Annotated in this window: 89 protein-coding genes and 2 tRNA genes; 37 read left to right on the forward strand and 54 right to left on the reverse strand. The window is 38.9% G+C overall.

Translation table 11 applies throughout. The features are described 5' to 3' along the window. Positions 1-446: 446 nt before the first annotated feature. The 4 genes from AC1DNH_RS11875 to AC1DNH_RS11890 form a co-directional block, all read right to left on the reverse strand. Positions 447-520, reverse strand: a tRNA-Asp gene (locus AC1DNH_RS11875). Between the two features lie 195 nt (positions 521-715). Further along, a tRNA-Asp gene (locus AC1DNH_RS11880) sits at positions 716-789 on the reverse strand. A gap of 103 nt (positions 790-892) precedes the next feature. Then, complete coding sequence (prfA, locus tag AC1DNH_RS11885; protein ID WP_029274630.1) at positions 893-1,966, reverse strand: peptide chain release factor 1; 1,074 nt, start codon at positions 1,964-1,966, stop codon at positions 893-895. 788 nt (positions 1,967-2,754) lie between these two features. Continuing rightward, positions 2,755-3,504 carry a UDP-2,3-diacylglucosamine diphosphatase gene (locus AC1DNH_RS11890; RefSeq protein ID WP_477580664.1) on the reverse strand — a complete coding sequence of 250 codons (750 nt, stop codon included), beginning with the start codon at positions 3,502-3,504 and terminating at the stop codon, positions 2,755-2,757. 879 nt (positions 3,505-4,383) lie between these two features. Here AC1DNH_RS11890 and AC1DNH_RS11895 point away from each other — a divergent pair. The 3 genes from AC1DNH_RS11895 to AC1DNH_RS11905 all read left to right on the forward strand — a co-directional run bounded on the left by AC1DNH_RS11895 (position 4,384) and on the right by AC1DNH_RS11905 (position 8,246). Then, positions 4,384-6,510 carry a prolyl oligopeptidase family serine peptidase gene (locus AC1DNH_RS11895; protein WP_477580662.1) on the forward strand — a complete coding sequence of 709 codons (2,127 nt, stop codon included), beginning with the start codon at positions 4,384-4,386 and terminating at the stop codon, positions 6,508-6,510. Positions 6,511-6,866: 356 nt separating this feature from the next. Next, complete coding sequence (locus AC1DNH_RS11900) at positions 6,867-7,877, forward strand: NAD(P)/FAD-dependent oxidoreductase (protein WP_029274634.1); 1,011 nt, start codon at positions 6,867-6,869, stop codon at positions 7,875-7,877. A 42-nt stretch (positions 7,878-7,919) separates the two neighbouring features. Then, on the forward strand, positions 7,920-8,246 hold the full coding sequence (locus tag AC1DNH_RS11905) for a 2Fe-2S iron-sulfur cluster-binding protein (RefSeq protein ID WP_025141835.1): 327 nt from the start codon (positions 7,920-7,922) through the stop codon (positions 8,244-8,246). A 390-nt stretch (positions 8,247-8,636) separates the two neighbouring features. Here AC1DNH_RS11905 and AC1DNH_RS11910 read toward each other — a convergent pair whose 3' ends face one another. The 5 genes from AC1DNH_RS11910 to AC1DNH_RS11930 all read right to left on the reverse strand — a co-directional run bounded on the left by AC1DNH_RS11910 (position 8,637) and on the right by AC1DNH_RS11930 (position 17,298). Continuing rightward, positions 8,637-11,243 (reverse strand): glycoside hydrolase family 2 protein, encoded by a 2,607-nt coding sequence (locus tag AC1DNH_RS11910; protein ID WP_477625399.1) that lies wholly within the window; start codon positions 11,241-11,243, stop codon positions 8,637-8,639. A gap of 111 nt (positions 11,244-11,354) precedes the next feature. Then, on the reverse strand, positions 11,355-13,613 hold the full coding sequence (locus AC1DNH_RS11915) for a GH92 family glycosyl hydrolase (protein WP_477580655.1): 2,259 nt from the start codon (positions 13,611-13,613) through the stop codon (positions 11,355-11,357). Positions 13,614-13,853: 240 nt separating this feature from the next. Beyond that, the gene (locus AC1DNH_RS11920; RefSeq protein ID WP_215124675.1) at positions 13,854-15,179 is read right to left on the reverse strand and encodes an alpha-L-fucosidase; all 1,326 of its coding nucleotides are present in this window, start codon (positions 15,177-15,179) and stop codon (positions 13,854-13,856) included. Positions 15,180-15,207: 28 nt separating this feature from the next. Then, complete coding sequence (locus AC1DNH_RS11925) at positions 15,208-16,899, reverse strand: S41 family peptidase (protein ID WP_477580561.1); 1,692 nt, start codon at positions 16,897-16,899, stop codon at positions 15,208-15,210. Positions 16,900-17,082: 183 nt separating this feature from the next. Then, positions 17,083-17,298 (reverse strand): hypothetical protein, encoded by a 216-nt coding sequence (locus tag AC1DNH_RS11930; RefSeq protein ID WP_025141830.1) that lies wholly within the window; start codon positions 17,296-17,298, stop codon positions 17,083-17,085. Between the two features lie 238 nt (positions 17,299-17,536). Between AC1DNH_RS11930 and AC1DNH_RS11935 the strand changes: the two genes are divergently transcribed. Both AC1DNH_RS11935 and AC1DNH_RS11940 read left to right on the forward strand, forming a co-directional pair. Then, positions 17,537-18,139 carry a porin family protein gene (locus AC1DNH_RS11935; RefSeq protein ID WP_477580559.1) on the forward strand — a complete coding sequence of 201 codons (603 nt, stop codon included), beginning with the start codon at positions 17,537-17,539 and terminating at the stop codon, positions 18,137-18,139. Positions 18,140-18,329: 190 nt separating this feature from the next. Next, entirely contained in the window at positions 18,330-20,165 is a 1,836-nt protein-coding gene (locus AC1DNH_RS11940; RefSeq protein WP_477580557.1) for an outer membrane protein assembly factor BamB family protein, read from the forward strand. Positions 20,166-20,471: 306 nt separating this feature from the next. Here AC1DNH_RS11940 and AC1DNH_RS11945 read toward each other — a convergent pair whose 3' ends face one another. The 5 genes from AC1DNH_RS11945 to AC1DNH_RS11965 form a co-directional block, all read right to left on the reverse strand. Beyond that, entirely contained in the window at positions 20,472-22,175 is a 1,704-nt protein-coding gene (locus tag AC1DNH_RS11945; protein ID WP_477580555.1) for a RagB/SusD family nutrient uptake outer membrane protein, read from the reverse strand. 11 nt (positions 22,176-22,186) lie between these two features. Next, positions 22,187-25,420 carry a SusC/RagA family TonB-linked outer membrane protein gene (locus AC1DNH_RS11950; protein WP_477607742.1) on the reverse strand — a complete coding sequence of 1,078 codons (3,234 nt, stop codon included), beginning with the start codon at positions 25,418-25,420 and terminating at the stop codon, positions 22,187-22,189. Positions 25,421-25,684: 264 nt separating this feature from the next. Further along, positions 25,685-26,482 carry a DUF4397 domain-containing protein gene (locus AC1DNH_RS11955; RefSeq protein ID WP_057933243.1) on the reverse strand — a complete coding sequence of 266 codons (798 nt, stop codon included), beginning with the start codon at positions 26,480-26,482 and terminating at the stop codon, positions 25,685-25,687. A gap of 24 nt (positions 26,483-26,506) precedes the next feature. Further along, positions 26,507-28,117 carry a SusD/RagB family nutrient-binding outer membrane lipoprotein gene (locus tag AC1DNH_RS11960; RefSeq protein ID WP_477580551.1) on the reverse strand — a complete coding sequence of 537 codons (1,611 nt, stop codon included), beginning with the start codon at positions 28,115-28,117 and terminating at the stop codon, positions 26,507-26,509. An 8-nt stretch (positions 28,118-28,125) separates the two neighbouring features. Beyond that, positions 28,126-31,209 (reverse strand): SusC/RagA family TonB-linked outer membrane protein, encoded by a 3,084-nt coding sequence (locus AC1DNH_RS11965; protein WP_477607740.1) that lies wholly within the window; start codon positions 31,207-31,209, stop codon positions 28,126-28,128. Between the two features lie 240 nt (positions 31,210-31,449). On the opposite strand from AC1DNH_RS11965, the gene AC1DNH_RS11970 reads away from it, so the two are divergent. Next, positions 31,450-32,196: a DeoR/GlpR family DNA-binding transcription regulator gene (locus tag AC1DNH_RS11970; protein WP_215124683.1), complete on the forward strand. Its 747-nt coding sequence runs from the start codon at positions 31,450-31,452 to the stop codon at positions 32,194-32,196. 139 nt (positions 32,197-32,335) lie between these two features. On the opposite strand, the gene AC1DNH_RS11975 is transcribed toward AC1DNH_RS11970, so the two are convergent. The 3 genes from AC1DNH_RS11975 to AC1DNH_RS11985 form a co-directional block, all read right to left on the reverse strand. Then, positions 32,336-33,631 carry a RagB/SusD family nutrient uptake outer membrane protein gene (locus AC1DNH_RS11975; protein ID WP_477584673.1) on the reverse strand — a complete coding sequence of 432 codons (1,296 nt, stop codon included), beginning with the start codon at positions 33,629-33,631 and terminating at the stop codon, positions 32,336-32,338. Between the two features lie 15 nt (positions 33,632-33,646). Beyond that, on the reverse strand, positions 33,647-36,727 hold the full coding sequence (locus AC1DNH_RS11980) for a SusC/RagA family TonB-linked outer membrane protein (RefSeq protein ID WP_477610696.1): 3,081 nt from the start codon (positions 36,725-36,727) through the stop codon (positions 33,647-33,649). Between the two features lie 103 nt (positions 36,728-36,830). Continuing rightward, positions 36,831-38,027, reverse strand: a complete 1,197-nt coding sequence (locus AC1DNH_RS11985; RefSeq protein ID WP_477625400.1) for an anhydro-N-acetylmuramic acid kinase — start codon at positions 38,025-38,027, stop codon at positions 36,831-36,833. 153 nt (positions 38,028-38,180) lie between these two features. On the opposite strand from AC1DNH_RS11985, the gene nagB reads away from it, so the two are divergent. The 3 genes from nagB to AC1DNH_RS12000 all read left to right on the forward strand — a co-directional run bounded on the left by nagB (position 38,181) and on the right by AC1DNH_RS12000 (position 42,503). After that, on the forward strand, positions 38,181-40,106 hold the full coding sequence (gene nagB, locus AC1DNH_RS11990) for a glucosamine-6-phosphate deaminase (protein ID WP_215124687.1): 1,926 nt from the start codon (positions 38,181-38,183) through the stop codon (positions 40,104-40,106). A 177-nt stretch (positions 40,107-40,283) separates the two neighbouring features. Continuing rightward, positions 40,284-41,444 carry an acyltransferase family protein gene (locus AC1DNH_RS11995; protein ID WP_477582285.1) on the forward strand — a complete coding sequence of 387 codons (1,161 nt, stop codon included), beginning with the start codon at positions 40,284-40,286 and terminating at the stop codon, positions 41,442-41,444. A 36-nt stretch (positions 41,445-41,480) separates the two neighbouring features. Continuing rightward, the gene (locus AC1DNH_RS12000) at positions 41,481-42,503 is read left to right on the forward strand and encodes a LacI family DNA-binding transcriptional regulator (protein ID WP_029274203.1); all 1,023 of its coding nucleotides are present in this window, start codon (positions 41,481-41,483) and stop codon (positions 42,501-42,503) included. 6 nt (positions 42,504-42,509) lie between these two features. Here AC1DNH_RS12000 and AC1DNH_RS12005 read toward each other — a convergent pair whose 3' ends face one another. After that, on the reverse strand, positions 42,510-44,054 hold the full coding sequence (locus AC1DNH_RS12005; RefSeq protein ID WP_477582288.1) for a glycoside hydrolase family 10-like protein: 1,545 nt from the start codon (positions 44,052-44,054) through the stop codon (positions 42,510-42,512). A 206-nt stretch (positions 44,055-44,260) separates the two neighbouring features. Between AC1DNH_RS12005 and AC1DNH_RS12010 the strand changes: the two genes are divergently transcribed. Continuing rightward, a complete protein-coding gene (locus AC1DNH_RS12010) occupies positions 44,261-45,163 on the forward strand; it encodes a hypothetical protein (protein ID WP_477625401.1) in 903 nt (300 codons plus the stop codon). Positions 45,164-45,201: 38 nt separating this feature from the next. Here the strand turns inward: AC1DNH_RS12010 and AC1DNH_RS12015 are convergent, their stop codons facing one another. From AC1DNH_RS12015 to AC1DNH_RS12030, 4 genes are all read right to left on the reverse strand, one after another. Beyond that, on the reverse strand, positions 45,202-48,933 hold the full coding sequence (locus tag AC1DNH_RS12015; RefSeq protein ID WP_477625402.1) for a sensor histidine kinase: 3,732 nt from the start codon (positions 48,931-48,933) through the stop codon (positions 45,202-45,204). A gap of 89 nt (positions 48,934-49,022) precedes the next feature. Then, complete coding sequence (fabD, locus tag AC1DNH_RS12020; RefSeq protein WP_477580462.1) at positions 49,023-49,904, reverse strand: ACP S-malonyltransferase; 882 nt, start codon at positions 49,902-49,904, stop codon at positions 49,023-49,025. A 122-nt stretch (positions 49,905-50,026) separates the two neighbouring features. Continuing rightward, positions 50,027-50,662, reverse strand: a complete 636-nt coding sequence (gene folE, locus AC1DNH_RS12025; RefSeq protein WP_029274208.1) for a GTP cyclohydrolase I FolE — start codon at positions 50,660-50,662, stop codon at positions 50,027-50,029. Between the two features lie 12 nt (positions 50,663-50,674). Next, a complete protein-coding gene (locus AC1DNH_RS12030) occupies positions 50,675-51,085 on the reverse strand; it encodes a 6-pyruvoyl trahydropterin synthase family protein (RefSeq protein ID WP_029274209.1) in 411 nt (136 codons plus the stop codon). Between the two features lie 105 nt (positions 51,086-51,190). On the opposite strand from AC1DNH_RS12030, the gene mqnB reads away from it, so the two are divergent. Both mqnB and AC1DNH_RS12040 read left to right on the forward strand, forming a co-directional pair. Next, complete coding sequence (mqnB, locus tag AC1DNH_RS12035; RefSeq protein ID WP_477611538.1) at positions 51,191-51,814, forward strand: futalosine hydrolase; 624 nt, start codon at positions 51,191-51,193, stop codon at positions 51,812-51,814. A 118-nt stretch (positions 51,815-51,932) separates the two neighbouring features. Beyond that, a complete protein-coding gene (locus tag AC1DNH_RS12040) occupies positions 51,933-52,781 on the forward strand; it encodes a menaquinone biosynthesis family protein (RefSeq protein WP_477625403.1) in 849 nt (282 codons plus the stop codon). Between the two features lie 150 nt (positions 52,782-52,931). On the opposite strand, the gene AC1DNH_RS12045 is transcribed toward AC1DNH_RS12040, so the two are convergent. The 3 genes from AC1DNH_RS12045 to AC1DNH_RS12055 all read right to left on the reverse strand — a co-directional run bounded on the left by AC1DNH_RS12045 (position 52,932) and on the right by AC1DNH_RS12055 (position 56,264). Continuing rightward, a complete protein-coding gene (locus AC1DNH_RS12045) occupies positions 52,932-53,627 on the reverse strand; it encodes a response regulator transcription factor (RefSeq protein ID WP_029274212.1) in 696 nt (231 codons plus the stop codon). 176 nt (positions 53,628-53,803) lie between these two features. Continuing rightward, the gene (locus AC1DNH_RS12050) at positions 53,804-55,624 is read right to left on the reverse strand and encodes a sensor histidine kinase (RefSeq protein WP_477580455.1); all 1,821 of its coding nucleotides are present in this window, start codon (positions 55,622-55,624) and stop codon (positions 53,804-53,806) included. Positions 55,625-55,898: 274 nt separating this feature from the next. Next, entirely contained in the window at positions 55,899-56,264 is a 366-nt protein-coding gene (locus tag AC1DNH_RS12055) for a DUF3127 domain-containing protein (protein ID WP_029274214.1), read from the reverse strand. A 71-nt stretch (positions 56,265-56,335) separates the two neighbouring features. On the opposite strand from AC1DNH_RS12055, the gene AC1DNH_RS12060 reads away from it, so the two are divergent. The 12 genes from AC1DNH_RS12060 to AC1DNH_RS12115 all read left to right on the forward strand — a co-directional run bounded on the left by AC1DNH_RS12060 (position 56,336) and on the right by AC1DNH_RS12115 (position 72,443). Next, positions 56,336-57,514 (forward strand): THUMP domain-containing class I SAM-dependent RNA methyltransferase, encoded by a 1,179-nt coding sequence (locus AC1DNH_RS12060; protein WP_477609398.1) that lies wholly within the window; start codon positions 56,336-56,338, stop codon positions 57,512-57,514. A gap of 67 nt (positions 57,515-57,581) precedes the next feature. Next, on the forward strand, positions 57,582-58,076 hold the full coding sequence (locus tag AC1DNH_RS12065) for a hypothetical protein (RefSeq protein ID WP_057933225.1): 495 nt from the start codon (positions 57,582-57,584) through the stop codon (positions 58,074-58,076). A 313-nt stretch (positions 58,077-58,389) separates the two neighbouring features. Beyond that, a complete protein-coding gene (locus AC1DNH_RS12070) occupies positions 58,390-58,671 on the forward strand; it encodes a helix-turn-helix domain-containing protein (protein WP_029274217.1) in 282 nt (93 codons plus the stop codon). A gap of 73 nt (positions 58,672-58,744) precedes the next feature. Continuing rightward, positions 58,745-59,389 carry an HD domain-containing protein gene (locus AC1DNH_RS12075; protein WP_477584887.1) on the forward strand — a complete coding sequence of 215 codons (645 nt, stop codon included), beginning with the start codon at positions 58,745-58,747 and terminating at the stop codon, positions 59,387-59,389. Positions 59,390-59,471: 82 nt separating this feature from the next. Next, positions 59,472-59,999, forward strand: a complete 528-nt coding sequence (locus AC1DNH_RS12080) for a hypothetical protein (protein ID WP_477584888.1) — start codon at positions 59,472-59,474, stop codon at positions 59,997-59,999. 93 nt (positions 60,000-60,092) lie between these two features. Then, the gene (locus AC1DNH_RS12085) at positions 60,093-61,349 is read left to right on the forward strand and encodes a putative DNA modification/repair radical SAM protein (protein WP_477584889.1); all 1,257 of its coding nucleotides are present in this window, start codon (positions 60,093-60,095) and stop codon (positions 61,347-61,349) included. 96 nt (positions 61,350-61,445) lie between these two features. Next, positions 61,446-62,210, forward strand: a complete 765-nt coding sequence (locus AC1DNH_RS12090; RefSeq protein ID WP_477609286.1) for a TIGR03915 family putative DNA repair protein — start codon at positions 61,446-61,448, stop codon at positions 62,208-62,210. Between the two features lie 240 nt (positions 62,211-62,450). Further along, positions 62,451-62,741, forward strand: coding sequence for a co-chaperone GroES (locus AC1DNH_RS12095; RefSeq protein WP_010599229.1), 291 nt, complete (start codon positions 62,451-62,453; stop codon positions 62,739-62,741). Between the two features lie 134 nt (positions 62,742-62,875). Next, the gene (gene groL / locus AC1DNH_RS12100; protein WP_477580735.1) at positions 62,876-64,510 is read left to right on the forward strand and encodes a chaperonin GroEL; all 1,635 of its coding nucleotides are present in this window, start codon (positions 62,876-62,878) and stop codon (positions 64,508-64,510) included. Positions 64,511-64,804: 294 nt separating this feature from the next. Further along, entirely contained in the window at positions 64,805-70,744 is a 5,940-nt protein-coding gene (locus AC1DNH_RS12105) for a PKD domain-containing protein (RefSeq protein ID WP_477625404.1), read from the forward strand. Then, a complete protein-coding gene (locus AC1DNH_RS12110) occupies positions 70,744-71,760 on the forward strand; it encodes a PorP/SprF family type IX secretion system membrane protein (protein WP_477625405.1) in 1,017 nt (338 codons plus the stop codon). The genes AC1DNH_RS12105 and AC1DNH_RS12110 overlap by 1 nt, the downstream gene beginning before the upstream one ends. Positions 71,761-71,783: 23 nt before the next feature. Beyond that, complete coding sequence (locus AC1DNH_RS12115) at positions 71,784-72,443, forward strand: MgtC/SapB family protein (RefSeq protein WP_051691565.1); 660 nt, start codon at positions 71,784-71,786, stop codon at positions 72,441-72,443. A 119-nt stretch (positions 72,444-72,562) separates the two neighbouring features. Here AC1DNH_RS12115 and AC1DNH_RS12120 read toward each other — a convergent pair whose 3' ends face one another. Further along, entirely contained in the window at positions 72,563-72,916 is a 354-nt protein-coding gene (locus AC1DNH_RS12120; protein ID WP_477580813.1) for an RDD family protein, read from the reverse strand. Positions 72,917-73,025: 109 nt separating this feature from the next. On the opposite strand from AC1DNH_RS12120, the gene AC1DNH_RS12125 reads away from it, so the two are divergent. Beyond that, positions 73,026-74,453 (forward strand): L-serine ammonia-lyase, encoded by a 1,428-nt coding sequence (locus AC1DNH_RS12125; RefSeq protein ID WP_477580811.1) that lies wholly within the window; start codon positions 73,026-73,028, stop codon positions 74,451-74,453. A gap of 103 nt (positions 74,454-74,556) precedes the next feature. Further along, positions 74,557-75,750 (forward strand): C1 family peptidase, encoded by a 1,194-nt coding sequence (locus AC1DNH_RS12130; protein ID WP_477580809.1) that lies wholly within the window; start codon positions 74,557-74,559, stop codon positions 75,748-75,750. A gap of 265 nt (positions 75,751-76,015) precedes the next feature. Here AC1DNH_RS12130 and AC1DNH_RS12135 read toward each other — a convergent pair whose 3' ends face one another. The 11 genes from AC1DNH_RS12135 to AC1DNH_RS12185 form a co-directional block, all read right to left on the reverse strand. Further along, a complete protein-coding gene (locus AC1DNH_RS12135) occupies positions 76,016-76,927 on the reverse strand; it encodes an AEC family transporter (RefSeq protein ID WP_477580807.1) in 912 nt (303 codons plus the stop codon). Between the two features lie 70 nt (positions 76,928-76,997). After that, positions 76,998-78,218, reverse strand: a complete 1,221-nt coding sequence (locus AC1DNH_RS12140) for a DEAD/DEAH box helicase (RefSeq protein WP_029274232.1) — start codon at positions 78,216-78,218, stop codon at positions 76,998-77,000. A gap of 185 nt (positions 78,219-78,403) precedes the next feature. Beyond that, positions 78,404-78,856, reverse strand: coding sequence for an Hsp20/alpha crystallin family protein (locus tag AC1DNH_RS12145; RefSeq protein ID WP_029274233.1), 453 nt, complete (start codon positions 78,854-78,856; stop codon positions 78,404-78,406). A 54-nt stretch (positions 78,857-78,910) separates the two neighbouring features. Next, entirely contained in the window at positions 78,911-79,303 is a 393-nt protein-coding gene (locus AC1DNH_RS12150) for a hypothetical protein (protein ID WP_477580804.1), read from the reverse strand. Between the two features lie 4 nt (positions 79,304-79,307). Continuing rightward, positions 79,308-79,541, reverse strand: a complete 234-nt coding sequence (locus AC1DNH_RS12155; protein WP_477580802.1) for a hypothetical protein — start codon at positions 79,539-79,541, stop codon at positions 79,308-79,310. Positions 79,542-79,546: 5 nt separating this feature from the next. Then, entirely contained in the window at positions 79,547-79,813 is a 267-nt protein-coding gene (locus AC1DNH_RS12160) for a hypothetical protein (RefSeq protein WP_477580800.1), read from the reverse strand. Between the two features lie 516 nt (positions 79,814-80,329). Continuing rightward, positions 80,330-80,683, reverse strand: a complete 354-nt coding sequence (locus AC1DNH_RS12165; RefSeq protein ID WP_029274238.1) for a hypothetical protein — start codon at positions 80,681-80,683, stop codon at positions 80,330-80,332. A gap of 10 nt (positions 80,684-80,693) precedes the next feature. Then, the gene (locus AC1DNH_RS12170) at positions 80,694-81,245 is read right to left on the reverse strand and encodes an RNA polymerase sigma factor (protein WP_477580798.1); all 552 of its coding nucleotides are present in this window, start codon (positions 81,243-81,245) and stop codon (positions 80,694-80,696) included. 114 nt (positions 81,246-81,359) lie between these two features. Beyond that, a complete protein-coding gene (locus AC1DNH_RS12175; protein WP_477580796.1) occupies positions 81,360-82,295 on the reverse strand; it encodes a ketopantoate reductase family protein in 936 nt (311 codons plus the stop codon). 10 nt (positions 82,296-82,305) lie between these two features. Continuing rightward, on the reverse strand, positions 82,306-83,241 hold the full coding sequence (locus tag AC1DNH_RS12180) for a hypothetical protein (RefSeq protein WP_477610544.1): 936 nt from the start codon (positions 83,239-83,241) through the stop codon (positions 82,306-82,308). A 233-nt stretch (positions 83,242-83,474) separates the two neighbouring features. Further along, positions 83,475-84,236: a DUF4197 domain-containing protein gene (locus AC1DNH_RS12185; protein ID WP_477583040.1), complete on the reverse strand. Its 762-nt coding sequence runs from the start codon at positions 84,234-84,236 to the stop codon at positions 83,475-83,477. A gap of 217 nt (positions 84,237-84,453) precedes the next feature. Between AC1DNH_RS12185 and AC1DNH_RS12190 the strand changes: the two genes are divergently transcribed. Beyond that, the gene (locus AC1DNH_RS12190) at positions 84,454-85,032 is read left to right on the forward strand and encodes an RNA polymerase sigma factor (protein WP_477583038.1); all 579 of its coding nucleotides are present in this window, start codon (positions 84,454-84,456) and stop codon (positions 85,030-85,032) included. Continuing rightward, positions 85,025-86,329, forward strand: coding sequence for a carboxypeptidase-like regulatory domain-containing protein (locus AC1DNH_RS12195; RefSeq protein WP_477583036.1), 1,305 nt, complete (start codon positions 85,025-85,027; stop codon positions 86,327-86,329). Before AC1DNH_RS12190 ends, AC1DNH_RS12195 begins: the two co-directional genes overlap by 8 nt. 490 nt (positions 86,330-86,819) lie before the next feature. Here AC1DNH_RS12195 and AC1DNH_RS12200 read toward each other — a convergent pair whose 3' ends face one another. The 8 genes from AC1DNH_RS12200 to miaB form a co-directional block, all read right to left on the reverse strand. After that, positions 86,820-87,830, reverse strand: coding sequence for an inorganic phosphate transporter (locus AC1DNH_RS12200; RefSeq protein WP_029274247.1), 1,011 nt, complete (start codon positions 87,828-87,830; stop codon positions 86,820-86,822). Between the two features lie 12 nt (positions 87,831-87,842). After that, positions 87,843-88,484, reverse strand: coding sequence for a DUF47 domain-containing protein (locus AC1DNH_RS12205; RefSeq protein ID WP_029274248.1), 642 nt, complete (start codon positions 88,482-88,484; stop codon positions 87,843-87,845). A 244-nt stretch (positions 88,485-88,728) separates the two neighbouring features. Beyond that, positions 88,729-89,754, reverse strand: coding sequence for a sensor histidine kinase (locus AC1DNH_RS12210; protein ID WP_029274249.1), 1,026 nt, complete (start codon positions 89,752-89,754; stop codon positions 88,729-88,731). Positions 89,755-89,886: 132 nt separating this feature from the next. Further along, the gene (gene secG, locus AC1DNH_RS12215; RefSeq protein ID WP_108197142.1) at positions 89,887-90,249 is read right to left on the reverse strand and encodes a preprotein translocase subunit SecG; all 363 of its coding nucleotides are present in this window, start codon (positions 90,247-90,249) and stop codon (positions 89,887-89,889) included. Positions 90,250-90,263: 14 nt separating this feature from the next. Further along, positions 90,264-91,310, reverse strand: coding sequence for a hypothetical protein (locus AC1DNH_RS12220; protein WP_477610369.1), 1,047 nt, complete (start codon positions 91,308-91,310; stop codon positions 90,264-90,266). A 74-nt stretch (positions 91,311-91,384) separates the two neighbouring features. Then, the gene (locus AC1DNH_RS12225) at positions 91,385-91,927 is read right to left on the reverse strand and encodes an LptE family protein (protein ID WP_477625406.1); all 543 of its coding nucleotides are present in this window, start codon (positions 91,925-91,927) and stop codon (positions 91,385-91,387) included. Between the two features lie 198 nt (positions 91,928-92,125). Beyond that, entirely contained in the window at positions 92,126-93,370 is a 1,245-nt protein-coding gene (locus AC1DNH_RS12230) for a sigma-54 interaction domain-containing protein (protein ID WP_477584945.1), read from the reverse strand. A gap of 86 nt (positions 93,371-93,456) precedes the next feature. Further along, positions 93,457-94,875 (reverse strand): tRNA (N6-isopentenyl adenosine(37)-C2)-methylthiotransferase MiaB, encoded by a 1,419-nt coding sequence (gene miaB, locus AC1DNH_RS12235; protein WP_477625407.1) that lies wholly within the window; start codon positions 94,873-94,875, stop codon positions 93,457-93,459. 896 nt (positions 94,876-95,771) lie between these two features. Between miaB and AC1DNH_RS12240 the strand changes: the two genes are divergently transcribed. From AC1DNH_RS12240 to AC1DNH_RS12255, 4 genes are all read left to right on the forward strand, one after another. After that, a complete protein-coding gene (locus AC1DNH_RS12240; protein WP_477625408.1) occupies positions 95,772-97,559 on the forward strand; it encodes an AsmA family protein in 1,788 nt (595 codons plus the stop codon). 68 nt (positions 97,560-97,627) lie between these two features. Next, positions 97,628-99,442: a hypothetical protein gene (locus AC1DNH_RS12245; RefSeq protein WP_477583947.1), complete on the forward strand. Its 1,815-nt coding sequence runs from the start codon at positions 97,628-97,630 to the stop codon at positions 99,440-99,442. 50 nt (positions 99,443-99,492) lie between these two features. Then, positions 99,493-100,050, forward strand: coding sequence for a LemA family protein (locus AC1DNH_RS12250; RefSeq protein WP_230142836.1), 558 nt, complete (start codon positions 99,493-99,495; stop codon positions 100,048-100,050). Further along, a complete protein-coding gene (locus tag AC1DNH_RS12255; protein ID WP_477583951.1) occupies positions 100,050-101,006 on the forward strand; it encodes a DUF3137 domain-containing protein in 957 nt (318 codons plus the stop codon). The genes AC1DNH_RS12250 and AC1DNH_RS12255 overlap by 1 nt, the downstream gene beginning before the upstream one ends. A 251-nt stretch (positions 101,007-101,257) precedes the next feature. On the opposite strand, the gene AC1DNH_RS12260 is transcribed toward AC1DNH_RS12255, so the two are convergent. The 8 genes from AC1DNH_RS12260 to gltX form a co-directional block, all read right to left on the reverse strand. Then, positions 101,258-101,623, reverse strand: a complete 366-nt coding sequence (locus AC1DNH_RS12260) for a response regulator (protein ID WP_029274261.1) — start codon at positions 101,621-101,623, stop codon at positions 101,258-101,260. A gap of 19 nt (positions 101,624-101,642) precedes the next feature. Continuing rightward, the gene (locus AC1DNH_RS12265) at positions 101,643-102,227 is read right to left on the reverse strand and encodes a chemotaxis protein CheB (RefSeq protein WP_477584227.1); all 585 of its coding nucleotides are present in this window, start codon (positions 102,225-102,227) and stop codon (positions 101,643-101,645) included. Then, positions 102,212-103,030, reverse strand: a complete 819-nt coding sequence (locus AC1DNH_RS12270) for a CheR family methyltransferase (protein ID WP_477584229.1) — start codon at positions 103,028-103,030, stop codon at positions 102,212-102,214. The genes AC1DNH_RS12265 and AC1DNH_RS12270 overlap by 16 nt, the downstream gene beginning before the upstream one ends. A 3-nt stretch (positions 103,031-103,033) precedes the next feature. Beyond that, positions 103,034-103,405, reverse strand: a complete 372-nt coding sequence (locus AC1DNH_RS12275) for a response regulator (RefSeq protein ID WP_477584231.1) — start codon at positions 103,403-103,405, stop codon at positions 103,034-103,036. A 16-nt stretch (positions 103,406-103,421) separates the two neighbouring features. Further along, entirely contained in the window at positions 103,422-107,006 is a 3,585-nt protein-coding gene (locus tag AC1DNH_RS12280; protein ID WP_477625409.1) for a response regulator, read from the reverse strand. 18 nt (positions 107,007-107,024) lie between these two features. Further along, positions 107,025-108,158: a hybrid sensor histidine kinase/response regulator gene (locus tag AC1DNH_RS12285; RefSeq protein ID WP_230142846.1), complete on the reverse strand. Its 1,134-nt coding sequence runs from the start codon at positions 108,156-108,158 to the stop codon at positions 107,025-107,027. A gap of 104 nt (positions 108,159-108,262) precedes the next feature. Then, a complete protein-coding gene (gene ypfJ, locus AC1DNH_RS12290) occupies positions 108,263-109,105 on the reverse strand; it encodes a KPN_02809 family neutral zinc metallopeptidase (protein WP_477579538.1) in 843 nt (280 codons plus the stop codon). Between the two features lie 165 nt (positions 109,106-109,270). Further along, on the reverse strand, positions 109,271-110,779 hold the full coding sequence (gene gltX / locus AC1DNH_RS12295; protein ID WP_477579536.1) for a glutamate--tRNA ligase: 1,509 nt from the start codon (positions 110,777-110,779) through the stop codon (positions 109,271-109,273). Between the two features lie 222 nt (positions 110,780-111,001). On the opposite strand from gltX, the gene AC1DNH_RS12300 reads away from it, so the two are divergent. The 3 genes from AC1DNH_RS12300 to AC1DNH_RS12310 are packed head-to-tail and all read left to right on the forward strand — an operon-like array spanning position 111,002 to position 113,112. Further along, a complete protein-coding gene (locus AC1DNH_RS12300) occupies positions 111,002-112,210 on the forward strand; it encodes a sensor histidine kinase (protein ID WP_215124736.1) in 1,209 nt (402 codons plus the stop codon). Beyond that, positions 112,191-112,700 (forward strand): DinB family protein, encoded by a 510-nt coding sequence (locus AC1DNH_RS12305; RefSeq protein WP_477579533.1) that lies wholly within the window; start codon positions 112,191-112,193, stop codon positions 112,698-112,700. Before AC1DNH_RS12300 ends, AC1DNH_RS12305 begins: the two co-directional genes overlap by 20 nt. After that, complete coding sequence (locus AC1DNH_RS12310; RefSeq protein ID WP_477579531.1) at positions 112,690-113,112, forward strand: hotdog fold thioesterase; 423 nt, start codon at positions 112,690-112,692, stop codon at positions 113,110-113,112. Before AC1DNH_RS12305 ends, AC1DNH_RS12310 begins: the two co-directional genes overlap by 11 nt. A 131-nt stretch (positions 113,113-113,243) precedes the next feature. On the opposite strand, the gene AC1DNH_RS12315 is transcribed toward AC1DNH_RS12310, so the two are convergent. Continuing rightward, positions 113,244-113,609 carry a DUF6249 domain-containing protein gene (locus tag AC1DNH_RS12315; protein WP_230142856.1) on the reverse strand — a complete coding sequence of 122 codons (366 nt, stop codon included), beginning with the start codon at positions 113,607-113,609 and terminating at the stop codon, positions 113,244-113,246. A 140-nt stretch (positions 113,610-113,749) separates the two neighbouring features. Here AC1DNH_RS12315 and AC1DNH_RS12320 point away from each other — a divergent pair, with 140 nt between their 5' ends. Together AC1DNH_RS12320 and AC1DNH_RS12325 are read left to right on the forward strand one after the other, a co-directional pair. Next, a complete protein-coding gene (locus AC1DNH_RS12320; RefSeq protein ID WP_477579528.1) occupies positions 113,750-114,316 on the forward strand; it encodes a Crp/Fnr family transcriptional regulator in 567 nt (188 codons plus the stop codon). A 69-nt stretch (positions 114,317-114,385) separates the two neighbouring features. Then, entirely contained in the window at positions 114,386-114,706 is a 321-nt protein-coding gene (locus tag AC1DNH_RS12325; RefSeq protein ID WP_057931064.1) for a DMT family transporter, read from the forward strand. The last annotated feature ends 637 nt before the right edge of the window (positions 114,707-115,343 follow it).

Genomic DNA, 115,343 nt, shown 5'->3' on the forward strand with positions numbered 1-115,343 from the left:
GACCAATGCTTCTGCCGAATCATTCAATGCAAAGATTAAAGCGTTTAGATCCCAATTTCGTGGCGTGAAATGCGTAAAGTTTTTCCTATACAGGCTAACTCAATTGTATGCTTAAAAATGACTACTCCACAACTTTTGGTATTGATCCACTAACAGTACACAAAGTTCGTTACTAAAGCTTGCAATGCACTTATACAGAATACTGTTTTATTTACCAGTTTTACGGTTTTTGAGCTGAATAGACATGGCTGTGGCCCTGTTTACTTGATTTACGTAGTAATTATTCACCTAATTATTTTGGTTACCTCATTAAAAGAAGAAACGGATATTACAGCATAGGAATAATATTGGGACTGAAAAAATGAATGCTTTGGTGTTTTCAGCAAACGAAAAAGCCTGTAAATATTTAATTTACAGGCTTTTAGTTGAATTTAAAACTATTTTCGCGGAATGGACGGGACTCGAACCCGCGACCTCCTGCGTGACAGGCAGGCATTCTAACCAGCTGAACTACCACTCCTTTTGTCCGCTTTAAAGTTCGAACCTCTTTCCCCTTACGGGAGTGCAAATATAGACACTATATTCAGTTTATCACTATAGTAATCGACTTTTTAATCAATAATTATGTAACACACTGAACCTCATTCTAAATATTTTAATCAAAACCATTATTAAGCAAAAAAGCCTCAACTTTTTCAAGTTAAGGCTTTTGTTGCGGAATGGACGGGACTCGAACCCGCGACCTCCTGCGTGACAGGCAGGCATTCTAACCAGCTGAACTACCACTCCTTTTGTTCTTCTTTAAAGTTCGAACCTCTTGTCTCTTTCGAGGTTGCAAATATAGAGACTATATCTTAATTCGCAAACTTTTTTTTCAAAAATATACAACTCCTTATCCTACAGCGCCTTCCTGCATCTTTTCTGCATTTTCTGCAAACTGAAGTGCACTAATAATCTCCTGAATATCACCATCCATAATGCTTGGCAAGTTGTACATCGTTAATCCGATACGGTGCTCGGTAACACGGCCCTGAGGGTAATTGTAAGTTCTGATTTTTGCTGAACGATCGCCGGTTGATACCATTGTTTTACGTTTAGCGGCAATATCGCCATTCTTTTTTTGTAGTTCGATATCGTAAAGTTTGCTACGCAACATCTCCATCGCAATAACACGGTTACCCAATTGAGAACGCTCTTGTTGGCACACCACCACCAAACCTGAAGGCTTGTGCGTTAATTGCACCTTAGTTTCTACCTTATTTACGTTCTGTCCGCCGGCACCACCTGAACGCGAAGTTTGCAGTTCGATATCAGCTGGGTTAATGTACAGATCAATTTCTTCAGCTTCTGGCAAAACAGCTACAGATGCCGCCGAAGTATGTACACGCCCTTGAGTTTCGGTATCTGGCACACGTTGCACACGGTGCACGCCACTTTCGTATTTTAACTGGCCATAAACATCATCGCCACTCACTTTTAAGATCACCTCTTTATAACCACCTGCTGTACCTTCAGTTACATCAACGGTTTCTACTTTCCATCCCTTAGTTTCGAAATAACGGGTATACATGCGGTATAAATCGCCAGCAAATAAAGCCGCCTCATCTCCACCGGTACCACCACGGATCTCGAATACCGCGTTCTTAGCATCTTCAGGGTCTTTAGGAATCAACATCAAACGGATATTACTTTCCATTTCTTCCTGTTGTTTTAACAAAAGATCAAGCTCTTCTTTTGCCATCTCACGCATTTCAGCATCTTTCTCAGTAGCTAAAATTTCTTTGTTGGCATCAATATTACTCATCACATTTTTGTAGATTTTATATTCGTCTACAATCTTGCCCAAGTCTTTATATTCTTTATTTAAAGCCGCAAAACGTTTCATATCCTGAATTACATCCGGATTGCTCAACGATTCTTCCACATCTTCCCAACGCAGCTTTATAGCTTCTAATTTATCTAACATATTTATTCTTGTTGAAATTTCCTGACGGTTGGTATAGGCCCAAAAATTCAGGAAATGCAAAAATAAGGAAAAAAGCTGAATTAGTTTGTTTAGGATTAGAGGTTAATTGGTTAACGGTTTGAACTGGTTAACTGTTTGGGCTTAATGTCTAAATCAAAATGTTGCCAGTAATCCGAAAATGCAAAAAAGTTGATGTTAAGGTTTTGAAAACGAACGGTCCTGTACACGTGGCAGTCGATAGTCCCGCTATCACTTCAAGTCCTCGCTACGCTGTGGGCTTTCCGTTTTACCGGGTTTAGGAACAAAGAACGGTGCATTTCAGGCATAATGCAGCCTCAAATAGAAGCAGAAACTGATGTATCTAAACGGGATTGTAGTGACAGCTCCCGATTTTTCATCGGGACTATAACGAAAAGCCAGACCAACATTAAAAAAAGCTACAGACACTGCTTTCCAAACGAGAAAGTTCTTCATCGACCGTGCAAGTATGAAAGGAATTTACCGTATTATCAAAAAGGGTTTTGGAAATAAACAGTTCTGTGCCCATGGCAGCCGATAGTCCCGCTATCACTTCAAGTCCTCGCTACGCTGCGGGCTTTCCGTTTTATCGGGTTTAGGGACAAAGACCAGTGCATTTTAGGCATCATGCAGCCTCAAATAGAAGCAGAAACTGATGTATCTAAACGGGATTGAAGTGACAGCTCCCGATTTTTCGGGACTATAACGAAAAGCCCGACGAACATTAAAAAAAGCTACAGACACTGCTTTCCAAAAAATGAACTTAAAAATTAAGCATCTGGCTTGTAATACTCCAATTTTAAATCCACACCATCAAAAACCCCATAAGAATTATAGTTGAGCCATTCGCCAATATTAACATAGCGGCTCCCATTACCCAAAGCGATATCGAGCGGCAGGTGCCTATGTCCGAAAATAAAATAATCGAAATGCTCCTTATGCAATTGCTCTTTGGCATAAATGGCCAGCCATTCTTTATCCTCGCCTAAAAAAACTTCTTTTTCGGTTTGCGCAGCCCTACTACCCTGGCTCCATCCGTTTGCAATCCAGATCCCCAGATTTGGATGTAAACGGGCAAACAACCATTGGCAAAACTTGCTTCTAAAAATCTTTCTTAAAAATTTATATTTGTTATCCCCTGGCCCTAAACCATCGCCATGGTGCAGGTAAAATTTCTTACCGTTACGCTCCATGATCATTTCATCGCTGATGATTTCCATGCCAATTTCCTGCGTAAAATAATCGCGCACCCACATGTCATGGTTACCTTTAAAAAAATAGATTTTTATCCCGGCATCGGCCATGGCCGCCAACTTACCCTGTAAACGGATAAATCCCTTCGGAATTACTTTAGCATACTCGAACCAGAAATCGAAAATATCGCCCATTAAAAACAGCTCGCTGCAATTCGGTTCAATAAAATTCAACCAGCTTACAATACGCGCTTCACGGGCACGGCTTTCGGCATAATTTGGCGTGCCTAAATGAAAATCGGAAGCGAAGTAAATATTCTTAACCATGTACAAATTCAAAGGTAAGGCAAAAAGCTGAAAGACTATAATCTGTGTAATCATCCCTTAAGGAAAAAGCTTAAAGACTAAGGCAGAAAGACCAAACATAAAGACTAAAGCTTAAAGACCAGAGACTAAAACAAAAAGCTTAAAGACTAAGGCAGAAAGACCAAACATAAAGACTAAAGCTTAAAGACCAGAGACTAAAACAAAAAGCTTAAAGACTAAAGCAGAAAGACCAAAGACTAACATAACGAGCCAAACTCCGTGTAAATCCGTGTTTCCGTGGCAAAAAACCTTAATGTCCTTAATTTCTCAATGGTGAAAACCCCGAAAACAAAAAGCTTAAAGAATAAAGCAGAAACACCAAAGACTAACATAACGAGCCAAACTCCGTGTAAATCTGTGTTTCCGTGGCAAAAAACCTTAATGTCCTTAATTTCTCAATGGTGAAAACCCCGAAAACAAAAAGCTTAAAGACTAAAGCAGAAACACCAAAGACTAACATAACGAGCCAAACTCCGTGTAAATCCGTGTTTCCGTGGCAAAAAACCTTAATGTCCTTAATTTCTCAATGGTGAAAACCCCGAAAACAAAAAGCTTAAAGACTATAATCTGTGCAATCTCAAAATCTGTGTAATCACCCCGAAAGGAAAAAAGCAGAAAGACCAAAGACTAAAGCAAGAACACTAAAACTAAAATCACCTTAACAAATCGGTGTAATCTCTAAATCTGTGTAATCATCCCGAAGGTAAAAGACTAAAGCTTAAAGACTAAAGCAAGAGCACTAAAACTAAAATCGCCTTAACAAATCGGTGTAATCCCTAAATCTGTGTAATCAACCCAAAGGAAAAAAAGACATATATTAGTAAACAAATCTTATTAAAGATGAAAAAACAAATTCTATTAAGCTTATTTGCATTAAGTCTGTTTGCCTGTAACCAGGGCAAAAAACCTGCAGAAAAAATAACATTGATGAAATACCCTGAAACAAAAAAAGACAGCACAAAAGATAATTATTTCGGAACAACCATTGCAGATCCTTACAGATGGCTAGAGAATGATACCTCGGCTGAAACAAAAGCCTGGGTTGTAGCCGAAAATAAGGTTACTCAAAACTATCTCGAGCAGATCCCCTACCGTACTGACATTAAAAAGCGCTTAACAGCATTATGGAACTACCCTAAAGAAAGTGAGCCATTTAAGGTTGGCGAATATTATTTCTTCGCCAAAAATGACGGGCTTCAAAACCAAAGCATCTGGTTTATTAAAAAAGGGTTAGATGGCAAGGAAGAAGTTTTTCTCGATCCAAATAAACTTACAAAAGACGGAACGGCAGCCATTTCGATTTTGGGCTTCTCTCACGACAAAAAACACCTGGCCTATTCGGTTGCACAAGCAGGATCAGACTGGAGTAATATTTATGTAATGGAAATAGCCAGCAAAACTAAATTAGCTGATGAACTGAAATGGACGAAGTTCTCTGGCGCAGCATGGAAAGGCGATGGTTTTTATTACAGTAAATTTGATGAACCTATTAAAGGAACTGATCTTTCTGCCGCCAATAAACACCAAAAAGTATATTTCCATAAATTGGGCGATCAGCAGCAAAAAGATCAATTAATTTTTGAAGATAAAACCAATCCAAATCTATATTTCGGTGCCAATGTTACCGAAGACGAACGCTTTCTGGTGGTTTACGCCAGCGCAGGCACTTCGGGCAATGCATTATACTGTCAAGACCTGAAAGCACCAAACAGTAAAATTGCCTTATTGGTTAAGGGTTTTGAAAACAATCACAGCGTTATTGATAATATTGGCGATAAGCTATTGGTAAATACCGATCTGGGTGCTGAAAACAAACAGGTGGTTTTGGTCGATCCAAAAAATGCAGATCCTAAAAATTGGCAGAAAATTATCCCCGAATCTAAACTGGCACTAGAAGGTATTGGAACTGGAGGAGGATTTCTATGGGCATCCTATCTAAAAGATGCAAGCACCAATATTATACAGTTTGATTTAAGCGGAAAGAAAATTGGCGACGTAAAACTGCCAGCCATTGGAACCGTTGGAAGCTTTGGCGGCTACAAAGAAGATAAAGAATTCTTTTACACCTTTTCTAATTTCACTACTCCCGGTACTATTTACCGTTACGACATCAACAAGAGCGAATCTATATTATATAAAAAATCCGGACTCCAATTTAATACCGATAACTACGAAACCAAACAGGTGTTTTATCCATCGAAAGATGGCACCAAGGTACCTATGTTTATCGTGTCAAAGAAAGGGACCAAGCTCGACGGTAACAATCCGGTTTATTTATATGCCTATGGTGGTTTTCAGGTTAGTTTAACACCTGGATTCAGTCTATCTCGGATGCTATTTTTAGAGCGTGGCGGCATTTACGTACAGCCTAGTTTACGTGGCGGAAGCGAGTATGGCGAAGCCTGGCACAAAGCCGGTATGCTATCGAAAAAACAGAACGTTTTTGACGATTTTATCGCTGCAGCCGAATACCTGATTAAAGAGAAGTACACCAATCCATCTAAAATTGCTATATCTGGTGGCTCGAACGGGGGCCTCTTGGTAGGTGCCTGTATGACCCAAAGACCTGATCTGTTTAAAGTAGCTTTACCTGCTGTTGGTGTTTTAGACATGCTTCGCTACCATAAATTTACTGTGGGCTGGGGCTGGGCAGTTGAATACGGAAGCAGCGATAAAAAGGAAGATTTCGATTACCTGATTAAATATTCGCCGCTCCATAATCTAAAAAGCGGTGTTAATTATCCGGCAACATTAATAACAACAGCAGATCACGATGACCGCGTAGTACCTGCACATTCATTTAAATTTGCAGCAACCCTACAGGATAAATATAAAGGTGAAAACCCGGTTTTAATCAGAATTGAAACCAAAGCAGGCCATGGTGCAGGTAAACCAACAACGAAAGTGATTGAAGAAGCGGCTGATGTATGGAGCTTTGTGTTTCAGAATTTAGGAGTGAGTTGGTAGCGCATTTTTTGTCATTCTGAGCTCCATAGAAGGTCGTCATCTCGACTGGAGCGTAGCGAAATGGAGAGATCTATAATAGATTTCTCGACGACGTTGCACTCCGCTCGAAATGACGATATCTTGTAGTAATCATCACGAAAAATTATGCTTCTAATATAACACCATCCCATTTCCCACTAAATCCATAGACCAATTATAATTTGCTTTAAACTGCTAAAAACCCTTAACTTTTGTTTTAACCTAACGCAAAGCATATAAAATATTGAATACAACAGGATTACAAAATTATCTAGAATATTTCTAAATAGCAGAATTGATAATACTTTATTTTGTAACTTTGCGTCAAATTTTTTTTAATGATCACTACTGATATAGCCGTAATAGGCGCTGGTCCGGTTGGCTTATTCGCCATTTTTGAAGCCGGTTTATTAAAAATGCGTTGCCATTTAATTGACTACCTGCCTCAGGTTGGTGGTCAGCTGTCTGAAATTTACCCTAAAAAACCGATATACGATATCCCAGGTTATCCTTCTGTGTTGGCCCAGGAACTTATCGATAACTTAATGGAGCAGGCAAAACCTTTCCATCCAACGTTTACTTTAGGCGAGCGTATTGAAGGTTTAGAGAAGCGTGGCGAAGCAGATTTCGTTTTAACGACCAATATGGGTACTGTTATCGAAGCTAAAGTTGTGGTAATTGCAGGTGGTTTAGGTTGCTTTGAGCCGCGTAAACCTGCTGTAGAAAATTTAGAGAACTTTGAGAATGGTAAAGGTGTAAACTATATGATCCTCGACCCGGAGAAGTATCGCGATCAGAAAATGGTGATTGCCGGTGGCGGTGACTCTGCTTTAGACTGGACCATTTACTTAGCAGAAGTTTGTTCTGAATTAACTTTGGTGCACAGAAGTGAGAGTTTCCGTGGTGCTCCAGATTCGGTTGCTAAAGTAATGGCATTGGCAGAAAGCGGTAAAATCAATTTGATTTTAAATAGCAATCTTCAGGCGGTACAGGGAACCGACAAATTAGAACAAGTTGAAATTGTGCAGAACCGTACCATGGAAAAAACGGTGGTAGAAGCCGATCACTTAATTCCTTTGTTTGGTTTGAGCCCTAAATTAGGTCCGATCGAAGACTGGAACTTAAATATCAACAAAAGTGCAATCGAGGTTAATGTTGATGATTATTCGACAAACATCCCTGGAATTTATGCTATTGGCGATATCAACACTTACACCAATAAACTAAAATTGATTCTTTGTGGTTTCCACGAGGCTGCATTAATGAGCCATAGTGCTTATTCATACATGAACCCAGGTGTGAAATATACCATGAAATATACAACTGTAAACGGAGTTTCAGAATTTTAAGCTTTCTACTATATTTGTGAATCAATATAAGTAAGCTAAAAAATGGAAAACAATATTAATATATACATGCAAGAGCCGGATGGCTCGGTTACTGAACACGTTGCACCAACAGACATGGGTTTAAGCCTGATGGAGTTTTTAAAAGCATCAGAGTACGATATTCTAGCTACTTGTGGCGGAATGGCTTTATGTGCTACCTGCTGCGTTGATGTGTTAGAAGGCGAAGAAAAACTTAACGAAATGACAGACGATGAGTATGCCATGTTAGATACTTTGCCTGATCTGTTACCAAATTCGCGTTTAGCCTGCCAATTGCAGTTAAACAACAATATGGATGGATTAAAAGTAAAATTACACGGCGTAAGCTAGGTTAAAAACATATTAAAGAGAAAAGGCGATACCTAAGTGTCGCCTTTTTTTGTTTTCTATAGACCTGAATTTTAAACGGCCAACCGAAAATTACAAACTGATCTAGGCGTTACCCAATCCCTAACGCGGATCCATCGCCATTTGGAGCCCCCTTTGTTATTAAACCTGATAAAGCGAAAAGCCCGAAGCGCAGCGAGGACTTGCAGCGATAGCAGGGCTACGATCCGCCACGACAACAGAACCCAACATTTCCAAAAACGATGAAAAATAAGCCTGCGCTTCAGGATTAAAAATCCTTAATTTCTAAAGATGGGATTACAAATCCCGACTAACGGACTCTTGTATCAGAGACCTGGCAGGTTTTGAAAACCTGCCAGGTCTAAAAAGAGGTTATTGAATATTTATCTTCTGCTTTTCTACATTCCAGCCATATACCTCTACAGCTAAATTATTTTGTTTTCCTGTATATTCTACAATTACCGTTTTACTTTCGCCAGGCAAAATACTTACGTAGTTATCATCATAAAAAGCAGGAAGCACGCGTTCACCAGTATTGCCATTTATTAAAGCAACTCGGTTAAAAAATGCTACTGGATTGCCATTTGCATTGCTTAAAGTAACTGCTACCTTGCCGTTTTTCTGATCAACTGCTGCAACTTTTAATGGCGCTTGTTTGATGCTTTTTAAACCCGAATATTCCCCATCCTTCCCAGGAAGCCAATAAATATTCTCACTCAGTATATTTTGCTTCTGGTCTAAAATCCTTAAAGAAACAAATACACCTTCTTTTTTATCCAGCTTAGTTAAGAACTCGTTCATAGGAAAAAGTCTTCTCACCGAAGATGGGCCAACCGAATTGAAAGCCTGAGAGTAGAAATAATCCTTTCCGTCCATATCATAAGCTTTCGCCTGTATCATCAGGTTGTTTTTCGTGCTAAACCCATTGTTTACAATGGTAACCATGCTATCCAAAGGATTCATCATCACATGCAAAGGCTCACTTCCTTTCCTTAAGCCATATAAGCAGGCATTAGGATCAAGGTAATAATCGTACATCTGTCCACGCATGGCTGTCCAGGGGTTTTGGGTTTTCCAGATGATAGAACCGGTATACCAGTCCCACATTTTGTTCGAGAAACCCTCCATTAATGCCCTGTATTGATCGTAGTTGGCCAATTGTGCTTTCATGGCAAAATCTTCTGCACTTTTTGGCTTACCGTATGGATTAAGGTATTGCTCGTAAGAGATGTATTTATGATAATCCCATACCGAATCGGGCTTGGCTTTGTATTGAGGCGCAATCAGGTTTTCTTTTGGGATAAAACGGAGCAGGGAAACGTAGTCGCCTACCCCTACCGATCCTACTTCCGAGTTATAAGGAAATGTTCTGGTACCCCAGAAACTTTTAATATCCTGTATGCCGTATGGACCATCACCGTTCCCTCCAATGGAATTAAAAGACATTTCGTCGCTATTGGAGAAATCAAAAAGTTTTCTCGTTCCATCTAAGCGCGGCAGAATATCGTTCTTTAAAGGCTCCAAAATATCTTCCGGTGGTGTAATCTCATTTCCACCACACCAAAAAGCAAGTGAAGCATGGTTTCTGATCATTTTGATCTGATCTTCAATGGCTCTTAAGGTTAAATTATGATCATCTGGATAATTTCTGCGCGTCCATTGATCTTCCTTCTTCATTGGATCTACCCATCGGCCGTTACAATCGCCACTGAACCAGAAATCCTGAAAAACCAACAAACCATATTTATCACAGGCGTTGTAAAACTCAGGTCTTTCTAAAATTGCTCCTCCCCAAATCCTGATCAGGTTGAGGTTCATATCTTTATGGTAACGCACTTCAGCATCATAGCGGGCATCACTAAAACGGAGCATTGCATCAGAGATAATCCAGTTACCACCCTTAATAAAAATCTTTTGTCCGTTTACAAAAGCGCCCATACTCTTGGTGTGCTCGTTCCAGATATTATCTATTTGGCGAACCCCCACTTTAAGCTGTTCTTGATCCAAAACCTGATTGGCTGCTATAAATTCGATCTTCACATCATACAGGTTCTGCGGCCCGTATCCGCTTGGCCACCATAACTTAGGGTTGTCGAGCTGTAAATCAGGAAGTTTAACCGTAGTAGTCTTATTGGCTGCAATAGTAGTTGGCTGTTTAACCAATTTTCCGGCAATTTGATATTGCAAAGTACCCGAAATAGTCTGACCTGTAGGGTTTTCTACTTCAACTGAAACTTTAACGGTAGCCGGATTTTGTTTCCCTTCTGGTACGCGCTTGCCTGGGACCAAGGTAATTACCTGTGGATTCAGGATATTGATGCTTTTTGTTTTCTCGATGGTCACTTTATCCCAAATACCCGTATTACGATCACGAGTAGGCTGAATCCAATCCCAGCCGGCGGTGTATTGTGTGGTTAAACCTTTGGCAATAGTGCCATCACCACCCTGGCCACCGTTCGGGTTACCTGGAAAATCCGGAGGATAAACAATTACGGCCAGCCTGTTTTTCCCGTTTGAAGATAACAGTTTGGTAATGTTATATTGCGCCCTAAGGTGCATCCCAACCTGGGTTTTTGGATTAACTTTTTTTCCGTTTAAATAAATTTCGGCTTTGTAATTTATACCCCTAAACTGTAACCAAACCTGTTCGTTACCCGCCGCGCGCTCTTCAAAATCTTTTACAAACCAATAGGTGTAATAATCGTTACCGGTTTTATACACATCAGGAATTTTCTCATTGTTCATTCCATAAAATGGATCGGGTACTTTTTTGTTGTTCAGCAAAGTAGTTAATACTGTTCCTGGTACAGTTGCGGGCATCCAACTGTTAATCGAAAAGCCTGTTTTCGAAATTTCTGAACCAGTAGATTTAGCATCTTTGATATTGGTACATACCCAACCCGAATTTAGTTCATAGCGCTGTTGTGCATTTACGGTCAAAACCGAACAGAGTAAGAGAAGTAGGAATATTTTCTTCATTATTATTAAATTATTGAATGAGTGATTTATTGAATGAGAGAATGTTTTATTTACTGAATGAGAATTTTCACTATTGGTATAGTAAGCATTCAATCATTTTCAATTTAATCATTACTTAGTTGAAACTGGTCTGTCTTCTTGTTTTACCCCCCAGGTTGCTGATGGTTTATTGCCCATATAAATTTGCATATTTCCGCCAGTTATCATGGTTTTATGCAGGATATATGATTTGGTATAAGCTTTGCCATTCAGCACAATTTTCTGAATGTACTTATTCTCCGCACTATTACCCACAACCTTTATATTGAATTTCTTATTCCCAGGCAGCGAAATTATCGCATCATTAACTAATGGCGTTCCGAAAACGTAAGCCCCGTTTGCCGGATTTACAGGATAGAAACCCATTGCCGAGAAAACATACCAGGCACTCATTTGACCTACATCTTCGTTACCACACAAACCATCCGGTTTTGAAGAATAAAAATCTTTGTCGATTTTACGGATCAGATCGGCAGTTTTCCATGGCTGGCCTGCGTAAGTATATAAATAAGGAATGTGGTGATTGGGTTCATTTCCCTGCGCATAATTACCGATCAACCCACTAATATCCGGCGAACCGTTGGTTCCCAAATCTAAGGGTAAGGTAAATAGCGAGTCGAGTTTATTGATAAAAGCTTTATCCCCTCCAAAAAGATCAATCAATCCTTCTACATCTTGCGGCACTAGCCAGGTGTATTGCCAGGCATTACCTTCTACATAGTCATCTTCACGGTGTTTGGATGAAAAGGGATCGAACGGGCTTCTCCAGTTTCCGCTGGCAAGTTTACCCCGCATAAACTGAACACTCGGATCGAAATATAAACTATACAGTTTCGACCTTTTGCTAAAATAAGTGTAATCTGCTGTTTTATTCAGTGCCTTAGCCATTTGTGCAATGCAATAATCGTCAATAGCATACTCCAAAGCCTTACCCACTGATTCGTTTACTTTATCAGCAGGAATGTATTTAAGCTCCTGAATGTATTCGATGCCATCTGTTTTCTGCATAGCCGATTGTTTTATCGCTTCGTATGCCAGATTTACATCAAAACCCCGGTATCCTTTTAAATAAGCATCAACAATAACCGGAACGGCATGGTAGCCCACCATGGTATTGGTTTCGCTACCCATTAAATGCCAAACGGGTAGTTTACCCTGTTGTTTATAGATGGCCAACATGGTATTTACCACATCGCTTACCTTATCCTGGTGCAGGATGGTGTACAATGGATTAGCCGCACGGTAAGTATCCCACAATGAAAAGGTAGTGAGGTTATTAAAATTTGCCTTTTTGTATACCTTTTTATCTGTACCGAGGTAATCTTTGTTTACATCGTTAAAAAGTGACGGGGCCACCATGGTATGGTACAAAGCAGTATAAAATACCTTTTTGGTCGTATTTGAAGCCTCAATTTTCACCTTGGCCAGTTCTTTCTCCCATTTCGCATCACTGTTTTTAACTGTGGTGGTAAAATCCCAGCCTGGCAACTCTGTTTTTAGGTTTAAAATGGCATTTTCAATGCTTACCGGAGATAAGGCAACTTTAATCTGTAGCTTATCATGATTAATGGCATTAAAGTTTACCGCTGCTTTTAATTTTTTGCCGGATAATGCCATGCCGCTTTTAACCGCTGTGCTATCATATAACGCAATACTTTTAATCGGTTGTGAAAGTTTAATTACAAAATACAAACGCTGATCGTTGGCCCAACCTTTCGAATTACGATGCCCTATAATAGTGGTAGCATCGAGCTGTTTAAATGATGCAGATACAGGTGCGTCCCAGCCTATACCTTCTATCAAATCAATAATGATATGTGGGTTTTCGGCACCTTTTTTAAAAGTATATTGGTGAAAACCTACTCTTTCAGTTGCTGTTAGTTCGGCTTTAATCTGGTATTTATCAAGCAATACACTATAATAACCAGCTTTGGCTATTTCATTTTGATGCGAAAATTTAGACAGGTAGCCGTTCTGATCTTCGGCTGTTTTACCTTTCTCGAGCAATAATTTACCAGTTGCAGGCATGATCGAAATATCGCCCAGATCGCCGATTCCGGTACCGCTTAAATGCGTATGTGCAAAACCGGTAATGGTATTACTAACATAATTATACCCACTGCACCAATCCCAGCCTTCAAAAATGTTGTTCGGCCCCAGCTGAACTGCACCAAAAGGAACATTTGCACCTACAAAAACGTGACCGTGTTTTGCCGATCCGATTAATGGATCTACATACCGGGTAAGTTTGGTGTTCTGCTGCGCAGCTGCATTAAGGGAGAATAGAGAGGCCGTTAGAAATAGAATAGACGAGGTTTTCTTGAACTGCATGTGTGCTTATAATTTCTTACATTAGAATTTAAAGCCTAAAAGTAAAACGTTTTACGTTTATTTTCTCATAAAGGGGAAAGAATTACATCAAAAGCATTGAATTTTGGCAATTATTGGGAGATAACAGGCTTTTGAACGCGAGAGATCGTCATCCGATAGCAATCGGATGACGATCTCTTTTATTGAAATTCGACAGATCCTTCACTGCGTTCAGGATGACAGCAATATATAAACGTCCTCTTAGCCAATCTCCAAAACAATTACCTGATCGGGTTCTGCACTATTTAAAGTTGTAGTAATGGTTAATTTTGATTTTTTAAAGGTATAGTTTACCGCGCTTTTGTCTTTTAACAAATATGCTTTTTTAATTTTCTTTAGCGGAACGTTTTCTAAGTTAAGCGTTGCCGTTTTTCCGTCAACAAGGTGGATATAAACTTTGTTGTCGCTTTGCGTAATGCTTCCCCAGGCCTGCGGTTTTATAAATCCCGCTTTAGTACCATAAATACTTTCACCGTAAATTTTAAGCCAATCGCCCAAACCTGCCAAACGGTTTTGAAACTCGGGCTGGATTTTACCACTCGGCATCGGGCCGATGTTCAGTAAAAGATTAGACCCTAAACTTGCAGCTTTAACCAACATATGTACCAGTTCTTTATTCGATTTGTAATAGGTATCGCTCAAATTATATCCCCACGAATTTGAAATGGTTTCGCAGGTTTCAAGTGGTAGTTTATCTGATGCCTTTTGAAAACTTAAGCCTGATTTATTTTCACCAGGAAGATCGCGTTCGAACATTTGAAAATCTTCTCCGGCAAAGGGTGTAAGGTGGTGATTGTTACCAATCATGCACTGTGGCTGAAGTTTGTGGATTAAACCATAAATTTCATTGTATTTCCAATCAATCCGTGATGTCCTGTCTTTCGATCCTTCTGGTTCAGTCTGATCCCAATGCCCGTCAAACCAGATTCCGCCTATTTCACCATAATTGGTCAACAACTCTGTTAATTGGTTTTTCATGAACTGCAAATAGCTTGCATAATTACCTTTGCCCGTTCTACCTGAGTTCTGTCCGGTACGACCAGTTTCGTGTGGATAATCTTCTCTTCGCCAATCTAACAGCGAATAATACAGGTATAGTTTTATGCCTTGCTTATGGCACTCATCGGCCATCATTTTTACGATATCTTTTTTGTAGGGCGTATTCATGATATTGAAATCAGAATATTTGGTATCCCACATGCTAAAACCATCATGGTGCCTGGTAATCAGCGTAATGTATTTCATTCCGGCATTCTTCGCCATGCTCACCCATTGTTCGGCATTAAACTCAACAGGATTAAAAAAATCTTTAAGGTTGGTATAATTATGAACATTCAACTTTCGTTCGTTCATTACCCATTCGCCGCTCCCTGGTACACTAAAAGGACCCCAGTGGATAAATAAGCCAAAACGGGCATCGTTAAACCATGCCCGCTGTTTTAAATTAGAGGCTGTAGGTGTATAATCCTGTGCTTTTAACTGTAAGGCAATTAATAGCACAAGGCATATTAGGGTTAATTTCTTCATAAGGATAGTGGTATCGTTTGGTTAGGTTTTAGTCTATTGATGCGGTGGCTTTGGTTGGTTTTCCAATTACCTTATAATTTCCATCGCCTTTTAAAATGGCCAGGATCTGCGATTGGTTGGTAAAAAGATTTTTTGCTGCAGCCAATTCTTTATCGTACTGGAAGCTCTGCTCAATTCTTCCCTTTTCGTAAAAATATCGGCTTACGATCTGTGTTTCTAAAACTCTTTTTATTTCTGCTTTATGGCTAACCAGATCAGTTTTTTTAGAAGAGGTAAGTTTATATTTAAGATTCTCCAGATCGGTTTTTACCTCAGCAGATTTATTTTCCTTTTCGGCTTCTAAACGTAAATCGGAAAGCAACCTTTCGGTACGGCTTAGGTAAGTTAAATCTTTATCGGCCAAACTGCCAGAAAATGCAGCATAGTCCGCATCAGATAACTGGAAAGTTTTGGCCGAGGCCAAACTTGGTTTTTCTTTCCTATATTGATTTGCGTAGTTAAAGAAAAGGTTTTTGTTAAGCATTGAAATGGTAATCGGGCTGAGCTTTATGGCATCTACCACGATATCGGGATAAACACCATTACCACTGTACACGTTTCTTCCTGCTTTGGTTTGGTACATTGCCATGGTCGAATCGGCAAAACGTTCTGCAATACCATCTGCATTTTTATGTGCATAATCTAATTTTTGGATGCACCTGCCTGATGGTGTATAATATTTTGCCACAGTTACTTTAACCAAGCTGTTATAGGGCAGGTTAAAGGTTTGCTGAACCAAGCCTTTGCCGTAACTACGTTGGCCGATTACAATGGCACGATCTAAATCCTGTAAAGAACCCGCAACAATTTCTGAGGCTGAGGCCGAATTACCATTTACAAGCACTACCAACGGAACCGAAGTAGAAACCGGGGTTAAAAGTGTTTTATAGGCGATGGTTTTCTCTACATTTTTGCCTTTTTGGGCTACAATAAGCTGATCTTTATTCACAAAGAGGTTCACAATTTTAACCGCTTCCTGCAAAATACCCCCGCCGTTGTTTCTCAAATCTAAAACCACACCTTTTGGGTTTTCTTTTTGAATAGCCAACAGCGCATCTTTAACTTCCTGTCCGGAATTTTCAAGAAATTTATCGAGTTTGATGTAACCGATACCATCACCAACCATTCCTGAGTAAGAAACGTTAGGCTGTTTTATTTCATCACGGACAAGTTTTTTAGTGATTTCTTTTCCATCTCTGATCATCAACAAATCAACGGCTGTGCCTTTAGGGCCACGCAATAATTGGCTAACCTCTGAGCGGTCTTTTCCTTTTATGGCAATCCCGTTGATGCTCAGCACCTGATCGCCGGCTTTAATATCACTTTTATTTGCAGGATAACCTTCGCTTACTTCATTGATAAACAGTTTTCCATCGATAAAAACAGTGCTGGCACCAATACCTCCGTACTGTGTGCTCACATATTTTAGCTTGTAATCTTCAATCTCCGATTCTGGGACATATTCGGTATAGGGATCTAAACTATCCAACATGGCATCAATCCCCGTTTTCATCAATTGGGGGGCATTAGTGTCATCAACATAATTGATATTGATTTCTTTATAGAGCGAAGCAAAAATATCCAGATTTTTAGATACGAGGAATAAATCTTCTTTAAATGAAAAAGACAAAACAGCCACGCCAAAGCCAGCTGCTAAAAGACCATATTTTAGTTTCTTCATTCCCTTATATATTTAAATTCCGAAGGGCAAGTTAAATGAAATACCGCTCTTTTTGGAAGGTTATTATTGATTAAGCAAACGTAAATGTACAAAAACCGATAAATATTAAAAACAGCTTATTTGGGCTAAGCGTAAATTAAGCGTTACGCGAAAAAGAAGAGGATGAAAACAAGGAAAAATTTACTAAAGTCTGTTACCCTTGGTATCGGCAAGTGCTTTTTGAATGGTAAATTCGATGTAGGTGCGGTCGCGTTTTACCAAACGCATTAAATCTTCAATCAGTTGATCTTCTTTGCCTGGCGTAAATTCTAAAGGCTCGTTCGCCAGATCGCGATATTTCCTTAAGAACTTGGTTTTTACTTTAAATGCAGTTTCTGAAGTAAGTTGAAAATTAGCCATGGCATATTTTATTTGATGCAAAAGTAAAAAATATTTGCTCAGGTTAATACCTTTTTATGTGATGTGACAAAAAAAGTGGAGATTCGCGGATTCTTTTTGCACGATAATTGTGTTAAAAGCACGTTATAAAACCTAATCGGTATAAAAACCGTGTAATACAAATTTTTAAAAATGAAATCATGGCAGGTATCATCGATCGTTTATGGTTTTATAACCTTTAAAAAACAAATTAAACAACATGAAAAAAATCATCTTCTCTATTGTTTTCCTAACCTTGGGTTGGGCAACATCAAAGGCACAAACGTTTAACCTCGGGGTTAAAGCAGGTGTAAACTTAGCAAAGTTAAATGCAGATTTTGCAAGTGAAGAAAACCGTTTAGGTTATCAGATCGGTGCCTGGGCACGGATTGGTGGCGCTAGTCTTTATGTGCAACCAGAGGCTTACATTGGTAGCAAAGGCAATAAATTTATCAGCATTACGCAAGATAATGGGAACGAAGTTGCAGCTGAAGGGAAAGTAAAATTTACCACTTTAGATGTTCCTGTTTTATTGGGAACAAAATTTGGTGCTAAAAATTTAAACTTCCGCTTAATGGCTGGTCCGGTTATTTCATTTATTCTGGATGAAAATTCGTCGTTTAGTTCTGCTTATCAACAAGCAACCGATTTCGACAACTACAAAAACCAGGCACTGGGCCTACAGGCTGGTGCTGGTGTAGATGTGGGTAACATTTCGGTTGATTTACGCTACGAAGCCGGTTTATCCAACATTAGTAAAAGTGAAAAATACAGCCAAAAACCTAACTTGTTTCAATTGAGTTTAGGATTTAAAATTTTGTAATTTTTTCAACAGAACGAGTAAGAGGCGGCCATTGGTCGCCTTTTTTTGTTTAATCCTTTTTTAGCAGTTGAAAAAGCTATTTCTTAGGCTGTTACAGCACATTTATTAATATGTAAAATTGGCATTACAGCCCTGTTTAAGCCCTAAAAAATGTCGATTTTTATAGTAAAACAATTAAACGAAAAACAAAATGAAACATCCTATTCTTTTACTGTTTGCTATTATTATATCGCTCTCTGTAAAAGCCCAAAATTTTAAATATGCTTTTGTAACTGATACCCATGTTGGGTCATCAACAGGCGAAGAAGATCTTAACCGAACTGTTGCTGATTTAAATATGCTGAATGACATCGATTTTGTGATCATTACTGGCGATATCACCGAAATGGGTACCAATAATGAGCTTAAACTGGCTAAAGATATCCTATCAAAATTAAATAAACCATACCACATTATCCCTGGAAACCACGATACCGGATGGTCAGAATCAGGTGGTGTAAATTTTATTAAAGCGTTTGGTGGTGATAAATTTATTTTCGATCATAATGGCTACCGTTTTATAGCATGTGCATCTGGCCCTTACGTAAGGATGAGCGATGGGCACATTCCAAGGGATGCGACCGTTTGGCTTGACAGCGTGCTTAAAGCAACACCTAAAAATATGCCCATTATTTTTGCCAACCACTACCCATTGGATAACAGTTTGGATAATTGGTACGAAGCAACAGATGAGCTAAAGAAATATAATATCCAATATGCCATTTGCGGCCATGGGCACAATAATCACCCTTATAATTTTGAAGGTATTGAAGCCACAATGGGCCGCTCTAATCTAAGGGCAAAGGATGGTATTGGTGGGTATAATATTGTAACAATGACCAAGGATAGTGCATTTTTTCAGGTTAAAAAACCAACCCAGGATATTCTTCCCGTATGGCGCAAAATTGCCTTAAAAACTTTTCTCGCCGATTCAAAAAAATATGATCGCCCTGATTTTGCCATCAACAATAAATATGCGGGCACGAAGGAAGTTTGGACTTACCACTCCAACGCAAATGTAGTGAATACACCAACCTATACATCGAACAATGTTATTTTTGGCAATAGCTTAGGTTTGGTTGAAGCCTTAAATAAAAATACCGGAAAGAAAGTATGGACATTTAAAACCAAAGGCGCGATCTACTCATCACCAGTTGCTGTTAACAATATGGTTATCTTCGGTTCAGGCGATGGCACTATTTACGCATTAAGTGCAAAAACAGGAAAAGAACTCTGGCGCAAGGAAACAACTAACTCGGTATTAGGTTCGCCGGTGGTTAGCGGGCAACGGGTATATATAGGTGGCAGCGATAATACCTTCAGGGCATTGGATGTTAAAACAGGGAATGAAATATGGGCATTTAAAGAAGTAGAAGGTACAATTGTGGGCAAACCACTTATTTATCAGGGCAAAATTATTTTTGGCTCCTGGGGCAGGCATTTGTATGCCCTGGATATTAATAGCGGAAACCTATTGTGGAAATGGAACAATGGCCAGGGTAACAGAATGTTTTCGCCAGCTATGGTAACGCCTGTAGCTTATAACGGGATAATTTATATTGCAGCTCCAGACCGTTATTTAACCGCGATTGATGCAAAAAACGGCAGTACACTTTGGCGAAACAAAGAAGCTACAGTTCGGGAATCGATCGGACAATCGGCAGACAGTACCATTATTTATGGCAAAACCATGCAGGACGAAATTGTAGCTTATAAAGCGCAGGCACAAGATCCGGGTGTACTTTGGCGATATAATGTAGGCTTTGGATATGAACACGTACCATCCATGTTGATTGAAAAGGAAGGAAAGGTATTTTTTGGAACAAAGAATGGTGTTATTTATGCTATCGATCCTAAACAACAAAGCACGGTTTGGGCACACAAAATAGATAATTCGATGATCAATACCGTAAATGTGATTAATGGAAAAAATCTTGTTATAAGCACTATGGATGGAAAAGTAGTTTGGTTAAACGCTAATAAGTAAGCATAAACAATTCATATAAAAATCATTTATAAATTACAAGCCTGTATTTTGAGAATTCACAGCCCTTTCGCATAGACTCAACCAACTGAATAGATAAACCTTTTAATATTTATTTAGCTTAGAAAATTAACCACAACCAAAAAAATACAAGCATCTATCTAAATAGCGATTAACAAAACGAGGCTGTATCATAAGTTGACACAGCCTCATTTTTTGTCATTTTCATTAATACCTCCCTACAGGAGCATTTTCGAATATTCGATTCTCAGGGGCCAATTTTACTTTTGATACAGCCTCTTTTATTAGTTATTGCCAACCAGGATTTTGTTTTAAGTCTATTCCCTGATCTTTATACAGTTTAATCTGATCAAGTGGCAGTGGGCTTAAATATACTTTGTCATTATCAAATGTCCTTTGCGTTTCTGGTTTAGGGGCAGGTATGATATACCCTTCTGTTGTTCCATCAATGGCTACAGTTGCTTTGGGGTAATCTGCTTTTTTAATCCAGGCTCCTCTGTTAATACTAGTATTTAATTTAGTATCAATGTAAGCGTATTTCCTCCACCTTTTCAAGTCATCATTTCTAAAACCTTCCATCATTAACTCGATTCTTCTTTCTCTACGAATTTCCCAAATTAATGAAGATACTGCAGGATCTCTCTGTGGATCATCGTAAACCACACCATTAACGGCTGGCTGCCCACCTATGACCTGAAGATTAGGCATTGAAATTCCACCTCTTTTTCTTAATTTATTAATGGAGTTATCCAAATCGGCTTGAGTTAATGTTCCCAGTTCTGCAGAAGCTTCTGCAAAGTTCATCATAACTTCTCCTAAACGAATAATAGGCGCATCAGTAGTGTTGGTACTAGATAGTGCTTCAGCTGTGCCCCATAAAGTTTGATCCTCCATTAAGAATTTTAAAACAGAATAACCACTTGTGGAATAATTAGAAGCTATGCCTGGTAAACGCAGATCAGATACAAATGTTTCTTTCATTCTAGGATCACGGTTTGCCATTACATTAGCTATAGACTTATCTCCCTGATAAAGTGGTGATACTGAAGCTGGAAGGCCATCTGTACACAAATATGCATCAATAGCATTTTTAGACGGGCCAGTTTGAGGCTCCCTGTTTACATAACTCACTAATGAATGTGTGCTTTGGGCAGTACCATACTGTCTGTATAGAATAATCTCAGGATTTCCTTTAAGGTCAAGAGAGCTAAATAAGGTTCTATATTTAGCTCCTAATGAATACCCGCCTTTCGTCATCACTTCGTTAGCTGCCCATTTAGCTGCTTCTAAATACTCGGTTGCTTTAGCAGGGTTAATATTCGAATATTTTAGCAAGGTACCATGATAAAGAAATACACGGGACATAAATGCCAACACAACGTATTTGTTAACAATCTGTCCGTTTGGCCCAACAAGAGCGTCAGTCGCCCTGACGTTTTCAGCAGCGTATTTAAAATCTGCAAGCATATTATCTAGCACAACAATCTGTGGATCTCTGGGTTTATATAAGTCTATTGAAGTTTCTTCCAAAGGTTTGTCATAGTAAGGAAAATCTCCAAAAGCTTTAACCAAGTCGTTATATTCTAAAGCACGGAAAAAACGACCTACACCAACCCAGTTCTTTTTAATATCATCAGATAAGTAAGTTGAATTACTTACTCTATCTATAAATATATTGGCTTTTCTGACAAAAGTAAAACTCCATCCTCCGCCAGACGTAGGAACATTTTTGGTAAATGCAGTAGGAGTTGTTGGTGCAAAATCATCATTTAATGTTTCTCCGGAAAAATATTTACCAAATGTAAATCCGGATCCGTAACCTGTAAAATAACTTGTGTAAAATCCCCAGGCAAAGGTACTCACCTCTTTCTCTGTTCTCCAATAAGTATCATCAGAAAAAGAATCTAACGGCTCCCTTTCCAAAAAATCTTTTTTACAACCGTTCCCTAATATCAAAATAAGGAAGGCAATTATAATATATATCTTTTTCATCGCTGTAATAGTTATAAGGTTACTTGAATACCAAATGATAATGTTTTTCTGTAAGGATAAACTCTTCCAAATGATGCCGCATCAGTTTGATCTGCTGTATAGTCAACTTCTGGATCTATTGGAATTCCTACGTTAGAAATCGAAAATAAATTTTCTCCACTTAAGTAAAATCTTAGCTTATCAATTTTCACTTTGCTTGTTAAACGTTTTGGAAAGGTATAACCCACAGTAATGTTTTTGGCTCTCAAGTAGGCCATATTTAATAAATATTTCGTTTGAGTTAAAAAATTTAATGAGTTATTAGATTGGGCCTGATTTGTTGGTCTTGGATAGAAAGCATCGGGATTAGAAGGTGTCCAATAATCCATTTGATGCTCAAAAGAAGCCTCAGCAGGATTCCAACCTGGAACAAAGATTGGCCCCGAAGCCCAAAAGTCTCTTTTTCCTACCCCCTGAAAAAATGCATCAATATCAATACCTTTCCAGGAAGTACCTAAACGGAATCCATATTGGTAGCGTGGCGTAGAATTTCCAATTACTTTTAAATCTCCGTGATCATCAACGGTATTGGCGCCATTATTAATTACGCCATTACCATCAAGGTCTTTATATTTAACATCACCTGGGCCATAAAAGAATGAGGCGGTTTCATATCTGCTTTGCGAAGGAATGCCAGGTTTTAAAATCCATTTATTATTTGCGTCCTTTCCTGAAAAATCATCTGAAGTAAAATAACGGTCGGTTTCATACCCCCATATTTCTCCAAGAGTTTTACCTTCATAATTACCCGTTACAGTTAATGTTGTGTTGGCAAATTTGGTAATTTTATCCTGAAAATCAGATAAGGTGCCCGTTAAATTGATCATCAAGCCATTTTCAAAAGTATGATTATAATCAATTGCTAATTCCCATCCATTAGTTGTCATCTCTCCATAATTTCTTCGTGGAGATGTTGCCCCAAAAGATGAAGGAAGTGTTACTCCGGCACTTAACATATCGGTAGTTTTTCTTTTATACCAATCAAAACTTACTCCTAAGTTATTTTTAAAGAAACGGGCATCCAAACCTAAATCAAATGTAGTAACCGTTTCCCAAGTAAGGGATCTGGATACCGCAAGTGGAGTACTTATAGTCACCTGATTTGAACTGCCAATCCACCAGCCAGAATTTGATGTATCCATTAATGGGATAAAAGGATAAAAATTATTTCCAGTTACCACATCCTGATTACCCACTGATCCATAGGATCCGCGTATTTTTAAAAATGACAGTACATTTTCTATTGGCTTTAAAAATGATTCTTCTGATAAAATCCACCCGGCAGACATTGATGGGAAGAAGCCCCATAAGTCATTTTTAGGGAAACGTGATGAACCGTCATATCGACCATTTAATTCAAGGAGGTATTTGTTTTTATAAGCATAATTGATCCGTCCAAATAATCCTTTTGAGGAATAATGCCTATTGTACCCATCAACAAACTGATCACCAATTGCTCCTGGAATTGCGCCTACACCAGGGTCTAATAAGGTATTTCTTTTCGAGTACTGATAATTTTTTTGATAATAATCTATATCTCCACCTAGAATAACCTTGAATGAATGGTCATTAATATCTTTGGTATAGGTTCCATAAAGTTTACCTGCATTTACATCTGTCCACGCTGAACCAAAAGCTGCATAATCATAAGCAACCGACTGATAATTTTTATTTACCGGCGGTAAATCGCCACCTGCCCAAAAATCAATGCCCCTGGTTCCACCTCCAATAATTTTCGAATGAGTATTGGTTGATGAATAGGTATAGTCTGCATCAATTGTTAATCCTTTTAAAGGTTTAAAAGTCGCTCCTGCCTGAATCCTGGCTAGGCCTGTTTTTTCTCTATTCATATTGGCCTGTTGAACTTCTGTAACTGCGCTTCTGAAAGGTTCACCCTGATACGTACCATAGGGATAAAATTTCGGCCAGCGATAAAGATAGTACCAAGGACCAATTGTTGCAGTACTAAAGATAAATGGTGTTGTTGTTAGCGTATTTGTGTAGAAAATCTTTCCTCTAATGTCAAGATAATCCTTTACTGCAGTATTAACACTCACAGACATGTTATAACGGTCGAATTCATCGGGGTTAACTTTCAAAACACCATTCTGGTTTAAATAACCTAAACCAATGTTATAGCTGGTTTTCTCACTTCCTCCACTTACACTTAAATTATGATTTTGTTGTGGGGTCCATTTTTTCATGTATTTATCTGCAGCATCCCATGAGCGATAAAAAAATAATTTGCCATCACGAAGTTCAAAATCCCTTCCTCTAACCATTTCATCACCTAAGTCCTGTCCTCCATATAAACTATCCCATTCTTTCATTTTGCCAATGGCAATTTCATCAATGTACATTCCTACAATACCTGGTTGAGTGGTATTAGGGTTTGTACGTTGTAAAGCTGACAATGCAAAGTTTGCCCCATCGGCAGCATTAGCTATTTTCTGCAAGGTTGTTGGCGTAGACCAGGAGAAATTATTTGTATATGAAATTTTACTTGGCGTGTTTTTCTTTCCCGATTTTGAAGTAATTAAAACGACTCCCCACGCCGCCCTGGTACCATAAATTGATGTAGATGCTGCATCTTTTAAAACCGAGATACTCTCGATGTCATCTGGATTAACCAATTGCAAACTTTCAATCTCAACATTATCAAGTAAAATAAGTGGTTGTGATCCTCCTCCGTTTAAAGAGCCCCTTAATCCTCGAAGTGTAATTTTAGGATTTTTTCCCAATTCGCCACTAGGCGTGGTAATGCTAAGGCCAGGCACAACACCCTGCAAACCTCTGGCAACATCAGTAATTGGTCGACTCTGCAGTACCTTCGTATCTACAGTAGTTACCGCACCTGTTAGGTTTGCTTTCTTTTGTGTACCATAGCCTACCACCACAACCTCATCCAAACCCTTTGAATCGGATTTAAGAACGACATTTACGATAGTATTGCCATCAACAGGTTTTTCGAGAGTGGCATACCCAATAAAAGTATAAACCAATACATCTGTTTTTAATGCCTTGATGATGTAAACTCCATCCCCATTAGTCTGAGTAATGGTGTTGCTTCCCTTTACTCTGATGGAAACGCCGGGTATAGGGCCATCTTCTGATGTAACCTTACCCGTAATGGTAGTTTGTTGTGCAATGGCATGGGCCAGCAACACAAACGTACCAAGAAAAATTAATAGTAGCTTTTTTTTCATAAACGTAAGTTTAGAATTGTTTTGTAGTTTAGTCTTAATACCGCATAAAACAGCAATATTTAAGTAAATATCACTAATTATTTGATTAAAAAAAACAAATTTGGTTTTGCAACATCTATATTACCGCACAAACACGCAAAAAAGCGCATTATCTGATTATTAAGCAGTTATTGCATTATCTCTATTCCCTTCTGTGCTCCTAAAAAATCTGGGAAATGAAAAAGCCAACCACTATGGGTTGGCTTTTATATCTGTAATTATAATCTATCTGATTAAAAAGAACGATACGTAAGGTCTACGTGGTGCCGTTGTGATGCCACTATAGCCACTAGCAAAAATGGTATAAACCCTTTTGTTTAAAAAAGTACTTGCACTGGTATAATTGGCAAGAACCGTTGCGGTTGTTATTGCTGCTCCAGCCGGCCTGATTTTCCAGGTTTTTGATTGCGCAGACCTTAATGTAATCTCATTGGTAATGTTTAAATAATTTACATTGCCTGCAATGAGCGAGTCTTTTGCATTATCTGTTGCACTTGTTCCATAATATAGATCTACTGATGGTACATTTGGCATTAAGTTGATAAACCGGTATTTACAATAGGCCGTATCCGGCCTGGTAAAACTTTCCTGAGTTAAAACATTTTTGGTATTTGCAGCGGTATCGGTAATATGCGCAACATAATTTTTGCCTGCTTCTATCTGGAAGGTTGTACTGTATAGCACAACTGAATCGGTTCCATCATCTTTCTTTTTGGGAAGAATAATCGATAGTTTTAGATTACCAGGACTTACAGCAAGAAAATCAGCCGTAGAACTGCCCCCTGTGTTATACCCACCACCAGGAAAAGGAGTACGTGCAGTAATTACACTACTAACTCTTTTATCGTTAATTTTAATTGCTATTGCCCTATTGTTATAATAGTAAGAGGCATAGTTCACCTTTAATAAAGCCTGGTCGCTGGTCAATTTTTCGGTTTCACCATAATCGAGTACATTTTTGGTGCAACCAGCTAAAGCCATTGCAATAAACAGACTGGCAAATAAGTTAGAAAATATTTTCATCTTGATATTTTTTAAATTAAAAAATTATGGCTGGCTAAACCAGGTTTCTTTGGTCATGTAGTCAACGTCTAACCCGCCCCACTTGCGTAACTCCTCACTATTCCAAACATATTCAGAATTGTAACGTGGCCTGAATCGATAAGCATATTTCCCGCCTAAAAGAAGGTCGGCTGTAGGAATTTGATAGAACTGCCTGAAGACCGTTGCACTGTAATGATGCTTCCTCATATCAGACCATTGCTCTAAACCGGCCCAACCCCATTGGGCAATGTATTTTTGCCCCATGATGTCGGCCAGTGTTAGTGTTGCAGCACTTTGGGCAACTTCATTAGAGGCCAAATAAGTGTTGATTTCGGCATCGGTTATCAAAGGATCAGGGGTTTTAGAAGCCCTGCCATAAGTGTTGCAAAAAACCATATGGCCAGATATACCAAGCCTGTATGCAGTAAAAGCATCTGCTGTTTTTCCCTGTAAAAACAACGCTTCTGCTTTTGCGAACTGTAATTGCGAATAGGTCATGATTGGGTACCTTGCTGCATCGGCAAAAATATATTTTCCATTGTAAGTAGTAGACCCTGCCGGGATACTGCCGAAAACAATAGGAAGGCCAGATGTACTGCTTCCCTGCGTTGGAACACCGGCTATATACCTGCCCAAAGTAGCTGTAGCCGTACTTGCCGGCAACATCCTGCTCAACCGTGGATCGAGTGAGCTTGTTGGATTTGTGGTAGGCACTCCCCTCACTCCACCTGCAAGATAGTTTAAGATCGTGGTCGAAATCCGACCATAATAAGTAGATGTTGTACCAGATGGATTTATATAGCCCAATGTGGGCCCGAATGGATTGGTATCATCGGTACTTGCTGCAGAGAAATAAACCGTTGCTGATTCTGCTTCATTGGCAAAAGATAAATCAGTGTATTTAACAACACTATCGGCGTACATGGCTTTAAACTCTGGTTTATTTACCAGATGACTGTACTGTAATGCATAAATTGCATACACAAATTTTCTCCATTTGGTCATATCGCCTTTATAAATCCCATCACCGGTAACACCAGCCAGTTGCGTAGCGTAGTTAATTGGACTTTTCATCGTAGAATACTTAAGCGACTGCTCGCAATAGTAACGTACTTTTGCATATACCTCTGGCTGATCATGGTAAGGGAATCTTAACATCCCAGGGGTAAACGCCTCATCCAAAATGATTGGCCCGTACAAATCTGTTGTTTGTTGATAGGCCCAAGCTTTAATGGCATAACCAATTGCAGCATACTCATATTTTTGATTGGCAACTGCATCATTAATTAAATTCTCCAGGTTCAAACCCAAATCAACATAGGTCATTCTCCAGATTACGCCTCCATTATCGCTCGAACGTACAAAAGTGTGTTTTTCAAAAGCAATAGATCCATCATCAGTTGATGCACCAATAAGATTTTGCGTAATTTTCCAGATAAAACGATAATCCTGTGAGGTTCCGTTTGTCATTTGAAATAGAATTGGCGGCAGCAGCAGTTCTGCCTTACTGGTTTGTGGCACAGCAGGGTTTGTATTGATATCGAGGTATTTTTTACATCCTCCAGCCATTAATAATACTGCCGAAGCAATATATAGTTTATATAATATTTTCATGTTGTTCACTATAATTTAACCCTAAATCCTACATTAAAACCTATCGGTTTGCCAACATTACCATAATCGATACCGAAACCTCCAATCCCTCCAACACCTGGTGAATTTGCATTACTCTCTGGGTCGCCACCTGAATAATTGGTAATCAATATCGAATCGGTTAAAGTAAAAAAGGCCCCGAAGCTTTGGATAAATCCGATGCGTTTAACCAGCGATGGGGGAAAATCATATGCCAGCGTAACATCCCTTAAACGCAGCGTTTTGATGTTCCGCTCTACGAACATCTCTGGCGATACGTTCAGAGAATAGTAGTTAGAAGCATAAAAGGGGGTTACTGCAATCGTATTAACCGTAGGGTTGGCCGTATTTTGCAATCCATCGGCTAAAACCCCTTTAATTACGCGCGGCAGCTCTCTATCGAGGGTTTTCAAACTAATCCCTTTAATGTAAGATGCGTACTCGGTACCGTTAACTACATCGCCGCCATATCTTAAATCCCATAAGAAAGAGAGATTAAAGCCTTTGTAGCTAAATCTGTTTACAAAACCTAGCGTAAATTTTGGATTCCTGTCTCCAATGGGATAATATTGTGTATCAGAGCTTGTTGGCAAACCAGAGGACGTATTAATCAAGATATCCCCTCTATTACTTCTATCAAACCTGGTTCCGCTAATCGCACCCGTACTATAGCCAGGATGAACTGCGCTCCTGATTTCACCAATTACCCAGGTATCAGATTCGTAAAGTTCCGGAAGCTCATTTGCCAGCGATAATACCACGCCACGATTGCGGGTAAAGTTAAAAGTAGTGTTCCAGTTAAAATCTTTTCCTTTTATCGGGTTACCTGTTAACTGTACTTCGATGCCACGGTTACGTACCGTACCCCCATTCATCATCTCTAAAACGAAACCTGTACCATAGCTTAAGCGTGGGTTAATGATCTGATCTCTACTTAATAGGTTGTAATAGTTAAAATCAAGTCCGATCCGGTTTTTCAGAAATTGCATTTCAGTACCGATTTCGAAATTTTCAGATACCTCCGGTTTTAAGTCTGGGTTACCACCATAGTACGAATAGGCATAACCACCGCCTGTAAATCTTTTAGCTTCGTAGTTTGTACCTGTAGAATATTCTCTCCAGGGCTCTTTACCTGTTAATGCATATGAGGCTCTTAACTTACCATTATCCAGCCATGGCAAGGCCGTTTTAACGGTGGCCAGATCGGTAAAATTAAAGGCCAAACTTGCTGATGGATAGGCAAAATATGGATTGTTTGGCATTAACCGCGAAGCGCCATCAACCCTACCCGATAGGGTTAAATACAATAAGGTTTTGTAGCCCATTATGGCCTGTGCAAAAGCACCAACTGTACGGTAGCGGTTTACATAGGTTAATGTACGCTGTGTTGTTGGCAGCGTATTATTTATACTGTAAAAATTTGGATCGTACATATTCGTACCACGCTGAGAATCGGTAGTAGAATTATAATCGTTAAAAGTAGCACCAATAACATAGGTATTGTTAAAATCTCCAAATTTATGCTTGGCACTAGCCGTTAACGATCCATTAAATACCTTGGTCAACTGATCATAGGTCATTACCGTTCCGCCTGTCGGGGCTGCGGCAGAACCCGAGCCCCGGTAAGATTGAGCATGATATACCGACAATCCTTTGGTATTGGCAATGTCGGCTCCAATAATCCCATTAATCCTTAACCATTTTGTCGGCTTTAGCTCCACATTCGTATTTGCAATTAACCTGTTAACTTTATCGTTATTCACATTTTTAACAACATCCCAAAGCGGGTTATCGAATTCCGAATAGATGCTTGCCAGATGCAGAACCCTGTTTCCGTTGATATCTTGGTAATTCTGAACATCGTAAGCAGAACTAAACCGCATCAACTGAAGCAAAGATCCGTTAGCACCTTTATTTGCCTTATCATTATTAGAATTGATGTAGTTGAAAGTGCTTGTTAGTTTCAGTATCGGTGAAATGGTACCAACTGCAGTTATCCTCGATGAGATCCGCCTATAACTTGTTGTAGGGATTGTTCCTTTACTATCGGTGTATTCGTTAGACCAACGATAAGAGAACTGTTCAGTTCCTCCCTCAAAAGACAAGTTGTGTTTTTGTGTAAAACCAGTTTCGAAAAAATTATGGATATTATCGTAAAGTGGTGTACTTGGTAAAAATGCCGGCCCAAAAAAGTTAGAACTTCCACCATCGTAAACTCCATTAGAAACCCCCGAGTTGTACTTAGTTTGTATCTCCGGAAACTTATTCAGCTGCTCTACCCTAAACGAATTATTGTAATTAATACTTCCGCGGCCAGCCTTACCTTTTTTTGTGGTAATCAAAATTGCGCCACTGGCACCGGCACTTCCATATAACGCGGTGGCCTCAGGCCCTTTCATTATTACATAACTTTCGATATCGTTTGGGTTAATATCCATCCCCCGGTTAGAGTAATCCTGGTCTCTGTTTGCGGCTCCCGAAACTAGCTCTCTTGTTTGATTTAATGTACTGTTGTTAATCGGCACACCATCTACAACAATCAGTGCGTTATTATCTCCGCTGATCGATACAAATCCTCGTAAAACAATCTGCGCAGAGGCTCCTGGGTTTCCATTGGTACTATTAATCGATAAACCTGGAACACGACCTTGCAAGCCTCCAAAGAAATCGTTTCTCTGGGTTTCGGCAACTTCGGATCCGGAAACTTTTGGCGTTGAATAGCCTAACGATTTAGCATCGCGATCAATCCCATAGGCAGTAACCACAACCTCATTAAGATTGCTGGCATCAGCAGAAAGGGTTACATTAATCGTGCTATTTGCACCAACAGCTCTTTCAACACTTTTGTATCCAACATAAGAAAATGTTAATACATCGGTTTTTAATGCCTTTATCGAATAATTTCCTTTGCCATTGGATTGTGACACCACGGTACTTCCCTTCACCCGGATAGAAACGCCGGGAATGGGGCCGTCAGCGGAGCTGACCTTACCGGTAATCGTTATCTGTTGCGCGAAAACTTGCGCACACAGCATAATCATACCGATAAAACTAAAGAATAGTTTTTTCTTCATAATTTGTTAGTAAGAAAGTGGTTATTAGAAGTTGTTGTTTGTATTCCGGTTTATCAAACGCGCAAATTACCGCAGCTTTGATGTTAGTTAAGTAAATATGATGAATGTTTTTGAAAATAAAAACAAATAGGAAAGATTTATTGTGCTAACAAACAAAACTTTATCGCACAAACACGCATAAAAACGCAAATAATATAATTTTAAAATCTTTTTATACATTCGTAAAAAATCAAATGATTTATGCTGAAAAAAGAACGTCACGACTTCATCATGCGCCAGATTAACCTGCATAACCGTGTTTTAACATCCGACTTAGTGCAGTTACTTAATGTTTCAGAAGACACAATCAGACGAGATTTACAAGAGCTTGTTGATGAAAACTTGCTTTATAAGGTTCATGGAGGCGCTTTATCGAAATCTTATCACAGTTCTTTTGACGATAGTACGGTTTATGCCAGAGATAGTAAGATTGCGATTGGCAAAAAAGCCGTTCAGTTGATAAAAGATGGCATGGTAGTTTTAACCGGAGGAGGAACAACGATTTTAGAATTTGTTAAACGACTTCCGCAGGGCCTATCTGCTACATTTTTCACCATTAGTCCGCTGGTAGCAGTAGAGCTCGCTAAATACAATAATATCGAAGTGATTTTAATTGGAGGCTTATTTTCGAAAAATTCGCAAGTTACTTACGGCGGACAAGTAATTACACAGTTATCTGAAATCAAAGCCGATTTATGCCTGATGGGAACCAGCGCCATCCATCCCGATGAAGGCCTAACGGATACCTACTGGGAAATTAACCAGCTTAAAAAAGCCATGTTAGCCTGTGCAAAAAAAACCGCTGTACTTTGTATTTCCGAAAAGCTGGATATTGCTTTAAGATTAAGGGTTTGCCCGATAGAAAGCATTAGTTATCTGATAACAGAATTAGATTTAGACCATGAATCTCTTTCGCGCTACCGTGAAAAGGAATTGAATATTTTATAAAAAGAGGTTGTATCATACAGATTTGTCACCCTGAGCCTGTCGAAGGGCCTGTTTAAATACTGTTTAAGGTGTTTCGACAGGCTCAACATGACAGCATCTGAGCTGAAATTGTGTTTATGATACAACCTCTTTCATTTTGCTAGAAAGTTGGATCCGCAGGGGTATTGGTATTATTATCTCTTTCTGCGAAAGGATAAGGGAAAAAATTACGCTTGCGATCAGCTAAAGGTTGATTGAACCTTCTCATATCCTCAAGTTTTAGCCCAGACATAAAGAGTTCAATACAACGGTGTTTGTAAATCAGATCTAAAAGCTGTTGTTGTGTATAAGGACCAGTTAGTGCCGGCAGTGCCGCCCCAACTCCAAAAGGATCAGTTGCTGCAGTTTTGGTTACGATCTTATTTAGCTCAGTAAGCGACGAAGCCAGGTCAGGAGTAGCTTGACGGGCATAAGCCTCTGCTTTAATTAAGGTCATTTCGCCAGGCAGATAAATGGGAAACTGGGTAAAAGTGCCTGCACCGAAACCATTAATACGTACTGTTGTATTAACTACAGTATAAAATGGAATCCTGGCATCGCCTGCATCCGGGATATTAGCGCCAGTCTGTCCTAAATTTATATTCTTAGGTTGAATTACATTATTGGTAGAGGTAGCAATCTCAAAAATGGGGTTCAAATTTATTGCATCATATGTAAATGTCGATTTTTTAGTTAAATCAACTGCATTTGCAGCAGTTAATGCTAACACATAGTTTCCGGCAAATAAAGCATAGCGGGCTTTGAGTGCATTTAAAGTATTGGGAATATCTACTCCTGATGGAATGTTCCCCAAAAAAGATGTGCTTATCGAGTTTGCTGCAACTACGGCCAATGCCTTGTCGATGGTCGCAATTGCTTTATTATAACCATCAACACGACTAATAAAGGTAACATTTTGACCAGTCCCAGCCGGAACCTTTTCCCAATACTCTGATAAATTACCCACAGCCAAGGCTTTAAAAATACTTGCGTAAGCAATTAAACCCGCTGCATAGTTTTTATCCGGAAGATTAGCGGCATTATTAATCACGTTATCTGCATCATAAATAATTTTATTTGCACCAGCCCAAACATTTAGTACTACTGAATTTGTACCATCTACCTGTACACCTCCAGCTACTAATCTTTCTTCATTGGTATTACCGGTATTAATGGATATTAACTCATTTGTGGTTAAGCCATTTAAAGTAATAGTCGCATACAGAATTCCAGCCCGAGTTGTCGAATAGTTTTTCTGTAAACCTACCGTAACGCCTGTTAAGCCTTTTGCCGAGGTTAATACATCATCGGCCGTAGCCGCGTTAGGATTTAAGTACTCCTTTTTACAAGCGCTTGAAAAAGCCACTATAGTAAGCAAAAATGCATAACCTATATATCTTGATTTTAAATTTTTCATAACAACAGTTTTAAATTAGAATCTTGCTTGTAAACCCAATGAGAAAGTACGTGGAATTGGTACTGAACCGAAATCGATATTCCTCAAGATTGTAGATTGACCACCAGAGTTTAATTCAGGATCATAGCCTTTGTAATTATCCCACGAAATGAGGTTCCTTCCACTAAGGTTAACGGTTAAGCTTTTAATAAACTTAACCTGGCCAATATTATAGCTCAATGAAATCTCTCTCAATTTCACAAAAGACCCATCATCAATGCGCCATTCTTCTACAGTGTACGCACCAGCCACATAGCCTCTGGGCAATTGGCCCATCTGCTCTGCTTCGGCAACTTTTCCATTACCTACACCTTGACGTGTTCTCCAATCTGCATTCCAAACGTCCCCCCCTTGAACAGCGTCCAATTGAATGTGTAAGCTTAATTTTTTGTAAGTAAAATCATTAACGAAAGACCCTGTATAATCGGGGTTTGGATCGCCGATTACTTTACGCAAAACATTACCTGCGGCTTGACCAGCAGTTAAAGGAATACCAGCAGCGTTTGTTACAATATCTCCATCTTTTGTCCGCTCAAAATATGTTCCATAAAAAACACCTACTGGATAACCGTCAGTAATAGAAACAGGCGCGCCGGCATTGGTTGCAATTAATCTCTGTGCACCCGAACCCACTATTTTATTTCTATTTCTGTTGTAGATTAGCGTCGATGTCCACGTAAAGTCATCGGTTTTAACTGGAATCCCTGTAAGCATTAATTCGATACCTTTATTTTTTAAAGTACCGCTAATATTGTCTAACAAGCTAGAAAACCCAGTTGTCGGTGCAATCACAACAGGCAATAATAAATCAGTTACATTTTTATTATAATAACTAAAAGTTAAACCTAAACGATTATTAAAAAAGGACATATCTGTACCGATTTCAAGCTCTTTTTGGCGCTCAGGTTTCACACTCGTATTAGCCAGTGTCGTTAACGATGTTAATGATGTTTTGCTGTTTAGGGCATTTGGTGAATAAACGTTGAAACGATCATATGCGCCAATCCCTGTTAAATTTCCAGACTGGCCATAAGCTGCTCTTAATTTGAACGCATTCCACCATGATGATACGCCAAAATCTTTCCAATAATCGGCAGATGACAACACATAACTCACGTTAGCTTTAGGATAAAACTGCGTTCTATTATCTTCTCCAAATACGGTAGATTGATCTACTCTTATGGCGCCGGTTATAAATAAATGGTCTTTATATTTAAAATTTTGTTGTAAATAAGCCCCGCTAATTGAGAATTCTGAACGATTATCAACATTAGGTAAAGCAGTACTTGCTCCATTCACTACCTGAACAAAAGGAGCTAAACCACGTCCGTTTAGTAAGCTATACAGGTCTTTTTGATATTGATAAGATCCGCCAAGTTGAGTAGTTGAACTAAATAATTCAGAAATTTTAGCATCATAGGTGAAGTTTAACTCATTATTAAATAGTGTGGTTGTTGCATTCGCCGCACTTGCATAACCGTTTAAAGATGGATCTAAAGTTGGCCCACCACCATAAAAACCCGTACTTACATTATACGCAAAGGGCGGAATAAATGTTGTCCCATTTTGGATTGAATTATCAACCCCCATAGTATAGTCAATAGTTAAGTTTTTAACAGGAGTAAGTTTTAATCCTGCATTTGCAATAATGCGATTGGTAAACTGGCGTTGCTTGATATCTTCAATAACAGAAACTGGATTAACACGTCCGCGTTCTCCGATGGCTTTTAAATTGCCTAATGCATCTCTGGTAAACAAATCATGAAAATTGCCAATAATGGTTACCGAATTCATTGGTGAAAAGAATGAATTCCCATCTGGCTTTTCGTTGGCATCGCTATGAACATAATTAAATCCCGCAGTCATTTTTGCCCATTTATTAATGGTTTGATCAAGATTTGCCCTGAAATTCATTCTGGTGAAATCAGTGTTTTTAATGATCCCCTGGTTTGAAAAATAACCAGCAGAGGTATAAAATTTAGTGTTGTCATTACCTCCAGAGACTGAAACTGAATTATCTGTCCCAATACCTGTCCTGAAAATATAATCCTGGTAATTATACCTGGTTACCGGAGTTGTTGTAATTAACGCAGGGGATAATACATCCTGAGTTTGCGCAGTTGGCCCATCTGTTGGTCCTCCAAATTTTGTTGGCGATTGATTGACATCAATTTGTTTGCGCAACTCACTAATGGTTAAACTGGTGCTGAAACTCACTTGCGGCTCGCCAGTTTTACCCCTCTTGGTGAAAATCTGGATTACCCCCGCATTTGCCCTCGAACCATAAATGGCTGCTGCTGCTGCGCCATTTAAAACCTCAATATGATCAATATCCGCAGGACTAATATCCACCATCCGGTTTTGCCCAATACTTCCGACAAAGTTTCCACCATCATAATTGGCTGATGTATTGGTTACTCTGGTTGTAGAATTGTTTACAATTACCCCATCAATGATGTAAAGTGGCTCTGAAGATGAGTTAACCGAGCTCACCCCTCTTAAACGAACAGAAATTCCACCAGCTGGGTCTCCAGAATTTTGGCTGATCTGTGCGCCGGGTGTTTTACCTTGTAATGACGCCAGTGCATTTCCACTAGGCGCCTTGTTTAAATCATCACCTTTTACGGTACTCACGTAACTACCGAGCTGTTTACGGGTAGTTCCTTGAGAGGTACCCGTAACAATTACCTCATCGAGCCCCACTGCATCGCCACTTAAAGCACTATTAGCCTGAACTGTGGTATTATCGCCAAGTGTTACCGTTTCGATATTCGATTTAAAGCCGATAAAAGAAATCTGAATCTGATATTTACCAGGGGCTAAATCAACCGAAAAGCTATACGTTCCACTCGAACTTGTGCTTGTTACGAGATTTGTATTGATAATTTTCACAACAGCACCTGGAACAGGGCTGTTATTTGCGGCGTCGGTAACCTTACCGCTTATGGTATACCGTTTGTTTTGTGCCTGCGCCATTTCTGTAAATAAGAGCAGCAGAAATGGGATCAACAAAATTGCGAAGAATCCTGGTGACCATTTTAGGTAACTTTTTTCCATAAAATTTGGTTTTGTTAGAAGATTAGTGTTTAAACAAATTTAACAAAATACCGCACAAACCAAATTTTTAACCTGTACAAACTGATTTACAAAATTGTGCTTACTAGGCTGGTAAACTGATTTTACCCATGCAAACCGAAGGCACGCCTTGCCTATCACCAAAGTTTATCGGTTTGCCACAGAGTGTTTCGTTGGCCAAAACAGCAAACAAAACAGCCTCTTTTGCATCGGGATCAATTTTTAAGTCTTCAGTGGTTAGGAATTTGCAAAAAGGTAACTTGCTTTTAAGAAGTTGTACAATCAAAGGGTTATGCATTCCGCCGCCACTCATAAAAACCTGTGCTTTAGCATCTTCGCCAAAGCAACGCTTAATTGCATTAGTAATAGTTTCTGCAGAAAAATGACATAAGGTAGCCATTACATCTTCCCTACTTAAATCTATTGTTAAAGACTCTTCTTGAGCGTTTGTCAAATACTCCAGATTAAACAATTCTGGTCCTGTGGTTTTAGGAAAATCCAGATCAAAAAAGCTGCAATTTAATAACGCAGACAATAGACTGGGATTAGATTCGCCAGCCAAGGCAACAGCTGCATTTTTATCATAAAATTGATTAAAATGTTTCTGCATATACTGGTCCATCAAAGTATTTCCAGGGCCAACATCCGTCGAAAAAATTTCACTGGCATCCGTACTGCCTGGCAAATAGGTGAAATTTGCTATGCCGCCTATATTTAACATTACCCGATCTTCGCCAGCTTTCGAAAATATTAAATAATCGCCATAGACCGCTAAGGGGGCGCCTTCCCCGCCAGCGGCTAAGTGTTTTTGTCTAAAGTCAGACAGTGTGATAATCCCGGTTTTTAGCGCAATATGATCACCGTCACCTATTTGTAATGTACCATTAGGATAATCGGTCATTTGATGCAACGATTTTGGTGCATGAAATATGGTTTGTCCGTGGCTGGCTATAAAATCTATATCCTCATTTTTATAGCCCCATTCTTCCAGGGCTTCATTTATTAGTTGGGCATGGGTATTTGCAATATGCTCATTCATTAAGCACACCAATTGTAAATCGACTTCTTTTTTAGAGAAAATGGCTTTTATTTTGGCCCTAAAATCATCGGTATAATCGCCTGTTTTAAATTTTAAAATCCGGATATCCGTCTCAGCACCGCTTCCCTTTACCAAACAGAGCGCAATATCCAGTCCATCCATTGATGTTCCACTCATCAATCCTATAATTAAACGTTCCGATTTCCCTGCTTTCGAATACAACTTTTCAATCTGTGTGTTCATATTGCTTTTTTATCTTAAAAAGATCAAACGTTTGTCTGCCCCTCTAATCGAATTTTATATAAATACTTGCAATAAAAGTAAATAACCTTTGTTACAAATTGGGCATAACTCTCTATATTTACTGCTCCGTACATTAAAATCCATATAAAAAAAATGGCTAGATTAAATCTACTGGAGGAGACACGTTTCGAGAAATTACCGGTAAGCGTGTTCGAAAATCCAAAAATTGCTTCAATTAATGTTGCACACCGCATTGCCGAGCTCATTAAATCTAAACAAGCAAGCAACACACCTGCAGTACTGGGCTTAGCAACAGGTGTTACCCCAATTGCAGTTTATGCCGAATTGGTTAGACTGCACAAAGAAGAGGGCTTGAGTTTTAAAAACGTAATTACTTTCAACTTGGATGAATATTATCCAATGGCGCCAACAGCGGCACAAAGTTATGTTACGTTTATGAACGAAAACCTTTTCAATCATATCGACATTGATAAGAAAAATGTTCACATCCCTGATGGCACACTTGCGCTGGAAGATATTCCTGCATTCTGCTTAGAGTATGAAAAGAAAATAGGTGATCTTGGTGGTCTTGATATCCAGATTTTAGGTATCGGCCGTACAGGTCACATCGGATTTAACGAGCCGGGATCTGCACCAAATTCTGGTACACGTTTAGTTACTTTAGATGACCTTACCCGCCGCGATGCCGCACGCGATTTCGGCGGAAAAACCTTCGTACCTACTAAGGCCATTACCATGGGTATAGGTACAATTTTCAAAGCAAGGGAAATTATATTGATGGCCTGGAGCCGTAAAAAAGCTTCGATTATCAAAAAAGCTGTTGAAGGTGAAATTTCGGGCGATGTTCCGGCAACGTACCTACAGCTTTCTGACCATGTGGAGTTTATCCTTGATGCACCTGCAGCTTCAGAACTGACCCGTTTTGACACCCCATGGTTGGTTAAAGACTGTGTTTGGACAGATGCTCTGATCCGTAAAGCGGTGATCTGGCTGGCCAATACCTTGAAAAAACCGATCTTAAAGTTAACCGAAGACGATTACAACAATAATGGTATGGCGCAACTGGCTACTGAAAAAGGACCAGTATACAATATCAACATCCACATCTTTAATAAATTACAGCACACCATTACAGGTTGGCCAGGAGGTAAACCGAATGCTGATGATTCGCAGCGTCCGGAAAGAGCTGAACCTGCTAAAAAGAGAATAATTATTTTCTCACCGCACCCTGATGATGATGTGATCTCGATGGGCGGTACTTTTCTTCGTCTGGTTGATCAAGGGCATGATGTACACGTAGCTTACCAAACCTCAGGTAATACCGCGGTTTGGGATGATGATGCACTTCGTTTTGTTGAGTTCAATGTAGATTTTACAGAGAAAATGGGTATGGACAATACACATTTGAAGGATCTCTACAATAAAATGAGAACCTTTATTGAGCAGAAACAACCAAACCAGATAGATACGCCAGAGATCCAAACGGTTAAAGGATTGATCAGAAAAGGCGAGGCAATTGCCGGCGCAAGATATTGCGGTCTTGAAGATGACCATATCCACTTTCAGGCGCTTCCTTTTTACGAAAGCGGTAAGGTTCAGAAAAACCCGGTAACGGATGCTGATATCGAGCTTACAATAGCACTATTGCAAAAAGTTAAGCCTCAACAGGTGTACGCGGCAGGCGATTTTGAAGATCCGCATGGAACGCATATTGTTTGTTTTAATATTATTTTAGAAGCATTAAAACGTTTACGCAAAACCGAAGCTTGGGCACAAGATTGCTGGTTGTGGATGTACCGCGGTGCATGGCACGAATTTGAAACATATGAAATCGAAATGGCTGTTCCTATTTCTCCACAAGAGCTTGAGCGTAAAAAATATGCGATTTTCAAACACCAGAGCCAAAAAGACAGAGCAGTTTTCCCTGGTGACGATGCTAGAGAGTTCTGGCAGCGTGCCGAAGACCGTAACCGTGATACTGCAAAAGCCTACGACGAACTTGGACTTGCAGAATATGAAGCAATGGAAGCTTTTGTACGCTGGAAATTTGTGGATTAACTAGTGTTAAAATAAATATTGATCCTGCCTTGTTAACTCAAAGCAGGATTTTTTTTGCCCAACCTGCGAAGTCTCAAAAGGACAAGAGTGCAGAAAGACTTCGGGAAGTAAACCGATTTATTTCTCATTCTAAAAACAATACTCTAAATTAGTTTGCTGAACCCAAACAAGCTAATCATGACCGAACCTAAACAACGATTGTTATCTCTTGATTTTTTCAGGGGATTAACCGTAGCCGCAATGATCTTAGTGAATAATCCGGGCAGCTGGGGGCATATTTACGCGCCTTTAGAGCATGCGGAATGGAATGGATGTACCCCCACCGATTTAATTTTCCCATTTTTCTTGTGGATTGTTGGTGTATCCATTGCATTTGCCATGAGCAGCAGCAAAACAGATCCACCTTCACATCAAAAAACAATCATAAAAGCCATTAAACGTGGCATTATACTTTATTTACTCGGTTTCTTTTTGGCCATTTTCGGAAAAATTATCAGTACCATAATAGATGACAGATCAATTTGGGAGGCTTTTCAAACGGTTCGTCTTTTAGGCGTTTTACAAAGAATAGGCATTGTTTTTATCATTAGCAGTATCATTTTCATCAAAGTATCGAACAAAACCATATTCAAAATCTTAATCGTAATCCTTGCCCTTTATTGGGCCTTAATGACATTTATTCCTGTACCGGGAGTAGGCTATCCCAACCTGGAAAAAGAAACGAATTTAGCTGCCTGGATCGACCGCGGAATTTTAACCGAAGCACATACCTGGGCTTCATCCAAAACCTGGGATCCGGAAGGGGTTTTGAGCACATTACCAGCAGTAGGAACCTGCTTATTTGGCATTCTGGTTGGCGTTTGGATGCGCAGAAAAGATGTCGACAATGCAACTAAGGTGGCCTGGTTATTTACTACAGGTGTAACCGCTGTTATTTTAGGTTTACTTTGGGATTTACAGTTTCCGATCAACAAAGCCCTTTGGACAAGTTCTTACGTACTTTATGCGGGTGGATTGGCGTCGATAGGAATGGCACTTTGTTACTGGATCATCGATGTTCAGGGTTACAAAAAATTCACCACTCCTTTTGTTGTTTATGGTGTAAATGCCATAACAGTCTTTTTCTTAGCAGGCCTAATGCCGCGGATATTAAACCTGATCCAGATTACCAAACCTGATGGTACAAAAACAGGATTATTGGTGCGCTTTTATGAAACTTGTTACACTCCGTTTTTTAGCCCCATAAATGCTTCCTTAGTTTGGGCCATAACCTATGTACTCGGTTTTTATGTGTTATTATATTTTATGTATAAAAAGAACATTATTATTAAGGTTTAGTAAATTTACGCTATAATTGATTGTCCCCCTCTGCAATTGAAAAAGAAAACCACCATATACGATATAGCCAAGGAGCTTGATATTACTGTATCAACAGTTTCAAGGGCACTTAGTGGCTTTCCGGCAATAAGTGACGCCACCAGAAAGGCTGTTGTTGAAATGGCTAAAAAATTAAACTATAGCCCGAATAAACTCGCCTCTGCATTAAAATCTGGCAAAACCCATATTATTGGTGTAATTGTACCAAGTGTACAGGCACACTTCTTCGCATCTATCATCCATTGTATAGAAGACGGACTCAAAGACAGCGGCTACCGTGTTATTATTTACCAATCTAACGAATCTGTAGAGAACGAAATAAACGGCGTAAGAACCTTACTAGAGGCACAGGTAGATGGTATTATGGCCTCCATGTCTTTAGAAACAAAAGATGTTTCGCACTTTGCCGAAATTATTAAGCAAAATAAACCACTTATTTTATTCGACCGGGTAGATCTGGAGCTAAAAGTCCCTACCATTACACTTGATGATTTTAAGGCAGGTTATATCGCTACGAAACATTTAATCGATCAGGGTTATAAAAAAATTGCATTTGTAACCACCGTTCATCAGATTAAAATATTTAACGATCGCTTAGAAGGATACAAAGCAGCCTTAGCAGACCATAACCTTCCGCTAATGGAAGAACATATTATTTTTGGCGGTTTATCCATTAAAGACGGTCGGTTTGGCGCTGGCAGGTTAATGCGCAGCAGAAACAAGCCTGATGCTATTATTGCGGGTGACGATTTTACCGCCTTAGGTGTAATTAAAAAGCTTAAAGAGATTGATGAAACACCCCCTGAAGTTGGTGTAATTGGTTTCGCCAATGAAGCTTTCTCCGCTTACATTACACCTAACCTATCAACAATTGATCAGCATGCGTCACAAATGGGCAAAGAATGTGCTAAAATGTTTCTGAAAATGATTAATCAGGAGAGCCCATACGCCAACATGGAGCATATCGTGCTCGATCCTGCTGTTGTAGAAAGAGAATCAACCAATAAGAAAGATAAATAGCGCTTATTATTCTTTCGCTAAAGGAACTTCGATACCAACAGGACCACTCGGTTCACTTTCATTTTTTAGTCGGTCTAGCGCAGTTACAAGGTAGCTATACCGCTTTCCACTTTCTACACTGGTATCAATATATGAAAGATAATCTTCAAAGCTTATTTTAACAATGTTCTTAGGATCGAGTACCGAAATTTTTTCTCCTTCACTAAAGCGGTAAATTACAAATCCTGAGGCCGTTTCTCCATCTTTTGCCTTTAAGGGAAGTTGCCATTTTAAATGCACACCATCTTTTAGTGCATCAGCTGTTAATGCCTGGGGCTCGTTTGGCGGCACTTCATCCAGCCATGGCATTTGCGGTGGCAAAGCAGGGTACTTATAAAAATCATTCTTTAAGGAGTCGCCCACAGCTTTAGCAACTGTACTTAATGATTTAGAACTAAAAAACACGCTCCCTTGAATTCGGTTGTTATTTCTTATGTATCTAATCTGATTTGGTATTTCACTTAAGTTTTTCCATGCTGCTTCTGCCCTCGAATTTACCAGATAAGCACCCTGTCCGATATAAACATGCCTACCAAAGGTATTATTGCTCCACCAGTCGACCAAAATACCATAGGGAGCAACTCTTCTGGTAAACGTAAAATAAATTTGAGGGTTGATGTAATCTACCCAGCCTTCTCTAACCCATTTACGGCTATCGGCAAAAAGTTCTGCATAATTGGATAGGCCACTGGTAGCAGAACCTTCGGGATCTTCATTTTTATTTTTCCAGATACCAAAAGGACTAATACCAAATTTTACCCATTTTTTATAGTGGTGAATACTATCATCCAGCTGCTTGATGAGCAGATCGACGTTGTTGCGCCTCCAGTCTTTTATATCTGAAAAATTATTCGGGTATTTGTAAAAAGTATTACCATCGTTAATCGTTTGCCCCTCTACTTTATAAGGGTAAAAATAATCGTCGAAGTGAATTCCATCAATATCGTATCCTTTTACTACATCTAAAATTACCTGAACAATATATTCCCTTACATCTGGAATACCCGGGTCAAACTGCTTTTTGCCACCATAGGTAAAAAACCAATCAGGGTGTTTACGATAAGCATGGTTTTCGCTTAAAACAGCGGTACTGCTCATACTTGCCCTATAAGGATTAAACCAGGCATGAAGTTCCATTCCCCTGAAATGGGCTTCTTTAATGGCAAAGGCCAAAGGGTCGTAACCAGGTGCAGGTGCTAAACCTTGTTTACCCATTAACCATTGGCTCCAGGGCTCTCTGGATTTTGCGTAAAACGCATCGGCTGCTGGTCTAACCTGCAAAATAATTGCATTCATCCCTTGACTTTTATGTCTTTCTAAAATACCGATCAGCTCCTGCTTTTGTTGATCGATGCTTAAACCTGGCTTCGATGGCCAGTCTATATTGGTAACAGTAGCCACCCAAACACCCCTAAACTCCCTTTTTGGTGCAATTTTTGATAAAGGTTGTGCATTTAATATATAAGGTACTACAGTTAAAGATAAAAGTGCGTATAGGAAGTTTTTAAGCATTATTTCTGTCTTATTTTTTTATTCAGGTTGTGTGTTTGTGTTGATTTGAATACAAATGAACATTAGCAAGTAAACGATTTTTTTTAAAAACTCTTATAAGTTTTTAAAAAATTTAATTTGCGCCCTGCTAAAATTAATTGTGTACACCCATTTACCTATGGAGAACAAAAGTATATTAATTTACAGAAGATACAGCGTTATTAAAAATGGAACCACAAAAGATTAATAAGGGTGATAGAAACAAAATTTACTTCCTGGTCATCGTTATTGCAGCTTTAATTGGCACAAATGCTTACTTGTTTTTTAAAGATCGACAGCAAAGTGAAAGATTTGTTACAGTTAGCACAGAGAAGGATAAACTGCGGCTCGAGGTAGAAAAGATTGAGGTTGAGCTGGATAAGGTTAATGCATTGAACCTGGATTTAAACGAGAAACTTGTTGAAGAGCAGAAACTTGCCCGGGTAAAAATTGAAGAACTTAAAGCGGCTTTAGAAAAAAACCAGATTACCCAAAGCGAACTCGACAAAGCCAATGTACAAATAAACGAGCTGAAGACATTTGTTAAGAACTACAATGATCAGATTATTCAGCTGCAGAAAGACAATATCTTTCTAAAAAACAGTCGTGATAGTTTACAGAATACACTAAGAAACATCAGCAGTAAGGCATCGAACTTAGAGAGCGAAAACGCTAATCTAAATGCGAAAGTTAAAACTGCTGCGGTATTAAAGCTTCAATCTGCCGAAATTATCGCTTTCAGAACGAAATCAAGTGGTAAAAAAGTTGAAGTAACCAAATCATCTACCGCCGAAAAGTTAAGCGTGCGCTTTAATGTTGTGCCTAACCAATTAGCAGAAAAAGGACATCATAACATTTATCTCCGGGTATTCGATCCCGCTGGGAACCTGCTTGCAGACGAGGAAAACCATTTTGAGGCTGATGGGCAGGATATGCAGTTCAGCCATTCTATTTTTATTAACTACAATAACGATGACAGTACCTATGTTATCGACTGGGCAAATCCTAAACCATTTATAAAAGGCATATATACCGTTATTTTATATGCTGATGGTAATACCATGGGCAAGGCTCAAGTGGAGCTGAGATAAATCTCACCTCTGATTAACCAACCGCTACCTGTTTTAATTTAAGCTAAAGGAAAGTTCAGATAGAACGTTGTTCCTAAACCGCTTATTGAGGTAAACTTAATTGAACCTCCCGCATTTTCTACAGCCTGCTTAACAAAAGCTAAACCTAAACCTGTACCTGACGTTTTTGTAGTGAAGTTTGGTACAAATATTTTATCGTGCAGGGCTGGTGGGATGCCTTTTCCATTATCTTTTATTTCGATATATGCATTTTTTGCATCTACATATATAATGATGGTGATGCAGCATAAAGTTTCCTCATCAATAGCTTCTATTGCGTTTTTAAGCAGGTTGTTAAATGTTCTCAAAAGCTGATCGTGATCGGCCATGATTTCGATGTCCTTCTCACTTTTATCAATCACATCAATGGTTACATTTTCCGTGCTTTTAAATACTTCTCTCGCCTGGTCAATAATCGGAAGTAAAGAAAGGCGCTCCAGATTGGTATCGGGCATTTTGGCAAAATTAGAAAACTCAGAAGCAATTTTCGAAAGGCTATCAATCTGTTCTATAAACGATTTGCTAAATTTATTAAACTTCAGTTCGAAGTTTGGATCTTTTTCTTTCCACGATTTTTCTAACAGCTGAACACCTAATTTTAAAGGCGTTAACGGATTCTTGATTTCGTGGGCAACCTGTTTCGCCATTTCGCGCCAGGCACTCTCCCGTTCCGATCTGGCGAGCTTAATCGCACTATCTTCTAAGGCCGCAATCATGTGGTTATACTCCTTAATTAAAGAGCCGATCTCATCATGCCTACGCCATACGATGGGCTCGTTCTTTTGCCCGATTTTCGTTTTACTAATACTTTCCTGAATAAAAGTTAAGGGACTGGTAATCTGATTGGCCAAAAATACAGCCAATACGCCAATAGCCACAAATACCAGGGCGTAAAGATTAATCAGGTTACTTACAAAAAGTGCCAGTTTATCTGTATATTCTTCTTCGGTAGAGTAATTTGGCAGGCCGATATAGGCAATTGTTTTATTTTGTGCATTCCTGATGGGGGCATATGCTGCAGCGTAGGTTAAGTTGCCTATCTTTTCTTCAGCATTAATAAATTCTGATCGATGTAAGCCTCCTAAAGAAGCAAAGGCTGATGGACCCATCTTTTTACCAATAATTTTATAGTTATAGAGTTTTGGATAAGTGGTCATGATCAGGTTACCACTTAGATCGTATAGGTTCAGATCCGCATTATTGATATCTGCAAAATTGTTAAAATCTGCTGCCGCATTCTCGTCGTTTGCAATAATACCATTACTAAAAATCTGCTTTTCAAAATTCTGTTGAACCTTCCTTATCTTATCTTTTAATATGGTATCCTGCTGCCCACGGTACTCATTGTTCATATAATAGTAAGTTCCCCAACCTACAATAACCAGCGTTGCCACAACTGCCAACACTATAGATACCTGGATTCTGGTTTTGTACAAAATTTTATTGGCATTGATCATTAAAGATCTATTGATACTAAACCAGCCCACCTTATCATCATCGAGATTTTTGATTAGCCATATTAAACCATAAAGCAACAAAGAGAAGATGATAAATATCAGGAAGAAAAACGATAGCGCAGCTAAACGTTCTACATAATCTACCTTCTCTTTACTGATTACAACCATTTTGCTATCAGTAGGCTTATAAATTAAATGGCTGTAACGAAGTTTATCATCATTACTGGTTATAAAATCATCCTTTTTACCTTTAAATATGCTTCCATCTAAAGGGTAAGTATAATTTCCAGATTGATTAAGCAATTTATTATTGCTGTACAAGGCAATGGAATAACCCTTAAAATCTTCATCTTTGATCATTTTTTGATCCCCTAAGAGATCGGGTAGGCGATTGTTATAATTATACGGCTTCGAGCGGAGTTCGATAATAAGCGTGCCTAATAAACTGCCACTATCTACAACCGAAATGATACCAAAGTAATCCTGATAACCAAATGTATTGTTAACCTGATAAAAAAAGTTAGATCCATCAATTTTAACAGAGCCTGCCTCAACCAGGTTTTTATATTTATCAATCGGTGGTGTATCAGAATTTTCTATCGCAGCACCCAATCTATCATATGGATAGATCTGATAATCGTAGCGGTTTAAATAGCCATCTAAATAATCTTTGATATGATTTTTGAGCACCGAGTAACTGCCTTTTCGGTTTTGAGTAAAATAGCTTGTCAGAAAATTATCTTTAACAATTTCATTCCCCAAAGTACCTAAAGCAATAATGGCATTCGGATCTTCTGACGATTGCACTTTCCTGGCCAAGGGCTCGCGCAAACTTCTTTCCTTAATATCTTTATACTTGGTGTATTTAATAGAGGTATTAAAGGCCAGGCAGAAAAATACGATGGCAAACATGCCGATTGAGAAGTTTTTTCCTTTTAAATAAACAGCCCGTGCCACGATAAATAATACAAGGGCAAAAACGATAAAAAAGGCATTAAAATCTACCGCTAGCTTGTAGATAAAAACACCTGCAAAGCCAATTAAGAAAATAATGACCCGCTCTTTATTGGTAACATTTAATTGACTGCTTACTGTTGCTGAAACAGCCGTTATCAGGTAAATCTGAAACCAGGCCAGACATAAAATCACAATACCTACCCAACTGGTACCGCTAAGCTTAAGGATATTAACGATATCGAAATTAATTTTTGAGTTAAAAATCAACCCGAAGAAAATATCATCGGTATCCCAAACTATCCGCCCTATCAACACCATCAAGCCAGCCTGAATAACAACTCCAATTATTTTGCTCCGCTTAATCCATCCCGGAAACTTATATTGTTCCTTATGGTTGTACATAAACAAGAGCAACCAGGTTAGTGCAATTACATTTAACAGAAAATCGCCAAGCGAAGGCATCAGAAAATTATCGGCATATATCCTCGGATCAAATAGATCTAAAGTAAACCTGTGGTTAAACCAACCATAATATAAATCTGTTAACCGAAATGCCAGGAAGAAAAACAACAATAAAAAAGTACCCCAGGCAATATGGCCACGCCGGGCAATAAACGAACTCAAAGAGTTAAAAAACATGCAAATGCACAACATACCGGCAACAAACAACCATAATTGCGTACCCGAATAATGAGTTTCCGCATACCCTGGCTTAACCTTAAGTCCGAATAAAAACTTATTATCCAGGCTTTTTATTACATATACATCCTTATCGGTAAAAGATGCAAATGTTAATATTTTGGTATTTGATAAAATTGGATCGATATCATTTTTAAAATACTTTGTTTCTTTAAAAGGATATTGAGATTGAATGGTGATTAAGAAAATAAGGCTAAAATCGCCCTGGGTACTTTTAATCACCTCATACCAGCCGTTATAAAAAAACAACACCGAACTACCCTCTTTTATTGTAGTTGGATCTATTTCTGATATTTTGTAGGTACTCCAGAATTTAAGCTGATTGTTTTGGTAGGTTAATAAATTTATACCACTCTTTTTGCGATAGTTATCGATAAAATCTATTGCATTATTAGGATCGAGATGAAATTGTTTGGCTTTGGCAACCTGTTTTTTATCAGTCAGAAAACTTTGAACAGATCTTTCTTTGATTAAAAGGTTGTGCTGAATCTCTTGTGCATCGTGCTCGAGGAGCTCATTTTTGGTTGTAAACCTGCTTAACGAAATAGAAGTTGCAATGAGGCAACAGCCCAAAACAAGCAATAGAAATCTTATTTTTATACCAAAGCTCATTTTCATCTACGGATAAAGATATTAAATATTGATAAAAAACAACGCCATAAACAACTGAGTTTATGGCGGTGGCAAAATATTCTATTTTGAATAAATTAAGCTATGGCAGCACTACTTGTTTGTACTTCGCGGCTTACCTTTTTAACCAATCCCTGTAAAACATTGCCTGGGCCAACTTCTACAAATTCAGTTGCACCATCGGCTAACATGTTCCCTACTGTTTGTGTCCAACGTACAGCACCCGTTAATTGTTTAATTAAATTGCCTTTAATTTCAGTTGGATCTGTATATGGCTTTGCATCAACATTTTGGTAAACCGGACAAATTGGTGCAGAAATATGAGTGGCCTCAATAGCTGCCTGTAATTCAATTTTTGCAGGTTCCATTAAAGGAGAATGGAATGCACCGCCAACATTTAGTTTTAAAGCTCTTTTAGCGCCTGCTTCTGTTAGTTTAGCACAAGCTAGGTCAATCCCTTCTATACTGCCCGAAATTACCAATTGCCCTGGGCAGTTATAATTTGCAGGAACTACCACAGCATCAATTTCTGCACAGATTTTTTCAACTACATCATCAGCTAAACCTAAAATAGCGGCCATGGTTGATGGTTGTGCTTCACATGCTTTTTGCATGGCATTTGCACGGGCAATAACCAGTTTTAATCCATCTTCAAAACTTAGTGCATTTGCGGCAACTAATGCCGAAAATTCGCCTAAGGAATGGCCTGCAACCATGTCTGGTTTAAAATCATCGCCCAACACTTTGGCTAAAATAACCGAGTGCAAAAAGATTGCCGGTTGGGTTACATTGGTTTGTTTAAGCTCCTCATCTGTTCCGCTAAACATAATATCGCTAATGCGGAAACCGATAATTTCATTGGCCTGTTCAAATAATGCTGCAGCTTTTGGGTGCTCATAAAGATCTTTACCCATACCTACAAACTGTGCTCCCTGTCCGGGAAAAATATATGCTTTCATTATAATTAGTTTGGCGTATCGCGTTTATCGGCCAGCGTTTTTATCTATTGCCCTATCTTGATACCTATTACTTTCTACTTGATACTTGTTCTTAACTCCTGATACTATTTACTTGACACAAACTAGTCTAAACTTGCGGTAATTAACCTTAAAAATTCGGCTCTTGTTTTATCGTTACTTAAAAAAGTTCCGGTAAAGGCAGATGTTGTGGTTACCGAATTTTGCTTTTGCACGCCACGCATAGACATGCATAAGTGCCTGCATTCCATTACTACTGCAACGCCCATTGGGTTAAGGGTATTTTGAATACAATCTCTGATTTCGTTCGTTAAACGTTCCTGTACCTGTAAACGACGAGCAAAAGCATCAACTACGCGTGGGATTTTACTTAAACCAACAATGTGTCCGTTAGGAATATAAGCAATATGTGCTTTACCGAAGAATGGTAGCATATGGTGTTCGCACATCGAATACACTTCAATATCCTTAACCACAACCATTTGGCTATAATCTTCTTCAAACATTGCGCCCTTCAGAATCTCATCAGGTTTTAAATCGTAACCATGTGTTAAATATTGCAGCGCTTTAGCCACGCGCTCCGGTGTTTTTAGTAAACCTTCGCGTTCTGGATTTTCGCCCAACTGGCCAAGAATATCTTTATAATGTGTAGCTACAGCTTCAATTTTATCTTCGTTGTAACGGTCTATTTTTACATAACCGTCTCTCGATTCGCCTTTCAATACGTCTTTATCGCTCATTAATTTAGGTTTTTAACCAAAGTATTCAACAAAATTATTTTCGGTCTCGTATATTTTTACGCAATGTAAAACTGCGCCGCTCTCTGCAATCGGCGCCCATAATTGTTTCCAGATTTCTATGGCCAGATTTTCTGTTGAAGCCAACTTGCCTTTCATAAAATCTACATCAAGATTCAAATTTTTATGATCAACCTTGTCTACCACATAATCATTCATTACGTCTTTCAGCCATTTTAAATCAACAAGAAAACCGGTTTCTGGATTAACTTCGCCTTTAACTGTAACATATAACCAATAGTTATGGCCATGCCAATTGGGGTTGGCACATTTACCATAAACTTCATTGTTTTTATCATCATCCCAATCGGTACGGGCCAATTTGTGCGCCGCATTGAAGGATGCTTTTCTCGTTATGTAAATCATTACTATAAAATAAAATGCAAATATACGGATAAAGGTTTAAGCTTAAAGACTAAAGACCAAAGCTTACACAAAACTTAAATGAAAACAATCTGCTAACTTTACGTTATGAAAACTTTAGTTGTTGCTGCTACAAAAGCCGAACTCACCTTCTTTTATCAACATTTTAATTTGCCGGATGGAGATTTTGTAGAGAGTAAAAATTTCGATCTGCTGATCACTGGTGTTGGAATGGTAGCAACAGCCTTTGCCCTGGGCAAACATCTTTCATCTAAATATAGCCTTGTGGTAAATTTCGGTATCGCTGGAAGCTTCGATCGGAATATAGCTTTAGGTACTGTATTAAATATTACCGAAGATACTTTTGCCGAACTGGGCGCCGAAAATGGAGACGAATTTTTAACCATAAGCGATTTGGGTTTTGGGGAAAACCATTACACCTCGAAAACACACAAAAGCGTTAACCTACCCGTAGCAAAAGGGATAACCATGAACTGTGTAACGGGGAGCGAAAAAAGTATTAAAAATCTAATCAAGAGGTTAAACCCAACTACCGAAAGCATGGAAGGTGCCGCGGTTTTCTATGCCAGTAAACAGTTAAACATCGATTGTTTACAGATTAGAAGTATATCTAATTATGTAGAGCCAAGAAATAAAGACAATTGGAAAATTGGCTTGGCTATTAAAAATTTAAACGATTGGGCCATTGCTTTTGTTGGAGAAATGAACTGATTATGACTGATTAGTTTACCGCAGTACTTAATTTTGATTTATGAACCCGACACAATTAAAATAATTATTTTAATTGTCAAAGGCTCCATCTAACAACTGAAAACAAAAAAATAAATAGATGAAACTTACACTTGGATTTTCTCCCTGCCCTAACGATACATTTATTTTCGATGCACTAATTCACCATAAAATTGACACTGAAGGGTTAGAATTTGAGGTTTCTTATGATGATGTAGAAACGTTAAACCAAAAGGCACTTAGAGGCGAATTAGATATTACCAAGTTAAGTTTCCATGCTTTTGCCTATGTTGCCAACCAGTATGCTTTACTCGACGCTGGGAGTGCCCTGGGTTTTGGTGTTGGGCCGTTATTAATCAGTAAGAATCATTTCGATGGAGAAAATGACGCTGAACTCCAAACGCCAGACTCCAAACTAAGAATTGGAATACCAGGAAAATATACCACCGCTAATTTCCTGCTGGGAATTGCTTATCCTCATTTACAAAATAAACAGGAGCTTGTTTTTTCTGAAATTGAATCGGCTTTACTTAGCGAGCAGATTGATTTAGGATTGATTATTCACGAAAACAGATTTACCTATCAGGATAAAGGTTTAACCAAAATTGTTGATTTAGGCGATTATTGGGAAAAACTAACTGGTTGTGCCATCCCATTGGGCGGCATCGTAATCAACCGTAATTTAGATCGCGAGGTACAATTAAAAGTAAACCGTTTAATCCGCCAGTCGGTGGAGTTTGCCTTCGCACATCCAAAATCGGGGATCGATTTTATCCGCCAGCATGCCCAGGCCATGGAAGAAAGCGTGATGTACAAACACATCGAATTATATGTGAATAAATACAGCATAAACCTTGGCGAAGAAGGCCGAAAAGCAGTTGATACCTTATTTAAACTTGCTCAAGAGCGGAATATAATCCCCGCTATTCAGGAGAATTTATATATCTAATTCATCGATCCGTCATCTCGACCGTAGCGGAGAGATCCATAAAAGATTTCTCTCCCGAAGGTTCGGGACTGCACTCCAGTCGAAATGACGATAAATCGGCATCATGATAGATCCTGAAACAAGTTCAGGAGGACGATTGGTCTAGTTAATTTAACTTACCAAAAGCTTATAGCCTTTTCCGTGCACGTTAATAATTTCTACTGTCGGATCTGCCCTGAGATACTTACGTAACTTACTCAAAAACACGTCCATGCTCCGTCCGTTAAAGTAATTATCATCATGCCAGATACTTAACAATGCCTCTTCGCGGGTTAAAACAGTATTTTTTTTCAAACACAATAAACGCAACAGCTCGGCTTCTTTGGTAGAAAGTTTTTGCTGATGATCGTTATCGGTAATAATCTGGGTTGTATAATCGAAATGATATTGACCGATAGAAAACTGTGTTTCGGCAGCCTCATCGTTGTTATCTGTTTTATTGGCCACACGCTTAAACATGGCATTAATCCGTAGTAAAAGCTCTTCTATACGGAAAGGTTTGGTAATATAATCATCACCACCTAAATCATAAGCAGCAGATTTATCTTCCAGCATGGTTTTAGCCGTTGCAAAAATAATGGGTACCTGTGTGTTTACCTTCCTAATGTCTTTACCCAAAGTAAAACCATCTTTTTTAGGCATCATCACATCCAGAATACATAAATCGAAGTTCTGCTTATTAAACGTTCTCAATCCATCCTCACCATCGGTGCATAATACTACATCAAACTTGCCTTTAAGCTGCAAATAGTCTTGTAACAATAAACCTAAATTTGGGTCGTCTTCTACCAGAAGTATTTTTTTCATTTTCTTGTTTTTATTCACATATGTAGCACTGGCTACACTGAAAGTTTGATTCTGAATATGCATAACGGTTTAATTTATGTTGTAGATTAAATTAATACTCCACTATATTAGCTAAATTAAACCTGTTCTATTTTAATGTATCGATAAAGCAAGTTTTTGTACCGATGTTTAACTGTTTATAAAGGTAAAGATATTTCGAACGTGGTTCCTCTATCTTTTTCGCTACTTACCTTAACGGTTCCATTCAATTTTTTTATTATATCCTGAACATAATTTAAACCTAAGCCAAAGCCTTTAACATCGTGTAAATTACCTGTTGGCACCCTATAAAACTGGTCGAAAATCCGTTTAGACTGCTCCTTGGTCATTCCAATGCCTTTATCTGCTATTTCGATAATTAAATTTTTACCTGTATTGCGGGTAGTAATGGTAATCTCTGGCGTATCGCTACTGTATTTATTTGCATTATCAATAAGGTTATAAATTACATTAGACAGGTGCAGCTCATCACCATATACAATGGCATGCTCTGCATCGGTATGTACATTGATAATGGCATTCCTTTTCTGTAACTGTAATTCCATGCTATCCAGCACAATCACAATCAAATCGTTCACATCTACTTCGGTGTTCTCCATTTTAAGCTCACCTTTTTCTAAGCGGGCAATACTTAAAACACGTTCGATATGATTACCTAAACGAACATTTTCATCATAAATAATCCCAGCCAGGCGCTTTAACCGGGCCTTATCTGCTGTAACCTCCGGATCTTTCAAAGCTTCACTCGCAATCATAATAGTAGCCACAGGGGTTTTAAATTCATGCGTCATGTTATTGATGAAATCTGTTTTCATCTCCGACAGTTTTTTCTGCTTTAAAATAGCATAAAGAGTATATGAGAAAATAAAAACAAGTACCAGTAACAGGCCGATGGATGAGGCGAGCGTTGCACTTAGGTTAGAAATAATTGCCGAATTTTTATTCGGAAAACTGACGAAAAGCATCCCGGGATCGCGAAAGATATCGTTTCCAAACAAAGGTGTTTTATAGGTATTTTCGGGCAAAAACTCTCCTTTAACGTTAGATGCCGTCATATAAATGGTCGAATCTTTTCTCGCTAGCGAAATCCGGTAAGAAGGTTCTAGTGTAATATTATTGGCAAGGAGTTCTTGCTTTAATAAAACGCCTAACGAATTAAAATTAATGCGTTTATAAATCGGCACATTGGTTTCCTGCAATTCTTTAGATACATCCTCAACTACACTCGATCGGGTATATGAAAAAGTATCTTTGCCCAATGCTGCAATTTTAAGCTCTAATTTTTTCCGCTCAATCTCATCTTCACGTTGAAATTTTTTCTGTAAATCGTTTGGGATCTTTGGAACATTTGCGAAACCTGGAGTACCATCTCTGGGATCAAAAACCAAATACCTTAATGTATCAGGCAAACTTTGCAGGCTTTTAAATTCGAATGCTTTTGGTGGCGCCGTAAAAGGCTTTGAGCGCATGCTATAACCTTTTAAAATAAGGCTCTTAATATCAATAATCGCATCCATCTGTAAATCCAGCTTGTCGCCGTTCTTCGAACTCAACGAAGTATATTCCCTTTCAGAAATTACATTGGGCGCCCGATAAGATACGCGGATAATACTATCTTGTTGGTTCAGGTAACTTTCGATCTGATTTTCCCTCTCGGCTTGCCGCAGCTCTGCCTCTTGTACATATTGTTGCCGTAAATCCTTAATGTCTAATGCCCGTTGCCTGGAGTCTTGTAACTGCTTCAGTTTATTTTCAGCATCTTTACGGTTTAAGTGATCGGCAACATTTCTACGTTGTAGTTTATTTACTACCGATGTTAGCGTTTGGTTTACCTGCTCATCAAAAAGCTGAGATTTTAGTTTATACGATTCCCTGATGTAATACAGCTGCATTACAAAAACACCAAGCAAAGCCACCGTCATTAAAACGGTAATTAACCAAAAACTCTTTTTCTTCATGAACTAGATTGGTTTTAAAATTAAAAAAACCGGGGCATAATCTTCTTAAATCTAAACAGATATCAAAAATACTGATTAGCTAAGCGAAGTGTTTGTTTTTAACATATTTTAACAGCGCTGAGAAGACTTCCGAAGTTTTTGGGAGCACGGGACCCGGTAAACTTCGAAAGTCTAAGCGATGGAAGAACTTCGGATTCTGAGGTGGGCCAAAAAAAATGCCGAGACTAAAGCCTCGGCATGGTTCAAAATTGTTTGCTTAAAAAAGATTCTTTATTTAGAAAGGCAAATCATCATCTTCACCTGGTGCATTGCTTACATCAACCGGAGCTGCATAAGCTGGTGTAGCTGCTGGAGCACCTGCTGCAACTGCATTTATACGCCAAATAACCAAACTGTTAAAATATGATGTTTTACCTGCTTTATCTGTCCAAGGGCGACCGCGTAAATTAAAGAAAACCTCAACCTCATCGCCTGCTTTAAATGTATCTAATAATGCAGTTTTATCTTGTAAAGCCTCAAAACGGATATATTCTGGGTATGTTGGATTTTCTGCGTATTCTATTATTAAATCACGCTTTTTAAACGTTTCACTTACTTGTTGTGTGGCACCTACTTCGTGTACTTTTCCTTTAATTTCCATATCTAATACTACTTAATGTACTATAAACATCAAATCTCTATAATTTTATTGATAACTTCGCATATATTATGATGCAAGTTTTCCACAATAAAAGCAAGGTAATTATTACCTGCAACAAGCGCCTTTCGCCTTATTTACAAGAAGAAGTTACGGCTTTAGGTTATACCATCGAGCGGTCTTTTGCTACGGGTGTTGAGCTCAATATCACGCTTACAGAGTGCATAAAGCTCAATTTGAACTTGCGCTGTGCCAGTCAGATTCTCTACGCCATAAAAAGTTTCAAGGCCATTACACCCGATGATTTATACAATGAAATTGCAGCCATTGAGTGGGAAGAACTGATCGATTTTTCGGGTTATTTCTCGGTAACCTCAAATGTTGATAACCCAAATATTACCACACCACTTTTCGCAAACTTAAAGGTAAAGGATGCAATTGTAGACCGTATGAAAGAGAAAAAAGGCATCCGCCCGAACTCTGGATCGGATGCAAATAAAACAGTAGTGCATTTATACTGGAAAGATGCAGATGCCGATGTTTTTATGGATACCTCAGGCGAAACCCTCGCCAAACACGGTTACCGTAAAATACCTGGCAAGGCCCCCATGTTAGAAGCTTTGGCCGCGGGGGTTATTTTAGCAAGCAACTGGGATAAAAAATCGCCATTTATTAACCCAATGTGCGGTTCAGGAACATTAGCTATCGAAGCAGCACTGATTGCAACCAACCGTGCCCCAGGATTATACCGCATGAATTATGGTTTTATGCACATCTTAGGTTATAATGAAGAAGATTTTTTCGCTGAGCGTAGAATTTTAAAAGATCAGGTAATTAAAAATGTTGACCTTAAAATAGTAGCTTCCGATCTTTCGGAAGATGCAGTTGAAGTAACCCGGAGAAATGCTAAAACTGCTGGTGTTGATACTTTAATCGAATTCGAAGTTTGCGATTTTGAGTTAACAACAGTTCCTGAAGATGGCAAAGGTGTTGTTGTTTTTAACCCTGAGTATGGTGAGCGTTTAGGGGTGCACAGCAAGTTAGAATTGACCTATAAACGTATGGGCGATTTTATGAAAACAAAATGCAAGGGCTATTCTGGATATATTTTCACCGGAAATCCTGATCTTGCAAAGAAAATTGGATTAAAAGCTGCTAAAAAAGTTGAATTTTATAATGGTAAATTAGACTGTCGTTTACTAGAGTATGAATTATATGATGGCTCTCGCAGAGCACCGTTAATTGAGGCCTAGTCTTTTTCATTGAAAATTAATATATTACGCTCTCTTACGTACCATAACGTAGAAAATTTTGAAGAATATGGAATTTGATGACATGGACCATATGCCCGAATGGGAGCATTTTAGCCGATTTGGCCGAGATGATGAGGATGAAGAAAATCTATCAAGTGTTGATGCAGAAAAGGTCAGACTAAAAGTGACCAGGGCTAAAAGCCTTTACAACCAGGCAAGAGCCGTATATAAATATGCCGCCCTGTTCTGCGAAACACTGGAAGGAGAGATGGCCGAAATGACCGCTAACTTAATTATGCAGAATGCCCTCATGTTATGCCCTAAAATTGTTGGGGCAGAAGGTGCAGATATGTATATTTTAAGAATGGAAAATGCCTCTATTATCCGAACCAATTGCCGTGAATTAGAAACCCAGGTGAGAGCAGCAGATATGTTCGAAATCTGCACTCCAGAATATAAAGACATTGTTTTAGACGAAATTGAAAAATTTCGTCTACTCTTTATCGAATGGGTTAAATATTTCGAAAAAGACGAATTTGAAGATGACTGGGGGCTATATTAACCCTTAAATAATTAATTTTTCTGCGTTTTCTTACCGCCCACCTTTTCTCTCGTTGATTTGAGCTGCATAACGCAATAATGTTCTAAATGTATCCTATCGCTCCTTCCACCTAAAGCACAACCAATACAAGAACCTGATTATCAACCAAAAACAAAACACTTAAACATTTAGGTTATTTTTTTGTTGTAACAATTAGTTCATTAATCCGTTTCGCGTAATTCCCAATAGTGCTAAAATTAATACTTTTAAAAACTGTTGCGGTTAAAGTTTCGTACATAATGAAATAAACATTAAAAAAATTTATCCCTTTTTTATGGAAGATGTATTGGCTTTAAAGACAAAGAACGTTGCCGGCAATATTAGAAAAATTAGAGAATACAGAGACTATACTCAGGATTATCTGGCGGCGAAATTGAAAATATCTCAAAATGCCTACAGCAAAATTGAGCTCGGTTATAGTAAATTAACTATCGATCGTTTGTTCCAAATTGCTGCAATTTTGGAGGTTGAAGTATCTCATTTATTAACCCTTAACCACAATGATTTAATTAAAATTATTGCTGATGATGAGAACAGGACAGCAGCGGCGAGTTAATACCCAGGCGCTGTTGATATCATTTCTTTTACCCTGCAAATAATTCCAATACCTTTGGAACAAATTTAGAACGATGCAGGCTACCATTCAAAAAACTATCGATTTTGTTCAGAAAACACTAGCCAATGCCGAGGCAGGGCACGATTGGTTCCATATTGAGCGTGTTTTTAAAACCGCTCAAACCATTAATCAACAAGAAAATGGCGACGAACTTGTAGTCGCCTTTGCCGCATTGTTGCATGATATTGCTGATCCTAAATTTAATAATGGTGATGAAGAACTGGGACCGAACATGGCTGCTTCATTTTTAGCATCGATAGCTGTTGATGCTGAGGTTATTGCCCATGTTAAACTGATTATCCAGAACATGTCGTTCAAAAATAGTTTTGATGGCACAGGTTTCACCTCAAAAGAAATGCAAATTGTACAGGATGCAGATCGTTTAGACGCCATCGGAGCCATTGGTATTGCAAGAGCATTTACTTATGGTGGATTCAAAAACAGGGTACTTTACGATCCGGCTATTTTACCCGAAGAACACCTCACTAAAGAAAGTTATAAAAATACCACCGCGCCTACCATTAACCATTTTTACGAAAAACTGCTGTTGTTGAAAGACATGATGAATACTGAAGCAGGGATAGCAATAGCCGTAGAAAGACACAATTTTATGCTTCTATACCTGGAGCACTTTTATAAAGAGTGGGATGGGAAATAATCAGCAATAAGCCATAAAAATACCTAATAGTAAGTATTCCGAAACCACGCATTAGGGCTTAACTTTACAAAAATTAATCCTCATGCATCCTTATAAACTAAAATACCATAAAAATAGTGTTTTGTTAATCGCGATGGTTGGCATTCCTGTGTTCTTCATTTCCTTAATGCTGTATTCTCTTTTTAGTTTACCTTCATCGCTTTCCGAAACGTCCACTTTGATATTTGTTTCGCTATCAATTATTTTAATGGCACTTCTTTTATTATGGATTACCAAAACGCAGATTTTTGTACATAGTAAAATTTTAATCAGTGAAAAAGGTATAAGTTTTAAATTAAAAAGTACTTCTTTCTTATACCGGAGAACCGAGTTTTTTTCTGGATGGGAAAATGTAACCAGCGTAACCGAAATGTTCGATAACCACAATGGAGGTTACTTTTATCAAATTGCATTTAAAGACCCGGATTTCGTGGCCAACTTTAGTCCACTTAAAAACCACGAAGTAGAGGCCGACCGCTTCTTTTCTGAACTGCAATATTATCAGGAAAGTTATAATATTGCACATCAACTGCCAATAAGCAGAAAGCTTAACCCTTCGAACAGTTTTTAGTTAACATTATTATTCCAAAATAGAATAGGTTAGATAAATCTATTTACTAATATTTTTAGTTATTAAACTATCTTTGTTAGTAAATATATCCCTATGTTTGATCGAATCCGTGAAAAATTAAATATTCTTGCTGACGCCGCTAAATATGATGTTTCTTGTTCATCAAGCGGCGGCACGAGAAAAAATACCAATAAAGGCCTTGGCGATAGCCATACATCCGGCATTTGCCATACCTACACTGAAGATGGCCGATGTGTTTCGCTTTTAAAAATCCTCCTGACTAACCATTGCATCTACGATTGTTTGTTCTGCGTTTCGCGGAAAAGCAACGATGTAAAACGTGCAGCCTTTACCGTAGATGAGGTGGTAGAACTGACCATGAATTTTTATCGCCGCAACTATATTGAAGGCCTGTTTTTAAGCTCGGGGATTTTCAAAAATGCCGATTTTACCATGGAACGGCTGTTGCTAGTGGTTAAAAAACTCCGCTTGGAACAGAACTACAACGGCTATATCCATTTAAAAACCATTCCAGGTGCCAGCGATGAACTGATTAAAGAAGCTGGCTTATATGCTGATCGGATGAGTATTAATTTAGAAATGCCAACTGAAGCCGGCTTGAAGCTTTTGGCTCCCGAGAAAAACCACGAGGAAGTAATTAAACCTTTAGCTTTTGTGCAACAGCAGATTAACCAGTTTACTGCCGATAAAAAACTGATCAAACATGTACCAACATTTGTACCTGCGGGACAAAGCACACAGATGGTTATTGGCGCCACACCCGAGAGCGACAAAGATATTATGTACACCGCGAATACCTTTTACAAAAACTTTTCTCTGAAAAGAGTTTATTATTCGGGTTATGTACCCATTAGCAACGACACCAGGATGCCTGTAATTGGTACACAGCCACCATTGCTGAGAGAAAACAGGTTGTATCAAACCGATTGGTTAATGCGGTTTTACGGCTTTAAAGTGCAGGAAATTTTAAACGATGCCAACCAGAACCTTGATATTGATATCGATCCAAAATTAAGCTGGGCGATTAGAAATATGCAGCATTTCCCTGTGGATATTAATACGGCTGATTATAAAATGATTCTCCGGATACCGGGTATCGGTGTAATGTCGGCCCAAAAAATTGTACAGGCCAGAAAGTTCGGAAAACTCAGGATTGACCAGTTGAAAAAAATCGGTGTGGCTTATAACCGGGCCAAACACTTTATTGTTTGCCTGGATAGCCCCTATCAGCTGAAAGATTATCAGGGCACACAGATTAAGGCTTTTATTTTGGCCGAAAGCCAGAGCAAATATTTAAAAACAGATAGCAACCAGATGATTTTGTTTTAAAACCCCACGATCGTCATTCCCAACTTGATTGGGAATCTCAAAGCTACGGCATTAAGATTCCCGCCTTCGCGGGAATGACGGACTAAAATAAATCCCATGACCTACATTTTCGATGGCACTTTTCAAGGTTTATTAACCGCTGTTTTCGAATGGTTTGAACGTAAGCCGGGAAAAGTTGTGCTAAAATCTACTTCAATTTTTCAGCCTGAAGCTTTTGCAGAAAGTTTTACAATTAGCACCAGTGCAGAAAAAGCAGATCGGGTTTGGGCAGGGCTGCAAAAGAAACTCAAAAAGGATTGGCACCGCAAATACTATTGCACCTATTTATCAGAAATACCAGAGGCTTACAATCACCTCTTTCAGTTTACCATATATATTTTTCAAAATCAATTGGGTGCAGAAAGTAATTATGGCAATCCACATGTAATTGCACTGGCTAAATATGCCAAAAGCGTAGAAAGGGAAAAACACAGGATGGAAGCATTTATCCGTTTTCAAAAAACTGGCGATGGGATATTTTATGCCAATATAGATCCTGATTTTAATGTACTGCCTTTAATATCCAATCATTTTAAAAACCGTTATGCCGATCAGCCTTGGGTAATTTACGATTTAAAGCGCAAATATGGCTTACATTATAATTTAACAAGCGTTGAAGAAATTACGATCAGCTTTAGCAACGGTGCAGATAAGCAAAATCTTGCGCCAGTTTTAATGGACGAAAGTGAGGCATTGTACGCAACCCTTTGGAAAGATTATTTTAAAAGTGCCAACATTGTAGCGCGGAAAAACACCAAACTGCATTTGCAGCATGTACCTAAAAGATATTGGAAATATTTAACGGAGAAAGTTCCAATTTAGCGAACAAGAGTTAACAACTCCAATATCATATAGGTTGGTCGGTGGTCAACACTGAATATACATGCAATAAATCTGGCTAAAAAATCAAAACTTACTGCCATGCTGACACCCACATTCTAAATTAGCGTAAAAAGTTTGACAGTTTGGTGAAAATTTGTCCCGCTAAACCTCTTGGCATAAAAAGTGTTAATTGTAAGCTTAGTTAAAAACTCAAATCAAAATAAAAAAATAATAAAAGTTATGGCGTTAAACCTTAAACCAATTGCTGGCAGTTCGAACAGAGTAATAGTTGAACCGGCTGCGGCAGAAGAGAAAACTGCATCAGGTTTGTATATCCCTGATACTGCAAAAGAAAAACCATCTAAAGGAACTGTAGTTTCTGTTTCTGAAGAAGATGCTGAAGGTAAAAAAGCGAGTGTAAAAGTTGGCGATGTTGTAATTTATGGTAAATACGGTGGTACCGAATTCCCTTACGAAGGTAAAGATTACTTAATTATGCGCGAAACTGATATTTACGCTGTTGTTGGGTAAAAATTAATGATTGAATGACTGAATACCTCAAATGAGTGAATTCAGCATAAATCAACAAATAAAATAATAATGTTAGAATGAAAAAGCACAAACTCAATCATTCTCTCATACAATCATTCAAAATTTAAAAAATAATGTCAAAACAAGTAAAATATAACGTAGAAGCTCGTGATGCCCTGAAAAGAGGTGTTGATATTCTTGCAAATGCAGTAAAAGTAACTTTAGGTCCAAAAGGACGTAACGTAATTATTGATAAAAAATTCGGTTCACCTGCAATCACTAAAGATGGTGTTACAGTTGCAAAAGAAATCGAATTGAAAGATGCCGTTGAGAACATGGGTGCTCAAATGGTTAAAGAAGTAGCTTCAAAAACAGCTGATATTGCTGGTGATGGTACTACTACTGCAACTGTATTGGCTCAGGCAATTATTACTACAGGTATTAAAAACGTTGCTGCTGGTGCAAACCCAATGGATTTAAAACGTGGTATTGACAAAGCGGTTGCTGCTGTTGTAGAAAACTTAAAATCTCAATCACAAGCAGTTGGTGATGATAACAATAAAATTAAGCAAGTTGCCTCTATCTCGGCTAACAATGACGAAGTTATCGGTTCGTTAATTGCTGAGGCAATGAGCAAAGTTGGTAAAGATGGTGTAATTACGGTTGAAGAAGCAAAGGGTACCGAAACTGAAGTTAAAACAGTTGAAGGTATGCAATTTGACAGGGGTTATTTATCTCCATACTTTGTTACCAATGCAGATAAAATGGAAGCTGAATTAGAAAATCCTTACATTTTAATCTATGACAAAAAAATCAGTAACATGAAAGAATTGTTACCGGTTTTAGAAAAAACTGTTCAAACTGGCAAACCATTGGTTATCATTTCTGAAGATTTAGATGGCGAAGCTTTAGCAACATTGGTAGTTAACAAAATCCGTGGTTCGTTAAAAGTTGTTGCTGTTAAAGCTCCAGGTTTTGGTGATAGAAGAAAAGCAATGTTAGAAGACATCGCAATCTTAACCGGTGGTATTGTAGTATCAGAAGAAAGAGGTTACAAATTAGAAAATGCTGATTTAACTTATTTAGGTTCTGCTGAGAAAGTTGTTGTTGATAAAGACAATACAACTGTAATTAACGGTGCTGGTAACTCAGATGATATTAAATCGCGTGTTAGCCAAATTAAATCTCAGATCGAAACGACTACATCTGATTACGATAAAGAAAAATTACAAGAGCGTTTGGCTAAATTAGCTGGCGGTGTTGCCGTTCTTTATGTAGGTGCAGCCAGTGAGGTTGAAATGAAAGAGAAAAAAGACCGTGTTGATGATGCTTTACATGCAACCCGTGCGGCTGTAGAAGAAGGTATCGTTGCTGGTGGTGGTGTTGCTTTTATCCGTGCAGTTGAAGCTTTAGCGGATTTAAAAGGTGCTAATGAAGATGAAAACACTGGTATCCAGATCATCCGTCGTGCTATCGAAGAGCCATTACGTCAGATTTGCGAAAACGCAGGTATTGAAGGTTCTATCGTAGTTCAAAAAGTTAAAGAAGGTAAAGCTGATTTCGGTTACAATGCACGTACTGATGTTTACGAAAACTTAATTGGTGCTGGTGTTATCGATCCAACTAAAGTAAGCCGTGTAGCGTTAGAAAATGCAGCGTCTATTGCAGCGATGTTATTAACTACTGAAGTTGTTTTAGCAGACGAACCTGAAGAAGGTGGTGCTCCAATGCCTCCAATGGGCGGCGGTGGCATGGGTGGTATGATGTAATACCATTCATAGCGAAACTATTTCGTGTAAAAATACACCCTCAAGGTATAAGGCCTTGGGGGTTTTTTTATGCTCTATTATAGCAAAAACGAAACTTTGCCTAAGCTATAACCCATTCATTTAGTTAATGTTGGTGTAAAATTCTATGATTGTCATGCAAAAATTACGTTCTTTGCAGCGAATATTTATTGACGCGTCTTAGGTCGAATACTCATTTCTGAGATTGGATTAAAGCAAGTTTAACTAACAACGCTTCCAGAACGCAATAAAATCATTCCCTAGTGTTAGAGATTTATGAAGATTCGTTGTAAAAGGAAATGGCTTTCTTTTGTCCTGTTTTTTGGGACATTTTTGTTTACGTCAAATGTTTTCGCCCAAATTACCATAGGCTCAGTTGATGCAGGCCCTTTTACCCCAGGCAGTACTATTGCCGTTCCTTTTAATATCAGTGCAGGCTGTGCCGCTCAAGGGAACCAATTCCAGTTATATCTTTCCGATCAGAATGGAAGTTTTGGCGCCGAAACACTTATTGGCAGTTACACCGGCTTCTATAGTACTTACATAAATGGTAAACTTCCTGCAACACTTACGCCTGGTACAGGTTATCAGGTTAGGATAAAATCTACCGCTCCTGCATTCACAAGCACACCATCAACAGCTTTTGAAGTAAAGACGGGACCACCAGTTGAGGCTAAATTAACATCAACATTGTTAAATGTGGCCAATGATGAAACTTTTGGTACCTGCACCAGTAAGGCCAATAATTCTTTCTTCCTCACAAATGCATCTACAGCAAACAGTACAGTTACCGCGAGCATAACTGACGAAGTAAATGGAGGGAGTCCAACATTAATCAATTTCCCCACAGCAATACAACCTTTTAATGCTCAGCAGACACATTATACCATTTACACTAAAGCTGTGATGCCGGATGGCTCGGTTGCAACCAAGGCTTATCTACTGATTAACAATAAAGCGATAACAGCTTTTGCCAATTCGGGCAATACAGTGGTTTGTTTGCCCTTAGGCGCCTTAACATTTAGCGTAGATGTTAGTTCGAGCGCAGGTATTCAAAACAATTTTCCGGGAGATATTTATACGATTACCTGGGGCGATCAAACTACCTCAACCTATACACTTTGTGAGATTATTGCCAATGGTGGTAAGGTTACACATGCATATACCAGATCATCTTGCGGAAGTGTTTCTACTTCAAGTGCTGGCACAATTTATAATGCTTTTGATGTATCTATTAATGTATCGAACGCTTTCTGTACTACAATGGGTACACCCGTTTCCTCTTCGGCTAAAGTGGTGGTAAAACCGATAAATTCGTTTGCTTTCAATACGCCGGGTTGTACCAATGCCGACATCACGTTTGTTAATACATCTGTTTTAGGCGAAAACCCAAACACCAATACTGCAGCCTGTACCCCAAATAATGTAACCTATAACTGGTATGTTGATGGTGTGATTAAAGAGGTTGACAAGCCCAAATCATACAATTTTGTATACAAATTTCCAACGCATGGAGAGTATACTATTAGGTTAGAATCTAAAAATATTACAGGCGAGTGCGATGCCGATCCGGTAGAAATGAAAATCTGCATCCAAGATCCGCCAAAGCCTGATTTTAGTCTACCTTCAACTACCATTTGCTCTGGAACAACTTTAAAAGCTACCGACCTTTCTGTTTTAGACAATACCTGCAATGCAGCCAATAATTATTCATGGTCAGTTAGCCCAGCGGTGGGCTTTGTTGGTGGTACAAATGCCGCAAGCAAAGAACCGGAGTTCAATTTTACCAGTCCTGGCACCTATACTATTACCTTAAGCATCAGCACACCGTCATGCGGTGTAATTATCAGCCTACCACAAACTGTTGTGGTTAATGTGGGGCCTGTAGCTACACTATCGCCTGATATTACCCTATGTAATCTGGCTACTTACGATTTTAACAATACCACAACAGGGCCAACCCAAACATTAATTACTGGCACGACAAAAGATTTACCCGATAGCTATACCTGGACAGTTTCACCATCAGGATCGGGCACCTATAGCTTTACCGGTGGTACAACCGCCAACTCTAAATATCCATCGATAAAATTCGATAGCTACGATACTTATACCGTAACTGTTGTGCACAAAAATAATTGCGGCACCGCAACCGATACCCAAATTCTAACCTTCAGTACAGCACCAGTGATTAGTGCGGGGCCAGACCAAAATATCTGTTTTAACGACCCCAGTTTTACACTTAACGGAACCATAACCGGAGCCACCACAACACAAACCTGGATTGGCGGGGCGGGAACATTTACACCCAACAGAAATGATTTAAACGCAACCTACACGCCAACCGCAGCCGAAAAAACAACTGGTACGGTTACTTTGAGGTTAAGGGTTACCACCGCACTCGCCGCCCCCTGCAATCAGATTGATGATGATATCATTCTTAAAATAAAACCCAATATCAGTTTAACAAGCGCAGTGGCTAAAACCATCTGTACAGGTAATAGCGTTGCATACACTCCCACCTCTGCAGTAGCAGGCGTAACCTACACCTGGACCGCTGCTACCGGAACTCCATCTGCAACTGGCTATACCGCCAACGGAAGCGGCCCAATTAACGATATCCTCACCAATAGCGATCTTAATGCCGATGCAAGCGTAACTTATATCATCACTCCTCATTTTGATGGCTGCGATGGAACGCCATTTAATTTAGTGGTTACCATCAAACCTAATCCTATTGTCACACCAACTGCAGGCAGTACAACCATCTGTAATGCCACTTCATCAGCCATAACCTTAACAACAAACCTAACAGGCGTAAACTATACTTATGTCAGCGTGATAACCGGAGTAATAACCGGAAATAGCAATAGAACGGTAGCATCGGCAGGAACGCAGATCAACGATATTTTAACCAATTCTGGCACCACTCCAGGTACAGTAACTTATACCATTACGCCTGTATCTACAAATGGTTGCCCAGGCGCGCCAGCCAGCATTACCATTACGGTTTTGCCAAGTGTAACACTGCCAAATGCTGGTCCGGATGAAGCGATCTGCAATGCCAGCACTTACACCTTAAAAGGAAATACGCCAGTAGTTGGCACAGGCAAGTGGACGATCGTTAGCGCACCAACAGCTGTAACTTTTGCTGATGACACACAGGGCAATACAACAATTGCTGGTTTACAGGCCGGAAATACTTATACCTTTAGATGGACAATAAGCGACACCAACTGTTCTGCATCCAGTGATGATGTTCAGGTCACCGTTAACCCGCTCAGTGTTGGCGGCACAACCGCTGGAGATGTGAATGTATGTGCAGGTGCAAATAGCGGAAACATCAGTTTAACAGGCCAAGTTGGAAACATTATCCGTTGGGAAAGATCTATCAACAACGGGGTAAACTGGTCTACCGTTACCTCAACAGCAAATCCATATGTATTTTCTAACCTCACTATAAGCACACAGTACCGCGCAATAGTACAAAGTGGTAGCTGTGCAGAAGCCATATCAACCTCAACTACCATCACAGTAAATCCGGGTACCGTTGCGGCAAATGCAGGCGCAGATCAAAACTTGTGCAGTGGAAATGGCATTACCTTAAATGGGAACAATCCTTCACCCAACAGCGGTGCGTGGACTTTAATATCATCACAAGCTGGCCTTACCATAACCGACCCTACACTGTACAACACCACGGTTACTGGTTTGGTACCAGGGCAAACTTACACCTTCAGGTGGACCATTTCTGGTTTTAACGGCTGCCCCCCATCCGTAGATGATGTAACGGTTACTTATTACTCACCTGTTACCAATAATATTAGTGCATCATCAGCACCAGTTTGTGCAGGCCAAAGCATCGCCATTACAGGCGATACGCCTACTGGCGGAACGGGAACATTTGCCTACCAATGGCAGAGCAGTACCGATGGAAATACCTGGAGCAATATTCCTTCGGCCATCAACAAAGACTTAAGCCTAATTGTAAGCTCCTCAACTTATTTCAGAAGATTAGTGAACAGTACCATCTGTACTTCAATTAGTAATTCGCTACAGATTATCGTTTTACCAGGCCTAACCAACAATACCATTTCTGCCGATCAAAACATTTGTATCGGCACAGTTGCTGCAACTTTAACAGGTACTACGCCGAGTGGTGGTAGCGGAACTTACGTGTACCAATGGCAATCGAGCTTAAATGGAACAGCCTGGAGCGATGTATTGGGCGCAAACAGTGTAAGCTTTACACCTCCAACACCAATCGTAAGCATTTATTATCGTCGATCGGTAGCTAGCGGTGCTTGCAGCAACAATTTAAGTAACCAGATTAAGATAACAGTTAATCCACATGCTAAGGCAGAATTAGTTTTTAATACAGATAAAGGTTGTTCACCCTTTGTTTTAACGCCAACCAATATATCGGCTACACCTTATACAGACCGCAACAATACTTACACCTGGTTTGCCAATGGCGTACAGATTGGTACAGGAATTACCTTTCCTGGCTATACCATTGCAACAGATAACGAAACTGTTATTATCAAATTGGTCGTAACTAGCAGCCTGGGCTGTAATAACGATGAAACCAGTCATACTTTTAGCACAATACAAAATGTAACCGCCACCTATACACAAAATACAACATCCGACTGCGGACCTTTAAACGTTGTTTTTAGCAATACTTCCAATTCACTAACAGCAGCTACCTTTAACTGGGATTTTGGAAATGGCACCACTTCAAATTTGGCTCAACCGCCAGCGGTTACCTACCAGCCAGACCCAACAGGAAAAGATCTTACTTATAACGTTACTTTAAAGGCCACAACCGCTTGTGGCACCACCACGCAAACCTCAACCGTATTAGTAAAAGCAAAGCCGGTTTCCGTTTTTTCTCCAGATAAAACAACAGGCTGCTCCCCTCTCCCTGTTACCTTTAGCAATACTTCCCCTGGAAATTATACCAGCTATACCTACGATTTTGGTGATGGTTCAGCACCTTTAACCGTTACAGATAAAAATAGTGTAAGCCATACTTATACCACTTTGGCTGTGAGAGATTACATTGTAAAAATGACCGCAACCAATGAATGCGGAAGCAATGAATCTCAATATTCTATCCACGTTTCGCCTAATGACATTACGCCAGAATTGGTAGTAAACAGCAACCAACTTAAAGGTTGTGCACCTTTAAAAGTCGATTTCTTTAACAATACCAAAGGTGCCAGCACTTTTGTTTACGATTTTGGCGATGGAAGCACTACAGTAACCCATACTGCACCTGAAACCATATCACATACATTTACCCAACCTGGAAAATATACCATTACCTTATACGCATCAAACAACTGTTCTAATGCTTCAACAATCGAAACTGTTGAAGTTTTGCCACAACCTTCTGTGAGTTTCACATCAGATAAGACAAGTGGCTGTGATGGTGTTACCGTAAAGTTTAAAAACATCAGTACAGGTGCTATTGGTTATGTTTGGGATTTTGGAGATGGATCACCAACATCGAACGCTATAGAGCCTATGCATACTTTTAATGGTCCAGGGAAAAATTATACCGTTACCTTAATGGCAACCAATGCACTCGGCTGTACAAACAGCACTACCATAGCCGATTTTATCCATGTTGTTGCCCCACCAATCGCTACATTCACTGTTAGTCCTGGCAATGAAGTATCCATTCCCAACTATTCATTTGCCTTTAAGGATATCAGTACCGATGCCGTAAGCTGGGAATGGACTTTTGGTGATGGGTCGGGATCAACCCTGCAAGACCCAAACCATACCTATGCCAATGAAGGCACTTATAATGTAACCCTGAAAGTGCTGAACAAAGAAGGTTGTTCTTCAAGCACCTTCCAATCGGTGCGGATTATTGGTGTACCGGGTTACTTAAATATCCCCAATTCATTTATGCCCGCAAGTGCGAAAAACGAGATAAAAATCTTTAAAGCAAAAGGCCGCGGTATAAAAGAGTGGCAGATGTCTGTTTTTAACAAATGGGGACAGTTACTTTGGGAAACGACTAAATTGGACGATAACGCACCGCTGGAGGGCTGGGACGGTACTTATAAAGGACAGGAACAACCGCAAGGTGTTTATTACTGGAAAGTAGATATAAAATTTATTAATGGCAGCGATTGGAAAGGGATGACTTACGATTCATCTCCACCAAAGAAAACGGGCGTAATATATTTAATAAGATGATGAGGAGAGGGATAATATTATTTGTGTTTTGGTTGCTGCCGATGGTTTCGTTGGCACAGGACCACATTTATTCGCAGTTTTACAATGCGCCGATTTACTTAAATCCCGCTTTAACAGGTCAGTTTGAGGGCGACATCAGGTTTAATGCCTTATACCGCAACCAATGGACAGGGTTAGCCAGTGATTTTTCGTACATGAGTGCTTCTGGCGACCTCAATCTACGGAGATTAAACAGCGGCATTGGCCTAATTTTTAACCGCAGCAGCGAGGGTACTGCTTACCTGGTAAAGAACAATATTGCCCTAAGCTATTCCTATATCATCGGTGGAGACGATTTTGCCTTATCATTTGGCTTACAGGGAGGCATCACTAACCAAAAGCTAAACTGGGATAAACTTGTTTTTGGCGATCAGATCGATATCAATACAGGATATATTCCTGGTAGTATTTCTGGCGCCGAAAGGCCAAGTGTAGATAGTCGGTATTATTTCGATTCCAATGCAGGTGCCAACCTCGTAGTGGGGAAATTCATGATGGGATTAGCAGTACATCATCTTAACCGTCCGGATGAATCCTTATCAGGTTTTCAGGCCAAATTGCCGATGCGTATCTCAGGCAATTTAAGTTACAAGTTAACCTTGGTGCCAGATGAGTACGATCGCGATGGGAATTACCTCATCCCATCCATTGTTGCCTACAAACAGGGCAATGTGAAATCGTTCAGTGCGGGCATGCAATATAAATATGCGGGCATAAATGCAGGTATATGGTATCGCAACGATGGCAATTCGAATGGAAATGATGCGATTGTTTTTTCTGTAATCTTCGATATTTTTAACCGCAGAACAAACGGCGAAAAATTCAGGCTAGGCATCAGCCATGATGCTACAACCTCTAAAATCAACTACACCAACACCAGCGGAACATCCGAAATTGGCGTGGGTTATGAAAAATATTTTCCAAATAGTTCGAATGGTGGCAGGGCAAATGGCCTAAGATGTTACGATTTTTATTAATTTGCCTTTGATAATTCAAGGCGATGAACGAGATCATAGACCAAAACCATTTCATTACACAAAGTGAAATCAATAAATTTCTATTGGCTACCCTGCTTTGTGGCATAATCGGAGCAGAACGCGAATACAGAAGTAAATCTGCCGGACTCAAAACCATGATGATGATTGGTTTGGGTGCTACCCTATTTACCATTCTGTCTATCAAAATCGGACCAACCAGTCAAGACCGCATTGCCTCTAATATTGTTACTGGAATCGGGTTTTTAGGCGCTGGGGTAATTTTCAAGGAAGAAAACCGCGTTAAAGGGCTCACCACGGCTTGTATCATCTGGATTGTTGCTGCAATTGGAATGGCCGTAGGCTCTGGTTATTACGAACAGGCTATAGGGGTAACCATTGTGGTTTTATTGGCGTTGATTATTTTCCCCTTTTTAGAAGAAATTGGCGACCGTCGTTTTACCAAAAGGCTTTATCGCATTGTTAAAAAACAGCACACCCATGGCAATTTAGAAAGTTATGAAGAAGTTTTCCGCGAAAGTAAACTCAAACCACAGCGAGGGAAACACCAATTGGTAGATAATATTATCACAGGAAACTGGATTGCTACAGGCACACCTAAAAATCATCAGAAGTTTGTGGAGCGCATGCTTAAAGACGATGAGATTATTGAATTTGATTTTTAACCGCGTCGAACAAATCTATTTTTTGGGCTTGTAAGGCTAATTTTTTCTCTTCGATCACTATTGTATCCGACCAGCTGTCGTGCCAAGGCGTGCATGGCCTACCCAACGCACTGAATGGATTAAATGGGATAGCCCTCACTATATTTCTGATAAATGTTTTTTTGAAAACTCATATCGCTGCCATCGGCATTTACTGCTTTTGTTCCGGTAATTAACTTCCCAATCGACTTTCCTTTAAATAAGGTTTCCATAGCAAACATGGCTAGGGCATAAAACAACAACATCCATAAACGAAGGGTCAATTCATCCAGGCCACTTATCAGATTTGGTTTAAAGACGCGGATCAAGATTCCAATGCAGAACATGAGAACATAAAAAACAACTATATCGATAATGTAATTTATAAAACGCTTAGTGGTACTTGCATGACAGTAGTTTAGATTAACTTCCTGATAGTTGTTTTTGAGGTTCATTTTGAGCGTTTATATCCAATATTTCTAAGGTAAAATATTTTCATCTTCAGCCAAAATTAATTTATCCAAAATCATAAAACAATCATAGCTTTGTGTAACTATATTCATAATGATCAAGGAACAGATTTCAGTTTTCGATATTTTTAAAATAGGCATCGGCCCATCCAGTTCACATACCTTAGGCCCATGGCGGGCCGCACAACAGTTTACAGCTTCGCTTGCCCAAAACAATTTGATTGATGAAATTGAGGGCATAAAAATATTGCTTTATGGTTCGCTTGCCAAAACAGGTAAAGGCCATGGAACTGATGTAGCTATTCTACTCGGTTTAACAGGAGCTGATCCGGTAACTTTTGATGTAGATGCCGTTACACCAACCTTCGAGCGCATCCAAAGAGATAAGAAATTAAATCTTGCTGATCATTTAATTCTTGATTTTGATTACGATAACGACTTGCTTTTTCTTTTTGCCGAAAGTTTGCCCTTTCACCCAAATGCGGTTACTTTTCAGGCATTTTTAAAAGGTGGAAGCGCATTTTCAGAAACTTATTACTCTATTGGTGGCGGTTTTGTAGTTAAAGAAGGCGAAGACAATAGTAAAAAGCCACAGATAGACCTTCCCTTTCCCGTAGAAAAAGCAAAAGACCTTTTACACTGGTGTTTATCTACAGGTTTAAAGGTGAGCGAAATCGTGATGGAGAACGAACTGGCCTGGCGTACTGAAGCAGAGACGAAAAAAGGCATCCTGCAGCATTTTGCGGTTATGCGCGATTGTATTTATCGCGGATGTCATACCACAGGGTTTTTACCAGGTGGTTTAAATGTGGCGCGAAGGGCATTTCCGCTAAATAAACGATTAATTGATAAAAGTGATTATTCAGATTTTAATAGCTGGGTAGAAGCCATTAGAAAAGGTGGAAATGGCTTTAATTATACTTTAGATTGGGTAAGCTGTTTCGCGCTAGCTGTTAATGAAGAAAATGCATCTTTTGGTCGTGTGGTAACTGCCCCTACCAATGGTGCCGCAGGCGTAATTCCAGCCGTATTACAATATTTTATTACCTTTTGCGATGGTTACAGCGAAGAAAAAATCATCCAGTTTATTGCCTGTGCTTCAGAGATAGGCAGTATTTTCAAAAAAGGAGCAACCATATCAGCCGCCATGGGCGGATGTCAGGCCGAAATTGGCGTTTCCTCAGCCATGGCTGCAGCAGCGCTAACCGAGTGCTTAGGTGGCTCACAAAGACAGGTTTTAATGGCTGCAGAAATTGCCATGGAACATCATTTGGGTTTAACCTGCGATCCGATTGGCGGTTTGGTACAGATCCCTTGCATCGAAAGAAACACCATGGGCGCTATTAAAGCCATTACAGCCAGTCAACTAGCCCTACAAAGCAATCCTGATAAGGCAAAAGTGAGTTTAGATGCAGTGGTAAATACCATGTGGGAAACCGCCCTCGATATGAATGCCAAATACAAAGAAACATCTGACGGAGGATTGGCAACCAATATTCCAATCAGTTTGCCAGAGTGTTAATTCAACATTGTTGCAATAAAATGATCGATTTATTACAAATTTTCTGGCGCCAAATCAACAAGTATTTTTACATTCGCTGACTTTATTAATTATTCATAAAAAAATGATCAACTACACAAAAATCAGTGTGATTGGTTTGGCTTTGTCGTTATCTATATCGGCGACTTATGCACAAGACAATCTCGTTAATTCTTTAAAAAACAACCAAAGCGAAAACAGTGCTTCTTCTTTTAAATTCACTGAAGTGATTAACCTGGCCAATACACCAGTTCAGAATCAAGGATCTTCAGGAACTTGCTGGAGCTACTCTACCAACTCATTTTTAGAATCAGAAATGATTAAAGCTGGTAAACAGCCCGTAACGTTATCTCAGCTTTTTTCGGCCCGTAACGCTTATGTAGAAAAAGGTAAAAATTACGTGCGTATGCATGGTGCGGTTTCATTAGGCGATGGCGGTGCTTTGCACGATGTAATCAACATGTACAGAAAATACGGTGCAGTTCCGCAAGAGGTATATACCGGATTAAATTATGGCACTAAAATTAATAAAACTGCAGAGCTTGGCGATATCGAAAAAGGTGTTTTAGAAGCTGTTGTAAAGAATGCAAATGGCGAGTTAACCCCAAACTGGTTAAAAGCCTATACTGGTGTAATTGATGCTTATTTAGGTACAGTACCAGAAAACTTTACGTACAATGGCAAAAAATACACACCAAAAACTTTCGCTCAGGAAGTGGTGGGTTTAAATGCCGACAACTATATAGAACTTTCATCGTTCAACGATCACCCTTTCTATAGCAAATTTACTTTATTAGTGCCTGATAACTGGTCTTTCGATCAGGTTTATAACGTTAAAGTAAACGAGTTAACAGACATTATCGACAACGCTTTAAAAGGTGGTTATACCGTTGCATGGGCTACAGATGTAAGCGAAAAAAACTTCAGCTGGAAAAACGGTGTGGCTTTTGTTCCACAAACGCCTTTCGCTGATATGACCTTGAAACAGAAAGCAGATATGTTTAACGGCCCGCAGCCAGAGATGGAAATTACGCAGGAGAACCGTCAGCTTGCTTTCGACAACTACCAAACTACTGATGATCATGGTATGCACATTGTTGGTTTAGCCAAAGATCAAACAGGTAAAGAATATTATATCGTTAAAAACTCTTGGGGAGCAAGTAACGATTATAAAGGATATTTATACGTAACCAAAAACTACGTAAAATATAAAACAACAGCAATTTTATTGAACAAAGCAGGTATTCCATCTGCAATTTATAAAAAATTAGCTTTGTAACTAAACCTAAATCATTAAAGGAGCCGCAGAAGAAATTTTGCGGCTTTTTTTTGTTAACCACAGCGTTCACCGAGCTTTACACAGAGGGAAACAAAGTGATGGAAGATAGAAGTCACCTTGTGAAGTAGACCTTCAACTCACGATGACGTCTCATAATTAAAGTTCTATCTGTGCCCATCCTTTTTATCTGTGGTTAAAACATACAAGCCTCTGTGATCTCCGTGCCTTCTCTCTGTAGGCTCTGTGGTAAAACAAAGAGGCCAAATTAAACCAGACCTGAATAAGTTAATACCAACCACCATAACCCCGTGGTGATAAAAGACAATAAAATTCCGATTCCAACCACCAAATTAGAAAGCTTCGGATTAAGGTTATACTGATCAGCTACCACACCTGCGGTTACCAAAGTTGGCATAGCCATTTCGAAGATCGTTATTTTGGTAATCATTCCACCCATACCTAAAACAAGTGCTGTAACCAAAACTATCAACGGCGCTAAAATCAGTTTATACAATAAAGCAAAGCTGATGTGTTTCAATTCGCTAAACCAACCACCAAATTTTAGCTGCAAACCTATTGAAAACAATGCCAATGGACCAACCGTACCGGCTAGTTTCTCAAACAATGGATCTAGTGAAGAAAGGTTAATAAAATGTGGGAGGGTCAGCGCTAAAACACAACCTATAAGCGGCGGAAAGGTCAATACTTTTTTCAGCACCAATTTTGGGCTTAACTTTTGATTCTGCGAGGAGCGGATGGCTACAATAACGCCAATGGTAGCTAAAAGCATAAAGGTAACCTGATCGCATATAATGGCGACAGCCAGTTCCTTTTCGTTAAAATAAGCCACAATTAAAGGAAATCCTACAAATGAAGTATTACTTAAAGAACTGGTTAGTTTTAACCCGCCAGCAGTGGATTTATTAATATTCTGGATGCGACTATACAGGGTAATAAATATCCAACCAAATAGCCAGACACAAATTGGTGCCAGTACAGGAAAGAATAAATCCTTAGTCCAGGTAATGTGTGGTAGATATTTAAAAGAAACTGCAGGTAGTGCTATATAGATAATCCAGGCATTAATGCCTTTGTGCGCATCTTTGGGGAGCGATTTACTTTTTCTGAAAAGAATCCCGGCTAAAATGCATAAACCTATAATAATGAAGTTTGCCATTGTTAGCGCAAAGATAATTTATAAAAGAAAAACGCCAATAAGAAATGTACTTATGGCGTTTTTAAATAATTTATACAGAAGGTTTTGGTTTTTTCTTTTTGTTCCAAACCTTTTTCTTACCATTATGTTGGGGCCGTTTTTCCTCCACATGCGTAATTTCTATTGCAGCTATGCTTTCTGGCAGTGGCATGCGGGGAACTTCCTTTTCGATTAATTTTTCGATGTTATCGAACTTGCGTTTATCTCTACCGTTAACCAATGTAATGGCCGTTCCTTTGGTTGCAGCTCTTGCCGTACGGCCAATACGGTGTACATAATCAGCCGGATCGCCAGGAACATCGTAATTGATCACTAGGTCGATTCCCTCTACATCAATTCCGCGGGATAATACATCCGTTCCGATTAAAATTGGCAATCTCCTGTTTTTGAAAGCCAGTAAAATATCTTCGCGTTCTTTCTGCCCTAAGTCGGAGTGAAAAGCTTCTGCTTTAATACCCAATCCTTTAAAGGTTTTATACAACGCTTTTACTTTTTCTTTGGTCGAAACGAAAATGATACTGCTTTTGTATTGCCCACTTTTAAAAATATCGGTTAATAAGGCCTGTTTCTGTTGGTCGTGAATGTTATAGGCTTGTTGATCGATCCCCTCAGCAGGTTTAGCAATTGAAATGGTAATCTGCTTCGGTTCGTGCAAAATCTTACCTGCCATGGTTCTTATTTTCGGGGCCATTGTAGCCGAAAATAAAAGTGTTTGTCTTTTCTTTGGCAGGTAGCTAATAATGCGGATAATGTCGTCGTAAAAGCCCATATCCAACATTCTATCTGCTTCATCTAAAATTAAATGCTGCAAATGTTCCAGTTTTAACACACCTGAGGATAAATGTGCCATTAGTCTGCCCGGAGTGGCAATAATAATATCTACACCATTGCGCATAGAACGTTTTTGCTGTTCGTAAGCGATACCATCTCCCCCACCGTAAACGGCTAAAGAGCTGATATTGGTAAAATAAGCTAGTGCTTCAACCTGTAAATCGATCTGTTGTGCAAGCTCGCGTGTTGGAGCCAATATCAAGGTATTGTTGTGCCTATCGGCAGCTTTGCTAATTTTATCCATTACGGGCAAAAGGTAGCTGGCCGTTTTTCCTGTACCGGTTTGAGCGCAGGCAATCAGATCATGATTATCTAAAATTACCGGGATGGCTTGTTCTTGTATTGGAGTAGCGCTTTTATACCCCATTGCCATTAAGCCTTCGTATAAATCGGGGTTAAAATTAAAGTCGTTAAAATTCAATCTATTGTGTTTATGTCTTTTAGCAAAAGTACCTTAAAATACCGCGAATAGCAAACCGCATTTTAATATCGATATATTAAATGGATTTTGAAGGCCATATGTGGTAACGCTTTAGGTGGTATAAAAACAAAAAAGCCCCGATTGTTATAAACAACCGAGGACCTGGAAATTATAATAGACGAAACTTAGTCTACCAGAATATCTTTTTCTGGTGTATTCGTTTCAGGGTTTTTAGGTAGGGTAACCTTCAAAATTCCATCAGCATAACTGGCTGAAATATTTTCTACTAAAACTTTTCCGTTTAGGCCAAAAGCCCTTTCGAAAGTGCCGTTGCTATATTCTCTGCGGCTATACTTTTTAGCCGAATCGGTTTCTTCTTTAGCTTGGTAAGAAATGGTTAATACATCATCTTTGGTAACCACCTTTAAATTCTCTTTAACCAAAGCTGGTGCAAAAAGCTCAATAATAAAGCTGGTTTCTGTTTCTTCAATATTAGCAGGTACTTTTCTAAAGCCCTGGTTAAACATGGCATGTTTGTGGTGACCGAAAGGACCACCAAAGTGCTTTCCAAATCTTCCTTCTCCTGCGCCGAAGCGACTATGCATCTTGCCCGAATGGCATCTATGTTCGTTGTACATTTTGTTTAATTTTAATTGTTGTTTATTCTGTTAATTTATCGGCTTAAGCCAATATTAGTTGTAAGCCGCCTGCTCCGTTTTAGGGATGCCCAATAGCTGTGTAATGATATTTGCGTAGGGATATGATGGCGAGAAAACGGCGTAATCAAATTTCAAACCCCTTATCTGAACCAAAATATCATCGATAAATTTCATTGGCTCAAGCAGTGCGCTGATTAATCCCGATTTAGGTTTTTCTTCTTCATCAATCGCCTTTTTCCCTTGGAAAATATTCAATTCCCGATTGTAGGCTTTAAAGTCAGCGCCAATTTGTTCTATAGGGACCTTAAATTCGTCCGAGCTAAAGAAAGTTACCTTCTCCCCTCGGGTAATCAGCTCGTTTGCCATACCCAAAATCGGATTAACATCGGCCTGAGATGGATCGCTTAAAAAAAGTACCTGTGACATAACCTTATCTATTTACTTTGTTTATACTGTCAATAGGCGTAATCATGGTATCGTCCATTTTTCTGCTATGGTGACTGTAACTATGGTTTCTATGATGTTCTTGCTGGCAATCATCATGATAATGCCTGTTTTTAAAATCTAACCGATCGCGGTATCCATTCTGAACGGCCAGTACATTTAAGCTGTAAAAAGTTCCTGCAGCAACAGCCAATGCCAATAATATTCTAAATGCTCTCATGGCGGTTAATAATTTACGTTAATGTTGTTAACTGTTCCATTGCCTTGTACGGTTGGCCTGTACCATTGGTTATCGATCGGCACAATTGGGTTGTAGTTATTTTCGAAACCGTTAAAGCGGTTATGGAAATAATGGCGTCGCCTACCGATAAAAATCCTGAACATTAAACCGATCAGCATGATGGCCAATATAAATTTGAACACAAATGGTATGAAGAAAGCGACTGTACCAAGTACAATTCCGAATCCTATGGTTTTTAATATCTTTTTCATTCTCTATATTTTTTTTTTACGGTAACCAATTCATCCTAAACAAATTGACTAACACATCTTTGTTTTTGTTATTTATATAGGAAGACGGAGCAACTTTATTTTTACTTTAAATTATTTTGATTTTTTTATTTACTAAAGAATTTTGTCATCCTGAATGCAATGAAGGATCTTTTTAAATGAATTAAACTGTTGGTCTGTGAGCGAGCAATTAATAGAATCTACAGTTACTCGTTGATCCTTTCGTTATGTCATCCTGAGCGGAGTCGAAGGATCTTTCAAGGGCTAGTTAAATCGCTTTGAGATTACTCACGGCCCTTACCGATGATATATTATAAGTATCGGACGTCATTTTCGATCCGATAGCTATCGAATGACGTGAAACGGAATGGAGAAATCTTTTAATACAGTTTGAAGATCTCTCCACTACGGTCGAGATGACGAATCTCAAGAGATTCTTCACTTCATTCAGAACCACAGTAAAACAAAAAAGCCCCAATTTTAATCGAGGCTTCTAAATTATTCCTTATTGCGATGGTGGCCCCATCCGCCACATCTCCGTTTATATTCTTCTTTGAATTTTGCTCTTTCCTCATCGTTCATCGTCTCCCATTTGGCACGCATGCTCCTTGCCCGCTCACGGAAGCCATTATGTCCTCCATGACCACCTTTATTAAAGTTTCCAAAAAGCAACCTACACAGCACAAGTAAACCGAGCGCTTGCCAATAATTAAGTTTGCCTGCATGTGCCACCTCAGGTAAAATCCAATTCCATAAAAACATAACCACATAACCCAATACCGCTGCAATAAGCACCGCTACGGGTAAAAAGAAAATAAATTTCTTGCGCCGATTAAAATTTCTATTCATCATGTCTGCAAATTTAATAGTTAATAAATTCCTGATATAAATTTTGTAAACGGTTACGCAGGTGTTTTACAGCATAACCCTTTCTTGATATTAATGTTTTGATATTCTCTCCGCTTTCATCTGCCAGTTCCTGAAAAGTACGTTCTTCCAATTCGTTCTGAACAAACACGTAACGCTGATTCTCCGGCAGTTCTCCCAATGCCAAAAACAGTTGATCCCAAAATAGTTTTTTTAAACTTTCTTCTTCTGGTGAGTAAGACTCGGCAAGTAAAATTTCTTTAAAATTGATTTCGCCATCTTCACCTTCGAAAGTGAAATCTTCTAACGATTCTTCTTTTTGTTTACGGTATTTATCTGTGATCTTATTTCTTGCCACCCGATATAACCAGCCACTAATCTGCTCAATGGCGCCAGCCTCTGGTTGATTGCTGAGTTGAAACCAAACATCCTGTAAAATATCTTCCGCATCCTCATCCGTATTCACCCTTCCACGGATGAAACTGAATAAGCGCTTACCATAATTGGCAACCGTTGAAATGATATTTTGAGGTTCGTTTGTTGGCACTAAATTTTGCTTAATAACCCAGTAAACGGATGAAACCCAATATTACTTTAAATTTTCTTTACTTTTTTCGGAAGATCGATTTTTTTCAGTCAAAACACCCTGATTTTTAGCGACTTATAGTGATCCTTTTTTCAGTAATCCTTCGTACAGTTTTTGATAAGTTGGTGCAGCAATGCCAAGTTTTTCGGCTTCCCGTACAATGTAGCCTGTTAACGACTCAACTTCTGTTTGTGGTTTTTGATTGAGATAATCGCGGTGCATGGACGAGGTAACCTCGTAGGGCATCGATTTCATCGTATTTAATGTTTTGCCCGAAATGTCATCACTAATTATTACCCCTTTAGCCAGGGCAAGGTTTTTCACTTCTTCAATTAATTTCAGAACAGTTTCAAGATTTTCTTCTAATACCTTTCCAATGGAGCTATCGAAATAAGATGTAGCGGTAGCCGTAGGAGAAATAAATATAAATTTTTCCCAGATGGCGGTAGAGATTTTATCCGAAACCGTTACATCGATTCCCGCATCAAACATTAAATCTTTCAGATGTAAAACCGCTTCGCCTATTGGCCCATCCATACCAAAAGATAGCTTTTGAATGTTGCCTGAATTTTCGATTATACCAGGCGATTTAATTTTGGAAACGATAAATGCACAGCCTTTTAAAACATTTGCATGAGGCAGGATTTCTAAAATTTCATCACTTGCGCTAACGCCATTTAAAAGTGGCAATAATATCGTGCTATGGTTGATTAAGGGCTTTAACTTTTCGATGGTTTGTTTTAAATCATAGCTTTTAGTGCAGATTATAATAAAATCGGCCACGCCAATTTTATTATAATCATCGGTAGCCAGATATGGCTTAGTTACAAAATTTTCGTTCCCTTTTATTACTGTTAAACCCTTATTTTGGATCTCATTTAAATGTTCGCCACGGGCAACAAAAACAACTTCTACATCATTTCCGTTGCTATATTTCTTAGACAGTAAGCCCCCGAAATATCCACCCACCCCACCAATTCCTACAATAACGATTCTTGTTTTATTTGGCATAATAAACAGATTATTTCAATGCACCCGTTGGGTTATTTCCTTTATCCACTACCGTTTTAATATTCCCCTCTAAATCAGAAACATATATTTTGCTTTGTGTAAAAGGTTTTTCAGCTCCGCTATAAAAAATCCGATCATCGGCCGTAAGAAAAACATAAGGAACATTTATACCTTTTGGCGAAATCCGTTGTACTTTTTTACTGGCCAGATCTAAAATATAAACTGCTTCACTCGGTGCCGTTAATCCGTCTAAACTATCGGCATTTCCTGCATTAAAAATCAGTTTTTTCCCGTCTTTTGTATAAAAAAAACGGTTGCTACTCGCAATGGAAAATTCTTTCCCAATCAAATCGGCTATCAATTTAGTATCGATTAACTTTCCGGTACGATCAAAGGTGTAAAGTTTGGTAAGATCCTGTCCGACGATTTCCTTTTCATTTTTCCAGGTTGGTGCATAAACATTTATTTTAGATGCACTATCGAGCATCACATATCCAGAATTATCGGTTTTTATAACACCTATCTTCCATAAGTTTTTACTGTTAAAAATATTGAAAGCGATCGCAGCTCCATCAGGCGACCACATGGCCTGATAATAATTATTACTATTTACCTGCAATTTACCCTGGCTCTTGTTTTCCATATCAGCAATCCAAATGGATCTGTTCCCGGCCGAATCGCTCAGAGTATATGCCAGTTTATTTCCATCAGGAGAAATAGCCGGATCGGTAGCACCGCCGAACGAAATCTGTTTCATGGTATCGATACTCGTGGCTACAATTTTATCTCCGTCCTGATAGGCTAACGCGAAATTTTTACTGCTTAAAGAAACAGTATCTAAAACGGCTTTCGCATTTTCTGCCTCGGATTTATTGCTTTTGCAGGAAGTAATTAATGCAACGCAGGGAATTAAAATAGAAACTAATGTGGTGCTGATTGTCGTCATGTACAATTTTACAAATAGTTTTTGTGTCTGCGGTTTTTGAAGGGAAGCAGAAGCTATATTTTACTTAATACAAACTTTGTGTTAGTCGATTTTATCCTTCGCTCTGATTCCTGTCTCCACTAACCACAATCAATACCTACACTTAAATCTAATTCCATCTGTGAGGACACAGACCAAGGCATTTGATTTCTTTCCGCCGTGGTTCGTGTCCTCACGAACCACAATTAAACAGATTAAATCTTTTTCTTATCGGCGTAACCAAATACTTTTTGCAACAGGGTTGTACTTCTTGAGCTTAAGTTTCCCCTGATTTTGAGTTCTTCCTTCGCAACTTCAACAAATAAACCATCTATCGCTTTTTGTGTAACGTATTCGGTTAAATTCGTATTTACAGGCTTAACCAAAGGCAGGCGATTGTATTGTGTAGTTAAGTCGCTATAATATTTGGTGGCATTTACCTTATTTAAACTTGTAGTTACAATTGGGCTAAATTTTTGCATCAGCTGGGAAGTAGTTACCCTTTTAAAGTATTCGGTAGCTGCGTCTTTATTACCCAATAGGATATTAGTCGCATCGGTTAATGTCATTTGTTTAATGGCTGAGATAAAAATAGGCTTTGCTTCGGTAGCAGCATCTTCTGCGGCACGGTTTAGGCTTACAATCACATTATCGCAAAGTTTGTTCAAGCCTATGCCACGTAATGTTCTTTCAACCTTTTGTGCTTCAGGAGGCATCAAAATTTTAACGGCCAGATTGCCTAAAAAACCATCTTTAAGCGAAAGCCTGTCGGCACCTGCAGAAACACCAATTTGCAGGGCTTCCTTAATCCCTTGTCCTATTTCAAAAGTAGATGGCGTTCCGGTGGCAGCTGTGGTAGTGCCCTGTTTTTCGGTTACTTTTTTAAATATATCACTCAGTTTAATCTGTGCGCTAACATTTAGGCTTGTAAATATCAGCATGGCCAGTGATGCCGATAAAATATTGATCTTTTTCATTTTGTGTGTTTAATCATGTTTAGCAAAACAACTGCCATAATTCTTATTTACCCTCAAAGATAAGCCTTTGCACATGGCAATAATGTTAAACCACTTAAAAAGATAGGGAGCAAGGTAAAATATTTAGGCCCTTCTCTTCCTAAAAAATTAGTTTATGTGCCATCACTCAGAAATATTTTTTATACTTGAAAGATAATTCGAAATAGCTACCATTTTTTTGAGGTTTATAAAAAACACAGCTGGGAACGCCCAGCAAGAAGACGCCAAACTGATTGCCCAGTATAAAAATACGGGCGATTTAGACGCGTTGGGTACGCTTTACAATAAATATATGCATTTGGTGTTCGGGGTTTGTTTAAACTACTTCAAAGATGAAGAGCAAAGCAAGGATGCGGTAATGCAGATTTTTGAAGAACTGGTAACGAAGCTGAAAATACATGAGGTACAGAACTTTAAAAGCTGGCTTCATGTTTTAACGCGGAACCATTGTTTAATGGCACTACGTAAATCGGCGAAGCAAAATAATGTCTCATTAGACGATACTTTTGTGGAAAATAGCGAGTTTGTGCATCTGGATATAGACAACACAAAAGAAACGCAGCTTACCATTATGGAAAAGTGTATGGAAACTTTGCCCGAAGAACAGCGAAAAAGTGTAGATTTATTTTATTTACAAGAAAAATGTTATAAAGAAGTAGCCGATATTACGGGCTACGACATGCTTAAAGTTAAGAGTTACATCCAAAATGGTAAGCGGAATTTAAAGATTTGTATAGAGAAAAACAGTAGTGAATAACGATTGGTTAGATATTGATGTTCTGGAAGATTACCTGGATGGTAAACTTGATGTTAAGGCTATGCACTTTGTAGAAAGACAGGCTTTGGAAGACCCTTTTGTTGCCGAAGCATTAGAGGGACTGAAACAATCGCCCAAACGCAAGCAAACGCTTTCTATTTTACAAAAACAACTGTACGACCGTGTTTCGGAGAAACCTATAAAACGTAAGCTTTGGGGCATTACTACCCAAAGGTTAAGTATTGCAGCAACTGCAACCGTAGCATTTATTGCGGTAAGCATTTTATTCTTTATGCGCGAAACCAATCGCAGGAATGCAGAACTTGCTGCACATAAACAGGGCGGTGTGATGGTTCAGTTAGATAGTACAACGAGTATTGCTTCAGTTCAACCCAAACCTAAAGAAGATACGGTTACGCAAAACTCTACAAAGGCAGCTTTGATTGATAAAGCAATTACAGCCGCAAAAACGGGGGATTTAGCGAAAAACATTAAAGCAAAACCTGCATTAGAACGGGCAGAGCAACAAATGGCCGAGGTAAAAGCGGCGAAAATTGCAACCGAGAGCAATCGCGCTAAAGCGAAGAGCGCGGTAGGCTTTGGCAATTACAGACCAAGCCCAGTTACGATAAGTGAGACTGTAGTGGCAGCAGCACCAGCATTTGGCTCTAGTAAAATTGCGTTTAGCGGCAACGTTGTAGACCAAAGTAATGGCCAACCTGTTCCGGGTGCTGTGGTAAAGTTAGCGGGTTCTAAAAATGTAACCGCGACTGATGCTAAAGGTTATTTCTATTTACCTGCTGATAGCAACGCAAAAGATAAGGACTTATTGATTAACGCTATTGGCTTTAAAGAATTACCTGTAGCTGGTCTGCAAGATCCTAATGCAATTAAAAGTGCTTTAAGCGGGAATAGATCACTAAACGAAATCGCATTAATTACAGGCTCATATGGGCATAAGAAAGAAAATATTGCGGCACCAAAAATTACACTGCATGCAGAACAAAACCTGGATGGAAAATCGGCCGATGATATTACGAAGCCTATTCCGGTTTCTACCATTAACTATAGTCAATACTTAGAGAATAACAACAAACTTTATAACCCTAAAGGCCCCGAACAATTTGTGATTTTAAGTTTCAAAGTTAAAAGTAACGGACGCCCAACAAATATCAGCGTTATAAAATCACTGAACAAAAAAGCCGATGCGGAAGCCAAAAGACTGATACAAGAAGGTCCGGATTGGGTGTTGCCTAAAAATGGAACTGATTTAGTCGAAATAAGCGTTAAGTTTTAAGTTTCCAGCTATTTATTAGCGAAGGGTTTCAAGCAGCCAATATTTCCTAATAAACTTTCTATTTTTTTTAAAATCCCCTCACATGTCAGTCTGAGCGTAGTCGAAGACACCTATTCAATAATTAGAAAACATTGACTCCGCCACCATTGACAGATTCTCATAGAAAGATCGTCATTACGAGGTACTGCCAGCCCCGACTCTTCGGAGAAGCAATCTTAATGTTCACCCTATTATTAGCTATCGTTGTATGATTGCTTCGTCGTACCTCCGCGCAATGACGATTTTAAGCACCCAATATTCTCCCAAGAACCACAACAATTGTAATCTAAACCCGATATAAGCGGACATCCCGATTTTTCATCGGGATAAAGCGTTTAGCGGGGCGGAACCCAAACCAAAGGCTTCCACTCCTGCTTTCCAAATCATTACAAAACAAAAAAGACCAAGGCTATTAGCTTTGGTCTCTCAAGTATATTAAAGGATTTTGTTTTTATTTTAAGTAATAGATCACGGCATAAATAATCGCCGCTAATGTAGCCGAAACCGGAATGGTTAAAATCCAGGCCCAGATTAAGTTGATGGTTACACCCCAACGTACTGCAGAAACGCTTTTTACTACACCTACCCCTACAATCGAACCTGTAATGGTATGCGTTGTAGAAACCGGAATACCGAAATGCTCTGTAATACCTAAAGTTACTGCTCCAGCGCCTTCGGCAGCAACACCTTCCAGTGCGGTTACTTTAGTGATTTTGGAACCCATTGTTTTAACAATTTTCCAGCCACCACTCATTGTACCTAACGATATTGCCGAATAACAGGCAATTGGCACCCATGCAGGCATAGCTTCGAAATTAGGAATTACTTTTGAGGCGATTAAAGCTGTTGCAATGATTCCCATTACCTTTTGAGCATCGTTACCTCCGTGGAAGAAACTTAATGCAGCAGAAGAAAGCAATTGCAGGCGTTTAAACCATTTCTCAGCAGTTGCTGGCTTAGCATAACGACAGATATTGATAATGATCAGTGTTAATACAACTGATATAACCATACCGATTATTGGTGCCAGTACAATAAAAGAAACAATTTTTATTACATAACCCGTGTTTACAGCATCAAGCGGACTAGCGCCTATAAGTAAAGCATGTGTCATACCTGCACCAGCAAAACCGCCAATTAAGGTATGTGATGAACTTGAAGGGATACCATACCACCAGGTTAAAAGGTTCCAGATAATTGCTGCAACCAAACCTGCAAGGATAACTTCTAAAGTGATATAATTTTCGATTACCGTTTTAGCAACTGTATTGGCTACTTTGTGGTCGGTAAAATAAAAGTAGGCAGCAAAATTGAACAACGCAGCCCACAAAACCGCCTGAAAAGGCGTAAGAACTTTTGTAGAAACAACTGTTGCAATCGAGTTAGCGGCATCGTGAAAGCCGTTAATGTAATCGAAAGCAATAGCCAGAATTACAACAACAACCAATAAGGTAGTTACCATGTTTGTTTTTTATTAAGCGTTTTTAACCAAGATAGTTTCAAGCACATTCGCCACATCCTCACACTTATCTGTCGCTTTTTCTATCGTTTGTAAAACCTCTTTTTGTTTAATTAATTCAATCGCATTGGTTTCGTATTCGAATAAACGGGCTACCGCTAATGTAAATACATAATCAGCCTGGTTTTCGCCACTGTTAATACGGATACAAGCATCGGCAATTACACGGATGTTTTTGAAACTGCGTAATTCTTTAATTGCTTTATCAATATCAGTACACATTTCTACCAAAAGCTCGGCAATTTTAACAATCGGCTCGTTAATGGTATTCATGTTATACATCTGCATACGGTTTGCAGTACCATAAATATAATCGGCAACATCATCAACGGCAGTAGCCAATGCATGAATGTCTTCTCTATCAAATGGCGTAATAAAGTTCCTGCTCAGTTCAAGAAAAATTGAATGGGTAATATCATCACCTACATGCTCTAAGCGCTCAATTTCTTTAAAAATTGTTTTTCTGCTTTCAGCATCACCTGTGCTAACCATTTCTAAAAGGGTTTCTGCAATTTTTAATGCATTGCTACCTGCCTGCTCGAAAAGCGGATGAAACTTTTTGTCTTGAGGTGTAAAGAACTTAAAAATATTGTTCATGTTAATTTTTAATATGTTGCAAAGCTACAAGCCCAATGTTAAGTTAATGTTAATTTATTAATTATATTAACTAATTATCTCCTTATTTAGTCAGGAGTGCGTTATTTCTATATTTTCAGATAGCTGACAATGAAATAATTAAAGAAGTTCATTGGCATTAGCGCATTAGTTTGCCCGCTTCTGTGTAATTAGCGCCTTTGTGACAAAAGAATTAAGGGTTGTCTACTACTAAAAAGATCGAAAATTACCCGCCTTTTTGTAGTGTAAATGCAAAGGTTGTGCCTATGCCCGGCGTACTTCTTACTGAAATGGTTTGTTGGTGTGCCTCTAAAATGTGTTTTACAATGGCTAAACCTAAACCTGTGCCTCCAACTTCTCTCGCCCGGTGGGTATCAATGCGATAAAAACGCTCAAACAAGCGCAACAAATGCTTTTCTTCTATGCCGATGCCATTATCGGTAACTTCGATCAAAACCTGATCGTGCAGTTCAAAAATCTTAATGGCTGTTTCGCCACCATCAATGCCATACTTAATACTGTTTACCAGCAAGTTAATCAACACCTGCCTAATCTTTTCGCGATCGGCCGAAACCAATGTAATGGCAGTATATTTATCTTTAAAAAAGAGTTTAATGTTTTTTGCTTCAGCGCGGTCTTCGAGGTTTTCCATTACCTCTTTCGCCAATTGCACAAAATCGAATTTTTGGTAGTTAATTGGCGATTCGCCTGTTTCTAACTTTGAAATAACATCTAAATCATTAATTAAATAACTCAGTCGCTCTACATTGTTTTCAGCTTTTTTTAGAAACAATACAGCCTGATCTGGGTCATCTACCAAACAGTCCTGTAGCGTTTCAATATATCCTTGAATGGCAAAAAGTGGGGTTTTAAACTCGTGCGATACATTTGAAAGGAATTCTCTTCTAAACTGTTCCTGTTTTTTTAATAAATCTATTTCTTTTTTCTTTGCACCTGCCCACTCCTTTACTTCTTGCTCTACATCATTAATCGGATCAGAACTCACGTACTCGCCGAGCGCATCTTTTAAATCTTTACCTAATTTAAGGTTATGGATGAGTTTGTAAATGAGTTTAATTTTGGTGTAAATATATTTCTCCAGCAAATAATAAAAAACCAAAAAACTGCACAGAAACGATACGCCAAAAGAAATAGCCATGTAATACAGGCTATGCTGAAAATAAAAATTAACCATCCCGATGGAAAGACCAACGGCGAGAGCAGTAAATAGAACCAGCACACTTAATTTCATGCTGCAATTTAAAGCTTTTTATGTTAAATGTGTGTTAAGAGACAAAGGGTTGATTCATTTTTTACGGAATGTTAAAAACCAAAAAAGCTTTCCCTTTTGAGGAAAGCTTTATAAAATACGGGTAAGTATTACTTATTTCTTTGTCGAATCTGTTTTAGCTGGAGTCGAAGCAGCAGGTTTAGTGCTGTTTAAATTTCCGCCAAGTGGAGATGGTGATGGTGTTTTATCTAAACGCTCTTGTATAGCTGAGTTTCCAACTGCTGCAGTACCACCGCTAGTTTTAGCAATTGTAGTAACGGCAAGGGTTAACACTACGATTAAGGTTAACAATACCCACGATCCTTTTTCTAAAACATCGCCGGTACGCTGCACACCAAACATGTTACTGGTGCCACCCCCTGTAGCTAAACCTCCGCCTTTAGGGTTTTGTACTAAAACAAATAAGCCTAAGGCCACACACGCAATAATTAATAAAATGATTAAAAAGGTTACCATGGTAATATTATATTTTAAAATTTCTTTTCTATAGATTGGATAAGGTCGGCAAAGTAACGGCTTTTTTCCGGATATTTCAAACTTAATTTTTTATACGTATCTATGGCTTTGTGATAAAGCATTTGCTCAATATAAATTTTAGCTAAAGTCTCCGAAACAAGATCGTAATTGTCTTCTGCACTTTTCTTTGCCTTATTTTCATTATCTATCTGTTCTGGCTTCGGAGGCCTGATTGTTGGATCTTCTTTTAAGAACCGCTCGATAATTTCAGCTCCCTTTGCATCTTTAATTTCGGCAGAAGGATATTCTGCTAAATGATCGGCTACCTCGAAAGGCGTTTGAATGTGAAAGATGTGCTCTACATATTGCTGTTGAAACTCAGCTCTTTCTTGCAGTTGGTTATTTTGTGGCTGTGGTTTTACCTTACCAGCGTTAGGGTGAGCATAAGGCTGAAAAATCTGCTCGTGCTCTTTACGGGTTTTAGCCAACCACCATAAAAACGTATACGGAAGCTTATCGTCGTTATATTGCGAAACAAAATTCCTTTCGGGCTCATCAGGAACAACCGTTTCAATTTCTGGTGCGATCGTAACCACATCGGTACTTAATTTCTGTTCAAAGGCAAAGAAATCGGTAGCAGCTACACTTTCAATAAAAGAATCATCATCTGCTGGCAAATCCATTAAATGACTATCAATACCCGGCAGGTGATTTGGCGTTTCTATAGGAATTACTGGGTTTTCTGAGTGAAGATCTGGAGCTAATTCTCCTATTTCTTCAAAAACTATCTGTTCATCCTGTGTATTTTCAGCAACTACCTCTTTAATTTCTTCTTCTGTTGTTTCGCGGACTGAAACCATATTTAATATATGGAACAGTACATGCCCCTGGCTATAAAGTGCTGCTTTTGGTACTGCTGATGCGTTAGCCTTGGCTAACAGTAAATGAATGGGCTGGGCATATGGAAATTGCGCCACCATTTCCTGCAACATGGATACATGCTCTGGTCCAACCTTTCCAGGTTGCGCAAGTAAATCTGCCAGTAGCTTTTTGTTATCCATTATCGAGGTTTGCCGCTAAGTTAAAAAAATGTAGACGGGTTTTGAAAATTTTGTCTTTTAGAATCCTGCTTTATTTACCACTGTGCAAATGCACGGTTAAAAATATCTTCCGATAATTGTTTGTTGATGTTTTCGATAGCTCCAGGCAATAAGGTTTGAATTGGTGCCCCATTGATCGGAAAATCGAAATATCTGGTAAAGCTTTCTTCAAAACTTTCTTTTTCGTGTTCTTTTATATTGTTCTTATACTTTACAGAAACGGTTATGGTTAATCTGTTTGCACCCGAAGTAGGTGTAGCACTATTTTGAAGCGCAACCGGCTTAATATCATAGCCTGTTATTCTGCCTTCAAACGATGCATCGCCTTCACCGGTAGGAGAAATAATCAATTTGGTCTGATTACGGATCCGGGTTTTTAACGATTCGGTAATCTGGTTACTTAGTGTTGGCACCACTAACGGTGCATTGTTTTCAAACACCCGGACAACCACCGTTTTTAATCCTGTTGTTGATGCTCCATTGAATTTATAAGAGCAGGCGCTCAGTATTGAAGCAACAAGGATTAAAGCAAATATTTTTATTTTCATCAGTTGTATAATTATTAATTTATTGCTCATTGTTTTCAATGGCATTTTTCACTTGCTTTATTTTCTCAATGGTGTTCAAGAGAACGCTTCACTTAGTTAATGAGCTCGCAAAAGCTCGGTTTGTTTTTCAATGGTTATGAAGCGATCATGAGCATATTCATCTCTGTTTGTAAGTGGTATGCTCATGATGGTTTCATCAGTATATGGTTTGTTTTAAAGTCGATGAAGCTATAAATTCAATTCTTTAATTTTTCTGTACAGGGTACGCTCTGAAATGCCCAGTTCTTGTGCAGCAAACTTACGTTTACCCTTGTGTTTTTTTAATGCTTTTTTTATCAGATCTGATTCTTTATCCACTAATGATAAAGATTCTTCTACCTCTTCGGCCTCGTGTGCAAAATAATCAGTATTGTTATTGTTGTTATTATTATTGCTTGGCGTAGGTTGCTGAATGGTAAAGGCATGCTCTTGCCCTGCGGGCAGTTCTACATCGCGGTATAGCTGATTGATATACTGAGGATTATCTGCTAAAACGGTAGCAGTATTTCCGCCGTGCTGAATAATTTCGGCAACAAGTTTTTTAAGCTCAACCATATCCTTTTTCATATCGAAAAGTACCTTGTACAAAATATCTCTTTCTGTAAAATCTTCTTTCGACTGAGAATTAATCGTCATTGGCAGGTTACTTCCGGCCTCGTTCGGGATATAGTTTAAAATGGCTTGTCCGGTTACATTTCGGTCTTTTTCCAATACGCAGATCTGCTCGGCAATATTTTTTAACTGACGAACATTACCCGGCCAGCTATAATTGGTTAGGATCTGAATGGCATCTGGCTCCAAATGTAATGCAGGGCTACGGTATTTATCGCTAAAATCGGCAGAGAATTTTCTGAATAATAAATAAATATCTTCTTTACGCTCTTGCAAAGCCGGTATGCGCAACGGAACGGTATTTAACCTGTAATATAAATCTTCGCGGAATTTTCCGTTTTTAACGCGGTTATATACATCAACATTGGTTGCAGCAATAATGCGAACATCTGTTTTCTGAACTTTAGATGAGCCTACGCGTAAGTATTCGCCGCTTTCTAAAATACGCAGCAAACGCGCCTGTGTACCCAAAGGCAGCTCAGCAACCTCGTCTAAAAAAATGGTTCCGCCGTTTGCTACTTCAAAGTAACCTTTACGTGCCTCATGTGCACCTGTAAAAGATCCTTTCTCGTGACCAAACAATTCAGAATCAATGGTTCCTTCGGGAATGGCGCCGCAGTTTACAGCAATAAAAGCACCGTGTTTACGGGCACTCATTTGATGGATAATCTGCGAGAATACCTCTTTACCACTACCACTTTCGCCTGTTATTAACACCGACATATCAGTTGGTGCTACCTGGCTTGCAATATCGATAGCACGGTTAAGCAATGGCGAATTGCCAATAATACCGAACCGCTGTTTAATATTTTGTGTATCCATTTATTCTTTCTAAAGTTACGTCACTCTGAACTTGTTTCAGAGTCTTTCAATTTAAGATGCTGAAACAAGTTCAGCATGACGGGATTTTATGATACTATTTTACCAATTAACGTAGCTGATGTACACTTTTCGATAAATACATTTGCATACTGGCCTGGTTTAACGCCTTCAATTGCAGGGAAAATCGCCATGGCTCCGCTATCTCCTCTTCCGCAATAATCCAGATCAGATTTTTTAGAAGTGCCTTCAATCAAAACACGAACGGTTTTACCCACCCACTCTTGTAAGCGCATTAACGAATGTGCTTGTTGCTTAGCTAAAATCTCAGCTAAACGGCGTTTTTTTACTTCCTCAGGAATATCATCTTCCAATTTACGGGCAGCTAAAGTTCCTGGTCTTTCAGAATAAGTGAAGTTATATGCAAAATCATATTCTACGTAATCCATCATGCTCAGGGTTTCTTGATGCTCTTCTTCTGTTTCAGTACAAAAACCAGCGATGATATCGGTAGAAATTGCACAACCCGGGATAATGTTACGGATGGCATCAATACGATTGATATACCATTCGCGGGTATAAGTCCTGTTCATTAGCTCCAATATGCGGGTATTACCCGATTGAACTGGCAAGTGGATATAATTACAGATGTTATCGTATTTAGCAATGGTATGTAAAACCTCGTCGGTAATATCTTTTGGATGCGAAGTAGAAAAACGTACCCTTAAATCAGGACTAACCAAAGCTGTTTGCGCTAAAAGTTGCGCAAAGTTTACGGTTTCAGTTCCATCTTCCGATGTCCAGGTATATGAATCTACGTTTTGGCCTAAAAGCGTAACCTCACGGTAACCAGCTTCAAATAAACCTTTTGCTTCTTGTATAATGGAATGGGCATCGCGGCTACGTTCGCGGCCACGGGTAAAAGGAACCACACAGAAAGAACACATGTTATTACAGCCGCGGGTAATGGAAATAAAAGCGGTAATTCCGTTGCTGTTTAAACGAACCGGACTAATATCCGCATAGGTTTCTTCGCGGGATAAAAGTACGTTAACCGCTTTATGTCCACTTTCTACCTGTTCAATTAAGTTAGGCAGATCGCGGTAAGCATCGGGTCCTACCACTACATCAACCAAACGTTCTTCTTCTAAAAATTTAGATTTTAAACGTTCTGCCATGCAGCCCAAAACCCCAACAATTAATTTCGGGTTACGGCGTTTCTCGACACCGAACTGCGATAAGCGGTTCCTAACTCTGGTTTCAGCATTTTCACGGATAGAACAGGTATTGATGAAGATTACATCGGCCTGGTGATAATCCCCTGTGGTTTCAAATCCTGTTTCAGAAAGAATAGAGGCAACAATTTCACTATCAGCAAAATTCATTGCACAACCATAACTTTCGATGTATAATTTACGGGCATCGGCTTTAATTGGTGTATCTAAAATTAAAGCTTCACCTTGCCTGGCTTCATCGTGCGTCTTATCCTGTACTTGTAAATCAATCATTATTTAAAAACATTTTGGGGATTGCAAAAATACATAAATAAAATTAAAAGTGACAAATTGACATATTTTGTTTAAATGTTTACAGTACGATTATGATCTTCGCGTCATTGCGAGAAGGAACGACGAAGCAATCTTACTACTGTGGGATATCGAAACTGCAATAAGATTGGCACCAAACGACTTCATACTTGTTAAGAAAGATTTTTTTGGAAATGTATGCTTCGGTGCCAATGGTGGGCTGCAGCCCCGCTATCCCTACTGCCGACAGAAAAAATCGGCATTCGTACTATCGGGTTTAGATTACAGCTGTTCTTGCTACTATGAGTGGTTTTCCATACCACCGTCCTAACCCACCTAGCCCTTGGCGAAGCGGTACCCTGCAGGCCCGGAGGTATCCCGATTTTTCGGGAAAGCGTATAAGCGCAGCAAAGGAACAAACGGTGTTTCTTATACTGACCTTGCGCTCCAAAAAATTAATAATTCCTTTTTATAAAATAAGTCAGGGTGTTTTTGAAAATGTAGGCTTCGGTGCCAATGGAGAGCTACAGCCCCGCTATCCCTACTGCCGATAGAAAAAATCGGCATTCGTACTATCGGGTTTAGATTACAGCTGTTCTTGCTACTATGAGTGGTTTCCATGCCACTGTCCTAACCAATCTAGCCCTTGGCGGAGCGGTACCCTACAGGCCCGGAGGTATCCCGATTTTTCGGGAAAGCGTACAAGCGCAGCAAAGGAACAAACGGTGTTTCTTATACTGCCCTTGCGCTCCAAAAAAATCATTTTAACAATAAAGCATCCAACAGCTCCTCTTTGGTCTTTCTGCTTTAGTCTTTTGCCTTGCCCCTAAAAAAACCTTTCACACTTCTATCTGTTACCTATCGATAAACCATAATAAATGACAGCTCAGCATAGAAATAAAGTTTGGACCTGGATAGGAAGCATATTCGGCATACTGGTACTAATTGTAGCATTTGGCGCCATGTTTTTAAGTGCCCGATGGAAACCCATATTGATCGAAAAAATTAAGGCCGGGGTTTATAATGGCTCCCACCACCTCTACCGGATAGATTTTAAAAGCATTAACTTAAACGTAATTACAGGTAGCCTGGCGCTGCGCGATGTTACACTAATGCCCGATACGGCCGTTTTCGATAGCTTAAGAAAAAAACAACTGGCACCTGCACATACTTTCGAGCTTAAATTGAAGAAACTACAGATTAGCCGTGTTGGAATATTAACGGCCTACTTTAAAAAACGGATAGCTGTAAATGAAATCCTTTTACAAAAGCCATCTATCAATATGATTTTTAACAAAGTAACCAAGAAACCCGACAGCATAAAAGATGAAAAATCGCTTTACGAGCAGATTTCAAAAACTTTTAAATCGGTACATGTTAAAAGCATTAAAATTGTAGATGCAGATTTCGATTACATCAACAAAACCGCAGCAAAAAAAACCAAAAACTCGATCAAACACCTCGACATTAACATTAACGATTTTTTATTGGATTCACTTTCGGGAAATGATACAACAAGATTTTACTATACAAAAGATGCATCCTTTCAGATTGCAGGTTATAAATCGATAACGAAAGATAAAATGTATTCAATGAAAGTTGACACCATTAAAGGCTCTACAGCATCAAAAAAAATAACGGTTAAAGGATTTAAACTTACCCCATTGTACGATGAGCTTACTTTTGCAAGAAAGTACAAGATCCAGAAAGACCGGTATAACCTCAGTTTTGATAAAATAGAATTTAATGGAGTTGACTTTATTGGTTTAAATACCGACCAGAAGCTGCATGCAAAATCGCTGAGGATTGGCCCCGCAAATGTTGAAGTTTTTATGAGCCGCGAATCGCCTCCGCCTCCAGGCTTTGATAAAGGCCGAAACTACCCACATATGGCCCTAAAAAGATTAAACATGCCTACCCTGATTGATACGGTAAAGCTGAGAAACATTAATGTTAAATATGCTGAATTTAACCCGGCGAGTAAAAAAATTGGATCAGTTGACTTTAAGGCGCTAACAGGAAACATTTTAAACGTAACCAACGATAGTTTACAATTGCGCAAAAAGAGCCATGCTCTGGCAGATTTAAACTCGCTTTTAATGGGGACCGGAAAGCTGAATATAAAAATCGATTTCAACCTTACCGATAATAATGGGGCATTTACCTATAGCGGTAACCTGGGTAGGTTTGATATGAAAAATTTAAATCCACTATCAAAATCGCTGGGCCTGGTTGAAATAGAGAGCGGCAATATACAACATGTTGATTTTAAGGCGAACGGAAATTTAAGATCTGCAACGGGATCGATGAATATGTTGTACACCGATTTAAAGGTGAAATTACTATCTGACAATATTGATGGCGAGGGAACCAAGGAAAAAGGTTTTTTGTCTTTTTTGGCCAATGTCATTTTAGTTAAAAACGAAAATCCACAAAAAGGCGAAGCACCAAGAACAGCAAGCATGGCCAATACGAGAGTTAATTCAGCCTCCTTTTTTAACCTGATGTGGAAAACCGTTTTTGTGGGCATAAAGGATATTGTAGGCGTTGGTGTGGTCCCAGAAAAGAATCCGGTAAAACAGCAAAAAGTAATTGCAAAAAAAATAAGGGAACAAAAACGGGCAGACAGAAAAGCAGCGCGGAAGGCCCGGAGAGAAAAAAACTGATCTTACACTTTTCAAATATATGTTTATAACCGTATATTGCTAATAAAACCACAGCCTCTCATTTTTTAATGCCTGATACCAGAAGATACCGTTATAGAATTTTTAAATGGATTGCGTGTACATTACTCAGTGTTTTTATTGTACTTGTAGGTATAGCCTGGCTGTTAAATGTTAAGTCGCGCCCTATTTTAACCGATAGGATCAAAACACTGCTCTATAAATCGACCGATAGTTTATATACCATTAGTTTTACCAAGGTTTCTACCAATGTTTTTACGGGCAATGCCACCTTACAGAATGTAAGAATAATACCTGATACCAATCGGTTTAAGCAACTCATAGCCTTAAAAAGAGCACCAAATAATTTATATACGGTATCTTTAAAAAAACTGGTGGTGAAGCACTTCCACCCATTAACCTTGTACCGCGAAAAAAAACTTCAGCTGGAAGAAATCATATTTGATAAACCTGAAGTAACAATGGTTAACCAGCAATTTGCTTTTAACGAGGGGCGTGCACCCAGGCCCATTAAATCGCCTTATGCTATCATCTCTAAAAACCTGAATGAATTTAGCATTAAAAGCATCAGGTTTAAGGATGTAAGTTTTAAATATATCAATAAAAATGTACCCAATTCAGTACCTTTCTCTATTGATGACCTCAACATTACCTTAACCGACCTGTTGGTAGATTCTACCTCTGCTGAAGATCCAACAAGATTTTATCTGATTAAAGATATTGTGATCAATCTGAATAACTATGTATACCGTACGCCAGACAAAATGTACGATATCCAATTAGATAAACTGGATTTTAGGGCAACAACGGGTAAGTTAAGGATTAACAGTTTTGCTTTGGTACCACTGCACGATGAGATGAACTTTGGCAAAGTTGCAGGGTTTGCGAAGGAACGTTTCAACATCAAGATGAGCGACATTATGCTTAATGGGATTGATTTGCCATTATACATTAGCAAACAAGAACTTTGGGCAAAGGAAATGGCCATTACCAACGGTTTCGTTTCAGTATTTAACCATAATGGCCTCCCAAAAAAACACCAGGAAAGCAAAGTCGGAAAGTTTCCCCATCAACTTTTGCAGCTTCTTGATGCGCCTATTCTGGTCCAGAAAATCCAGCTGAAGGATATAAATGTGAATTACGCTGTTTACAACAATGAGAGTAACCAAAAGGGGCAGATTAGTTTCGAGCATACCTCGGGCATTATAAAAAACGCCACCAACCTCGAAAAAATTAAAGCCATAAACCCTATTATGGAGGTTAACCTAAACACTTACCTATTTGGGCAGGGAAAACTTGATGTAAACTTTATATTTGATCTTACCGCTAAAGATGGTGCCTTTTCTTACAATGGGGTTTTACACAATTTTAATGCGCGGGTTTTAAATCAGATTACCAAACCCTTAGGCTTGGTCCGCATTAACCGTGGGAGTGTGGATAAATTGAAGTTTAATTTTAAAGCGAACGATTTAGGCGCAAAAGGAACGGTAGCGTTCTCCTACTACGACCTTTCTGTAGCGCTGATGAAAAACGATCCCGAAAAAGATCACCTGGTTACCCGCGGTTTTCTTTCTTTCTTAGCAAATGCTTTAATCATTAAATCAGAAAACCCCGGTGCAGACGGAAAGCTGATACCTGTAACCGTAAATTACAGCAGGCCGGCAAATACATCTTTCTTTAACATGATCTGGAAGAGCCTTTTTACGGGCATAAAATATAGCATCGGTATTACGGAAGAAAAGCAGAATGAAGTACGTGAGCATATTGCAAAGTTTAAAGCCATGCGGGCCAATCATATGCAAAGGAAACAGAAACGCTTAGAGCGGCGGATAAGACGTGAACGGGAACAAAATGAAAAGCGATAACATTTTGTAACCTTTTCTTATCTTTATTCTCTAAACCTTAAACTAAAATTATGATTATTGCCCTCGTTATTATCGGATTTATATTCCTTATCGGGATTTTCTTTTACAACTCGCTTATCGGGAAGAAAAACCAGGTAACCAATGCCTTCTCGGCCATTGATGTAATGCTTAAAAAACGGTTCGACCTTATTCCAAATCTTGTTGAAGTGGTAAAACAGTACACTACTTATGAGCAGGGGACTTTGACGAAAATAGTTGAACTAAGAGCTAAAGCAGGCTCACCAAACATTAGCAATGCAGAAAAAGCAGATTTAGATGCGCAATTGAGCAGTAGTGTGAAAGGTTTAATGGTTAACATCGAAAATTATCCTGATTTAAAAGCCAATACCAACTTTATTAACCTGCAAACTACCTGGACTGAAAGCGAAGAGCAGATTGCCGCTGCCAGAAGAACCTATAATGCTTCGGTAACCGATTACAATAATGCGATTATGATGTTTCCGGGCAGTTTATTTGCCGGAATGTTAAATTTCCAGCCCATTGCCGTTTTAGAAACCGCAGCCGAGGAACGTAAAAACATTAGCGCAAAAGAACTCTTTAATAATTAATGTCGTTCGATATTGCAAATAATGTAGCCTTACAGCAAGTTTTGGCTACAATGGAGGTAGAGCGCAAAAGAATTGCCGGTACCCAAACCAAAGGTTATATTTTTATTGCAGCGGGCATTCTGCTCTGTGTTTTAGGCTTTTTCTTAGGTTTTCCTATTCCTGGTGTAATTGGCGGCTTAATACCCCTTATTTACGGCAGTATTTTGTTATTTAAAATCAACGATTCTTTAACAGCTTACCAAAATGCCTACAAAACCAATGTAATTGGTGCTGCCCTTAAATTTTTAGATGAAAGTTTATCGATTAGTCCCTATCAAGGAATTGATGCATCGGAGTTTATGTACACACAGTTGTTTAGCAATGAGCCTGATCGTTATAAAACAGAGGATCTGGTAACTGGATGTGCTGATAAAACCCGGTTTTACTTTGCTGAGGTACATGCCGAATATAAAACAGTAACCCAAACAAAAGACGGAACCCGAACAGAGTGGCATGACATTTTTAGAGGAATTATCTTTGCTGCCGATTTTAACAAAAAGTTTAATGGTGTAACCATTGTTAGGCCAAAAGATTTCGGAGCAGCTTTTGGTGCATGGTTTTCAAAGAATCTGTTTTCTTTTGGTAGTAACGATGTTATTCAACTGGAGAATCTAGACTTTGATAAGACTTTTGTGACCTATGGCTCCGATCAGGTCGAATCCAGATACATCCTTACACCTGCCATGATGGAGCGGATATTAAACCTCAACCATCAAACAAAATATAACATCAGTTTATCCTTTATCGAATCGAGGATGTATATCGCTTTCCCACTGAACCGGAACTATTTCGAAGCACCCGTTTTTAAATCATTGCTGAGCCCAGAAACCGTAAATGAAGATATCTCCACCATAAAGTTTATGTATGATATTGTTAAGGAGCTGGATCTGAATACAAGAATTTGGGGTAAGGAATAACAGATTTCAAATAGAAATTCGTCATCTCGATCCGATAGCTATCGGATGAAGCGGAGTCCCGACTTTCGGGAGAGAGATCTATTGAGACAGATTTTGCTTCGCAGAGCCTTCGGGTCTCGACTTCATTGCACTCCACTCGAAATGACGATCTTTCGAGCCCTAGAAAACTTCGGAAGTTTAACCAGGGCTCATCCTAGACATACGAAGTTTTCCAGCGTACCAGCCTCTTAAAAATTCATGAGCCTTCGGCGCTAGCTCAAATGTTTTTTCACAATTTCTTCGAGTGCAGCAATATCAAATGGTTTCGATAGGTAACTATCAGCACCGGCTTCATCGGCTAATGAAGATATATCATTATTGGCCGAAAAATAAATTACCGGAATATGTTTTAAATCAGGATGGTTTTTTAATGCCTTAGTAGCCTGTATCCCTCCCAGATCGGGCAACCAATTATCCATAAATATTAAATCAGGCATATATGCGGCAACCTGTTCTTCTATGTTATTGGCATTTTCAGATGTTTTTATCTCATACCCGGCATCTTCCAAAATAAATGTACAGAGATCAAGGATATCCCTATTATCATCAAAAACAAATATTTTTTTTGTAACTATCATATTAACCTCCGAAAAGCAATTAACCATTTAACTTATTTATATAATCAGCCATATCGTGGCTATCCAATATCACATGCGGCTCAACATTCAACACTGCCTGTTGCGGCATATACGGCATTATGGCCGTATTTGGATTCTGTATAACCACTCTACCTCCAAAATTGTTTACACTTTTTAACCCCTCTACTCCATCTGCATTAGACCCTGAAAGTAGAATACAGACTAGTTTTTCTCTAAAAACCTCGGCTGCTGATTGAAAGGTAACATCAATTGATGGTCGGGAATAATTTACTTTTTCCGAATAATCTAAAGATATACTTTGGTCTTCCTCTATCAGCATATGATAATCTGCAGGCGCAATAAAAACTTTGCCCGGGCTTAAAAACTCTTTTTCTTCTGCTTCATCAACCGCCAGTATAGTGCGCGATTTTAACAAATCGGTTAAAAGAGATTCGTTGCTTGCCTTACGGTGAACCACCAATACAATGGGAAAACCAATATCTTTCCTTAGGGCTGGAAAAATTTCGAGCAACACATCTAAACTACCGGCAGAGCCGCCGATAATTAATGCTCCACAAGGCGCAGAATCTACAGTTTCCGCCATATTTTTTCCATTTTAACCCTTTTGTATTCTTTGGCTTTTGGCCAAAACTCCAAACTTTCTTTACTTCCTAAAGCAAGGTATCCTAATTTCTCGATGCTACCATCAAAAAGGTTAAATACTTTATGCTGCAAGTCTTTATCAAAATAAATTAATACGTTTCTACATAAAATTAGCTGAAACTCATTAAAAGAATGATCGGAAACCAAATTATGCGTAGAAAAGATCATCTTACTATTTAAGCTTTCATCAAATTTTGCCAAAGAGTAGTTCGCCGTGTAATAAGCAGAAAAATCTTTTAGGCCACCCGATTGCAGGTAATTTTCTGAATACTGCTTTAAATAATTTAAGGGAAACATTCCTTTTTTTGCCTTATCTAAAACCGATGGATTAATATCAGTAGCATAAATAAGCGATTTATTAAGCAGGTTAAGTTCTTTTAAAACAATGGCAAGCGAATAAGCCTCTTCTCCGGTAGAACAGCCTGCCACCCAAATGCGGATAAATGGATAGGTACCCAGCACAGGAAGGACATCGTTCCGCAAAGATTTATAAAAAGAAGGATCGCGGAACATTTCGGTAACATTAACCGTAATTTCCTCTAAAAAACGCTTAAAATATTGCTTATCTGTTTTAACCGTGTAACGAAATTCGGCGAAACTCACAAAATTATCCAGTCCGTAAAGACGTATAATTCTCCTTTTTATTGATGCATGAGAATATTCCAGAAAATCATACCCATGGCTTTCCAAAACATCATTTAACAGGATTTCTACCTGTTCATTATCTATCGCATCACCTATCACCTGTTATTTTGTAAAATTTTCGATTTGCATTAATAACTCGTCAACATTTATCGGTTTTGAAACATAACCCGATGCTCCAGCGCTTAAGCAACGTTCCTTATCGCCAACCATGGCTTGGGCAGTTACCGCTAACACAGGGATATTCTGCATTTTAGCTGATTTTTTCATCGCGGCAATAGCTTGATAGCCGTCCATATCCGGCATCATCATATCCATTAAAACGATGGCAACATTGTCATGTTTCTCCATAACAGAAAACCCTTCCCGGGCACTTATAGCAGATAAACAATCGAAACCTTTGGCCTTTAAAACAGCTTTTAAAGCAAAAATGTTTCGGTTATCATCATCAATTATGAGAATTAATTTTTGAGGCATAAAAATAAAAAATGGTTTATGATTTATGATGATTTTCGTATAACCAAACCCTTAATAACGATATCAGCTGATCCATATCTACTGGTTTGCTGATATAATCGGATGCACCTGCGGCAATGCACTTTTCGCGATCGCCCATCATGGCTTTTGCCGTAACGGCCAAAATAGGCAGGTTCCGGTATTTGATATCCTGCCTGATGGCTGTCGTAGTTTCGTAACCATCTAGTTCTGGCATCATCATATCCATTAAAACAACATCAATTTCTGGGTTTTCATTTAATAGCTTGAGGGCTTCCTTACCATCGGTTGCTGCGACCACTTTCATCTGGTGCTGCTCTAACATTTTTGTTAAGGAGAAGATATTACGCACATCATCATCCGCTACCAGAACCGTTTTACCAACCAATACATCCTGTAATTCGGAAAACTTTTTAGGTGTTTTGCTTTTTTCCTTGCTTTTTTCTTCTACCAGATGAAGGAACAAACCTGCTTCATCCAAAATACGTTGATAAGAATGTGCCGTTTTTACAACGATAGAATCAGCATATTGTTTGATGCGGTTTTCTTCGCCCTTTGAAAGGTTTTTACCGGTGAAAATGATGATCGGTAAATTCTCTAAACCGGGTGTTTTCTTTACCACTTCAAGGGTTTCGTAAGCGTGTTTATCAGGAATACCCATATCCAAAATCACGCAGTTAACCTCCGGCTTATGCAGGGCAGAAACACCTTCGTTTACCTGGTTAACAATTTCTGTCTGGATATTAAAATTGCTTAAAAAATAACTTAATGCCTTGGCATGCTGTTCATTTTCTTCTACAATAAGTACCTTTTTAGGGTGACGGCTTAAGGCATGCTCTAGTTTTGAAAATATCTCTTGCATGTGCTCAAAAGCAAAAGGTTTATTTATAAAATCTACTGCACCTTTTAACAAACTTTCTTTCTTAACCTGTAAAGAAGACATGATGTGCACTGGAATTGGACGTGTTGAAGGATCCGATTTCAGCTCTTCCATTACCTGCCAACCATCTTTAACAGGCAATTGGATATCGAGTAAAATGGCAAGTGGTTTAAAGGTTTTCGCCATTTCAATACCGGCATCGCCACGAACGGCAACCAAACCTTTATAATTTCTTTTTCGGGTAAAATCTAAAAGTGTTTTGGCAAAAGGGGTATCGTCTTCAACAATTAAGATCACCTTATCATCAGGCTGAATATTATCTCGGTCATCTTCAATCTCTTGCGGAATATTTTCAACCGTTAAGTGGCTCACTTTTTTTACCGGAGCCTCTAAAGCGATTACAGGCTTCTCTACATGAGGTACAGCGCCATCAAAACCTTTATTTCTATCAATGGGCAAGGTAAGTGTAAAAATACTTCCTTCGCCCTCTGTGCTTTTTAAATCTATATATCCGCCCAATAGTTTTGCCAGCTCTCTGCTAATTGAGAGTCCAAGGCCTGTGCCACCAAATTTGCGCCGTGTAGAGCCATCGGCCTGTTGAAAGGCTTCGAATACCATGCCTTGCTTTTCGGGTGCAATACCTACGCCTGTATCGGTAACTTTGAATACCAGCGCGCCTAACTTTTCATTTTTAGTAATATTTAGATTTATCGTACCTACGGTAGTAAATTTAATAGCATTTGATAGCAGGTTTTTAATAATCTGCTCTAAGCGCATTTTATCGGTATGAAAAAACTCAGGAACTTCTGCCGATTTTTCGATAACAAAGTTTAAGTTTTTATCTTTAGCCAAAGGATTAAACAGCGAACGCATGTTAAGGATAATCTCATCAACCTTAATATTTGCCCGATCGAGTTCCATTTTGCCCGCTTCAATTTTAGAAAGATCTAAAATTTCGTCTATTAAACTTAAAAGACCCTGACCTGAACTTTGGATAACTTCTGCATATTCCTGATGCTCGCGATCCATAGCCTCATTTTCAGCCATTAATCTCGATAATAACAATATCGAATTAAGTGGTGTTCTTAACTCGTGCGACATATTGGCCAAAAACTCTGATTTGTACCTCGTACTCAGTTCTAAAGCTTCTGCTTTTTGCTGAATTTCTATATTACGTTCTTCAATCAGTTCATTTTTTTCTTCCAATAGGCTGCTTCTTTCTTCCAGCTCCTGGTTGCTTTGCAACAATTCTTCTTGCTGTACACGTAATTCTTCTTCGCTGGCCTGAAGTTTTTGTGCCTGTGCTTCCAGCTCTGCATTTAAGCCTTCTAACTCATTGTGCTGAACCTGCAATTCTTCTGATTGTGCCTGCGTTTCTTCTAATAACTGCTGAAGCTTTTGTCTGTTCTGTGCGCCCAACAGTGCGGTACCCACATCAGATAAAACCAAGTTTAAAAAGTGTAACTGCAGGTCGCTGTATTTACCGATAGTGCCTAATTCTAAACCGCCTATTGAAATCTCATTTCTAATAATTGGAAGCACGATTAACTGGGCTGGTTTAATATTCCCAGTAGCATGTGTAATGGTTAATTCGCTCTGTGGAACATCATCCAATAATATTGGCTTACCTGTTTTAACCGCCTGGCCAATTAAGCCTTGGCCAAGTTCTAAGGTTTGGGTTAGATTTTGTCCTTGCAAAGCATATTGCCCTTTTAAATGCAGATATCCATCATCTTTAAATAAATAAAGTGCACCAATCTGGCTTTTGGTATAATTGGCCAAAAACTCAATAATATCTTCTGCTAAATGGAAAACATCTTTTTCGCCAACCATTTTTACATTTAAGTTAGCTACGCCGGTTTGCAACCATTCATTCTCCTCTAAAGTATCGAAAGATTTTTTCAATGATGATGACATTGCATTTAGCGATTCGGAAAGCTCGCCAATCTCATCCTGGGTTTGGCTATCGAGTTTAATGCCATAATTTCCATTAGAAATTTGATAGGCAATTTCTTTAATGGCAACAATACGTTTTTCCATCTCGTATTTTTTATCTTCAATTTCCTGCTGAAGTTTAACACGTTCATCAAAATCGATTGATACTCTCCGGTAAAAAAACAACGTAATCAGAATGGCAAGGAGCGCTGCAATTAAAATCAGTATCGGGGTATAAGCTGTAAGTTTATTTAATTCGTTGGTTCTTTCTTCAAGCAGCCTTTTCTCTTCAGTTATAATGTTGCTTACAATTGATCTGGCCTCATCCATATAAACCTTGCCTTGAAACAAAACCGTAGGATCAATAACACCGCCTAAAGTTTTAATCTCTATGGTCGATTTAATGATATCCATTCTTTTAAAAAGAATTTTTTTAAGCGCTGCTATATTTTTTTGCTGAACGCTATTATGCCTGGTATCTAGTTCAACTTTTTTTAATATCGAAGCGGCCGAATCGCTGGCACCATAATATGGTGTTAAAAACACCTTGTTTCCAGTTAATAAAAAGCCCCGCTGACCAGTTTCGGCATCTTTCAAATAGGATATAATATTCTCCGTATTTAAAATTACTTCATCACTGTGTTTAACCAGCTCGGTACTTTTAATAAGGTTGCCAATACTTACATAAGAAGCCAGCGAACTGATAAATAGAATAATTAGCGATAAGCCAAGGCCTAAACGTAAATTATTTTTAAGAGTTGTTTTCATTATATGGATTAAGGATAATTAGATTTGATTTTTAAGGATTTCCTCTTCTGTGGTGGGGATGATAAAATAAAACTCAGAACCTTCATCCGGCACACTTTTCACCCCAATTGTGCCTCCGTGGCGGTTAATAATTTCCGAACAGATATACAAACCTATTCCCAGACCATTAAACCGGTTGCTGTTATCTTCTACCCGATAAAATTTATCAAAAATCTTATCTTGCTGCTCTTTTGAAATACCAATACCAAAATCTTTTACGGCCAGATAAAGTTTTTCATCTTTAATATTCGTAGTTACATTAACCTGATTGGTACCCGGAGCATATTTAATGGCATTCGTAATAAAATTGATGACCACTTGTTCCAAGCGCATTTCATCACCAAATATCATTTCGTCTGTTTTGCCCAGTTTGCTGATTTTAAAATCAGGATTAGATTGCTGCAACATCTCGATGGCATTGTTTACCATGTTATCAGCATAAAAACTTTTCATGTTAAACTTCATCTTTCCACTTTCAATTTTTGAGATATCGAGCAGATCGACAATTAATTCGTTTAGTTTTTCGAGCTGGGTACTCGCTTTTTCGAGATGGTTCTGGGCCATGGTTTTATCATCTCTGTTAAGGCTACGCTGCAGCAACTGAATGTACCCTTTTACGCTGGTTAAAGGTGTTTTTAGCTCATGACTGGCAATGCTGATAAATTCGTCCTTTTTATGTTCGGCCTGTTTTCGGAATTCGATTTCTTCAAGCAATTTTTCCTGCACCTCGTTAAGTTTTCTATTCTGCTCGTAAATGCGATAAAACGTTTTTATTTTAAGGAGCAGCACATTAATATCAACGGGCTTGGTAATGTAATCCAGTCCACCGCTCAGGTATCCTTTGGTAATAAATTTTAACTCTGTATTTACAGCAGAAAGAAATATAATGGCGGTATCTTTTGCCTTACTAAAACCAGAAATGGTTTCGGCTACCTCGAAGCCATCCATATCTGGCATTTGTACATCGAGAATAATCAGGACGTAGTTGTTTTTTAAAACTTTTTTCAGCGCCTCTTCGCCAGACGATGCGGTATCAACCTCAAAACTGTGTGCCTGTAGTACTTTCTGTAACGAGATCAGGTTTTCTGGCCTGTCATCAACTATAAGGATCATCTTTATTAAAACAAATAAGAAGCCGGGATAATTATGTTTGGTTTTGAGATAAAAACCTCATTAACTGTAAACAAACAATGCGCTGTAAAAAAAGTTTTTATTTTTTATAAATTATTTGAATTAAAAGTATCACCCTGTCTAATATCTCCTGTTTCGAAGCCTTTTTTAAACCAATACATCCGTTGTGCGGAGGTACCATGGGTAAAAGAATCTGGCTGAACATCACCTGTAGCCTGTTTTTGCAATTTATCATCACCTATGGCATTGGCAGCAGTTAATGCTTCTTCTATATCTCCTTCATCCAATTTAAAATCTTTAAGATTTTGAGCATTGTGCGCCCAAAGTCCAGCAAAAAAATCGGCTTGCAGCTCTAATTTCACCGATAAACGGTTATATTCTTTTTCGCTCACCTGCCCCCGTGCCTGATCTAGTTTTTCCGAAATTCCCAATAAATTTTGCACATGATGGCCTACCTCATGTGCAATTACGTAAGCCTGTGCAAAATCTCCGGCAGCACCGAAACGGTTTTTTAAATCATCATAAAATGATAGATCGATATAAACTTTATGGTCGCCAGGGCAATAAAATGGCCCAACGTTAGCTCCTGCATTGCCACAGGCGGTTTGCACTGCTTCTCTAAATAATCTGAGTTTAGGATACTCATACTGCTTGCCCATCGCCTGAAATTCTTTATCCCATACTTGCTCGGTTGATTCCAATACACCCGCTACAAACTGTGCCTGTGGATCATTAGCCGGAACGCCCTGCTTAACTTCTTCGGTGCCTGTAGTAGCCGGAAGCTGACTAACCAAGCCAGTTAAATCTTTGCCAAAAATTAGCCCGAGCACCACAATTATTATACCTACACCGCCACCTAGGATGGTTTTCCCTCCGCTACCGCTTCTTCCGTCTTCTACATTATTACTGCCTTTACCAAACCATTGCATAATTTACTTTTTTAGTTTAATGAATAACCTTAATTATGGGACAATTGTTATACTAAAGTATAAATTATTTTTATTGATTTATTCTTTTGGATTACTGCAAAAAAAAGAAGTCGGGTTTTAAACCCGACTTCTCCGTATGATCTTCATGCATTTGCAGAATGAATGCTAACTATTAAAAACAGCAATTGCTTTTGTTATCCTTGTTTTAGTTTCTGTTATGCCCAGCAATACAGCAATATCAAAAACACCAGGCCCAAATTTACCGCCCACCAGCATAATGCGGAAAGGCAACATCAATTCGCCTGGTTTAAAGCCTTTTTCTTCGGCCAAGGCTTTAAAAGCTGCTTCGGCAGATCCCGCATCAGTTAATGTTAAACGATCAGCAAAAGCATTAAAAAAATCAGCTTTTTCGGCTGTCCATTTTGGTTTTACCGAATTTACGTCATATTGTGAAGGTGAAGCAAAAAAGTAACTGCTCTGTGCCACAAAATCAGGCAATAAGGTACAGCGATCTTTAATTAAATCAATAACGGTATTTAAATAAGCATCATCGTTTATTTCAATGCCAACTTTTTGCAACTCCGCTTTAACGCTTGCCACCAAGCGCTCTGCTCCCTGCGATTTAATCCACTCATGGTTATACCATTTGGCTTTTTCAAAATCGAATTTAGCCCCTGCCTTACTGATTCTTTCTATCGAGAATTTTTCTTCCAGTTCTTTTAACGAGAATAACTCCTGGTCGGTACCATCATTCCAGCCTAAAAGTGCCAGCATATTGATAAAAGCTTCGGGCATAAAACCCATTTCTTTAAATCCTTTGGTTACATCGCCACTTTTAGGGTCGGTCCAGTTCATGGCGTAAACCGGGAAACCTAATCGGTCGCCATCGCGTTTACTTAATTTTCCATGCCCATCTGGCTTTAAGATTAAAGGCAGGTGTGCCCATGCAGGCATCTCCGCTTCCCAGCCTAAATATTTCCAAAGTAAAATATGAACCGGTGCCGAAGGCAACCATTCTTCTCCCCTAAAAGCATGACTAATTTCCATCGCCTTATCGTCAACCACAACGGCCAAATGGTAGGTTGGCATTCCATCAGCTTTTAGTAATACTTTATCATCAACCAACGAGGTTTCGAAGCTTACATCACCACGGATTAAATCGTTAAAATGTACAATTTCATCGGTTGGTACTTTAATGCGGATAACATGTGGCGTTTTAGCCGCCAATAACTCTTCAACCTCGCTAATGGTAAGGGTTAAAGAATTGCGCATCTGCATACGTGTGGCCTGCCCGTATTGGAAATTTGGAATTTCTTTACGTTTGGTATCTAAATCTTCCGGTGTATCGAAGGCGTAATAAGCATAACCATCGCTAATTAACTGTTCGGCAAATTTACGGTAGCTGGGTTTGCGCTCGCTTTGGCGGTACGGGCCATAAGCCCCTGGGTTGTTAGGGCTTTCATCTGGTGTAATGCCACACCAATCTAAACAGTTTACAATATATTGTTCTGCACCTTCTACAAAGCGGTTTTGATCGGTATCTTCTACACGAAGTACAAAAGTTCCATTATTTTTTTTGGCAAATAAATAATTGAACAAGGCAGTGCGCACACCACCTAAATGCAAACCTCCGGTTGGGCTTGGGGCAAATCTTACTCTAACTTTCTTATCCATAATTGGTTTGTTGAGCGCTTGGCGTTAGGCGTTGGGCGCTCTAGCGCTCACCGCTCTGCGCAAAACGCAAGACGGTGCAAAGATATGTTTTTCATCCATTTTATAGTGTTTCATCTGCGATGAAGCGATTATGCATTCGAAATGATTCCTTTAAGGTTTTTGAAAAAGCATAATGGTTTTATGTTTTTTCCGTTTTGTTATTGTAATTTGGCTAGCTAAAGCATGAATCCTTATCAAAAGAAACGCCGCTGGAAGTTTTTCCTTCTCATTTTTGCCATCTTAATTGGCATTGCATCAGTATTTTACACCGATTCTTTTGTAAAAAAAATGGAACGCGAAGAGGCCGACCAGTTTCATCTTTGGGTGAAAATTCAGGAGCGATCTATGTTTTTATATGACAATGATGATTACCGCACAATAGTTGAAACCGTAAGAAAAAACACCAAAACACCTGTAATCATGACCGATTCGGCTGGCATGATTACTTCTTTTAACGGGCTTGACAGTACAAAAACCAACTACCCCATTTCGGATGCCAAACTTACTTACGATAGTTTATATTTTGTAAGGCAGTTAAGGCAAATGAAGACGCAGCATCCACCTGATGAAATGAATATCTTTGGCAGAAAATTTAAGGCTTACTATCGCGACTCTTTCATTTTAACACAGTTGAGGTATTTCCCATACATCCAAATGGGCGTTATCTTCCTTTTCCTTTTAACAGCTTATGCAGCATTCAGTTCTGCCCGGAAAGATGAACAAGACCATGTTTGGGTAGGTTTGGCCAAAGAAACAGCGCACCAATTGGGTACACCAATATCATCACTCATGGCCTGGACGGAGTTAATAAAATCTAAATTCGATGCAGAAGATGATCCGTTGATTGCCGAAATGGAGAACGATATTAAGCGCTTGGAAATTATTACCGACCGTTTCTCGAAAATCGGTTCTAAACCTATACTCGAAGATCATACGGTTTACATTGTAATCAGCGATTTTATACGCTATTTTAAAGTACGTACCTCAGATAAGGTTAAATTCAGCATTACCGGCGATGAGCAGGTAAGGGCCATGCTAAACGTTCCATTATTTGATTGGGTAATTGAAAACCTTTTAAAAAACGCAGCAAACGCAATCGAAAACGAAGGGTCGATCTCAATCAACATTATAGAAAATTTAGCAAAAGAACAGGTGTTTATTGATGTGAGCGATACCGGGAAGGGTATTCCGAGATCTAAATTCGATGCGGTTTTTCAACCCGGCTATACTACACGTAAACGCGGCTGGGGCTTGGGTTTATCGCTTACCAAACGTATTGTAGAAAATTACCACAGTGGAGAAATTTTTGTAAAAGACTCCGAACTGGGTAAAGGCACAACTTTTAGAATAATATTAAAAAGCAGTTTAAGATATGAACCGACCACAGCCTAACGAATATCCAACTTGGGGCGAAACCTATATCAGTAAAGTAGATCGAGATATTTTCGAAATTTTAAACGATCAGATGCTAAGTCTGCCAGCGTTGTTTAGGGCAAACGCCGATAAAGCTGATTACGCCTATGCCGAAGGTAAATGGACACTAAAAGAAATGTTAGGCCATATTATTGATACTGAACGTGTTTTTGCCTTTCGCATTACCTGTTTTGCCCGAAAAGAACAGCAGCCGTTACCAGGTTTCGAGGAAGATGACTATGTAACCAATGCCCGCTTTGCCGAGCGCGATCTGGAAGATCTGATCGGAGAATTTATTGCACTTCGTAAAGCCAATTTATATCTTTTTAAATCTTTAAACGAAGAGGAACTGAACAGAAAAGGAATTGCTTCGGGCAGGGAAATTAATGTGAAATCTATTTTATTTATTGTGGGTGGCCATATTATCCATCATGTTTACATTTTAAAAGAACGTTACCATGTGGTTTAAAAATTTCACAGTTGACGAGCTGAACGACCGCCCTAAAAATCATTTAGGTGCGCTGCTCGATATCCACTTTACTGAAATTGGTGAAGATTTTATTATCGGAACCATGCCTGTTGATGAACGTACACATCAACCTGCAGGGATTTTGCACGGCGGCGCCTCGGTGGTTTTGGCAGAAACCTTGGGCAGTATTGCTTCTTATATGTGTATAGATCCTGAGAAGTATGTTGCTGTTGGTTTAGAAGTAAACGCCAACCATTTACGGCCAGTAAAAAGTGGTTTGGTAAAAGGCATTTGCAAACCTTTACATATTGGGGCCAAAACCCAGGTTTGGGAAATCAAAATTTACGATGAACGTGGAAAGATGAACTGCATTAGCCGTTTAACCGTAGCGATTATTAATAAGCCGCAGTAAATGTGCTGTCAGATGTTTCCATCTGACAGTTATTTAAATCTAAAAGCAAGTTATCTAATGCTGACAATACAAGAATAAAGAGAAGTCAAGTTTTTATAGCGATGTGGCCATTAAACTTGACTTCTCTGATATTAAAGCATTTTATTGCTATCCAGCCATTTCTTCTCTACAAGGTAAGAAACAATTAAGCCCAATCCGCCGAAAATTCCAATGAAACCAAAGTAAATGGCTACCGATTGTCCTTGCTCACTACGCGTCATGTCGCTGCCGAACACTCCTCTAACTGTAAATAGTGCTACCAGCAGGCCGATTCCTAAACCAACCAAAAGCAAACCGAACTTTAAACTTAAAAACGGTTTTGGTGTAGCCTTATGCACACCCGGATCGATTCCCCTTTCGATCATTGCCATCTTCTCTTTGTTTGATAGGTAGCGGATTCCGAATACCATTGCGAATGCACCTAAAAAAAGTGAGATTGGGACTAATATACCTTCCATGATTATAATTTTTAATTTGTAAATATTCTATTGTTTAAATTGAACCGTGTTCTGTGTATTATGACTACATACTTTTTAATCAGGTTACACCCCCTGCTGAAAAAAAAATCGATAGCTTTATCAAACATTAAAAATTCCCTTTGTACAGTCAGTTAAAAAATATAGAAATCTTTAAGCCGCTCAGCAATGAAGCTTTAGAAAAGTTAGCTGCTGTTTCTAAGCGGGTAGAACATCAGAAAGGAATGATTTTAATCTATGCAGATAAAACAGAGCCTTATTTCTATATCCTCGAAAGTGGTATTGCAAGAGCCTATTCTGACGGAGAAAACCAACAGATAACCTTTTGGTTCGGACAAAGTGGTGCCGTTCTTTTTTCTTTTAACAGCTATATTAATAATAGCCCCGGTTACGAAAATATTGAGCTATTGGAAAACTGCAGTTTAATTCAAATCAGGCTAACCGATCTTTTTTTGCTTTACGGTCAACATTTAGAAATTGCCAATTGGGGCAGAAAAATTGCAGAACAGGAGTTAATTGCTACTGAAAGAAGATTAATAGACCGGGCTTTTAAAGCGGCAGCAGAACGTTATCAGGACTTTGTAAATCAATCTCCCGAACTGATTAAAAGAGTAGCCTTAAAACACATTGCCTCATACCTGGGTGTAACACAGGTTACCCTGAGCAGAATAAGAGCAGTTCATAAATAAATTCATTTTTTAACATTTGTAAAATGTTGCCTGATGAATGTGCCTTAAATTTGCAGAAACACATTTATCATGAACTGGATTATCTTAATTATTGCCGGCCTTTTCGAAGTTGGCTTTACAACCTGCCTTAAATTATCGAACAATTTTTCGAATATAAAATGGAGTACGGCTTTTTTTGTCTGTATTATTTTGAGTTTCTTATTGCTAAATAAAGCAACCCAAACTTTACCCATGGGAACTGCCTATGCTGTTTGGACGGGTATTGGTGCCGTAGGAACAGTAATTATCGGAATTTTTTATTTCAATGAGCCAGCAACCTTCTGGCGGATATTTTTTATCTGTACGCTTATAGGCTCAATTGCAGGATTAAAGTTCTTTGCTTCACATTAACGAGCGCTTGCGAAGTTTACCAAGCCCAAAGCGTAGGCAAAACTTCGAAAGTTTAGCCAGGGCTTAAAACTCTTGTTGGAGCGTAATGCCTGTACAAGAAATCAAGTTGGTTCCCGTGTTGCGCTTGTACGCTTTCCCTAAAGTTCGGGATACCTCAGCCTGCAGGGTACCACTTCACCCAGGGCTAAATGGCCAATATAGCATTTAGTTTTTAAGGTTGCAGGGTGCACCCACGTTATTCATAAACCTGATGGCAGCGGCAGCCCCGAAGCATGAGGGCTATAGCGAACAGCAGGACTACAGTCCGCCATGAAAAACTGCCCTTTCATTTCCAATCAATAAAAAATTATATCGCCTATTTATCAACTAATTTTCTTTTTGGAGCACAATGCCTGTGCAGGTAACCAAGTTGGTTCCCGTGTTGCGCTTGTACGCTTCGGCCTCGTTCCTCAGCCTGCAGGGTACCGCTTCACCCGGGGCTAAATGGCTAAAACAGCATTTCATTTTTAGGGTTTTTAAAGCGCCAAAACTTTGTGTGTAAACCTGATGGCAGCGGCAGCCCCGAAGCATGAGGGCTATAGCGAACAGCAGGACTACAGTCCGCCATGAAAAACTGCCCTTTCATTTCCCCAAAAAA

It is taken from the genome of Pedobacter sp. 01N310 (assembly GCF_056399805.1).

Excerpts from the sequence above, each read along its gene's own strand:
- prfA (WP_029274630.1), bottom strand. The coding sequence starts at position 1,966 with ATGTTAGATAAATTAGAAGCTATAAAGCTGCGTTGGGAAGATGTGGAA.
- AC1DNH_RS11890 (WP_477580664.1), bottom strand. The coding sequence starts at position 3,504 with ATGGTTAAGAATATTTACTTCGCTTCCGATTTTCATTTAGGCACGCCA.
- AC1DNH_RS11895 (WP_477580662.1), top strand. The coding sequence starts at position 4,384 with ATGAAAAAACAAATTCTATTAAGCTTATTTGCATTAAGTCTGTTTGCC.
- AC1DNH_RS11900 (WP_029274634.1), top strand. The coding sequence starts at position 6,867 with ATGATCACTACTGATATAGCCGTAATAGGCGCTGGTCCGGTTGGCTTA.
- AC1DNH_RS11905 (WP_025141835.1), top strand. The coding sequence starts at position 7,920 with ATGGAAAACAATATTAATATATACATGCAAGAGCCGGATGGCTCGGTT.
- AC1DNH_RS11910 (WP_477625399.1), bottom strand. The coding sequence starts at position 11,243 with ATGAAGAAAATATTCCTACTTCTCTTACTCTGTTCGGTTTTGACCGTA.
- AC1DNH_RS11915 (WP_477580655.1), bottom strand. The coding sequence starts at position 13,613 with ATGCAGTTCAAGAAAACCTCGTCTATTCTATTTCTAACGGCCTCTCTA.
- AC1DNH_RS11920 (WP_215124675.1), bottom strand. The coding sequence starts at position 15,179 with ATGAAGAAATTAACCCTAATATGCCTTGTGCTATTAATTGCCTTACAG.
- AC1DNH_RS11925 (WP_477580561.1), bottom strand. The coding sequence starts at position 16,899 with ATGAAGAAACTAAAATATGGTCTTTTAGCAGCTGGCTTTGGCGTGGCT.
- AC1DNH_RS11930 (WP_025141830.1), bottom strand. The coding sequence starts at position 17,298 with ATGGCTAATTTTCAACTTACTTCAGAAACTGCATTTAAAGTAAAAACC.
- AC1DNH_RS11935 (WP_477580559.1), top strand. The coding sequence starts at position 17,537 with ATGAAAAAAATCATCTTCTCTATTGTTTTCCTAACCTTGGGTTGGGCA.
- AC1DNH_RS11940 (WP_477580557.1), top strand. The coding sequence starts at position 18,330 with ATGAAACATCCTATTCTTTTACTGTTTGCTATTATTATATCGCTCTCT.
- AC1DNH_RS11945 (WP_477580555.1), bottom strand. The coding sequence starts at position 22,175 with ATGAAAAAGATATATATTATAATTGCCTTCCTTATTTTGATATTAGGG.
- AC1DNH_RS11950 (WP_477607742.1), bottom strand. The coding sequence starts at position 25,420 with ATGAAAAAAAAGCTACTATTAATTTTTCTTGGTACGTTTGTGTTGCTG.
- AC1DNH_RS11955 (WP_057933243.1), bottom strand. The coding sequence starts at position 26,482 with ATGAAAATATTTTCTAACTTATTTGCCAGTCTGTTTATTGCAATGGCT.
- AC1DNH_RS11960 (WP_477580551.1), bottom strand. The coding sequence starts at position 28,117 with ATGAAAATATTATATAAACTATATATTGCTTCGGCAGTATTATTAATG.
- AC1DNH_RS11965 (WP_477607740.1), bottom strand. The coding sequence starts at position 31,209 with ATGAAGAAAAAACTATTCTTTAGTTTTATCGGTATGATTATGCTGTGT.
- AC1DNH_RS11970 (WP_215124683.1), top strand. The coding sequence starts at position 31,450 with ATGCTGAAAAAAGAACGTCACGACTTCATCATGCGCCAGATTAACCTG.
- AC1DNH_RS11975 (WP_477584673.1), bottom strand. The coding sequence starts at position 33,631 with ATGAAAAATTTAAAATCAAGATATATAGGTTATGCATTTTTGCTTACT.
- AC1DNH_RS11980 (WP_477610696.1), bottom strand. The coding sequence starts at position 36,727 with ATGGAAAAAAGTTACCTAAAATGGTCACCAGGATTCTTCGCAATTTTG.
- AC1DNH_RS11985 (WP_477625400.1), bottom strand. The coding sequence starts at position 38,027 with ATGAACACACAGATTGAAAAGTTGTATTCGAAAGCAGGGAAATCGGAA.
- nagB (WP_215124687.1), top strand. The coding sequence starts at position 38,181 with ATGGCTAGATTAAATCTACTGGAGGAGACACGTTTCGAGAAATTACCG.
- AC1DNH_RS11995 (WP_477582285.1), top strand. The coding sequence starts at position 40,284 with ATGACCGAACCTAAACAACGATTGTTATCTCTTGATTTTTTCAGGGGA.
- AC1DNH_RS12005 (WP_477582288.1), bottom strand. The coding sequence starts at position 44,054 with ATGCTTAAAAACTTCCTATACGCACTTTTATCTTTAACTGTAGTACCT.
- AC1DNH_RS12010 (WP_477625401.1), top strand. The coding sequence starts at position 44,261 with ATGGAACCACAAAAGATTAATAAGGGTGATAGAAACAAAATTTACTTC.
- AC1DNH_RS12015 (WP_477625402.1), bottom strand. The coding sequence starts at position 48,933 with ATGAAAATGAGCTTTGGTATAAAAATAAGATTTCTATTGCTTGTTTTG.
- fabD (WP_477580462.1), bottom strand. The coding sequence starts at position 49,904 with ATGAAAGCATATATTTTTCCCGGACAGGGAGCACAGTTTGTAGGTATG.
- folE (WP_029274208.1), bottom strand. The coding sequence starts at position 50,662 with ATGAGCGATAAAGACGTATTGAAAGGCGAATCGAGAGACGGTTATGTA.
- AC1DNH_RS12030 (WP_029274209.1), bottom strand. The coding sequence starts at position 51,085 with ATGATTTACATAACGAGAAAAGCATCCTTCAATGCGGCGCACAAATTG.
- mqnB (WP_477611538.1), top strand. The coding sequence starts at position 51,191 with ATGAAAACTTTAGTTGTTGCTGCTACAAAAGCCGAACTCACCTTCTTT.
- AC1DNH_RS12040 (WP_477625403.1), top strand. The coding sequence starts at position 51,933 with ATGAAACTTACACTTGGATTTTCTCCCTGCCCTAACGATACATTTATT.
- AC1DNH_RS12045 (WP_029274212.1), bottom strand. The coding sequence starts at position 53,627 with ATGAAAAAAATACTTCTGGTAGAAGACGACCCAAATTTAGGTTTATTG.
- AC1DNH_RS12050 (WP_477580455.1), bottom strand. The coding sequence starts at position 55,624 with ATGAAGAAAAAGAGTTTTTGGTTAATTACCGTTTTAATGACGGTGGCT.
- AC1DNH_RS12055 (WP_029274214.1), bottom strand. The coding sequence starts at position 56,264 with ATGGAAATTAAAGGAAAAGTACACGAAGTAGGTGCCACACAACAAGTA.
- AC1DNH_RS12060 (WP_477609398.1), top strand. The coding sequence starts at position 56,336 with ATGCAAGTTTTCCACAATAAAAGCAAGGTAATTATTACCTGCAACAAG.
- AC1DNH_RS12065 (WP_057933225.1), top strand. The coding sequence starts at position 57,582 with ATGGAATTTGATGACATGGACCATATGCCCGAATGGGAGCATTTTAGC.
- AC1DNH_RS12070 (WP_029274217.1), top strand. The coding sequence starts at position 58,390 with ATGGAAGATGTATTGGCTTTAAAGACAAAGAACGTTGCCGGCAATATT.
- AC1DNH_RS12075 (WP_477584887.1), top strand. The coding sequence starts at position 58,745 with ATGCAGGCTACCATTCAAAAAACTATCGATTTTGTTCAGAAAACACTA.
- AC1DNH_RS12080 (WP_477584888.1), top strand. The coding sequence starts at position 59,472 with ATGCATCCTTATAAACTAAAATACCATAAAAATAGTGTTTTGTTAATC.
- AC1DNH_RS12085 (WP_477584889.1), top strand. The coding sequence starts at position 60,093 with ATGTTTGATCGAATCCGTGAAAAATTAAATATTCTTGCTGACGCCGCT.
- AC1DNH_RS12090 (WP_477609286.1), top strand. The coding sequence starts at position 61,446 with ATGACCTACATTTTCGATGGCACTTTTCAAGGTTTATTAACCGCTGTT.
- AC1DNH_RS12095 (WP_010599229.1), top strand. The coding sequence starts at position 62,451 with ATGGCGTTAAACCTTAAACCAATTGCTGGCAGTTCGAACAGAGTAATA.
- groL (WP_477580735.1), top strand. The coding sequence starts at position 62,876 with ATGTCAAAACAAGTAAAATATAACGTAGAAGCTCGTGATGCCCTGAAA.
- AC1DNH_RS12105 (WP_477625404.1), top strand. The coding sequence starts at position 64,805 with ATGAAGATTCGTTGTAAAAGGAAATGGCTTTCTTTTGTCCTGTTTTTT.
- AC1DNH_RS12110 (WP_477625405.1), top strand. The coding sequence starts at position 70,744 with ATGAGGAGAGGGATAATATTATTTGTGTTTTGGTTGCTGCCGATGGTT.
- AC1DNH_RS12115 (WP_051691565.1), top strand. The coding sequence starts at position 71,784 with ATGAACGAGATCATAGACCAAAACCATTTCATTACACAAAGTGAAATC.
- AC1DNH_RS12120 (WP_477580813.1), bottom strand. The coding sequence starts at position 72,916 with ATGAACCTCAAAAACAACTATCAGGAAGTTAATCTAAACTACTGTCAT.
- AC1DNH_RS12125 (WP_477580811.1), top strand. The coding sequence starts at position 73,026 with ATGATCAAGGAACAGATTTCAGTTTTCGATATTTTTAAAATAGGCATC.
- AC1DNH_RS12130 (WP_477580809.1), top strand. The coding sequence starts at position 74,557 with ATGATCAACTACACAAAAATCAGTGTGATTGGTTTGGCTTTGTCGTTA.
- AC1DNH_RS12135 (WP_477580807.1), bottom strand. The coding sequence starts at position 76,927 with ATGGCAAACTTCATTATTATAGGTTTATGCATTTTAGCCGGGATTCTT.
- AC1DNH_RS12145 (WP_029274233.1), bottom strand. The coding sequence starts at position 78,856 with ATGTACAACGAACATAGATGCCATTCGGGCAAGATGCATAGTCGCTTC.
- AC1DNH_RS12150 (WP_477580804.1), bottom strand. The coding sequence starts at position 79,303 with ATGTCACAGGTACTTTTTTTAAGCGATCCATCTCAGGCCGATGTTAAT.
- AC1DNH_RS12155 (WP_477580802.1), bottom strand. The coding sequence starts at position 79,541 with ATGAGAGCATTTAGAATATTATTGGCATTGGCTGTTGCTGCAGGAACT.
- AC1DNH_RS12160 (WP_477580800.1), bottom strand. The coding sequence starts at position 79,813 with ATGAAAAAGATATTAAAAACCATAGGATTCGGAATTGTACTTGGTACA.
- AC1DNH_RS12165 (WP_029274238.1), bottom strand. The coding sequence starts at position 80,683 with ATGATGAATAGAAATTTTAATCGGCGCAAGAAATTTATTTTCTTTTTA.
- AC1DNH_RS12175 (WP_477580796.1), bottom strand. The coding sequence starts at position 82,295 with ATGCCAAATAAAACAAGAATCGTTATTGTAGGAATTGGTGGGGTGGGT.
- AC1DNH_RS12180 (WP_477610544.1), bottom strand. The coding sequence starts at position 83,241 with ATGACGACAATCAGCACCACATTAGTTTCTATTTTAATTCCCTGCGTT.
- AC1DNH_RS12185 (WP_477583040.1), bottom strand. The coding sequence starts at position 84,236 with ATGAAAAAGATCAATATTTTATCGGCATCACTGGCCATGCTGATATTT.
- AC1DNH_RS12200 (WP_029274247.1), bottom strand. The coding sequence starts at position 87,830 with ATGGTAACTACCTTATTGGTTGTTGTTGTAATTCTGGCTATTGCTTTC.
- AC1DNH_RS12205 (WP_029274248.1), bottom strand. The coding sequence starts at position 88,484 with ATGAACAATATTTTTAAGTTCTTTACACCTCAAGACAAAAAGTTTCAT.
- AC1DNH_RS12210 (WP_029274249.1), bottom strand. The coding sequence starts at position 89,754 with ATGAAATTAAGTGTGCTGGTTCTATTTACTGCTCTCGCCGTTGGTCTT.
- secG (WP_108197142.1), bottom strand. The coding sequence starts at position 90,249 with ATGGTAACCTTTTTAATCATTTTATTAATTATTGCGTGTGTGGCCTTA.
- AC1DNH_RS12220 (WP_477610369.1), bottom strand. The coding sequence starts at position 91,310 with ATGGATAACAAAAAGCTACTGGCAGATTTACTTGCGCAACCTGGAAAG.
- AC1DNH_RS12225 (WP_477625406.1), bottom strand. The coding sequence starts at position 91,927 with ATGAGCAATAAATTAATAATTATACAACTGATGAAAATAAAAATATTT.
- AC1DNH_RS12230 (WP_477584945.1), bottom strand. The coding sequence starts at position 93,370 with ATGGATACACAAAATATTAAACAGCGGTTCGGTATTATTGGCAATTCG.
- miaB (WP_477625407.1), bottom strand. The coding sequence starts at position 94,875 with ATGATTGATTTACAAGTACAGGATAAGACGCACGATGAAGCCAGGCAA.
- AC1DNH_RS12240 (WP_477625408.1), top strand. The coding sequence starts at position 95,772 with ATGACAGCTCAGCATAGAAATAAAGTTTGGACCTGGATAGGAAGCATA.
- AC1DNH_RS12245 (WP_477583947.1), top strand. The coding sequence starts at position 97,628 with ATGCCTGATACCAGAAGATACCGTTATAGAATTTTTAAATGGATTGCG.
- AC1DNH_RS12250 (WP_230142836.1), top strand. The coding sequence starts at position 99,493 with ATGATTATTGCCCTCGTTATTATCGGATTTATATTCCTTATCGGGATT.
- AC1DNH_RS12255 (WP_477583951.1), top strand. The coding sequence starts at position 100,050 with ATGTCGTTCGATATTGCAAATAATGTAGCCTTACAGCAAGTTTTGGCT.
- AC1DNH_RS12260 (WP_029274261.1), bottom strand. The coding sequence starts at position 101,623 with ATGATAGTTACAAAAAAAATATTTGTTTTTGATGATAATAGGGATATC.
- AC1DNH_RS12265 (WP_477584227.1), bottom strand. The coding sequence starts at position 102,227 with ATGGCGGAAACTGTAGATTCTGCGCCTTGTGGAGCATTAATTATCGGC.
- AC1DNH_RS12275 (WP_477584231.1), bottom strand. The coding sequence starts at position 103,405 with ATGCCTCAAAAATTAATTCTCATAATTGATGATGATAACCGAAACATT.
- AC1DNH_RS12280 (WP_477625409.1), bottom strand. The coding sequence starts at position 107,006 with ATGAAAACAACTCTTAAAAATAATTTACGTTTAGGCCTTGGCTTATCG.
- AC1DNH_RS12285 (WP_230142846.1), bottom strand. The coding sequence starts at position 108,158 with ATGATCCTTATAGTTGATGACAGGCCAGAAAACCTGATCTCGTTACAG.
- ypfJ (WP_477579538.1), bottom strand. The coding sequence starts at position 109,105 with ATGCAATGGTTTGGTAAAGGCAGTAATAATGTAGAAGACGGAAGAAGC.
- gltX (WP_477579536.1), bottom strand. The coding sequence starts at position 110,779 with ATGGATAAGAAAGTTAGAGTAAGATTTGCCCCAAGCCCAACCGGAGGT.
- AC1DNH_RS12300 (WP_215124736.1), top strand. The coding sequence starts at position 111,002 with ATGAATCCTTATCAAAAGAAACGCCGCTGGAAGTTTTTCCTTCTCATT.
- AC1DNH_RS12305 (WP_477579533.1), top strand. The coding sequence starts at position 112,191 with ATGAACCGACCACAGCCTAACGAATATCCAACTTGGGGCGAAACCTAT.
- AC1DNH_RS12310 (WP_477579531.1), top strand. The coding sequence starts at position 112,690 with ATGTGGTTTAAAAATTTCACAGTTGACGAGCTGAACGACCGCCCTAAA.
- AC1DNH_RS12315 (WP_230142856.1), bottom strand. The coding sequence starts at position 113,609 with ATGGAAGGTATATTAGTCCCAATCTCACTTTTTTTAGGTGCATTCGCA.
- AC1DNH_RS12325 (WP_057931064.1), top strand. The coding sequence starts at position 114,386 with ATGAACTGGATTATCTTAATTATTGCCGGCCTTTTCGAAGTTGGCTTT.